The sequence below is a fragment of the Pseudomonas sp. A214 genome (assembly GCF_900156295.1).
Classification (GTDB): Bacteria; Pseudomonadota; Gammaproteobacteria; order Pseudomonadales; family Pseudomonadaceae; genus Aquipseudomonas; species Aquipseudomonas rhizophila.
The window spans coordinates 1,664,149-1,779,491 of sequence record NZ_LT707062.1; the positions used below are offsets into that span (position 1 = coordinate 1,664,149).

90 protein-coding genes, 1 tRNA gene and 1 pseudogene (2 of these 92 only partly in view) are annotated in these 115,343 nt (G+C 59.9%); 56 read left to right on the top strand and 36 right to left on the bottom strand.

Annotated features, from left to right (window positions below):
- From pnp to BW979_RS07575, 3 genes are all read left to right on the top strand, one after another.
- A protein-coding gene (gene pnp / locus BW979_RS07565) for a polyribonucleotide nucleotidyltransferase (RefSeq protein ID WP_047229052.1) crosses the window boundary here: on the top strand, positions 1-1,655 show its 3' portion. Its footprint begins 451 nt before the window's first position; only the last 1,655 of its 2,106 coding nucleotides appear in the window; its start codon lies beyond the left edge, outside the window; its stop codon occupies positions 1,653-1,655.
- Between the two features lie 125 nt (positions 1,656-1,780).
- Positions 1,781-1,856: transfer RNA gene (locus BW979_RS07570), tRNA-Thr, on the top strand.
- A 201-nt stretch (positions 1,857-2,057) separates the two neighbouring features.
- Positions 2,058-2,363, top strand: coding sequence for a DUF6388 family protein (locus tag BW979_RS07575; protein ID WP_047229051.1), 306 nt, complete (start codon positions 2,058-2,060; stop codon positions 2,361-2,363).
- 38 nt (positions 2,364-2,401) lie between these two features.
- Here the strand turns inward: BW979_RS07575 and nadC are convergent, their stop codons facing one another.
- On the bottom strand, positions 2,402-3,250 hold the full coding sequence (gene nadC / locus BW979_RS07580) for a carboxylating nicotinate-nucleotide diphosphorylase (RefSeq protein WP_047229050.1): 849 nt from the start codon (positions 3,248-3,250) through the stop codon (positions 2,402-2,404).
- A gap of 288 nt (positions 3,251-3,538) precedes the next feature.
- Here nadC and BW979_RS07585 point away from each other — a divergent pair, with 288 nt between their 5' ends.
- From BW979_RS07585 to BW979_RS28090, 4 genes are all read left to right on the top strand, one after another.
- Positions 3,539-5,749: a DUF1631 domain-containing protein gene (locus BW979_RS07585; RefSeq protein ID WP_076383531.1), complete on the top strand. Its 2,211-nt coding sequence runs from the start codon at positions 3,539-3,541 to the stop codon at positions 5,747-5,749.
- Between the two features lie 64 nt (positions 5,750-5,813).
- Positions 5,814-6,374 (top strand): 1,6-anhydro-N-acetylmuramyl-L-alanine amidase AmpD, encoded by a 561-nt coding sequence (gene ampD, locus BW979_RS07590; RefSeq protein ID WP_047229048.1) that lies wholly within the window; start codon positions 5,814-5,816, stop codon positions 6,372-6,374.
- Positions 6,371-7,207, top strand: a complete 837-nt coding sequence (ampE, locus tag BW979_RS07595) for a regulatory signaling modulator protein AmpE (RefSeq protein ID WP_076383532.1) — start codon at positions 6,371-6,373, stop codon at positions 7,205-7,207. The genes ampD and ampE overlap by 4 nt, the downstream gene beginning before the upstream one ends.
- Positions 7,208-8,807: 1,600 nt before the next feature.
- On the top strand, positions 8,808-9,512 hold the full coding sequence (locus BW979_RS28090; protein WP_373685061.1) for a methyl-accepting chemotaxis protein: 705 nt from the start codon (positions 8,808-8,810) through the stop codon (positions 9,510-9,512).
- 124 nt (positions 9,513-9,636) lie between these two features.
- Here BW979_RS28090 and BW979_RS07605 read toward each other — a convergent pair whose 3' ends face one another.
- Complete coding sequence (locus tag BW979_RS07605; RefSeq protein ID WP_076383533.1) at positions 9,637-10,413, bottom strand: TatD family hydrolase; 777 nt, start codon at positions 10,411-10,413, stop codon at positions 9,637-9,639.
- Positions 10,414-10,433: 20 nt separating this feature from the next.
- Positions 10,434-11,429 carry a catabolite repressor/activator gene (cra, locus tag BW979_RS07610; RefSeq protein WP_047229044.1) on the bottom strand — a complete coding sequence of 332 codons (996 nt, stop codon included), beginning with the start codon at positions 11,427-11,429 and terminating at the stop codon, positions 10,434-10,436.
- Positions 11,430-11,718: 289 nt separating this feature from the next.
- Between cra and ptsP the strand changes: the two genes are divergently transcribed.
- The 4 genes from ptsP (at position 11,719) to BW979_RS07630 (ending at position 19,022) form a co-directional block, all read left to right on the top strand.
- Positions 11,719-14,583, top strand: a complete 2,865-nt coding sequence (ptsP, locus tag BW979_RS07615; RefSeq protein WP_047229043.1) for a phosphoenolpyruvate--protein phosphotransferase — start codon at positions 11,719-11,721, stop codon at positions 14,581-14,583.
- Positions 14,583-15,524, top strand: a complete 942-nt coding sequence (pfkB, locus tag BW979_RS07620; protein WP_076383534.1) for a 1-phosphofructokinase — start codon at positions 14,583-14,585, stop codon at positions 15,522-15,524. Before ptsP ends, pfkB begins: the two co-directional genes overlap by 1 nt.
- Before the next feature lie 14 nt (positions 15,525-15,538).
- The gene (locus BW979_RS07625) at positions 15,539-17,281 is read left to right on the top strand and encodes a PTS fructose-like transporter subunit IIB (RefSeq protein WP_076383535.1); all 1,743 of its coding nucleotides are present in this window, start codon (positions 15,539-15,541) and stop codon (positions 17,279-17,281) included.
- A gap of 199 nt (positions 17,282-17,480) precedes the next feature.
- Positions 17,481-19,022, top strand: a complete 1,542-nt coding sequence (locus tag BW979_RS07630; RefSeq protein WP_076383536.1) for an alkaline phosphatase D family protein — start codon at positions 17,481-17,483, stop codon at positions 19,020-19,022.
- Between the two features lie 139 nt (positions 19,023-19,161).
- Here BW979_RS07630 and BW979_RS07635 read toward each other — a convergent pair whose 3' ends face one another.
- Together BW979_RS07635 and BW979_RS07640 are read right to left on the bottom strand one after the other, a co-directional pair.
- Positions 19,162-21,687, bottom strand: a complete 2,526-nt coding sequence (locus BW979_RS07635; protein WP_076383537.1) for a PepSY domain-containing protein — start codon at positions 21,685-21,687, stop codon at positions 19,162-19,164.
- A gap of 191 nt (positions 21,688-21,878) precedes the next feature.
- Positions 21,879-23,042: a type III PLP-dependent enzyme gene (locus BW979_RS07640; RefSeq protein WP_047229038.1), complete on the bottom strand. Its 1,164-nt coding sequence runs from the start codon at positions 23,040-23,042 to the stop codon at positions 21,879-21,881.
- 629 nt (positions 23,043-23,671) lie between these two features.
- Here BW979_RS07640 and BW979_RS07645 point away from each other — a divergent pair.
- Both BW979_RS07645 and BW979_RS07650 read left to right on the top strand, forming a co-directional pair.
- Positions 23,672-25,117, top strand: coding sequence for a DUF2599 domain-containing protein (locus BW979_RS07645; protein WP_076383538.1), 1,446 nt, complete (start codon positions 23,672-23,674; stop codon positions 25,115-25,117).
- 50 nt (positions 25,118-25,167) lie between these two features.
- Entirely contained in the window at positions 25,168-26,739 is a 1,572-nt protein-coding gene (locus tag BW979_RS07650) for a hypothetical protein (protein WP_076383539.1), read from the top strand.
- Between the two features lie 3 nt (positions 26,740-26,742).
- On the opposite strand, the pseudogene BW979_RS27400 reads toward BW979_RS07650, so the two are convergent.
- A pseudogene (locus BW979_RS27400) lies at positions 26,743-26,933 on the bottom strand (glycine/betaine ABC transporter ATP-binding protein); the annotation flags it as partial.
- A 176-nt stretch (positions 26,934-27,109) separates the two neighbouring features.
- On the opposite strand from BW979_RS27400, the gene BW979_RS07655 reads away from it, so the two are divergent.
- The 3 genes from BW979_RS07655 to BW979_RS07665 all read left to right on the top strand — a co-directional run bounded on the left by BW979_RS07655 (position 27,110) and on the right by BW979_RS07665 (position 30,519).
- Positions 27,110-28,018, top strand: coding sequence for a hypothetical protein (locus BW979_RS07655; RefSeq protein ID WP_047229035.1), 909 nt, complete (start codon positions 27,110-27,112; stop codon positions 28,016-28,018).
- A 165-nt stretch (positions 28,019-28,183) separates the two neighbouring features.
- Entirely contained in the window at positions 28,184-29,767 is a 1,584-nt protein-coding gene (locus BW979_RS07660; RefSeq protein WP_047229034.1) for a peptide chain release factor 3, read from the top strand.
- 503 nt (positions 29,768-30,270) lie between these two features.
- Positions 30,271-30,519, top strand: a complete 249-nt coding sequence (locus tag BW979_RS07665) for a hypothetical protein (RefSeq protein WP_076383540.1) — start codon at positions 30,271-30,273, stop codon at positions 30,517-30,519.
- 164 nt (positions 30,520-30,683) lie between these two features.
- On the opposite strand, the gene BW979_RS07670 is transcribed toward BW979_RS07665, so the two are convergent.
- From BW979_RS07670 to BW979_RS07705, 8 genes are all read right to left on the bottom strand, one after another.
- Complete coding sequence (locus BW979_RS07670) at positions 30,684-31,664, bottom strand: peptide ABC transporter ATP-binding protein (protein WP_047229032.1); 981 nt, start codon at positions 31,662-31,664, stop codon at positions 30,684-30,686.
- On the bottom strand, positions 31,664-32,632 hold the full coding sequence (locus BW979_RS07675; RefSeq protein WP_076383541.1) for an ABC transporter ATP-binding protein: 969 nt from the start codon (positions 32,630-32,632) through the stop codon (positions 31,664-31,666). Before BW979_RS07675 ends, BW979_RS07670 begins: the two co-directional genes overlap by 1 nt.
- 10 nt (positions 32,633-32,642) lie before the next feature.
- A complete protein-coding gene (locus BW979_RS07680) occupies positions 32,643-33,554 on the bottom strand; it encodes an ABC transporter permease subunit (protein WP_047229030.1) in 912 nt (303 codons plus the stop codon).
- 10 nt (positions 33,555-33,564) lie between these two features.
- The gene (locus BW979_RS07685; protein WP_047229029.1) at positions 33,565-34,575 is read right to left on the bottom strand and encodes an ABC transporter permease subunit; all 1,011 of its coding nucleotides are present in this window, start codon (positions 34,573-34,575) and stop codon (positions 33,565-33,567) included.
- 74 nt (positions 34,576-34,649) lie between these two features.
- The gene (locus BW979_RS07690) at positions 34,650-36,245 is read right to left on the bottom strand and encodes an ABC transporter substrate-binding protein (protein ID WP_076383542.1); all 1,596 of its coding nucleotides are present in this window, start codon (positions 36,243-36,245) and stop codon (positions 34,650-34,652) included.
- A 75-nt stretch (positions 36,246-36,320) separates the two neighbouring features.
- Positions 36,321-37,754 carry an OprD family porin gene (locus tag BW979_RS07695; protein ID WP_076383543.1) on the bottom strand — a complete coding sequence of 478 codons (1,434 nt, stop codon included), beginning with the start codon at positions 37,752-37,754 and terminating at the stop codon, positions 36,321-36,323.
- Between the two features lie 171 nt (positions 37,755-37,925).
- Complete coding sequence (locus BW979_RS07700) at positions 37,926-39,527, bottom strand: ABC transporter substrate-binding protein (RefSeq protein ID WP_076383544.1); 1,602 nt, start codon at positions 39,525-39,527, stop codon at positions 37,926-37,928.
- 380 nt (positions 39,528-39,907) lie between these two features.
- Entirely contained in the window at positions 39,908-41,533 is a 1,626-nt protein-coding gene (locus BW979_RS07705; RefSeq protein ID WP_076383545.1) for an ABC transporter substrate-binding protein, read from the bottom strand.
- 635 nt (positions 41,534-42,168) lie between these two features.
- Between BW979_RS07705 and BW979_RS07710 the strand changes: the two genes are divergently transcribed.
- The 9 genes from BW979_RS07710 (at position 42,169) to BW979_RS07760 (ending at position 59,269) form a co-directional block, all read left to right on the top strand.
- Entirely contained in the window at positions 42,169-53,874 is an 11,706-nt protein-coding gene (locus BW979_RS07710; protein WP_076383546.1) for a two-partner secretion domain-containing protein, read from the top strand.
- Position 53,875: 1 nt separating this feature from the next.
- Positions 53,876-54,067: a hypothetical protein gene (locus BW979_RS07715; protein ID WP_076383547.1), complete on the top strand. Its 192-nt coding sequence runs from the start codon at positions 53,876-53,878 to the stop codon at positions 54,065-54,067.
- A gap of 395 nt (positions 54,068-54,462) precedes the next feature.
- Positions 54,463-54,762, top strand: a complete 300-nt coding sequence (locus BW979_RS07720; RefSeq protein ID WP_076383548.1) for a hypothetical protein — start codon at positions 54,463-54,465, stop codon at positions 54,760-54,762.
- A gap of 464 nt (positions 54,763-55,226) precedes the next feature.
- Entirely contained in the window at positions 55,227-55,640 is a 414-nt protein-coding gene (locus BW979_RS07725; protein ID WP_076383549.1) for a hypothetical protein, read from the top strand.
- 16 nt (positions 55,641-55,656) lie between these two features.
- Positions 55,657-56,070: a hypothetical protein gene (locus BW979_RS07730; RefSeq protein ID WP_076383550.1), complete on the top strand. Its 414-nt coding sequence runs from the start codon at positions 55,657-55,659 to the stop codon at positions 56,068-56,070.
- Positions 56,071-56,369: 299 nt separating this feature from the next.
- On the top strand, positions 56,370-56,753 hold the full coding sequence (locus BW979_RS07740) for a hypothetical protein (RefSeq protein WP_076383551.1): 384 nt from the start codon (positions 56,370-56,372) through the stop codon (positions 56,751-56,753).
- Between the two features lie 486 nt (positions 56,754-57,239).
- Complete coding sequence (locus BW979_RS07750; protein WP_076383552.1) at positions 57,240-57,725, top strand: hypothetical protein; 486 nt, start codon at positions 57,240-57,242, stop codon at positions 57,723-57,725.
- A gap of 184 nt (positions 57,726-57,909) precedes the next feature.
- Complete coding sequence (locus tag BW979_RS07755; RefSeq protein ID WP_076383553.1) at positions 57,910-58,464, top strand: hypothetical protein; 555 nt, start codon at positions 57,910-57,912, stop codon at positions 58,462-58,464.
- 421 nt (positions 58,465-58,885) lie between these two features.
- On the top strand, positions 58,886-59,269 hold the full coding sequence (locus BW979_RS07760) for a DUF6124 family protein (protein WP_076383554.1): 384 nt from the start codon (positions 58,886-58,888) through the stop codon (positions 59,267-59,269).
- Positions 59,270-59,417: 148 nt separating this feature from the next.
- Here BW979_RS07760 and BW979_RS07765 read toward each other — a convergent pair whose 3' ends face one another.
- Positions 59,418-60,134 (bottom strand): SIMPL domain-containing protein, encoded by a 717-nt coding sequence (locus BW979_RS07765; RefSeq protein ID WP_047229019.1) that lies wholly within the window; start codon positions 60,132-60,134, stop codon positions 59,418-59,420.
- A 366-nt stretch (positions 60,135-60,500) separates the two neighbouring features.
- Between BW979_RS07765 and BW979_RS07770 the strand changes: the two genes are divergently transcribed.
- From BW979_RS07770 to BW979_RS07815, 9 genes are all read left to right on the top strand, one after another.
- Positions 60,501-61,763: an ATP-binding protein gene (locus BW979_RS07770; RefSeq protein WP_047229018.1), complete on the top strand. Its 1,263-nt coding sequence runs from the start codon at positions 60,501-60,503 to the stop codon at positions 61,761-61,763.
- Positions 61,756-62,316 (top strand): response regulator transcription factor, encoded by a 561-nt coding sequence (locus BW979_RS07775; protein ID WP_047229017.1) that lies wholly within the window; start codon positions 61,756-61,758, stop codon positions 62,314-62,316. The genes BW979_RS07770 and BW979_RS07775 overlap by 8 nt, the downstream gene beginning before the upstream one ends.
- Before the next feature lie 93 nt (positions 62,317-62,409).
- Complete coding sequence (locus BW979_RS07780) at positions 62,410-64,137, top strand: ABC transporter ATP-binding protein/permease (RefSeq protein ID WP_047229016.1); 1,728 nt, start codon at positions 62,410-62,412, stop codon at positions 64,135-64,137.
- Between the two features lie 255 nt (positions 64,138-64,392).
- Positions 64,393-65,139, top strand: a complete 747-nt coding sequence (locus tag BW979_RS07785) for a FadR/GntR family transcriptional regulator (protein ID WP_047229015.1) — start codon at positions 64,393-64,395, stop codon at positions 65,137-65,139.
- 428 nt (positions 65,140-65,567) lie between these two features.
- Positions 65,568-66,479 carry a 5-dehydro-4-deoxyglucarate dehydratase gene (gene kdgD, locus BW979_RS07790; protein ID WP_047229014.1) on the top strand — a complete coding sequence of 304 codons (912 nt, stop codon included), beginning with the start codon at positions 65,568-65,570 and terminating at the stop codon, positions 66,477-66,479.
- A gap of 129 nt (positions 66,480-66,608) precedes the next feature.
- A complete protein-coding gene (locus BW979_RS07795; RefSeq protein WP_047228689.1) occupies positions 66,609-68,054 on the top strand; it encodes an aldehyde dehydrogenase family protein in 1,446 nt (481 codons plus the stop codon).
- Between the two features lie 85 nt (positions 68,055-68,139).
- Positions 68,140-69,504 (top strand): MFS transporter, encoded by a 1,365-nt coding sequence (locus BW979_RS07800; RefSeq protein WP_047228688.1) that lies wholly within the window; start codon positions 68,140-68,142, stop codon positions 69,502-69,504.
- Between the two features lie 13 nt (positions 69,505-69,517).
- On the top strand, positions 69,518-71,071 hold the full coding sequence (garD, locus tag BW979_RS07805) for a galactarate dehydratase (protein WP_076383555.1): 1,554 nt from the start codon (positions 69,518-69,520) through the stop codon (positions 71,069-71,071).
- A gap of 258 nt (positions 71,072-71,329) precedes the next feature.
- Positions 71,330-72,271, top strand: coding sequence for an AEC family transporter (locus BW979_RS07815; protein ID WP_076383557.1), 942 nt, complete (start codon positions 71,330-71,332; stop codon positions 72,269-72,271).
- 133 nt (positions 72,272-72,404) lie between these two features.
- Here BW979_RS07815 and BW979_RS07820 read toward each other — a convergent pair whose 3' ends face one another.
- The 6 genes from BW979_RS07820 to gatC form a co-directional block, all read right to left on the bottom strand.
- Positions 72,405-72,785 carry a carboxymuconolactone decarboxylase family protein gene (locus tag BW979_RS07820; protein WP_076383558.1) on the bottom strand — a complete coding sequence of 127 codons (381 nt, stop codon included), beginning with the start codon at positions 72,783-72,785 and terminating at the stop codon, positions 72,405-72,407.
- Positions 72,782-73,843, bottom strand: coding sequence for a calcium/sodium antiporter (locus BW979_RS07825; RefSeq protein ID WP_076386547.1), 1,062 nt, complete (start codon positions 73,841-73,843; stop codon positions 72,782-72,784). Before BW979_RS07825 ends, BW979_RS07820 begins: the two co-directional genes overlap by 4 nt.
- Before the next feature lie 49 nt (positions 73,844-73,892).
- Positions 73,893-74,270 (bottom strand): septal ring lytic transglycosylase RlpA family protein, encoded by a 378-nt coding sequence (locus BW979_RS07830; RefSeq protein ID WP_076383559.1) that lies wholly within the window; start codon positions 74,268-74,270, stop codon positions 73,893-73,895.
- A 194-nt stretch (positions 74,271-74,464) separates the two neighbouring features.
- A complete protein-coding gene (gatB, locus tag BW979_RS07835; RefSeq protein ID WP_047228683.1) occupies positions 74,465-75,910 on the bottom strand; it encodes an Asp-tRNA(Asn)/Glu-tRNA(Gln) amidotransferase subunit GatB in 1,446 nt (481 codons plus the stop codon).
- 10 nt (positions 75,911-75,920) lie between these two features.
- Positions 75,921-77,372 carry an Asp-tRNA(Asn)/Glu-tRNA(Gln) amidotransferase subunit GatA gene (gene gatA, locus BW979_RS07840; RefSeq protein WP_047228682.1) on the bottom strand — a complete coding sequence of 484 codons (1,452 nt, stop codon included), beginning with the start codon at positions 77,370-77,372 and terminating at the stop codon, positions 75,921-75,923.
- Between the two features lie 16 nt (positions 77,373-77,388).
- Positions 77,389-77,676, bottom strand: a complete 288-nt coding sequence (gatC, locus tag BW979_RS07845; protein WP_047228681.1) for an Asp-tRNA(Asn)/Glu-tRNA(Gln) amidotransferase subunit GatC — start codon at positions 77,674-77,676, stop codon at positions 77,389-77,391.
- A 294-nt stretch (positions 77,677-77,970) separates the two neighbouring features.
- Here gatC and mreB point away from each other — a divergent pair, with 294 nt between their 5' ends.
- The 8 genes from mreB (at position 77,971) to tldD (ending at position 89,204) form a co-directional block, all read left to right on the top strand.
- Positions 77,971-79,008: a rod shape-determining protein MreB gene (mreB, locus tag BW979_RS07850; protein ID WP_002555108.1), complete on the top strand. Its 1,038-nt coding sequence runs from the start codon at positions 77,971-77,973 to the stop codon at positions 79,006-79,008.
- Between the two features lie 142 nt (positions 79,009-79,150).
- Positions 79,151-80,224: a rod shape-determining protein MreC gene (gene mreC, locus BW979_RS07855; RefSeq protein WP_076383560.1), complete on the top strand. Its 1,074-nt coding sequence runs from the start codon at positions 79,151-79,153 to the stop codon at positions 80,222-80,224.
- Positions 80,224-80,712 carry a rod shape-determining protein MreD gene (gene mreD / locus BW979_RS07860; protein WP_047228679.1) on the top strand — a complete coding sequence of 163 codons (489 nt, stop codon included), beginning with the start codon at positions 80,224-80,226 and terminating at the stop codon, positions 80,710-80,712. Before mreC ends, mreD begins: the two co-directional genes overlap by 1 nt.
- 43 nt (positions 80,713-80,755) lie before the next feature.
- Positions 80,756-81,352, top strand: a complete 597-nt coding sequence (locus BW979_RS07865) for a Maf family protein (protein ID WP_047228678.1) — start codon at positions 80,756-80,758, stop codon at positions 81,350-81,352.
- Between the two features lie 56 nt (positions 81,353-81,408).
- On the top strand, positions 81,409-82,866 hold the full coding sequence (gene rng, locus BW979_RS07870) for a ribonuclease G (RefSeq protein ID WP_047228677.1): 1,458 nt from the start codon (positions 81,409-81,411) through the stop codon (positions 82,864-82,866).
- 61 nt (positions 82,867-82,927) lie between these two features.
- A complete protein-coding gene (locus BW979_RS07875) occupies positions 82,928-86,731 on the top strand; it encodes a YhdP family protein (protein WP_076383561.1) in 3,804 nt (1,267 codons plus the stop codon).
- A gap of 161 nt (positions 86,732-86,892) precedes the next feature.
- Positions 86,893-87,756, top strand: coding sequence for a carbon-nitrogen hydrolase family protein (locus BW979_RS07880; RefSeq protein ID WP_047228675.1), 864 nt, complete (start codon positions 86,893-86,895; stop codon positions 87,754-87,756).
- A gap of 5 nt (positions 87,757-87,761) precedes the next feature.
- The gene (tldD, locus tag BW979_RS07885; RefSeq protein ID WP_047228674.1) at positions 87,762-89,204 is read left to right on the top strand and encodes a metalloprotease TldD; all 1,443 of its coding nucleotides are present in this window, start codon (positions 87,762-87,764) and stop codon (positions 89,202-89,204) included.
- A 45-nt stretch (positions 89,205-89,249) separates the two neighbouring features.
- Here the strand turns inward: tldD and yjgA are convergent, their stop codons facing one another.
- A complete protein-coding gene (gene yjgA / locus BW979_RS07890) occupies positions 89,250-89,774 on the bottom strand; it encodes a ribosome biogenesis factor YjgA (RefSeq protein WP_003197830.1) in 525 nt (174 codons plus the stop codon).
- A 153-nt stretch (positions 89,775-89,927) separates the two neighbouring features.
- On the opposite strand from yjgA, the gene pmbA reads away from it, so the two are divergent.
- Positions 89,928-91,274 (top strand): metalloprotease PmbA, encoded by a 1,347-nt coding sequence (gene pmbA, locus BW979_RS07895; protein ID WP_047228673.1) that lies wholly within the window; start codon positions 89,928-89,930, stop codon positions 91,272-91,274.
- Between the two features lie 214 nt (positions 91,275-91,488).
- Here pmbA and BW979_RS07900 read toward each other — a convergent pair whose 3' ends face one another.
- From BW979_RS07900 to BW979_RS07945, 10 genes are all read right to left on the bottom strand, one after another.
- A complete protein-coding gene (locus tag BW979_RS07900) occupies positions 91,489-91,761 on the bottom strand; it encodes an HPr family phosphocarrier protein (protein WP_047228672.1) in 273 nt (90 codons plus the stop codon).
- A gap of 15 nt (positions 91,762-91,776) precedes the next feature.
- Entirely contained in the window at positions 91,777-92,634 is an 858-nt protein-coding gene (rapZ, locus tag BW979_RS07905) for an RNase adapter RapZ (protein WP_047228671.1), read from the bottom strand.
- Between the two features lie 2 nt (positions 92,635-92,636).
- Positions 92,637-93,101 carry a PTS IIA-like nitrogen regulatory protein PtsN gene (gene ptsN / locus BW979_RS07910; protein WP_047228670.1) on the bottom strand — a complete coding sequence of 155 codons (465 nt, stop codon included), beginning with the start codon at positions 93,099-93,101 and terminating at the stop codon, positions 92,637-92,639.
- A 12-nt stretch (positions 93,102-93,113) separates the two neighbouring features.
- Positions 93,114-93,422: a ribosome hibernation-promoting factor, HPF/YfiA family gene (gene hpf, locus BW979_RS07915; protein WP_047228669.1), complete on the bottom strand. Its 309-nt coding sequence runs from the start codon at positions 93,420-93,422 to the stop codon at positions 93,114-93,116.
- A 76-nt stretch (positions 93,423-93,498) separates the two neighbouring features.
- Positions 93,499-94,992 (bottom strand): RNA polymerase factor sigma-54, encoded by a 1,494-nt coding sequence (locus BW979_RS07920; RefSeq protein WP_047228668.1) that lies wholly within the window; start codon positions 94,990-94,992, stop codon positions 93,499-93,501.
- Positions 94,993-95,155: 163 nt separating this feature from the next.
- Complete coding sequence (gene lptB / locus BW979_RS07925) at positions 95,156-95,881, bottom strand: LPS export ABC transporter ATP-binding protein (protein WP_047228667.1); 726 nt, start codon at positions 95,879-95,881, stop codon at positions 95,156-95,158.
- The gene (lptA, locus tag BW979_RS07930; RefSeq protein ID WP_076383562.1) at positions 95,881-96,429 is read right to left on the bottom strand and encodes a lipopolysaccharide transport periplasmic protein LptA; all 549 of its coding nucleotides are present in this window, start codon (positions 96,427-96,429) and stop codon (positions 95,881-95,883) included. Before lptA ends, lptB begins: the two co-directional genes overlap by 1 nt.
- Positions 96,416-96,988 carry an LPS export ABC transporter periplasmic protein LptC gene (lptC, locus tag BW979_RS07935; protein ID WP_047228665.1) on the bottom strand — a complete coding sequence of 191 codons (573 nt, stop codon included), beginning with the start codon at positions 96,986-96,988 and terminating at the stop codon, positions 96,416-96,418. Before lptC ends, lptA begins: the two co-directional genes overlap by 14 nt.
- A 7-nt stretch (positions 96,989-96,995) precedes the next feature.
- A complete protein-coding gene (locus tag BW979_RS07940; protein WP_047228664.1) occupies positions 96,996-97,520 on the bottom strand; it encodes a KdsC family phosphatase in 525 nt (174 codons plus the stop codon).
- Positions 97,521-98,495 (bottom strand): KpsF/GutQ family sugar-phosphate isomerase, encoded by a 975-nt coding sequence (locus BW979_RS07945; protein ID WP_076383563.1) that lies wholly within the window; start codon positions 98,493-98,495, stop codon positions 97,521-97,523.
- A 275-nt stretch (positions 98,496-98,770) separates the two neighbouring features.
- Between BW979_RS07945 and BW979_RS07950 the strand changes: the two genes are divergently transcribed.
- The 10 genes from BW979_RS07950 to hisC all read left to right on the top strand — a co-directional run bounded on the left by BW979_RS07950 (position 98,771) and on the right by hisC (position 106,746).
- Positions 98,771-99,580, top strand: a complete 810-nt coding sequence (locus tag BW979_RS07950) for an ATP-binding cassette domain-containing protein (protein WP_047228662.1) — start codon at positions 98,771-98,773, stop codon at positions 99,578-99,580.
- A complete protein-coding gene (mlaE, locus tag BW979_RS07955) occupies positions 99,580-100,377 on the top strand; it encodes a lipid asymmetry maintenance ABC transporter permease subunit MlaE (RefSeq protein WP_047228661.1) in 798 nt (265 codons plus the stop codon). Before BW979_RS07950 ends, mlaE begins: the two co-directional genes overlap by 1 nt.
- Positions 100,377-100,844, top strand: coding sequence for an outer membrane lipid asymmetry maintenance protein MlaD (gene mlaD, locus BW979_RS07960; RefSeq protein WP_047228660.1), 468 nt, complete (start codon positions 100,377-100,379; stop codon positions 100,842-100,844). The genes mlaE and mlaD overlap by 1 nt, the downstream gene beginning before the upstream one ends.
- A gap of 11 nt (positions 100,845-100,855) precedes the next feature.
- Positions 100,856-101,509: an MlaC/ttg2D family ABC transporter substrate-binding protein gene (locus BW979_RS07965; protein ID WP_076383564.1), complete on the top strand. Its 654-nt coding sequence runs from the start codon at positions 100,856-100,858 to the stop codon at positions 101,507-101,509.
- Entirely contained in the window at positions 101,506-101,823 is a 318-nt protein-coding gene (locus tag BW979_RS07970; protein WP_047228658.1) for an STAS domain-containing protein, read from the top strand. Before BW979_RS07965 ends, BW979_RS07970 begins: the two co-directional genes overlap by 4 nt.
- A 114-nt stretch (positions 101,824-101,937) precedes the next feature.
- Complete coding sequence (locus tag BW979_RS07975; protein WP_047228657.1) at positions 101,938-102,177, top strand: BolA family protein; 240 nt, start codon at positions 101,938-101,940, stop codon at positions 102,175-102,177.
- 22 nt (positions 102,178-102,199) lie between these two features.
- The gene (gene murA / locus BW979_RS07980) at positions 102,200-103,465 is read left to right on the top strand and encodes a UDP-N-acetylglucosamine 1-carboxyvinyltransferase (RefSeq protein WP_018614024.1); all 1,266 of its coding nucleotides are present in this window, start codon (positions 102,200-102,202) and stop codon (positions 103,463-103,465) included.
- A 129-nt stretch (positions 103,466-103,594) separates the two neighbouring features.
- The gene (gene hisG, locus BW979_RS07985) at positions 103,595-104,230 is read left to right on the top strand and encodes an ATP phosphoribosyltransferase (RefSeq protein ID WP_047228656.1); all 636 of its coding nucleotides are present in this window, start codon (positions 103,595-103,597) and stop codon (positions 104,228-104,230) included.
- Positions 104,231-104,353: 123 nt separating this feature from the next.
- The gene (gene hisD, locus BW979_RS07990; protein WP_047228655.1) at positions 104,354-105,697 is read left to right on the top strand and encodes a histidinol dehydrogenase; all 1,344 of its coding nucleotides are present in this window, start codon (positions 104,354-104,356) and stop codon (positions 105,695-105,697) included.
- Positions 105,694-106,746 carry a histidinol-phosphate transaminase gene (gene hisC / locus BW979_RS07995; protein ID WP_076383565.1) on the top strand — a complete coding sequence of 351 codons (1,053 nt, stop codon included), beginning with the start codon at positions 105,694-105,696 and terminating at the stop codon, positions 106,744-106,746. The genes hisD and hisC overlap by 4 nt, the downstream gene beginning before the upstream one ends.
- A gap of 195 nt (positions 106,747-106,941) precedes the next feature.
- Here the strand turns inward: hisC and BW979_RS08000 are convergent, their stop codons facing one another.
- From BW979_RS08000 to algW, 3 genes are all read right to left on the bottom strand, one after another.
- On the bottom strand, positions 106,942-107,661 hold the full coding sequence (locus BW979_RS08000) for a DUF4198 domain-containing protein (protein WP_076383566.1): 720 nt from the start codon (positions 107,659-107,661) through the stop codon (positions 106,942-106,944).
- Between the two features lie 12 nt (positions 107,662-107,673).
- Entirely contained in the window at positions 107,674-109,779 is a 2,106-nt protein-coding gene (locus BW979_RS08005; protein ID WP_076383567.1) for a TonB-dependent siderophore receptor, read from the bottom strand.
- Between the two features lie 169 nt (positions 109,780-109,948).
- Entirely contained in the window at positions 109,949-111,109 is a 1,161-nt protein-coding gene (algW, locus tag BW979_RS08010; RefSeq protein ID WP_047228651.1) for a Do family serine endopeptidase AlgW, read from the bottom strand.
- A gap of 104 nt (positions 111,110-111,213) precedes the next feature.
- Between algW and BW979_RS08015 the strand changes: the two genes are divergently transcribed.
- The 3 genes from BW979_RS08015 to cysN all read left to right on the top strand — a co-directional run bounded on the left by BW979_RS08015 (position 111,214) and on the right by cysN (position 115,049).
- Complete coding sequence (locus BW979_RS08015) at positions 111,214-111,972, top strand: Nif3-like dinuclear metal center hexameric protein (protein WP_047228650.1); 759 nt, start codon at positions 111,214-111,216, stop codon at positions 111,970-111,972.
- Positions 111,973-112,223: 251 nt separating this feature from the next.
- The gene (gene cysD / locus BW979_RS08020) at positions 112,224-113,141 is read left to right on the top strand and encodes a sulfate adenylyltransferase subunit CysD (protein ID WP_003178041.1); all 918 of its coding nucleotides are present in this window, start codon (positions 112,224-112,226) and stop codon (positions 113,139-113,141) included.
- A gap of 9 nt (positions 113,142-113,150) precedes the next feature.
- Complete coding sequence (gene cysN, locus BW979_RS08025) at positions 113,151-115,049, top strand: sulfate adenylyltransferase subunit CysN (protein WP_047228649.1); 1,899 nt, start codon at positions 113,151-113,153, stop codon at positions 115,047-115,049.
- Between the two features lie 195 nt (positions 115,050-115,244).
- On the opposite strand, the gene BW979_RS08030 is transcribed toward cysN, so the two are convergent.
- Positions 115,245-115,343, bottom strand: the final stretch of a protein-coding gene (locus BW979_RS08030; protein WP_076383568.1) for an acyltransferase. The gene runs 810 nt beyond the window's last position; only the last 99 of its 909 coding nucleotides appear in the window; its start codon lies beyond the right edge, outside the window — the gene reads right to left on this strand; the stop codon is at positions 115,245-115,247.

Sequence of the window (115,343 nt, forward strand, 5' to 3'; positions counted from 1 at the left end):
CTGCCCGTGTTGCGTTCCACGAAAGCACCGGCTACCTGCTGAACCCGACCTACGAGCAACTGAAAGCTTCGAGCCTGGACATGGTCGTGGCCGGTACTTCCGAAGCCGTGCTGATGGTTGAATCCGAAGCCAAAGAGCTGACCGAAGACCAGATGCTGGGCGCTGTACTGTTCGCCCACGACGAGTTCCAGGTGGTGATCAACGCCGTCAAGGAACTGGCCGCCGAAGCCGCCAAGCCAACCTGGACCTGGGCTCCACAAGCCGAAGCCACCGAACTGCTGGGCGCGATCCGTGCCGAGTTCGGCGAAGCGATCTCCCAGGCTTACACCATCACCGTCAAGGCCGACCGTTATGCGCGCCTGGGTGAGCTGAAAGACCAGGTAGTTGCCAAGCTGTCCGGTGAAGAAGGCCAGCCGACTGCCGCTGAAGTCAAAGCCGCTTTCGGTGAAATCGAATACCGCACCGTTCGCGAAAACATCGTCAACGGCAAGCCACGTATCGACGGTCGCGACACTCGCACCGTGCGTCCGCTGAACATTGAAGTCGGCGTTCTGCCAAAGACCCACGGTTCGGCGCTGTTCACCCGTGGCGAAACCCAGGCCCTGGTCGTTGCAACACTGGGCACCGCCCGTGACGCGCAACTGCTGGACACCCTGGAAGGCGAGAAAAAAGACCCGTTCATGCTGCACTACAACTTCCCTCCGTTCTCGGTGGGCGAGTGTGGTCGCATGGGTGGCGCCGGTCGTCGCGAAATCGGTCACGGCCGTCTGGCCCGTCGTTCGGTCCAGGCCATGCTGCCAGCCGCTGACGTGTTCCCGTACACCATTCGCGTGGTATCGGAAATCACCGAGTCCAACGGTTCGAGCTCCATGGCTTCGGTCTGCGGCGCTTCCCTGGCCCTGATGGACGCCGGTGTGCCGATGAAAGCTCCGGTTGCCGGTATCGCCATGGGTCTGGTGAAAGAAGGCGAGAAGTTCGCCGTCCTGACCGACATCCTGGGTGACGAAGACCACCTGGGCGACATGGACTTCAAAGTGGCCGGTACCGCCAAAGGCGTGACCGCACTGCAGATGGACATCAAGATCAAGGGCATCACCGAAGAGATCATGGAAATCGCCCTGGGCCAAGCCCTGGAAGCGCGCCTGAACATCCTCGGCCAGATGAACCAGATCATTGGTCAGTCGCGTACCGAGTTGTCGGAAAACGCTCCGACAATGATCGCGATGAAAATCGACACCGACAAAATCCGTGATGTCATCGGTAAAGGCGGCGCGACCATCCGTGCGATCTGTGAAGAAACCAAGGCTTCGATCGACATCGAAGACGACGGCTCGATCAAGATCTTCGGCGAAACCAAGGAAGCGGCAGAAGCAGCACGTCAGCGCGTCCTGGGCATCACCGCAGAAGCCGAGATCGGCAAGATCTACGTGGGCAAGGTTGAGCGTATCGTCGACTTCGGCGCGTTCGTCAACATCCTGCCGGGCAAGGACGGTCTGGTTCACATCTCCATGCTGAGCGATGCTCGCGTCGAGAAAGTGACCGACATCCTCAAAGAAGGTCAGGAAGTGGAAGTGCTGGTACTGGACGTGGACAACCGCGGTCGTATCAAGCTGTCCATCAAGGACGTAGCGGCAGCCAAGGCGTCGGGCGTTTAATCACCCCCTCGCTTAGCCGCTGAACAAGCAAACGCCCCGACTGGTTCGGGGCGTTTTGCTGTGTGCGGGAAATCACCGTGTCGCAGGTTGCCTGGCCATAAGCTCAGTGCTAGGTTTAGCCCACCGCCCGTGTAGCTCAGCCGGTAGAGCAGCGCACTCGTAACGCGAAGGTCGCAGGTTCGATTCCTGTCTCGGGCACCAGGTTCTTCTCACTTGCGGTTGTTGCACAGGCTTGTGTCTCTGTTAGGATTCCCCTGTCCCAAAAAGCACACACATTTGTTTTCAGATGATCCCCGAATGGTTCTGAAGGCCAGATAAACCGGGCTTCACACGGTTTTTTGCGTCAGAGAGATCCTTGATGATCCAGATCCATCTTCCATTCCCCAGATCAACGAGAACGCCATGACTGCTAAAGCATTGACCCAGGAAGCCAGACACGAAGAAGCACTGAAGAAGTACGTGCTGGATGCGCCCCAGTTGCTCGAAGAGATCAAGGACCTGAGCGCCGACGATCAAAAAGACCAGATCCAGTGGGCGTTCGAGGATGAGGCCGAAGCCCAGGGATTACAGCCTTGGGAGTTGACGCTCAAGTACACCAGCACACCTGAAGAGTTCGAGGAACAGCGCCTTGCCTTGCACAAGGAAGCGGCCGAGGTACTGGGTGTGGAATGGGATGAATACTGCGAGATGAATAATCTGGTGGTCTGATAAAAACGCCAGCCTTTTGAGGCTGGCGTTTTTTGTTGTCAGAGACTGAGCCGCATCGACAGGTCCACCGCTTTCACATCCTTGGTCATTGCCCCGATCGAGATGTAATCCACCCCGGTCTCGGCAATCGGGCGCAACGTGCTTTCGTTGATCCCGCCGCTGGCCTCCAGCTTCGCCTTGCCGCCGTTCAGGCGTACGGCTTCGCGCATGTCATCCAGGCTCAGTTCGTCGAGCATGATGATGTCGGCATTGGCCGCCAGCGCTTCTTTCAATTCAGTCAGGCTTTCCACTTCGATTTCCACCGGTTTGCCCGGTGCGATCTTGTGGGCGGCGGCAATGGCCTGGGCGATGCCGCCGCAGGCTGCGATGTGGTTTTCCTTGATCAGGAAGGCATCGTAGAGGCCGATGCGGTGGTTATGGCAACCGCCACAGGTGACGGCGTACTTCTGGGCCAGGCGCAGCCCAGGGAGGGTTTTGCGAGTGTCCAGCAGCTTGACCTGGGTGTCGGCCACAAAGTCGGCCAGGTAGCGGGCCCGGGTGGCCACGCCAGAAAGCATCTGCAGAAAGTTCAGCGCGCTGCGTTCGCCGGTCAGCAGCGAGCGGGCCGGGCCTTCGAGGTGGAACAGCGCCTGGTCGGGGCTTGCCCGGTCGCCATCGCGTACTTGCCAATGCACGGCGACGCGCGGATCCAGTTGCCGGAACACGGCATCGACCCAGGCCGTGCCGCTGATGACTGCGGCTTCCCGGGTAATGATGGTGGCTTTGGCCAGGCGTTCGGCGGGGATCAGTTGCGCGGTGATGTCGCCGCTGCCGATGTCTTCGAGCAACGCGCGGCGCACGTTGGCCTCGATTTCGGCGGTCAGATCGGCGAGACGTAGATTCGGCATAACGGGCTCCACAAACAAAGTGGCCCGATTATAGGGCCAGTGGCTTGTCTCACAAACAATGTTCCTTATGGGGGACGGCGCCGGACGTCTGCGCCAGGCATCGAAACCTGCATTTGGTCGCATCCTCGCAACATTTCCCCGATTGTCCGGTCACTTATTGCGGAGTATTTCGACCTGGGTCACAGAGTCTGCTGGCATGACCGGGTTCTTTTACCAGATAATCCGCCTTTCGATTGACGTCATGGCTTTGACGTTTCGAGCGCAAGAGCACCCTTTCAGGAGACCAGGATGCACAACGACGGGAATGTAGTGCCCTTGCACAAGGTTTCTACCGATCAGGCGAACCGTTCGCCGCTCGCCCGCCTGCCTGTGATTCTGCTTCAGGTGCGCGACAAGGCCGCCCAGCAGTTGCGCCTTGGTTTGCAGGGGCTGTTCGACAATGCCGACGACACGCTGTTTGAAATGGCCGATCGGGCGCGCAACGATGTCGATCAGAACCTGTTCTTCGAAGCCATGCGGGACTTGCGCCTCAAGCGCAAAAGCATTGAGCGCGAATTTATCGAGCAGTTTTTCGAAGCCTTTGTCAGCCTCGCCCAATACGATCCGACCCAAGCCACCTTGGCGCCGGCGCAGGCCTCCGGCCCTCAGGTTCAGCGCACGCATGATGACCTGGAGCGTCATCTGGCGGTGGAGGCCATGGTCACCCGTGTGCTCAGTCGCGATAGCGTGGCTCTTGAGCAACTGACGGCGCGGCTCAGCGTCCTGCTCACCAGGCCGCTGGCAAACCAGCAGAACCCTTTGAGCCCGGCGCTGCTGTGTGAAAACTTTCTACAGGCCGGTCGCAACCTGGGGGTGGAGATCAAGGTCAAGCTGATCTTGCTCAAATTGTTCGAGCGCTATGTGCTCAGCGAGTGCGATCAACTGTATACCGAGGCCAACCAGTTGCTGGCCGCTACAGGCATCCTGCCGGATCTCAAGATTTCACCCTCGCGACGAGCGTCGGATCGCGCCGATGAGGCCCCGCGTACCAAGACTGAAAGTGCCGGCCCCAAGGCCGCCGAAGTCGATGACAGCGTGCAGGAAGTATTTGCTGCGTTGCAGAAACTATTGATGCAGGTGCGTGGCAGCGTGGCGCCGACCCTGGAGGCCAGCGCACCGGCCCAACCGATCTCGACCCGTGATTTGCTGCGCCTGCTTTCCCATTTGCAGCAGTACGTGCCGGCGCCTGCCATCGAGGATGAGTTCGACCTGCGCAGCCAACTCGAACAGCTGCTGACCCGGGTCAGCGTCAGAAGCGGCAAGTCGCGGGTGGTCGACGACGCCGATGAAGACGTGATCAACCTGATCTCGATGATGTTTGAATTCATCCTCGACGACCATAACCTGCCGGACTCCTTCAAGGCGTTGATCGGCCGTCTGCAGATTCCGATGCTCAAGGTTGCGGTGCAGGACAAGAGCTTTTTCAGTCGGGGCAATCATCCGGCCCGACGGCTGCTCAATGAAATCGCCGCTGCTGCCACCGGCTGGGGCGATTGCGACGACCATCAGCGCGACAGCCTCTATCTGCGCATCGAACAGGTGGTGCAGCGGTTGTTGAATGATTTTGTCGATGACCCGGCGATCTTCTCTGAATTGCTGGCCGATTTCCTGGCCTTCACCAGCGATGAAAGACGTCGCAGCGAATTGCTCGAACAGCGTATTCGTGACGCCGAAGAAGGTCGGGCCAAGGCCGAACTGGCGCGCCTGCGCGTCGAAGGCGTGCTGAACCAGGTCATGCTGGGCAAAGTGTTGCCGCAAGCGGTGGTGGAGTTCGTGCAGCACGCCTGGAGCCAAGTGTTATTGCTGACCTGCTTCAAGCACGGCAAATATTCAGCCGAGTGGCAGGCCGACGTTTTGACGCTGGAAGAACTGATCTGGAGCGTCCAGCATCACGAAGAACCGGATGCCGGCCTGCGCTTGCTGACGATAGTGCCGCAGCTGCTCAAAGCCTTGCGTGAAGGCCTGAGCCGTTCGGCGTTCGACCCGTTTGCCACCAGCGAGTTTTTCAGCGAGCTCGAAACCCTCCACGTGCTGGCCCTCGAACGCATGGGACAGGCAACGGAACAAACCCAGTCGTTCAATTCGCCGGTCATGGTCCAGGTCTCGGAGAAAATTGTCCTGCGCACCGCTCAAAAGGCCCCGGAAGACAGTGCGGCGGTGCACTTGCCGGCCGATGATGTGGGCCTGCTTCAGGTCGATCAGTTGCGATTGGGAAGCTGGGTTGAGTTCCAGGAGGACGATGACAACAGCCTGCGTTGCAAACTGGCGGCGATCATCGAGGCCACCGGCAAATATGTCTTCGTCAACCGCACTGGCCTCAAAGTGCTGGAGCACAGCCGCACCAGCCTGGCCCTTGAATTTCGCCGGGGGACGGCGCGTCTGTTGGACGACACCTTGCTGTTCGACCGGGCGCTGGAATCGGTGCTGGGCAATCTGCGTCAGCTCAATCGCGGCAAGTGATCGCACAGCCAGGGCCGATCGCGGCATACTGGCGGCATTCACTGACGTCATCGAAGGAACCTGTATGCAGTTGGACCCCGCCAGTGGTTGGTGCGATGGCGTGCGGCATTGCCCATCACCCAACTTCAATGCGCGCCCCGAAGGCGAAATTTCACTGCTGGTGATCCACAACATCAGCCTGCCGCCGGCACAGTTTTCCACGGGCAAGGTGCAGGAGTTTTTCCAGAATCGTCTGGATGTCACGCAACACCCCTATTTTGCCGGTATCGCCGATCTGCGTGTGTCTGCGCATTTTCTGATCGAGCGTGACGGCGCGATTACCCAGTTTGTCTCCTGTCTGGATCGTGCCTGGCACGCGGGCGTTTCGTGCTTTGAAGGGCGGGAGACGTGTAACGATTTTTCCCTGGGCATCGAGCTGGAAGGCACCGACGATCTGCCCTTCACTGACGCGCAATATGCCGCATTGGTCTGCCTGACCCGGCAGTTGCAGGCGGCGTTCAAGGCGATCACGCTGCAGCGCATCTGCGGGCACAGCGACATCGCCCCGGGTCGCAAGACCGATCCGGGACCGGCATTCGACTGGGCGCGCTACCGCGCTGCCTTGATAGAAGGGGAAGGGCAATGAGTTTTCTGGTGCTGCTGCTGGCGATCTGGATCGAGAAGTTCTCGGCGTTGCGCCATCGGGTCCAGCGTGACGGAGGTTGGCTGCGCGAACTGAACAAACTCGAGACGAACCCACGCTGGGTCAACCGGCCCTGGCTGGTGCTGGTTGTGCTGGTCCTGCTGCCCGTGGCGCTGCTGGCCTTGTTACTGTGGGTATTGGAGCCGGTGGCCTATGGTCTGCTGGCACTACCGGTGCATCTGCTGGTGGTGATTTACAGCCTCGGTCGAGGGGATCTGCTCGCTGACCTGGGGCCGTTTCGTGACGCCTGGCGACGGGAAGACCTGCAGGCGGCCGACCATGTGGCCAAGCGCGACCTGAATATCGAGGCCGATAGCGGCGAGCAGTTGCTGGAGCGGGTCCAGGGGCATCTGCTGTGGCAGGCCTATCAGAGTTTTTTCGCGGTGATTTTCTGGTATTTCCTGCTGGGGCCGGTCGCGGCGCTGAGCTATCGCCTGCTGGCGCTGGCCGCCGAGCACAGTCAGAACCCCGGCGTGGCCGAGCGGGCGACGCAGTTGCGCCATGCCTTCGATTGGGTGCCGGTGCGGTTGCTGACCGCGAGCTTCGCCCTGGTGGGCAACTTCGTGGCAGTCAGCCGGGTCATGCTGCATGAGTTGCTGAACTGGAACATCAGCGCAGCAGACCTGATCGGCAAGGTCGGGCTGGTGGCCGGCGAGATTCCCGACCCTGTCGCGGGCCCGGACGGCATCAACAGCCTGGATCGGCTGTGGGAGCTGTTATTGCGTGCGGCGGTGCTCTGGTATGCCGGGTTTGCATTGTGGACAGTGCTGGCTTAGGCAAACGCACGCTCTGTGGCGAGGGGATTTATCCCCGCTGGGATGCGCAGCAGCCCCCATTGATTGCGGGCTTTAAGATAGCTAGGGGCCGCTTCGCGCCCCAGCGGGGATAAATCCCCTCGCCACAAGAACCGTGCCACGGCTCGTCGTTAACCTTAAGTTACAAATCTTCCCGCCGATTTAGGCTATACAGGGACAGCGCCCAAATAGTGGCTATCTGCTGTCTCTGTGCGCCTGCCCATAAAAACAAGAAATACAACCGGGAGACTTCCTTGTGAAGAGTTTGCTCTGGCCCGCCGTCGCGCTGATGAACCGCCTGAGCTTCGGCATGAAGTTCAGCCTGATCAGCGTGTTGTTCCTGCTGCCGATGCTGGTGACCAATTTCTTTTTGGTGCGCGATTCCTATCGCGAATTCCAGGGCACGCAAGTGGAGCTGCAAAGCCTCGATCTGCTGGGCAACAGCCTGACCCTGCGGCGCGACCTGGAAACCCTGAACAATCTGGTGCAGATCAATGCCAGCCTCGGTCAGTCCGGCAAGGCCGGGGACGTGGAGGCGAAGATCGGCGCCCTTGAAAAGCAGGTGCTGGCGCGGTTGCAAAGCTTGAAAGCCATGGCCGTCGATCCTGAACAGGTCAGCGCGTTCGATGCCAAGCGCGACGAAATGATTGCCGCTTTCAAGGCCCAGCAGGCCGAGCGCTCCCTGCAAAGCAAAAGCGCACTGATTGGCAAGCTGCTCAACAGCGCGCAGATGTTCAGTCAAATCATCGCCAGCCAGGCTGGCCTGAGCCGCGACAACCAGGGCGACATCCGCCAACTGAGCGAATTGATCATCAGCGTGACCCCCAACGTGACCCAAACCCTGGGTGAAGGCCGTGCGCTGGGCGCTGCGTCCCTGGGCCTGGGCTTTCTCAATTCGGCGTCGAGCACTCGGTTCGACGAGTTGCTGGGGCAAATCGAAAAGCTGCAGGGTGAATATGACCTCAAGCTTCAGGACGCCCTGGGTTCCAGCAAGGCGGCCGAGCAGGCGCTTGCCAGTCAGGCCGAAGGCAGCAAGGCAACCTTGAAGAAAGCCGGTGAACTGATCGAAGAACAGGTGGTGATGGCTGACACGCTGGATGCTCCATGGCTGCCGTTTTACGAGCAGGTCAGCAGTCTGATGGAGCAAACCTACCGACTGAACGACGTAACCCTGGGTTTTCTGGATGTTCAGTTGCAGCATCGCCTGGAGCAGAACCGCAGCCACATGGTGCTGCAAGCCGTTGCGCTGGTCGCCGTATTTCTGCTGATCTTTTACCTGTACGCCGGCTTCTACGCCTCGACCCGCACCACACTCAAACATCTCGGCGAGATGATGGACAAGGTCGCAGCGGGCGACATGACGGTCAACTTCGTGGCGCGCAGCAAGGATGAGTTGGGGGAGTTGGGTGAAGTGTTCAATGGCACGGTGGCGAAGATCCATGACCTGATCGAACAGGTCGGCCGAACCGTTGCCGAGGTCGAGCGCCAGGCCGGGCAGGTGGAGGCGGTGTCGGCCCAGAGCAACCAGGCCGTGTCCGGGCAGCGCAGCCAGATCGAACTGGTCGCCACGGCGATGAACCAGATGTCGGCCACCGCCCAGGAAGTGGCTCGTAGCGCCGCCGCGGCGGTCAGTAGCGCCCACAGCGTGAACGACGAAACCCTCAGCGGGCGCGGGCTGGTGGAGTCGCAACAGAGCAGCATCGTGCGCTTGGCCAGCGAGATCGATCAGTCGGTGCAGGTGATCAATCAACTGGCGACTGACAGCCAGGCCATCAGTCGTGTGCTGGACGTGATCAAGAGCATTGCCGAACAGACCAACCTGCTGGCGCTCAACGCCGCGATCGAAGCCGCACGGGCCGGAGAGCAGGGGCGCGGTTTCGCGGTGGTGGCTGACGAAGTGCGGACCCTGGCCAAGCGCACCCAGCAATCGACCGAAGAAATCGAAGAAATGATCACCCGCTTGCACGGCGGCGTGGGCGCTGCCGTCAAAGCCATGGGCACCAGCCATGAGATGGCCAGTGGCACGGTGGGGCAGTCGGAAAAGGTCCAGCAGGCGCTGGAAAATATCCTCGGCGCCGTCGGCATGATCGTCGACCAGAACCAGCAGATCGCTGCAGCGGTGGAGCAGCAGACGGCCGTGGCCCATGACATCGACCAGAACATCGTCGAGATCAATCGCGCCGGTGAACGCACCGCCGAAGGGGCGCACCAGACCGAGGACGCCAGCCGTGAGTTGTCCGCCCAGGTGGTGCAGCTCAAGCAGTTGATCAATGCGTTTCGGGTGTAGTTAAAGGATGGTGCTCACCACCGATCCAATGTGGGAGCGAGCCTGCTCGCGAAGGCGTTGCGTCAGTCAACGATGAGATCACCTGATACACCGCCTTCGCGAGCAAGCCCGCTCCCACAGGGGGTCACCAATTGAACAATTGGCGGGCGTTGGCCGTGCTGGCCTCTGCCAGCTGCTCAGGGCTGATCGTCATGATCCCAGCCAGTGCTTCACAAATGGCCGGTAAATGCGCCGGGCTGTTGCGTTGGCCGGGGAACATCGCCGGGGCCATGTCCGGCGAATCGGTTTCCAGCACCACCGCGTCCAGCGGCAGTTTTGCCAGTACCCGATGCATGCGCAGGGCCTGAGGCCAAGTGGCGGCGCCACCAAGGCCGAGCTTGAAGCCGAGCTTGATGTACTCGCGAGCCTCCTCAAAACTGCCGGCGAAGGCGTGGATAATCCCCCCGCGCTTGAGGTCAATGCGCTTGAGGGTGGCGATCACGGCGGCGTGGCTGCGGCGCACGTGGATCAGCGCCGGCAATTGGAATTCCGCCGCCAGTTGCAGTTGCGCCTCGAACAATGCCTGCTGGTGCTCCCGATCCAGGGTTTGGATGAAGTAGTCCAGACCGATTTCCCCCACCGCACACAACTGCCGATGCCCAGCCAGGCGGATCAGCCATTGGCGCAATTGCCCCAGATCATCGGGGCGATGCTGGTCGAGATACACTGGATGCAGGCCCAGCGCGGCGTGCAGGTCCGGGTCGCTTTGCACCAGATCCCACACCCGTTGCCAGTTATCCCGATACACCCCCAGCACCACCATCTGCCGCACGCCCAAGGCGCGGCTTTCGGCCAGCAGCGCCGGGCGATCCGCATCGAAGTCGGGGAAATCCAGATGGGTGTGGGTATCGATCAGTTCCATGCTTCAATCCTGAAGAATGCTCAGCCCTGATGAATGCGCTGCTTGAACGTGCGTGGGATGGCCTGCACACCGGGTTGGTAATCATCGTTTTCGATGGCGGCCAGGGCCAGCGCCAGGGCTTTGTCGGCGATCAGTTGGTGCTGCTGGGACATGGCGTTGACCGGCAGCGGCAGGAAGTCCAGCAGTTGCGTATCACCAAAGGTGCCCAGCCGTAGTGGGCGCGACTTGAGCGGGAAGTCGTGCAGGGCGTCGAACACCCCTTGCAGCAGCACATAGGAGGTGGTGATCAACGCATCAGGCAGGTGCCCCAGTCGCGCGAGCAATTCGTCCATCAACTGGCGACCGCATTCACGGCTGAACGACTCGCCGTGCTCGATCAGCACCTGGCCTTCGAACCCGGCCAGGGCTTCGTTGAACCCGGCGGTGCGTTCCTGGCTGATGCTCAATTCGGGCCGGGCGCTGATCAGCGCGATCTGGCGGGGATTGGTTTCCAGCAGGCTACGGGTCAGTTGCAGGCTGGCCTGGCGGTCATCGCTGATCACCGAGCAGAAGTGCGCAGGCTCCATCACCCGGTCGATGGCGATGATCGGGATACCCTTGGCCTGTAACTGGCGATAACTGTCGTCCCCGGCAGGCAGGCAACTGGCGACAATCAGCGCATCGCAACGTCGGGCGCGGAACAGTTGCAACAGTTGCCGTTCGCTCTCGGGCGCATCGTCGGAGCTGGCGATCAGCAATTGATAGCCCCGCGCTCGGGCACCCTGTTCCAGCAGTTTGGCGATGCGGGCGTAACTGGGGTTTTCCAGGTCCGGCAGGATGAAACCCAGCGTGCGCGTATGCCGGCTGCGCAACCCGGCAGCCTGGGGGTTGGGCGTGAAGCCATGCTCCTCGACCACGGCGCGTACACGTTCGACGGTGGCGCTGCTGATGCGTTGCTGTTCGGCCTTGCCATTGATGACATAGCTGGCGGTGGTCACGGACACACCGGCCAACTGGGCGATATCACTGAGTTTCAACCCGGTTTTCCTTGTTTTTTCGAGTTTGCCCCGACAATGAGGGGCATCCTACCCGATTCAGGACGACGGTTACTGTCGCGACAGCGGCGACAAGTTGCACTTCAAGGATGAGAGATTATCGAGTAACGTGCCAATCTTTCTAGATTAAACGTTTCAGCAGGCGTATTTTCAAGGTTAGCAGGATTTTTTGGCCCGTCTGCCGCGATAGCGCCAAATGCCGTCCTGTAACGCTAAGCTGATTCATTCAAAACAATACCTGGCGCCAACCCGACGCCAAAAAGGAGAAAGCATGCTCGAGCTCACTCTAGAGCAGATATCCATGGCCCAGACGGCTGTGGATAAAGACGCCGCGCTGCAATTGCTCGCTGACAAACTGGTGGCCGATGGCCTCGTAGCCGAGGGTTACCTGGCCGGCTTGCAGGCTCGCGAGGCCCAGGGCTCGACCTTTCTTGGCCAAGGTATTGCCATCCCCCACGGCACCCCGCAAACCCGCGATCTTGTGTACTCCACCGGTGTGCGTCTGTTGCAGTTCCCCGACGGTGTGGACTGGGGGGACGGGCAGATCGTTTACCTGGCGATCGGTATCGCGGCCAAGTCCGACGAACACTTGCGTCTTTTGCAACTGCTGACCCGCGCCCTCGGCGAGACCGACCTGGGCCAGGCCCTGCGCCGCGCAGGTTCGGCCGAAGCGCTGTTGAAGCTGCTGCAAGGCGCGCCACAGGAACTGGCCTTGGATGCGCAGATGATCGGCCTCGGCGTGTCGGCCGACGATTTCGAAGAGCTGGTCTGGCGCGGTGCCCGTCTGCTGCGCCAGGCCGACTGTGTGAGCAACGGCTTTGCTGGAGTGTTGCAGCAGGTCGAGGCGCTGCCATTGGGCGATGGCCTGTGGTGGCTGCACAGCGAACAGACGGTCAAGCGTCCGGGCCTGGCCTTCGTCACGCCGGACAAGCCCATCCGTTACCTCGGTCAGCCCTTGAGCGGTCTGTTCTGTCTCGCCAGCCTCGGCGAGGCTCACCAGGCTTTGCTCGAAAGGCTCTGCGCGTTGTTGATCGAAGGCCGCGGCCATGAACTGGGTCGCGCCACCAGCAGCCGCAAGGTGCTGGAAGTGTTGGGCGGCGAACTGCCCGCCGATTGGCCCAGCGCCCGCATCGGTCTGGCCAATGCCCATGGTTTGCACGCGCGTCCGGCGAAGATCCTCGCGCAACTGGCGAAAAGCTTCGAAGGCGAGATCCGCGTGCGCATCGTCGACGGCCAGGACAGCGCCGTGTCGGTCAAGAGCCTGAGCAAATTGCTGAGCCTGGGCGCTCGTCGCGGCCAGGTCCTGGAGTTCATCGCCGAACCGAGCATCGCCGCTGACGCCTTGCCGGCGCTGCTGGCCGCCATCGAAGAGGGCCTTGGCGAAGAAGTCGAGCCGCTGCCGCCACCGAGTGCGCCACAGCAAACCACCATGGCCGAGGTTGCTGCCGTCGTGCTGGCGCCTGAATCCGGCAGCTTGATCCAGGCCGTTGCCGCCGCTCCGGGCATTGCCATCGGCCCGGCCCACATCCAGGTGTTGCAGGCCTTCGAGTATCCATTGCGCGGCGAATCAGCGGCCATCGAGCGTGAGCGCTTGCAAAACGCCTTGAACCAAGTGCGCCGCGACATCGAAGGTCTGGTCGAACGCGCCAAGGCCAAGGCCATCCGCGAAATCTTTATCACCCATCAGGAGATGCTCGACGACCCGGCGCTGACCGATGAGGTCGACACTCGATTGAAGCTGGGCGAGAGTGCGCAAGCGGCGTGGATGGGCGTGATCGAAGCGGCTGCCAAAGAACAGGAAGCGCTGCAGGATGCACTGCTCGCCGAACGTGCCGCCGACCTGCGGGACGTCGGTCGGCGTGTGCTGGCGCAATTGTGCGGCGTCGAAACCCCGAGCGAACCCGAGCAACCTTACATTCTGGTGATGGACGAGGTTGGCCCGTCCGACGTCGCCCGTCTGGATCCCGCCCGCGTAGCGGGGATTCTCACCGCGCGCGGCGGCGCCACCGCCCACAGTGCCATCGTCGCCCGAGCCCTGGGGATCCCGGCGCTGGTGGGGGCCGGTGCGGCGGTGTTGCTGCTGGCGCCGGGCACTTCACTGTTGTTGGACGGCCAGCGCGGTCGCCTGCACGTGGACCCCGACGCCCCCACGCTACAACGGGCCACCGAAGAGCGCGACACCCGTGAGCAACGTCTCAAGGTCGCAGCCGAACAACGTCATCAACCGGCGCTGACCCGTGACGGTCACGCCGTGGAAGTGTTCGCCAACATTGGCGAGAGCGCCGGTGTCACCAGTGCGGTGGAGCAGGGCGCCGAAGGCATTGGCCTGTTGCGCACCGAACTGATTTTCATGGCTCATACCCAGGCTCCCGATGAAGCGACTCAGGAAGCCGAATACCGCAAGGTGCTCGATGGCCTGGCCGGGCGACCGCTGGTGGTGCGTACCCTCGATGTGGGCGGCGACAAACCGCTGCCGTACTGGCCGATCGCGAAAGAGGAAAACCCGTTTCTCGGCGTGCGAGGCATTCGCCTGACCTTGCAACGTCCGCAGGTCATGGAAGCGCAATTGCGCGCCTTGTTGCGTTCTGCCGACAACCGTCCGTTGCGGATCATGTTCCCGATGGTGGGCAGCGTCGATGAGTGGCGTCAGGCCCGGGACATGACCGAGCGCCTGCGCCTGGAGATCCCGGTGGCGGACCTGCAACTGGGGATCATGATCGAGGTGCCGTCCGCGGCACTGCTGGCGCCGGTGCTGGCCAAGGAAGTCGACTTCTTCAGTGTCGGCACCAACGACCTGACGCAATACACCCTGGCCATTGACCGCGGTCACCCAACCCTTTCGGCTCAGGCTGATGGCCTGCACCCGGCGGTGCTGCAACTGATCGACATCACCGTGCGTGCCGCCCATGCGCATGGCAAGTGGGTCGGCGTGTGCGGTGAGCTGGCGGCCGACCCTTTGGCGGTGCCGGTGCTGGTGGGCCTGGGCGTAGACGAGCTGAGTGTTTCGGCCCGCAGCATTGCCGAGGTCAAGGCGCGGGTACGCGAAGTGAGCCTGGCGCAGGTAAAAATCCTCGCCCAAGAGGCCTTGGCCGTGGGCAGCGCCAATGACGTGCGCGCATTAGTGGAGGCGCTGTAATGGCCAAGATCCTTACCCTGACCCTCAACCCGGCGCTCGACCTCACGGTGGAACTGGCGCGCCTGGAACCCGGTCAGGTCAACCGCAGCGATGCCATGCACAGCCACGCCGCCGGCAAGGGCGTGAACGTGGCCCAGGTGCTGGCTGACCTCGGCCACACTGTGACCGTCAGTGGCTTTCTCGGTGAAGACAACGCCCAGGCGTTCGAAACGCTGTTCGCCCAGCGCGGTTTTGTCGACGCCTTTATTCGCGTCCCAGGGGAGACCCGCAGCAACATCAAGCTGGCCGAGCAGGACGGACGCATCACAGACCTCAACGGTCCAGGGCCGGTGGTTGATGACGCCGCGCAGCAAGCGTTGCTTGAGCGACTGGAACACATCGCCCCGGGCCACGATGCCGTGGTAGTGGCGGGCAGCCTGCCCCGGGGCGTCAGCCCGCAATGGTTGCAGGCGCTGATCATTCGCTTGAAGGCACTGGGCTTGAACGTGGCCCTCGACACCAGCGGCGAAGCCTTGCGCGTCGCCCTCGCGGCGGGGCCGTGGCTGATCAAGCCAAACACCGAGGAACTGGCCGATGCGCTGGGTTGCGACGTGGTGAGCGAATTTGCCCAGGCGGAAGCGGCGCAACGATTGCACGCCCAAGGCATCGAGCATGTGGTGATTTCCCACGGTGCCGACGGCGTGAACTGGTTCAGTGTCGGTTCGGCGCTGCATGCCTCGCCGCCCAGCGTCACTGTCGCCAGTACCGTGGGGGCCGGCGATTCGCTGCTGGCCGGCATGCTGCATGGCCTGCTCAACGCCGACACGCCGCAACAGACCCTGCGCACCGCCACGGCCATCGCCGCCATGGCCGTGACGCAGATCGGTTTTGGCATCCATGACACCGCGTTGCTGGCGTCGCTTGAACAGGGCGTGCGCGTGCGCCCCCTGACCGAACAATAAGAGGGTTCGCAAGAATGAAATTAGCCATTGTGACGGCCTGCCCGAACGGCATGGTCACCAGTGTGTTGTGCGCCCGCCTGCTGGACGCGGCAGCCCAGCGCCAGGGTTGGAGCACCAGCGTGGAAGTCCATGACACGGCCCATCCGGAGCGCCAGTTATCGGCGGCGACCCTGGAAGCGGCCGAGTGGGTGTTGCTGGTGGCCAGCGGCCCGGTGGATATGTCGCGGTTCGTCGGCAAACGTCTGTTCCGCAGCACCCCGGCCCAGGCCTTGCAGGATGTCGATTCGGTGCTGCGTCGCGGCGCCGAAGAGGCCAAGGTTTTTGTCGAGTCGGATGTGCTGGAAGAGGCACCTGCGGTTTCGGCTGAGCGGGCTCCTCGTCTGGTCGCCATCACTGCTTGCCCAACCGGCGTGGCCCATACCTTCATGGCCGCCGAGGCGTTGCAGCAGGCAGCGAAGAAGCTCGGTTACGACTTGCAGGTGGAAACCCAGGGCTCGGTGGGCGCCCGTAATCCGTTGAGCCCCGAGGCCATCGCCGAGGCCGACGTGGTGCTGCTGGCCACCGACATCGAAGTCGCCACCGAGCGTTTTGCCGGCAAGAAAATTTATCGCTGCGGCACCGGCATTGCCTTGAAGCAGGCCGAAGCTACCCTGAACAAGGCGCTTGCCGAAGGCCGCCAGGAAAGCGCGTCGGGCGGTGCCAGTGCTGCGGCAAAAACGGAGAAGACCGGTGTCTATAAGCACCTGCTGACCGGCGTGTCGTTCATGTTGCCGATGGTGGTGGCCGGTGGTCTGTTGATCGCCTTGTCGTTCGTGTTTGGCATTACCGCGTTCAAGGAGCCCGGCACGCTGGCGGCGGCGCTGATGCAGATCGGCGGTGACACCGCGTTCAAACTGATGGTGCCGTTGCTGGCCGGCTACATCGCCTATTCCATCGCCGACCGTCCCGGCCTGGCGCCCGGCATGATCGGCGGGATGCTCGCAAGCACCTTGGGCGCGGGGTTCATCGGCGGGATCATCGCCGGTTTCCTGGCCGGTTACGCGGCCAAGGCGATCAACCGCTACGCGCGCCTGCCCCAGAGCCTGGAAGCGCTCAAGCCGATCCTGATCATCCCGCTGCTGGCGAGCCTGTTTACCGGTCTGGTGATGATCTACATCGTCGGCAAACCGGTGGCGGGCATGCTGGATGGCCTGACCCATTTCCTCGACAGCATGGGCACCACCAACGCGATTCTGTTGGGTGTTTTGCTGGGGGCGATGATGTGTGTCGACCTTGGCGGGCCGATCAACAAGGCCGCCTATGCGTTTTCCGTGGGACTGCTGGCGTCGCAAAGTTATGCACCGATGGCGGCGGCCATGGCCGCTGGCATGGTGCCGCCGATTGGCCTGGGCATCGCAACCTTTATCGCCCGTCGCAAGTTTGCCCAGACCGAACGCGAGGCCGGTAAAGCGGCGCTGGTGCTGGGGCTGTGCTTCATCTCCGAAGGGGCGATTCCGTTCGCCGCCAAGGACCCGTTGCGGGTGATCCCGGCCAGCATCGCCGGCGGCGCACTGACCGGTGCGCTGTCGATGTACTTCGGCTGCAAACTGATGGCGCCTCACGGTGGGCTGTTCGTGATGCTGATCCCCAACGCCATCAACCATGCGTTGTTGTATTTGCTGGCGATCGTGGCGGGGAGCCTGCTGACGGCGGTGTCCTATGCGCTGCTCAAGCGGCCGGAAGTGGTGGAGATGGCGTTGGAGCCGGCCAAGGCCTGATCACTTAAGTTTGAACAATGAAAATTCCCTGTGGGAGCGAGCCTGCTCGCGATAGCGGTGTATCAGTCGACAATGGGTTGCCTGATACTCTGCAATCGCGAGCAGGCTGCTCCCACAGTGGTTTTGGGGTGTTCACAAGATCCCTGTCACGCCTGATTAACACTGCCATGCTTAAGTTTCCCCATTTGGGGGAAACACCATGAGCGAATTTGACCTGGGCCGTCGCCGTGTGATGCAAGCCGTGGGGGCGGGGTTGTTGTTGCCGGGGCTGGCGCCGGCGGTGATTGCCTCAGTCAAGGATCGCCCGGTGCTCACCGATGGCGTGCAGTCTGGCGATTTGCAGGGCGACCGGGCGATGATCTGGAGCCGCTGCGACCGCCCGGCCCGGATGGTGGTGGAATGGGACACCCGCAGCCAGTTACCCAACCCGCGGCGTTTTGTCTCGCCACTGGTCGACAGCCGCAGCGATTTTACCGCTCGGGTCGAGCTCACCGGGCTGCCGCCTGACCAGGCGATTTTCTACCGCGTGCATTTTGAAGACGCCCAGACCGGTGTCGCCAGTGAGCCCTGGCTCGGTCACCTGCGCAGCGTGCCGCAGTTCAAGCGCAACATCCGCTTTGTCTGGAGCGGCGACACCGTCGGCCAGGGCTTCGGGATCAACCCGGACATTGGCGGCATGCGCATCTACGAAGCCATGCGTTTGCGCCTGCCGGATTTTTTTATCCACAGCGGCGACACCATCTATGCGGACGGTCCGGTGCCGGCGCAGATCACCACCGAAGGCGGGCGCATCTGGCGCAACCTCACCACTGAAGCCAAGAGCAAGGTCGCCGAGACCCTGGACGAATATCGTGGCAACTACCGCTACAACCTGATGGACGAGAACGTGCGCCGCTTCAACGCCGAAGTGCCGCAGATCTGGCAATGGGACGACCATGAGGTGGTCAACAACTGGTCGCCGGGCAAGCAACTGGATGAACGCTACCAGACCAAGGATATCCACAGTCTTGTGGGCCGTGCGCGGCAGGCCTGGCTGGAATACGCCCCCCTGCGCTTGCAGAAGGCCGACGGCGGCGGGCGGATCTACCGCAAGCTCGCTTACGGGCCGATGCTGGATGTGTTCGTGCTGGACATGCGCAGCTACCGCGAAGCCAACGATGCCAACCTCGGCGGGGCCAAACCCTTTCTCGGTCGCGAGCAGTTGGACTGGCTCAAGGGCGAACTGAAGCGGTCCCGTGCCCAGTGGAAAGTCATTGCTGCCGACATGCCCATCGGCCTGGGTGTGCCCGACGGCGAAGTCAGCCCCGGCGTGTCGCGCTGGGAAGCGGTCGCCAACGGTGATCCGGGGCCGGCCCAGGGCCGTGAACTGGAGATCGCCGAGTTGCTCGGCTACCTACGCAAACATCAGGTGCGCAACTACGTCTGGCTCACCGCTGACGTGCACTATTGCGCCGCCCACCATTACCACCCGGAACAGGCCGCGTTCCAGGATTTCGAACCCTTCTGGGAGTTTGTCGCCGGGCCGTTGAATGCCGGCAGCTTCGGGCCCAATCCTCTGGACAAGACGTTCGGTCCCGAAGTGGTGTTCCAGAAAGCCCCCCCGGCGCAGAACACGTCGCCGTTTGCCGGATATCAGTTCTTTGGCGAGGTGAACATCGACGGCCAGAGCGGGGAGATGAGCGTGGTGTTGCGGGACTTGGAAGGTCTGGCAGTGTTCGAGAAGAAGTTGCAGCCGGTCTGAGTTTCAAGTACGCCACCAATCAATGTGGGAGCGAGCCTGCTCGCGATGCGCTGTGTCAGTCGACAAAAGTGCCGTCTGATACTCCGCCATCGCGAGCAGGCTCGCTCCCACAGAGGGCAGTGTTTTAGCGGGTGGCTTGTCAGTAGACATCCCGCCGGTACCGGCCCTGTTCGATCAAGCGCTCCACTGCCGCGGCGCCGAGCACGTCGTTGAGCACCTGATCCACGCCCGACGCCATGCCCTGCAAGCTGCCGCAGACATAGATCGCCGCACCGTCGGCCAGCCATTGCTTGAGCAGGGCCGAGGATTCGCGCAGGCGGTCCTGGACGTAGATTTTCTGTTCCTGATCCCGAGAAAACGCCAGGTCCAGGCGTTCCAGATCGCCGGATGTCACCCATTCCTGTAACTCATCACGGCAGTGGAAATCATGCTCGCGCTGGCGCTCGCCGAACAGCAGCCAGTTGCGCTGCATGCCCTCGGCCACGCGCGCCTTGAGCAGGCTGCGCAGGCCGGCCAGACCGGTGCCGTTGCCCAGCAATATCATGGGCACGCCCTGAGGCGGCAGATGGAAGCCGCTGTTGCGGCGTACCCGCAGGCTGATGGCGCTGCCCAGCGGCGCATGTTCGGTGAGCCAACCGGAGCCGATACCCAGGTTGCCGTCGGCGTGACGTTCCTGGCGCACCATCAGTTCCAGCAGGCCATCGGCGGGAATCGAAGCGATGGAGTATTCGCGCAGTGCCAGTGGCGCCAGGGCATCCACCAGGGCCTGGGCATGCATGCCCACCAGATGGGCGCGATTTTCCGGCAGTTGGCGGTTGGCCAGGGCCTGATCGAGGCGCTGGGGCAAGCCATCGACCTGCACGCGAGCAACGCCGGCGATGCCCAGGCCCTCCAGGAAATGGTCGATGGCCGACAGGTCATTGCGCGGCAGGATTTCCACCAGGTCACCGGCCAGCCAACTGCTCGGGCCGGGCGCGGTGAGGCCCAACAGATACACGCCTGAGCCGCTGCTCTCGGGGTTGAGCAAGGTGCGCTGGTGCAGGGTCCAGTTCTCGAAACTGGGCGCCTGCCAGGTGTCCGGCGGAGCCTGGCCGGTCAGTTCGGCCAGTTGCTGTTGCCAGTGACGCAAGGCGTAAGGGTCGCCACTGTCGACTTCCACCGGAGCGAACAGGGTCTTGCCGCCGTGCTCCGACAGCCAGGTGTGCAGGCGTCGGGCGAAGCCGCAGAAGTTTTCGTATTGCCGATCGCCCAGGCCCAGCACCGAATACTGCAGGCGCTCCAGGCTCATGGTCCGACCCAACACGTTGCGCTCGAAACCCCGGGCGCTGTCCGGTCCTTCGCCGTCGCCAAAGGTGCTGACGACGAACAAGGCGTGGCTGCAATTGCTCAGCTCCTGCTCGCTGACACCGGCCAGCGGCTGGACCTTCACCGGCAAACCGGCAGCCTGGAGCTGGCCGGCGGTCTGCCAGGCCAGTTGCTCGGCGAAACCGCTCTGGCTGGCGAACCCGATCAGCCAGGCGGGCGCATCGCTGCGGTTGGCACCCAGCTCCTGGCGGGCATTCTTGATTTGGCGCTTCTTGCGGCGACGGTCCAGGTACAGCAACCAGCCGGTGATGAAGAACAGCGGCATGGTCAGCGCGGCGACCGTCACCAGGATCCGCCCGATCAGGCCGAAATAGCTGCCGATATGCAAGGCGTAGACGCTGGTCAGCAACTGCGCCTTGAGGCTCTTGTCGCTGTAGCGGCTGTGACCACTGATGACACCGGTGGCCGGGTCGAGGATGAGCTGGTTCAGCGCCCGGTCATGAGGCGAGTTTTTCAGCAGGTAGAACACCGTTGCCGGTTGCCCGGCCACCGGCGGCATGCGCACGTTGTAGGCGATCAGGCCAGGGCCCGCGGCGCTGTAGATGCTGCTCCACATGGCCCGATAGTCGGCCACCGGCGGCGGGCCGCTCGGCGCTGGGCCGCGGTTGCGCACCCGTTCTTCTTCGGGGGAATCGGAGAGCAGGTGAGTCACGCCTTTGTTGTACCAATCGTAGGACCAGGTCAGGCCGGTCAGGGCCGCCAGCAGATAGAACGCCAGGCACCAGGTGCCCGCCACCGAGTGCAGGTCCCAGTTGAAGCTGCGGCCTTTTTTCGCCCAGTCGAGGGTTAGCCAGGCACGCCAGCTTTTCCATTGGCGTGGCCAGCGCAGGTACAGCCCGGACAGGCAGAAAAACACCAGGATCAGCGTGCAGGCACCGGTAATCTGTCGACCCACATCCTCCAAGGCCAGGACGCGATGCAGCCTGAGTATCAGAGCGAAGAGATCCTGGCCCACCACATCGCCCATGAATTGTGCGTTGTACGGGTTGAAATAGCGCATGGGCCCGCGCTTTTCCCCAGGCGGGGCGGCGAAAATTGCCCGTGCGGCGTGGCCGCTGTCGGTCTCGACCCAAAGCATGGCGACGGTTTTACCGGAAGCGGCCTCGATCTGTTGCACCAGCTCGGCAGGCGGCAGGACGCCTTCCGGTTGTTTCGGGACCATCAACACCTGGGGGTTCAACGCCCGCAGGATTTCGTCCTGAAACGACACCGCGGCACCGGTAATGCCCATAAACGCCAGGACCAGCCCGGCGCTGATGCCGAAAAACCAGTGCAACTGGAACAGGGTTTTCTTAAACACGTCACTCGCCTTTCAGTCATTGCTGTTCATCATGGCGCGCATGTTATCGAGAACCATTCATAAACACACATAAAAGCCACATGATTCAGACAAGCCTGAAGTCAATAGCATTGCGCTGATGGGCGCGTTTTGCGCTATTGCAAAAAAGCCCGTGACACAGTCACGGGCTTTCGGGTCCAGCGACCAGCGAATTACACGTAGAACGACTTCAGCGGCGGGAAGCCATTGAATTCCACCGCGCTGTAGCTGGTGGTGTAGGCACCGGTCGACAGCCAGTACAGACGGTCACCGATGGCCAGGTTCAGCGGCAAACCGTACTTGTAGTTTTCGTACATGATGTCGGCGCTGTCGCAAGTAGGGCCGGCGATGACCACTTCTTCCATCTCGCCTTTCTTCTCGGTCCAGATCGGGAACTTGATGGCTTCGTCCATGGTTTCGATCAGGCCGGAGAACTTGCCCACGTCCGTGTACACCCAGCGCTCGACGGCGGTACGGGATTTACGGGCCACCAGCACCACTTCGCTGACCAGGATGCCGGCGTTGGCGATCAGCGAACGGCCCGGCTCCAGGATGATCTCCGGCAGTTCGTCGCCGAAGTCTTCCTTGAGGAAACGGATGATTTCCTCTGCGTAGGTTTCCAGGCTGTTGGTGCGGGTGATGTAGTTGGCCGGGAAGCCACCGCCCATGTTGATCAGCTTCAACACGATGCCGTCTTCTTCTTTCAAGCGCTCGAAGATGACCTTGACCTTGGCGATGGCCGCGTCCCAGACGCTGATGTCACGCTGTTGCGAACCGACGTGGAAGGAAATGCCGTACGGCACCAGGCCCAGGTCGCGGGCCAGGATCAGCAGGTCCATGGCCATGTCGGTCTGGCAGCCGAACTTGCGCGACAGCGGCCAGTCAGCGGTGGTCGAGCCTTCGGTAAGAATGCGCACGTAGACTTTCGAGCCCGGCGCGGCCTTGGCGATGTTGCGCAGGTCGGCTTCGGAGTCGGTGGCATACAGGCGCACGCCCTTCTCGTAGAAGTAGCGGATGTCCCGGGATTTCTTGATGGTGTTGCCGTAGCTGATCTGATCCGGGCCTACGCCACGGCTCATGACTTTATCCAGCTCATAGATCGAAGCGATGTCGAAGTTCGAGCCTTTATCCTTGAGCAGGTCGATGATTTCCACTGCCGGGTTGGCCTTGACGGCGTAATAGACCTTGGCGAATTCGAAACCTGCGCGCAGGTCATCGTAGGCCTGGGAGATCATCGCGGTGTCGATCACCACGAACGGGGTTTCCTGCTTGTCGGCGAACGCCTTCATTTTCTGAAAGGTCTCGCGCGCGAAATAATCTTCGACCTGGATCGACATACTTGGGACTCCTACTGGCAAACATCAGGATCAATGGGTGTAAGGGCAAGCAGCCCTCGTGAACGTCCTCCGTATCCCCACTTTGGTTCGCCTACTTCCCAAGGCATGTCGCCGAAAGCAAAAAGGCCACGGGATGCTTGATTCCCTTGGCCTTGCTGTCTCGTCGTCAGTACTTGAGCCGGATGGATCGTTTCCAGCATGGACGTTCGGCGCGAACTTTAGGGCGTGAGGGGCCTGAGATCAACAAAAAATGTCGCGTTTTTGCACTCATTCGTCGTGCGGCCCGCGACAGCTCCTGATGTAACCGACCTGTGTGACAGTCAGATGTTCCTCGGCAATGCGACACAGGCCTCCAGGCTGGCCATTTGCACATGGCAGCTTGGAAGGGCGTTTCATGGCAGATCATTTGTTGACTGATTGGCGGCCGGTTATGAGGAAATCGTTTAAACAGATCTAAAAAACTGTAAGTGTCGACAGTGGGCGCGACGAAGCGATCATCGAATACTCAAGACTCCAGTTGTACTCGCCGCTGAATAAAACCGGTGTTGGGTTTATGCCGGGAACGCAGGTTATTAGGCGGGATTGCATAACTGATTGAGCTGAGCGATGAAAAGCTCTAGGAGAGAGTCATGCGCAGGCGTCGGGTCATACGGATATTAAACATTTCTTTGTTTCTCGGTTTTGTATCGGGCTCCAGCCTGTTGCAGGCAAGCCCTGGCACCGATACGGCCAAATTGATGGAGTACTGGTATCGATTGACCGCACGGGATTGTGGAAGTGGCAGGTTGGCGTCTGATTGCTCTGGATTGATACTTAGAGGGATCGCCAGTAAACAGAGTTATTTGCCGTGGGATCCCAGTCCGTTATCGCAGAGCCTGGAAGCGGGGGGCACCGGTATAGCGGCCGGAGGTACATCGGTTTCATATTTAAGAAAAGATGTTGAGTACAATGGGCTGGGTATGCTCAGGTTCAATGGTTTTGCCTTGGTGCCCAATGATTTTGTGAATGAAAAGACGCAATTCAAAATCAAAGTATTGTGTGCCTTTCCTATTGATTCCTGGACGAATTATCGAAACAACAGCGGCTGCGGCGATTATCAGGAGAACGGGAACTCCCTCGGCGTTGTCGAGGACTATTGCCAGAAGCTGGGCATCAGCAATGCCAAGGCGTGGATGGAGCACTATGACCGTCAAACCCGAGACCCTGAAGCCACGAAAGCGCACAGGTTTCAATGCGGCTTTGATACCACGAGAGACTACTTCGGTACCTACAACAAGGCTGATGCATTCAATACGTTTGTCGAAGCACGAAAAATTTTGGCCAATGATCCTGAGGAAAAGGACGATGCGATCCATACCCAGTCGGAGCTGCGAATTGAAACCTGGCCACCTAATAAACACTGGAGAAGGGACTGGGGCAGTCAGGCACGGGTGAAGTTTGATGCGCCTGTCGCCAGTGACAGCGACTCAGCAAAAGCCACGTACCTGGAGCTCCCTATCGCTGCTTTTATTTATGAGAGTGGTATTGATTACATTGACAGAACTACAAAGACTTTTACGTCCCGTGAGCTTGCTCGAGATGATCAGCGCCGATGGGTAGAGCAAGACAATACGTGGAAGCCGATCATAAAAATACAATTTCCGAACTCGATCGCTGAGGACGCGAAATTTGCTTACTACCCCGCCGATCAGCATGTTCAACCCCCGGTGGATAGTCGTTCCTGCGATAACTACATAGAAAAGATCGAGTGGGATAACAATTATGTAGAACCCGTATTGGGAAAAATTTCATCGCTTAAGGTCACGCCCACGGCCTGCGGAAGAAAAGCCGGCGTAGGGAAAACCAATGTCGTGCTGGCCGAGTTGGCGATCAAGGCTGCTGCCCTTGAACCGAATCGCAAGGACTGGAATTTCGATAACATGGGCAGCAGCATGCGCCGTCAGTTGGCCTGCCATCTTGATTCCCCCGATATCGCCGAGAATAAACCTACGTGGAGCCTTGAGCCCGCTCGTCCCTATGTGGCCCACGATGTGATTATTAAATTGCCGGGTGATAACCGGTGTAATCCTCATTGAAAGGGTCAGATCAGCCTGCTGACCCGACCGGGATACTCAAGACGACGAACATGGCAACTCTCACGCTTAAAAAATCAACAAAGCTGCTGATTCTACTGGGCAGTCTTTGTGTTTCGCCGCTGTCCTTTAGCGAAGCGCTCGTGGCCACGAGCGTGCAATCAGGAGAAGCAACCGCAGCCGCCTTGACCCGCAACTACTACGACACCGCGGTCAACTGTGGCGCTGCCACGGCACCGGCTTTTTTATGCACGGGTGTCGTGGCACGCACAACCAACGCAGGAAACTTCGATCCTTGGGACCATAGCGAATTTTCCAGGACCAGCGGCGCGGTTTCATTTTCCTACCTGAGGGCCGACGCCAAGTTCGGTGGTGCGCCATGGGGCAACAACGAAGCCCGGCATGGCTATATTTTTTATCCCACCCTCCGGGCTCCGCAGGGAAAAATAAGGCCCTCGATCATCTGTTATTTTCCCTACGATGGCGCGACGATCTATCGCAGCAAACCGGGCGCCCGCGGTTGCCGTGACAGCATTACTCAGTTCGTCTATCCCCTGAGTAAACCCTGTAATGAACAGAATATTTTCACTGCCAGGGCTTGGCTGACCCATTTTCGAAGGGTCAGTTACGGAAATCCTGCCAGTTGCGCGTGGATGCTCAACGATGCGTTGAATGAGCAAGCCGTGGCTAACTTCAATGCGGGATTGCAAGTCAGAAAACTTGTTGAGCTTGAGGCAGGGGGCGCCGATTTTAATTTCAAGAATCACAACGAGCTTCGCATCGAAGCCTGGCCAGAAAAAAATCCGGCTGCGCTGCCCATCCAGGCGTTTTTCTGGATCACCGGCTCAAACGATCTGGAAGCCTCCCGAATCGACCAAAAAAAATATCATGAGCGCACCAACGGTCTTTTTATCCCCATCGTTCGCGTCACATTGCCTCCCAGCCCACAAGGTCATTTCAGTTTCCAATATGTGAGTGCGGACCAAGCGATCTCCCCGGTTATCCCGATGCCCGCTTTTGCTGCACCCACCATTCCCAAGGCTTACAGCACAGTCTCTGGCGACCGTCTGAACACTCAGGATATCTATAGGGATGAATACCTCATCGTGCAATTGCCCACCGAAGCAATTGCCGCCTCCGATATCTTGAGCGTTCGGTGGGGAGGCCGGGTGCCATACAGCAGTCCGCCGGTCGCATACGGCGAGCTTCCCGCGAACAAACAGGTGCTGATTCCCCGCACTGAGGTCGTCGATAGCATCGGGCTCACCGTACCGGTGAGCTACACCATCAAGAAAAGCGGTGCCGGTGAAACCCTGGAGTCTGGGGTGCGGTTTCTGACCATCGATCCCCAGGCGCTGGTGCTTCCGGCACCCAGTTATGCCTCGGGGACAGTCACAGTCAACTCTCCAGCTCCGTCGGGCTCGACCCTGCGCGTACGTGTCATAGGGGAAACCTTCCTTGATACGGCCCATCAGCTGGTTACGGCCGGTAAGCCCAATTCTTTCGTTCTTGACCCGACCTGGGTCTCGAAACACAAGGGAAAAACGGTGCTGATCAATTATTCGGTGTTTACCAAACTCAGCCCGCAGTGGTTGTTTTCCCAAGTGCTCCGGGTCCAGCTATAAACGTCAGGCCAACGCTGTCTCGGCTGGCGAAACAATACTGGTCTTACCCCACGGGACTTGCCGGAGCTTAGGTACTCGGCATCGATTCATTCGCTCAGGTACTGCGAGCAGGCGCCGTTCTGACGGTGCAAGTCGCGGCCTCGTACAAAACCCTGGGCCTTGTTCTGATTGCTCTCGCTGATCACTTCTTCTCTGGTGGATTAAGAAGGAACACTCGGTTCTTTATTTCAAATAAGTATTGAGCACTGTGAAAGTTGACAGGTGTTCGAAGGGGTGCGCTCTTGTAGCGTAGATAAAACTGTTAACGGAAAAAGCCTGAAAAAGACATAGCTTACTTAGAGCCTTGTCTGTTCATGTATGGGAGTCTGAAATGAAAAGACAATTTTGCATTGTGCTGTTTTTATTGTTGACGGCTGGCTGTGCAACACATGAATTGGATAGGAGCACTATTGATGAGCCGTCAGGACAGGCTGTTGGCGTCCAAGGCGCAGGTACCGGTCCAGAAATAGCGGCCTATCTCACGGAAGCCTATAACAACGTCTTGACCATGTGTCGCAACAACCCCTCGGCGCCGTCGTTTTTATGCACAGGGGTGACGCTACGGGCAACCCAACACTCCACGCAGTTTCATTTTTGGAATCCCAACCCAGCATCGACGGGCGTTTCTTTTTCCTGGCTGCGTAAAGACGCGAAGTTCAGCAAATTAGTATTTGGCTACAATAACGGCTTTATTCTTTATCCCGATTTTTTTAAACCGACAGGAAAGATCGCATTGGCGGTGCTGTGCTTCTTTCCAGTCGACGGCGCCACTGACCATCGACCTGACGAAGGTTGTGGTCAATATCCCAATCGCCCCAACAGCCGACCTTGCCAATCCCAAGGTATTACCACAGCCGCGCACTATATTGCCCATTTCAACGCTAACGCAGGTATGTACGGTGCATTGTGTGGCTTCGATGTTCGTGACGAGCTGGATGAACGAGGCGCCGTTGCGTTCACCGAGGGCGTGAAGGCCCAGGGGCAACTTCCAGCCTCCGCATTTGGTACGCAGAATGAATTTCGCGTGAGAAAGTGGGCTCAGAATATTGGTCAGACCCTTCCGATTGAGGCCGTTTTTTACATCAATGATACGGGTAAGGTTGGCGCTCAATATGATCAACGGGACTTTAAAACGCAGACCGGCATTTGGATCCCCATGATCAAGATTACGCTTCCCCAAACGGCCGCAAATGACGCGAGATTTGAGTTTATTCCCGCTGATCAGGCTATCTCATCCTGAACCTCTGGGGCTGGGCAGCGGTGATGAAGATGTCTGATTCTTGCGTTGGACGTGTGCCGTCGATGGGGGGCGAGTCGTTAGGCTGCTCTTGCGCAGGTGGTCCATAGAGGGGGTTCTGGGCTATAATCGCCGCCCTTTTTTGAATCACCTGCCAGGCGATTTCCCATGACCAAACAGGCCGCCGAAGTCGCGAAACGCCGCACTTTCGCCATTATTTCCCACCCCGATGCCGGTAAGACCACCATCACCGAAAAGCTCTTGCTGATGGGCAAGGCGATTGCGGTGGCCGGCACGGTGAAATCTCGCAAGTCCGACCGCCATGCCACCTCCGACTGGATGGAAATGGAAAAACAGCGGGGTATTTCCATTACCACGTCGGTCATGCAGTTCCCGTATCGCGATCACATGATCAACCTGCTCGACACCCCGGGCCACGAAGACTTCTCCGAAGACACCTACCGCACCCTCACGGCGGTGGACTCGGCGCTGATGGTCCTCGACGGCGGTAAAGGCGTCGAGCCACGGACCATCGCCCTGATGGATGTCTGCCGTCTGCGGGACACGCCGATCGTCAGCTTCATCAACAAACTCGACCGTGACATCCGCGACCCGATCGAACTGCTCGACGAGATCGAAGCGGTCCTGAAGATCAAGGCCGCGCCGATCACCTGGCCGATCGGCTGCTATCGCGACTTCAAGGGCGTGTACCACCTGGCCGACGATTACATCATCGTCTACACCGCCGGGCATGGTCATGAACGCACCGAAACCAAAATCATCGAGAAGCTCGACTCCGACGAGGCCCGCGCCCACCTGGGCGACGAGTACGACCGTTTTGTCGAGCAGTTGGAGCTGGTGCAAGGCGCCTGCCATGAGTTCGACCAGCAGGAATTCCTCGACGGCCAACTGACCCCGGTGTTCTTCGGTACGGCGTTGGGCAACTTCGGTGTCGACCATGTGCTCGACGCCGTGGTCGATTGGGCACCGCGCCCGCTGGCCCGCGTCGCCAACGAGCGCACCGTGGAACCGGTGGAAGAGAAGTTCACCGGCTTCGTGTTCAAGATCCAGGCGAACATGGACCCCAAGCACCGCGACCGCATCGCCTTCATGCGCATCTGCTCGGGCAAATACGAAAAAGGCATGAAGATGCGCCACGTGCGCACCGGCAAGGACGTACGCATCGGTGACGCCCTGACGTTCTTCTCCTCGGAACGCGAGCAACTGGAAGAAGCCTTTGCCGGTGACATCATCGGCCTGCACAACCACGGCACCATCCAGATCGGCGACACCTTCACTGAGGGCGAAGCCCTGGGTTTCACCGGCATCCCGCACTTCGCCCCGGAGCTGTTCCGCCGCGTGCGCCTGAAAGACCCGCTCAAGTCCAAGCAACTGCGCCAGGGCCTGCAGCAACTGGCCGAGGAAGGCGCCACCCAGGTGTTCTTCCCGACCCGCAGCAACGACATCATCCTCGGTGCCGTCGGTGTGCTGCAGTTCGACGTCGTCGCCAGCCGCCTGAAGGAGGAATACAAGGTCGAGTGCTCCTACGAGCCGATCACCGTGTACTCCGCTCGTTGGGTCGAATGTGGCGACAAGAAGAAATTCGAAGAGTTTTCCAACAAGGCCGTGGAAAACCTCGCCTTGGATGGCGGCGGTCACCTGACCTACCTGGCCCCGACCCGTGTCAACCTGGCGCTGATGGAAGAGCGCTGGCCGGATGTGAACTTCCGTGCGACGCGTGAGCATCACTAAGCGCTGAGCTTTACACCCAGAACCCCGCACCGAAAGCTGCGGGGTTTTTTATTTCCACTTAACGACTAGGCACCACCAACCCCCGGTGGGAGCGAGCGTGCTCGCGATGGCGCAGTGTCAGTCAATCTCAAAGCTGCTGACCCACCGCCATCGCGAGCAGGCTCGCTCCCACACTGGAACTTCAGCGGGCAAAAAAATGTGTTCGGCCTAGATTCCTCTGTGGGAGCAAAGCTTGCTCGCGATAGCGGTGGTCAGGTTGCGGGGGTGTTGAATGTGCCTTCGCCATCGCGGGCAAGCCTTGCTCCCACAAGGTTTGTGGGGTGAGCTGATAGTAGGTCTACTTCATAACCGTTCGGGATAAACGTTATGCGAAACCATTCTGTCAGCGGACGGCATTTCTTCCTGTGCATAGGCGTCTTATCTGAGGAACCGACCGTTCGGAAGCAGTGTTTCTTGAACGCCGTCAGGCTTAGGGCTTTAACCAGAGAAAAAAGGAATCGGCTATGAACGCATTTCTACGCGCGATGATTTTGTTGAAGGTTTTGCTGATGCTGTCCCTCGGTTCGTCAGCGGCCTGGGCCGAATGCGATGAGCATGAAAAACAAGCGGTGAACGGACAGGTGGCGCAGGGCGAATGGATGCTTGCCGCCAACGAAGAACAGCAACCTGGTGATCAGGATGATGACGATTCGACGATTGATGATCCTGATGCCGGTGATGGTGATGGTGATGAGGGTGATAGCCAGACGTAGGGTACAGACAACAAAAAACCCCTTCCGGCCGATTGATGTTGATCGGAGGGAAGGGGTTAGTTGTGTTCCGGCCTCATAGACCGAGGCGGTCGATTTAGGGCCGCTACGCGCCCCAGCGGGGATAAATCCCCTCGCCACAGGGGCGCGCCTAGTCCTTGACGGGTTTACGCCGCGCCGTCGAGGAATTGCTCGGCGTAGTGACACGCCACCTGCCGGTTATCCAGCAACCGCAAGGCCGGTTCTTCGGTCTGGCAGCGCTCGGTGGCGTACGGGCAGCGCTTGTGGAAGGCGCAGCCGGACGGTGGGTCGAGCGGGTTGGGCAGTTCGCCGACGATTTTGATCTTCGGCTTGTTCGGGTCCGGGTGGATGGTCGGGGTGGCCGAGAGCAGCGCCTGGGTGTACGGGTGCAGCGGACGGCTGTAGATGGACTCGTTAGGGCCCATTTCCACCGGACGGCCGAGGTACATCACCATCACGTCGTCGGCCACGTGCTGCACCACCGCCAGGTTGTGGGAGATAAACACGTAAGCGGTGTTGAACTCCTGCTGCAGATCCATGAACAGGTTCAGCACCTGGGCCTGGATCGACACGTCCAGCGCCGACGTCGGTTCGTCCGCCACCAGCACCTTGGGTTGCAGCATCATGGCGCGGGCCAGGGCGATGCGCTGGCGTTGGCCGCCGGAGAACATGTGCGGGTAGCGCTGGTAATGCTCGGGGCGCAGGCCCACCTGCTTCATCATCGCCTGGACTTTCTCCCGCCGCTCGGTGGCCGACAGGTTGGTGTTGATGAGCAAGGGCTCGGCCAGTTGATCACCGACTTTCTGCCGTGGGTTGAGGGACGCGTACGGGCTCTGGAACACCATCTGCACGTCTTTGCGCAACTGCTTGCGCTCGGCCTTGTTCGCGCCGGCCACTTCCTGGCCGGCGATCTTCAGGGAGCCGGTGGACGGTTCCTCGATCAGCGTCAGGGCCCGGGCAAGGGTGGATTTGCCGCAACCGGATTCACCCACCACGGCGAGGGTCTTGCCGGCTTCCAGTTCGAACGACACGCCGTTGAGGGCGCGCACGGTCGCATGGCCCTTGAACATGCCACGGGACACTTCGTAATGACGGGTCAGGTCACGGGCGGTAAGTACGACGGCCATCACGCCACCTCCTGGTTCAACGGGTAGAAGCAGCGGGCGAGGCTGTTGGATTTCGGATCGAGGGCCGGGCGTTGTTGACGACAGTTGTCCTGCACATAAGGGCAGCGCGGCGACAGCAGGCAGCCTTGCGGACGGTCGTAGCGACCGGGGACGATACCTGGCAGCGTCGCCAGGCGCTCGGCGCCCATGCTGTGTTCCGGAATCGCCGCCAGCAGCGCTTCGCTGTACGGGTGGGCCGGGATGTCGAACAGCTCGGGGACCTTGCCTACTTCCACGGCCTGGCCTGCGTACATCACGCACACGCGCTGGGCGGTTTCAGCCACCACGGCCAAGTCGTGGGTGATCAGCACCAAGCCCATGTTCTGCTCTTTCTGCAGGGCCAGCAGCAGGTCCATGATCTGCGCCTGAATGGTCACGTCGAGGGCGGTGGTCGGTTCGTCGGCGATCAACAGTTTCGGCTCGCCGGCAATCGCCATGGCAATCGCCACACGCTGGCTCATGCCGCCGGACAGTTGGTGCGGGTAGGCGTTCATGCGGCTGGCGGCGCCCGGGATTTCGACTTTCTCCAGCAGTTCGATGGCGCGCTGGCGGGCGGCCTTGCCGGACATCTTCAGGTGCAGGCGCAGCACTTCTTCGATCTGGAAACCCACTGTGTAGCTGGGGTTGAGCGCGGTCATCGGGTCCTGGAACACCATCGCCAGGTCCTTGCCGACGATCTGCCGACGCTGGCGGTTGCTCAGCTTGAGCATGTTCTTGCCATCGAAGTTCAGCGCGTCGGCGGTGACGATGCCCGGGTGCTCGATCAGGCCCATCAGCGCCATCATGGTCACGGATTTACCCGAGCCTGATTCACCGACGATGGCCAGTACTTCACCCTTTTCCACGCTCAGGTCCAGGCCGTCGACCACCGGCACGGCGGTGGCGTCGCCGAAGCGTACGTTGAGATTCTTGATTTCTAGCAGTGACATGGGAATCTCCTCAGGCGGCATTCTTGAGTTTCGGGTCCAGCGCATCGCGCAAACCGTCGCCCATCAGGTTGATTGCCAGCACGCTGAGCAAAATGGTCAAGCCAGGCAGGCTCACCACCCACCAGGCGCGTTCGATGTAGTCTCGGGCCGAGGCCAGCATGGTGCCCCACTCCGGGGTTGGCGGCTGGACGCCCAGGCCGAGGAAGCCCAGGGCGGCGGCGTCGAGGATCGCCGAGGAAAAGCTCAAGGTTGCCTGCACGATCAGCGGCGCCATGCAGTTGGGCAGCACAGTGATGAACATCAGGCGCGGCAGGCCGGCACCGGCCAGGCGGGCGGCGGTCACGTAGTCACGGTTGAGTTCGCCCATCACCGCGGCGCGGGTCAGGCGCACGTAGGACGGCAGCGACACGATGGCGATGGCGATCACGGTGTTGATCAGGCCAGGGCCGAGGATGGCGACAATCGCCACGGCCAACAGCAGCGAGGGTAGGGCGAGCATGATGTCCATCAAACGCATGATGGTCGGGCCGAGCAGACGCGGGAAGAACCCGGCGAACAGTCCCAGCAGGATGCCCGGGATCAGCGACATCACCACCGACGACAAGCCGATCAGCAGCGACAGACGCGAACCCTGGATCAGCCGCGACAGCAAATCGCGCCCCAGTTCGTCGGTGCCCAGCAAAAATTGCATCTGACCGCCTTCGAGCCAGACCGGCGGTGTCAGCAAAAAGTCGCGGTATTGTTCGCTCGGGTCATGGGGGGCGACCCACGGGGCGAAGATCGCGCAGAACACGATCAGGGTCATGAACATCAGCCCGGCCACGGCGCCCTTGTTGCGGGAAAACGCCTGCCAGAATTCTTTGTAGGGGGACGGGTACAGCAGGCTTTGATCGACTGCTACCGAGGTAGTTGGAGTACTCATGGTTTTGATCTCAGCGCTGGTGACGGATACGTGGGTTGGCAAAGCCGTAGAGCACGTCCACGACGAAGTTGACCAGAATCACCAGGCAGGCGATTAACAGGATGCCGTTCTGCACCACGGGATAGTCCCGGGCGCCGATGGCTTCGATCAGCCACTTGCCGATACCTGGCCAGGAGAAGATCGTTTCGGTCAGCACCGCACCGGCCAGCAATGTGCCGACTTGCAGGCCGACCACGGTCAGCACCGGGATCAGCGCGTTGCGCAGGCCATGCACGAATACCACTCGCGAAGGCGACAGGCCCTTGGCGCGTGCGGTGCGAATGTAGTCTTCACGCAGCACTTCGAGCATCGAGGAGCGGGTCATGCGGGCGATCACCGCCAGCGGAATAGTACCCAGCACGATGGCCGGCAGGATCAGGTGGTGCAGGGCGTCGAGGAATGCCCCCGGCTCATCGGCCAGCAGCGTGTCGATCAGCATGAAGCCGGTTTTCGGCTCGATGTCGTAGAGCAGGTCGATCCGTCCCGACACCGGCGTCCAGCCCAGGGACACCGAGAAGAACATGATCAGGATCAGGCCCCACCAGAAGATCGGCATCGAATACCCCGCCAGGGAGATGCCCATCACCCCGTGGTCGAACAGGGATCCTCGCTTGAGTGCCGCGATCACCCCGGCCAAAAGGCCCAGGATACCGGCGAACAACAGGGCGGCCATGGACAGTTCCAGGGTCGCGGGAAACAGGGAACTGAACTCGGTCCAGACGCTTTCGCGGGTGCGCAGCGATTCGCCGAGATCGCCCTGGGCCAGTTTGCCGATGTAGTCCAGGTACTGGGCATACAGCGGTTTGTTCAGGCCAAGGCGTTCCATTGCCTGAGCGTGCATTTCGGGATCGACCCGACGTTCGCCCATCATCACTTCCACGGGGTCGCCGGGGATCATGCGAATCAACGCGAAAGTCAGCAAGGTGATGCCGAAGAACGTGGGGATCAATAATCCCAGTCGGCGGGCAATAAAACTAAACATCTTAAGGTGTACCTCATCAGCCGGTTAGGCGTGCCCGACAGCTCCTGGATAAGAGTTGTCGGGCGTTTTCTTATCTACTTCACCTGGGTGGTGGCGAAGTTATTGGTCGTAAGCGGGCTAATCACATAGCCCTCTACGTTCTTGCGCATTGCGGTAAACATTCGGGTGTGGGCCATGCTGATCCACGGCTGGTCCTGGTTGAAAAGCACCTGGGCCTGTTCATAGAGCTTGGTGCGCTCCTCGGGGTTCACTGTGGCGCGGGCCTGGTCGATCAGCGCCTGGAATTGCTCGTTGCACCAGCGCGCGTAGTTTTCGCCGTTCTTGGCCGCTTCGCAACTGAGCATAGGCGTCAGGAAGTTATCCGGGTCGCCGTTATCGCCCGCCCATCCGGCGGAAACCATGTCGTGCTCGCCGTTCTTGGCGCGCTTGAGCATTTCGCCCCATTCCATCACGCGGATGTCGACCTTGATCCCGACTTTGGCCAGGTCGGCCTGCATCATCTGCGCGCCGAGCATCGGGTTGGGGTTGGTCGGGCCGCCGCCGTTACGGGTGAACAGGGTGAACACGGTGCCTTCAGGTACGCCGGCTTCCTTGAGCAGTTGACGGGCTTTGTCCAGGTCCCGGGGCGGGTTTTTCAGATCATGATTGAAGCCCAGCAGCGTCGGTGGGTACGGGTTGACCGCCACGGTGGCATTGCCCTTGCCGAACAGGGCGTTGACGTAGGCTTCCTTATCGAAGGCCAGGTCGATGGCTTTGCGCACCCGCACATCGCTCATGTATTTGTGACTGGTATTCAGGGCGGTGTAGGAAACGGTCATCGCGTCCAGTTCCGTCACCTTCAGGTTCGGGTCTTTCTTGATGCTGGGGATGTCATCGGGTTTTGGATACAGCGCGATCTGGCACTCGTTGGTCTTGAGCTTTTGCATGCGCACGTTGTTGTCGGTGGCGATGGCCAGGATCAGCGCATCGGCCGGTGGCTTGCCACGGAAGTAGTCCGGGTTGGCCTTGAAACGAACCTGGGCATCCTTGTTGTAGCGCTGAAAAATGAACGGGCCGGTGCCAATCGGCTTGCTGTTGAGGTCGCCGGTCTTGTTTGCCTTGAGCAACTGGTCGGCGTATTCGGCCGGGTAGATCGAGGAGAAGGCCATGGCGATGTCCGCCAGAAATGGCGCCTCGCGGCGGGTCAGGCTGAACCTGACGGTGTGCTCGTCGACTTTCTCGACGCTCTTGAGCAGCTCTTTGAAGCCCATGCTTTCAAAGTAGGGGAAGCCTACGCTCGACAGTTTGTGCCAGGGATGATTCGGGTCCAGCTGGCGCTGGAAACTCCAGACCACGTCGTCGGCATTCATGTCGCGGGTCGGCTTGAAATAATCGGTGGTGTGAAACTTGACGCCTTTGCGCAGATGAAACGTGTACGTCAGGCCGTCGTCACTGATGTCCCAGGATTCGGCCAGGGCCGGAATCACTTCGGTGGTGCCGGGCTTGAAGTCGGCCAGGCGATTGAAAATGGTTTCTGCCACGGCGTCGGCAGTGACTGCAGTCGTGTACTGGACCATGTCGAAGCCTTCCGGGCTGGCTTCTGTACAAACCACCAGGGGTTTGGCCGTGGCGCCTACGGCGACACTCAGCAACGCAGCGGCGATGGCTGCGCGTAGGGGATTCATGTTCATCGGCAATCCTCTGCAATCGGTTAAATGGCAAAAACCGAACGACCGACCTCGTGAGTCGGCCGTTCGGTGGATGGTTTAGAGAATGTTGAACGGGATGGTGGTGACCAGGCGGAATTCGTTGATGCTGCCATCAGACTGGTTTTCGCTGGCACGGTGAGCGGTGTAGGTCGCACGGATCGCGGTAGCTTTCAATGGGCCGCTTTGTACGGCATAGGACGCGCCGATGCCGTATTCGTAGTGATGTTCACCGTCTTGAATCTGAATGCCATCGTAGCCTTTGTCGATCACACCGTTGTTGCCTTTGTAATGGGTGCCGTCGATGCCCCAGCCGCGCGCTTGGTAGATGTTGAACTTCAGACCTGGAACGCCATATTCAGCCATGTTCAGGCCGTAGGCGATCTGGAAGGATTTTTCGTTCGGGCCATTGAAGTCCGACAACAGGGAGTTGGCCAGATAGATGCCGTTAGTTTCGTTCAGGTAATCGAAATACTCGTTACCGTTCACTTGCTGGTAGGAGAGTGTCAGGCTGTGGGCCTGGTGCGCGAGGCCAAACGATAAGGAGTAAGTGTCGTTGTCGATGTCGCCGATTAGCGCCTTGCCTTCCTCCTGGGTTTTGTAATAGTTCAGCCCGGTGGTCAGGCTCAGTACCGAACTGTCGCCCAGCACATGAGTGGCGCCGAAATAGTATTGATTCCAGAGATCTTCGGCCTTAGTGGCCCAGAGGCTCGTGGTCAGGCTAGCGAGTGGCGTGTAAGTGATGCCGGCGGTGTTAATGTGATCGGACTCTTGCCGACCGTTAGCATACTCGGCGCGGAATTTACGCAGGCTTTGTTCCGAACGAGGAGATACGCGGTCGAAAGTTGCTACGTCAAAAGTCAGGTTTTCCAGCTCCGCGACATTCAGGCTCACCCCTTGAAAGCTCGACGGCAGGGCACGGTTGCCGATGGTGTCGACTTGCGGGCTGCTATAGCTCTGGCGACCGGCCGTCAGGGTGGTGCTGGAGACCCGCGCCTTTACGTTGGCCAAGCCCAGTTTGCTCCACTGGCCTACCGCGTCACCGCCTTTTTCGGTCAGGGTGCGGTTGTTGCCCGAAGCAGTGCCCGTCTTTGGCGCGCCACCGTTGCCGGCGGCCAGGTTCTCGCGATCCCGCTCTAGTGCAATGGCGTTGTAGGCAGCGATTTCAGTGCTGAAACCAACAGTGCCTTCAGTGAAGCCCGAATTGTAATTGACGATAGTGCCCTGAACCCAGTTGATACGACGATCAGTTTCGGCCGGAGCGCCATTTTTGATGTAGCCAAACTTGGCACCGCGCTTGAGCTGCTCGTTCGCGTACCAGTTACGCGTAGACCCCGTCACCGACTGGCCTTCCAGAAAGCCGGTGGCTTCGCTCTGGGCGTTTTTTTCTTTCACGGTCACCGGAGTGAACGCCTGGCTCTGTGATTCTGCGTACGCCGTGGCCGTAACGCTGCTGATGGCCAAGGCCAGTAACGCGGTGTTGCTCAGTTTCATCGGTAACGCTCCTTTTCTTTCTTTTTAATGCCGGTCTTTTTTAGTGATACGGCTATCGGTTTTTACAACTCATCTTGGCTTCGCAAACGTTTGCACTACGCCTGAACGGTGAATTTCGGCAAGACGTCTGCGTGAGGGCCCCAAATGGGGCCCTGCTGTACGGCTAATCAGTTATGGGTTCAGGCTGACGCCCGAGAACACGTTGCGACCGAAGGGGCTGACCTTGAACCCTTCGACTTTGGTACTCAGCGGCTGGTTGACCGTCGAGTGGGCGACAGGGGTGATCGGCACTTGCTGCTTGAGCAATTGCTGGGCCTGTTTGTAGAGCACGGTGCGCTGGTCGCGATCGGTGACGACCTTGGCCTGCTTGATCAGCTTGTCGTAGTCCTGATCACACCACATGGAGTAGTTGTTGCCGCCAATGGCATCGCAGCTGTACAGCGTGCCCAGCCAGTTGTCCGGGTCCCCGTTGTCACCGGTCCAGCCGATCAGGCTGACATCGTGCTCGCCGTTCTTGGTGCGCTTGATGTATTCGCCCCATTCATAGCTGACAATCTTCACCTTCAGGCCGATTTTCGCCCAGTCGGCCTGAAGCATTTCGGCCATCAGCTTGGCGTTGGGGTTGTACGGGCGTTGGACCGGCATGGCCCAGAGGGTGATTTCGGTGCCTTCCTTGACCCCGGCAGCCTTGAGCAACTCCTTGGCTTTTTCCGGGTTGTAGGCGGTGTCCTTGATCGTATCGTCGTAAGACCACTGGGTTGGCGGCATGGCGTTGACCGCCAGTTGCCCCGCGCCCTGGTACACGGCGTTGAGGATGCTCTGCTTGTTCACCGCCATGTCCAGCGCCCGGCGCACTTCGACCTGATCGAACGGTTTGTGACGGGTGTTATAGGCGATGTAGCCGAGGTTGAAACCGGGTTTCTCGATCAGTTGCAGTTTCGGGTCGTTCTTCAAGGCCGGCACATCGGCTGGACGTGGATGCAGGGTGACCTGGCATTCGTTGGCCTTGAGTTTCTGCACCCGTACCGAGGCATCGGTGTTGATGGAGAAGATCAGGTTGTTCAGCTTGACCCGCTCCGGCGCCCAGTACTGTTTGTTGGCGACATAGCGGATGTTGGAGTCTTTCTGGTAGCTCTTGAACTCGAACGGCCCGGTGCCGATCGGCTTCTGGTTGATGTCGCTGGGCTTGCCGGTCTTGAGCAACTGATCGGCGTATTCGGCCGACAGGATCGCGGCGAAACTCATGGCGATGTTCTGGATGAACGCGGCGTCCACGCTGTTGAGCGTCATGACCACGGTCAGCGGCCCGGTGGCCTCGACCTTGGCGATGTTCTTGTTCAGGCTCATGCCGTTGAAGTACGGAAACTCGGTCGGGTAGGCCTTGCGGAAGGGGTGCTGCGGGTCAAGCATGCGGTTGAAGGTGAACAGCACGTCGTCGGCGTTGAAATCCCGGGTCGGCGTGAAGTAATCGGTGGTATGAAACTTCACCCCTTCGCGCAGGTGAAAGGTGTATTTCAGGCCGTCTTCGGAAATGTCCCACCTAGTCGCCAGGCCAGGTACGACGTTGGTCGCGCCCTTTTCAAATTCGGCCAGGCGGTTGTACAGCGGTTCGGCGGCATCGTTGTCAGTGGCGGTGGTGTATTGCGCGGTGTCGAAACCGGCGGGGCTGCCTTCGGAACAGAACACCAGGCTGCCGCCGGCGGCCTGGGCCATGGAAGTGGCGGCCAGCAGGCCGGTGCCCAGCAATGCGGATAAAACCAAGGTATGGCGCATGACGCTCCCTCTCTCTATGGGGTGTTTAACAGTGACCGGCGCCCTTGCAGGACCTGTCCGGGCACTGAGTTCAATCCATTGCGAACAGCGATGCCGCAGCGCCAGCAGATCGACCTGGCTCCCGACGGTATGGGCCGCGGGCCAGGCAGTAAATGCGTAACGCCTGAAAGACTTGTGGGAAAAGGCGATACGTCCTAAACCAGCTGCTGTGGTACGCAGTGCTTTTGGATGTAGGCGTTTTCCTGAGTCTTGGCCTAAAGCAACGGTATGCCGTGGGAGCGAGCCCTGCTCGCGATGGCGTTGTTGGTACACCGCCATCGCGCTTAAAAAGGGGCTGCTACGCAGCCCAGCGGGAGCAAGCTCCCTCGCCACAGGTCACTTTATTTGCTGACGCTGACGCCGTAGAAGGAGTTCAAGCCAAACGGGCTGATCTTGAAGTCCTGCACATTGGCGCGCATGGGTTGATACACCGTCGAGTGAGCGATAGGTGTCATCGGCACAGCGTCCTTGAGGACGTGTTGCGCCTGTTTGTACAGTTCGGTGCGCTTGGCCTGGTCGGTCGTGCGCTTGGCCTGCTTGACGAGGTCGTCGAACTTCTTGTCGCACCATTTGGAGAAGTTGTTACCGGCCAGCGAGTCGCAGCCGAACAGCACGTTGAGCCAGTTGTCCGGGTCACCGTTGTCACCGCTCCAGCCAATGATCATGGCCTGGTTCTCGCCGCCCTTGGAGCGCTTGATGTACTCGCCCCATTCGTAGCTGACGATGTTGACGTTCAGGCCGATCTTCTTCCAGTCGGACTGCAGCATTTCAGCCATCAGCTTGGCGTTCGGGTTGTACGGACGCTGTACCGGCATCGCCCACAGGGTGATGTTGGTGCCTTCCTTGACGCCGGCTTCCTTGAGCAGCGTCTTGGCTTTCTCAGGGTCGTACTTGGCGTCCTTGATGGTGGTGTCGTAGGACCATTGGGTCGGCGGCATGGCGTTGACCGCCAGTTGGCCAGCGCCCTGGTAGACCGAGTCGATGATCTGTGGCTTGTTGACCGCCATGTCCAGCGCCTGGCGAACTTTCAGGTCGGCCAGAATGTTCGGCTCGTTGCTGCCCTTGATCTTGTCCATCACGTTGTAAGCGATGTAGCCCAGGTTGAAACCCGCCTGGTCAGGCATCTTCAGTGCCTTGTCTTCTTTCAGCGCCTTGAGGTCGGCTGGGCGTGGGAAGAGGGTGACCTGGCACTCGTTCTTCTTCAGCTTCTGGATGCGTACCGATGGGTCGGTGGTGATGGCGAAGATCAGGTTGTCGATCTTCACGTCTTCAGGCTTCCAGTAATCCTTGTTCCCGGTGTAGCGGATGTTGGAGTCTTTCTGGTAGCTCTTGAACACGAACGGGCCGGTGCCGACCGGTTTCTGGTTGATGTCGGGGGCCTTGCCTTCCTTGAGCAGTTGGGCCGCGTACTCAGCGGACTGGATCGAGGCGAAGCTCATGGCCATGTTCTGAATGAACGCGGCGTCAACATCCTTGAGGGTGAACTTGACGGTGTGGTCGTCGACTTTATCGATCTTGGTGATGTTGGTGTCCATCCCCATGTCGGTGAAGTACGGGAATTCGGTCGGGTAGGCCTTACGGAACGGGTCATCCTTGCTGATCATGCGATTGAAGGTGAACAGCACGTCGTCGGCGTTGAATTCACGAGTCGGCTTGAAATACGGGGTGGTGTGGAACTTGACGCCTTCACGCAAGTGGAAGGTGTAGGTGAGGCCGTCTTCGGAAATGTCCCATTTGGTCGCCAAGCCAGGAATCACAGCGGTGCCGCCGCGTTCGAACTGGGTCAGGCGGTTGAACATGGTTTCTGCAGAGGCGTCGAAGTCGGTTCCGGTGGTGTACTGACCAGGGTCAAAACCGGCCGGACTCCCTTCGGAGCAGAACACCAGGTTAGTCGCCGCATGGGCGAAAGGTGCGCTGGCTAACAAGCCTGCGCCGACTAAAAACGGAATGACCGCGTGTTTAAGCATGTTGGCCTCATGATTTGTTGTCATTTTTGGATTTGAGGGCGACCTCGTGAGTCGTCCTGCGGATACTTATGCAGGCCCCATACCCAATGCAAGATCCAGAGCGGTTACAGGCCTGAAACAGTGGCACGAACGTACCTTAATGTCGCATCTGTGTAACTTCTGACGCATTTGATCGTTTGCGGGGCCGTTTTTGATACAAGTTGCGCCCGATTCCTGTGCGCCTCGAAGGTATTTGTGCACCGCATTGGGGCAGGTATCACCCCATGAAACCCGCGAGATAGAGGGGTGCAACCAAAGGGGCCTTGTGTGTTTAACCACGCGGCCTTTGTGTGTATTGCGCGCTACTGCATGTGACTGATCCTCTGTGGGAGCAAAGCTTGCTCGCGATGGCAGCCTGACAATTACCCCTCCATCTCCAGACCGGTGGTCCGTACAGCCCCTTGTTTGCGCATTCATTCATTGACGCCAGAATAATGGCTATCTAATATCGCGCCACTATTTTGATGTCACTTTCTGGCCCGGGGGTAAGCACCAGCCTTCACCCACCCCTGGAGCAAAGTCGTGTCTGGTTTTGCCGCCGCTCGACATTCGCATGGAAGTGCTTCTTTAAATTCCTGCTGCAACGAGACTCGATCATGGACGACCGCCAACACGCCTTTCTGGCCTGCCAGCCTTCTGCTGCCTTGCAAACCCGCGAGCACTTCTGGGGCATGCCCAAGCGCGGCCTGGCGTTCCTGTTGGCCAACGTCATGTTCTGGCAACCGCTGTGGGCCCAGGCTGACGGCATCGTGGTCAGCGCGCCGGGCACAGGCCTGGACCGGGCCGGCAACGGCGTGCCCATCGTCAACATCGCCAAGCCCAACGGCAACGGCCTGTCCCACAACCAGTTCAAGGATTACAACGTCGGCAGCAACGGCGTGATCCTCAACAACGCCACCTCGCGCACCCAGTCCACCCAGTTGGGCGGGATCATCCTCGGCAACCCGAACCTCAATGGCACGGCGGCCAAGACCATCCTCAACGAAGTCAACGGCGGCAACCCGAGCCAGTTGCGCGGCTACACCGAAGTGGCGGGGCAATCGGCCCACGTCATCGTTGCCAACCCGTACGGCATTACCTGTAATGGTTGCGGTTTTATCAACAGCCCGAAAGTGACCTTGAGCACCGGCAAGCCGGTGGTGGAAAACGGTCGGCTGGATCGTTATCAGGTGGATAAAGGCAGCGTCGCCATCGAAGGCGCAGGCCTCAACGCCAACAACGTCGACCACTTCGAAATCATCACCCGCAGCGCCAAGATCAACGCCGAGATCCAGGCCAAGAACCTGACGATTATTGCCGGACGCAATGACGTCAACGCCGACACCTTGAGCGCCACCGCCCGCGCCGATGACGGCAGCGCTAAACCGGAACTGGCCATCGACTCCTCGGCGCTGGGAGGGATGTATGCCGGGGCGATCAAGTTGGTGGGCACCGAGGCCGGTGTTGGCGTGAAGCTGGACGGCAAGTTGATTGCCAGTGGTGGGGATATTCAGCTTGATGCCAACGGCCACCTGAGCCTGATTGACACCTCGGCCAGCGGCGCCGTCAAGGTCAAGGCTGCCAGCCTCGACGCCCGTGGTCCGGTCTACGCCGGCACCACGTTGAACGCGCAAACCCAGGGCAACCTGACCAATCAGAAAACCCTCGCGGCGCGCAACTCCATCACCCTGAATGCCGGTGGGCAGTTGAGCAACAACGGCATCATTGAGGCCGGGGTCAATGCTGATAACTCGCGCAATGCGGCGGGGGATGTGAGCCTCACGGCGCAAAACCTCAGCAACAACGGCAAGAGTGTGATCGCCAGTCGCAATCTGACGGCCAATGTTGCGCAGACGTTGAACAACCAGGGCGGGACCTTGAGTGCGGGGCAAACCGGCACGGTAAAAGCCGGGACGTTGGATAACCAGAGCAAGGGGCGGGTGCTGAGCAGTGGTGCGTTGAGCGTGACGGTCAGTCAGGTGTTCAACACCAATGGAGTAATCAACAGCACCGGGAATCTGACCGGGACGATCGGCCAACTGAATAACAGTAACGGCGAAATCTCCAGCGCCGGCATCACGCGCCTCAACGGCACCGCACTGAATAACCGTAGCGGTCAGATCCTCGGCGACCTAGGCCTGAGCATCGACCTCAGCGGCGCGCTGGACAATCGCGATGGTCTGCTGGGCTCGGGCAAAAACGTTGACCTACGCGCGGCCAGCCTCGACAACCGTGACGCTGGGGTGGTGGTCAGTGACGGCACCCTTACCACTCGTATCAGCGGTTTGCTGGATAACCAGAACAAAGGTGAGATCACCGCCAAAGGCGTGAGCGATGTGCGTAGCGTCAGTCTCGACAACCGTGGCGGCGTGATCAGCGGCAAAGACACTCTGACTGTGACGGGTGGTTCGACTGATAACCGTGGTGGTGTGATCCAGGCGGACAAGCAGCTAAAACTTCAGGTTGGCCGATTGGATAACCGCGATAAAGGTTTAATCAGTAGCAAGGCTGGTATCACCTATGAGGGCGTGCGCCTGGATAACGCTGGCGGCCTGCTCAGTGCCGTAGGTCCGGTCGCCCTCAATGCTGATGAAGTGCAAAACGCGGCCGGACGGATCTCGAGTCAGAACGACCTCACCGCCACCATCGGTCTGCTACAACAGCAGGGTGGTGAACTGGTCGCTCAGGGCAATCTGAAGCTGACCGGTACTAGCCTTGATAACCGCAATGGCGGGTTGATCGGCACCACTAAAGCGCTGACGTTGAAGGTCGAGGACATCGACAACCGCGCCGGCGAGCTGTCCAGCAGTCTGTTGTTGGACATCGACGGCCAGCGTCTGGACAACAGCGACGCAGGGAAAATTCTCGCCGCTACCGATCTGGAAGTGACCGTTGCCAAACTGATCAACCAGAACAAAGGCCTCATCGTTGCTCAGGGTTCGACGGTTCTCAGCGGTGCAACGCTGGACAACAGCGGTGGCAGCCTTAACAGCCTAAAAGGGCTGGACATTACCCTCGACGATGCCTTGCTCAATACCCAGGGGTTGATCAACAGTGAAGGGGCGCTGACCGTCAACGCTCAGAGCCTGGACAACACCGGTGCGACCCTTGGCAGCGCCGGTGCGTTGTCCGTAACCAGTCGTGGCGCCTTGCTCAACCGCGGCGGCTCGATCAGCACCGACAGCACATTGATGGTCGACAGCGTCAGCCTGGACAACAGCCAGAAAGGCCTGATCTCCGGCAAAGACACCACCACCGTCACCACCGGCGATATGAATAACAGTCAGGGCGGTCGGTTCATTAGCGGTACCACCCTGGATCTCACCGCCAAGCAGGTCAACAATGCCGCCGGACGTATTGCCAGCCAAAAAGCCTTGACCGCTTCGGTCACGGGGCTTGATCAACAGGGCGGTGAGCTATTCAGCCAAGCCAGTCTCAGCCTGGACCTGAACAACGGTCAACTGAACAACCAGGGTGGGCTGATTAACGCGCCGTTGCTGATGCTGAAAAACCTCAACGGCGTTAACAACCAGAACGGCGAAATATCCAGCCAGCAGGCGTTCAACGTAACCGCCAGCGACCTGAACAATAACGGTGGCAAGCTGCTGAGCAGCCAAGGCCTGACCCTGCGCATTACGCAGGCCCTGGATAACATCAAGGGGGTGATCTCCGCCGCTTCCCTGGACAGTCGCAGCGCAAACCTCAACAACAATGAAGGCCTGATCAGCAGCTTTGATCGACTGGAACTGCGAACTGACAAAACTCTGGATAACCAGAGCGGCACCGTGGTCGCTGACGGTGAGCTTCTGCTGGTCGCCGAAACCCTGAATAACCGCACCGGTGAAATCGCCGGCAAGGCTGACGCCATTGTTCAGGTTACGTCTCTGGACAACAGCAAAGGCCAACTGATCACGACCGGCACCTTGCAGGTCACCGCCGACACGCTCGATAACCGCTTGAACGGTCTGTTGGGCGCAAGCAAAGCCATGACCCTGACGGTTGATGACGTCGATAACCGTGGCGGCGAACTCACCGCTAATTCTGACTTGTCGATCATCGGTACGAAATTTGATAACCGCGATGGTGGCAAGGCCTTCGCCGGCCAGGCTATGAAGCTGACCGTCGATCAACTGCTCAACGGCAACAAAGGCCTGCTCAGCGCCACCACCACCCTGAACGTTGAGGGGCGTTCGCTGGATAACACCGGCGGCAATCTGTTGAGTGTGCAGGGCATGCACCTGGACCTGACCGACGCATTCGACAACAGCCAGGGCCAGGTCAGCAGCGAAGGCACCTTGACCGTCGAGACCGGCGAACTGATCAACACCCAAGGCAGTCTTTCCAGTGCGGCCGATCTGAAACTCACCAGCGACACGCGCATCAACAACCAGGGTGGCAACCTGATCACCGATGGCACGCTCACGCTGAACAGTACCAGCCTCGACAACCGCCAGGGTGGCAGCATCAGCGGCAAGGGCGCGGTAACGGTCACCACTGGCGCGTTCGACAACAGCCAGGGCGGTCGTGTGACCAGCGCCGCCACGCTGGACCTCGTCGCGGGGCAGGTCACTAACCAGGAAGACGGCCGTATCGGCAGTCAGGGCGCCTTGACCGCGTCGGTCACAGGCCTTGATCAGCAGGGCGGCAAGTTGTTCAGCAATACCCGCCTCAGTCTGGACATGCACAATGGCCAACTCAACAATCAGGGCGGGTTGATCAACACACCGGGCGCTCTGCTGCTCAAGCAACTCAACGGCATCAACAACCAGGGCGGTGAAATTTCCAGCGCCCAAGCATTCACCCTGACCGCACAGAACCTGGACAACAGCGGCGGCAAACTGCTGAGCAACCAGGCGTTGACTTTGCGCATCACCAACGTGATGAACAACCTCAAGGGTCAGATCGGCGCGGCGGCCCTTGATGTACGGGCCGCCAGTTTGAACAACAGCGGCGGTAGCTTGGTCAGCCGAGGCAATCTGGAACTGACCTCCGATGGCTTGTTGCGCAACGACACTCAGGGTCTGATCAGTGCGGCCCAGACCCTCACGCTCACCAGTGGTGATTTCAATAACCAGGGCGGCACGGTGCTCGGCGTCGACGCTGTCACCCTCGACACCCAGGCGCTGAACAACCGTGAAGGCGGATTGATCAACAGCCAGGGCAATCTGACGCTGACCGGCACCCAACTGGACTCCAGCAACGATGGCGAAGTCTCGGCCAAGGGCGATATCAACCTGACGCTGGTCGGCCTGACCCAGCAGGCCGGACGCTTACTCGGGGACAAGGCCGTCACCGTGGACCTTGCCAACGGCGACTTTGACAACAGCAATGGGCTGCTGACCGCCAAGGGACCGCTGACCTTCAACCGTCTGCGTGACCTCAACAACCAGAAAGGGGAAATATCCAGCAGCCAGGGGTTCAATGTCATCGGCCGCGCCTTGAACAACAGTTCTGGCAAGCTGATCAGCAGCCAACAATTGGGCGTCGCTGGCACGACTCTGATCAACCAGAAAGGGCTGATCTCTGGTTGGCAAGGCCTGACCGTTGAAGGCGGCAGCCTGGATAACCGCGACAACGGCACGCTTTCGAGTCGCAGCGGTGATGTTGCCGTGGACCTCAAGGAGGCGCTGCTCAACAGCAATGCCGGTGCGTTGGTCAGCCAGGGCGAGCTCAGCGTCAAATCAAAGAGCCTGGACAACAGCAACAAAGGCATCCTCAGCAGTGGCGCGGGGCAGACACTAGAGCTTGAAGGCGAGCTCAAGAATGGCCAAGGCGGCCTCATCGACAGTAGCGCGGGGCTTGATATCACCGCCACCGGGTTGACCAACGTCGGTGGTGCCGTCAACGCGCAACAGTCCATCAATGCCGATGTGAACTCCCTGGATAACCGCGCTGGGCAGATCGTTGGCAATGCTGCACTGACGCTGAGCCTGCTCGGTAGCTTGAACAACAATGACGGCAAACTGGCCGGCGCCGGCCCGATGCTGATTAAGGGCGTGACCGATCTCAGCAACCAGAAAGGTCAACTCGCCGGCCAAAGCACACTGACCTTGCTGACCCAAACCCTGGACAACAGCCTGGGCGGGACTGTCGCGGCCAACGATGCTCTGCTGGTCACAGCCAGCGGTGCGGTGCTCAACAACGCCAACGGACTGATCTACAGTCAGAAGGCCGACGTGCAGGTCCAGGCGGGCAGCCTCCTCAACGGCAAAGGCACGATTCAGAGCGAGAACGGCCTGACCCTCGATATCAGCGGCGACTTTGATAACCAGAGCGGCAAAGTCATCGCTCAAAGCGGAACGACCTTCGTCAAGGCCGCCAATATCGACAACCGTGGTGGCATATTGTCGAGCATCGCGGGCGCGTTGGAAGCTCGGACCGTTGGCGTATTGCGCAACGGTTATGACCTCAATAACAGCAATCAGCGCGGTATCATCCAGGGCCAGGCATTGAAACTCACCGCCCTGGCCGGCCTGAACAACATCGGCGGACGGATCTCGGCGCAAGGCTCCGACGCCAGCGTCACCAGCGCTGCCTTCGAAAACCGAGAGGGCGCGCTTTACGCCAAGGGCTTGGCCGCAGTGACCGGCACAAGCCTGAACAACGCCAGCGGTCAGATTGCCGGTGACACTGTCAATCTGAGCCTCACCGGAGCCTTGAACAACCGCGCCGGTATCATCGAAAGCGACACCCAACTGACCACCAAGGCGATCAGCCTCGATAACCAGGCCGGACAGCTTCGTTCACTCGGCAGCACAGGCAAAACCAGCTTCCAGATTGGCGGCCTGCTGGACAACCGTAATGGTGTCCTGGAAACCGCCAACACCGACCTCACACTGGCCGTCGGCAGCTTCCTCAACGGCGGCGGTCAACTCAACCACGTAGGCCTTGGCACGTTCGATATCTCCACCGCCAACGTGATGGGTGCCGGCGGCGGTATCACCACCGGCGGTACGTTGGCTCTGAATGCCGACACCTGGACCAACTCCAGCGTGATCCAGGCCGGGCGGTTGAACGTCAATGTCAACAACTTCACCCAGACGGCCAGCGGCCAACTGTTGGCCACCAGGCATTTGCAAGGCCGCGGGACAAACTGGATCAACAACGGACTGATCGCCAGCGACGCCAGCCTGGATCTGCAACTGGGCGGTAGCTATGGCGGCAACGGTCGGGTGTCGAGCCTTGGCGACCTGTACCTGAGTGCTGCGCAGTTGAACCTCAATGCGGCCTCCAGCATTGCCGGTGGCGGTGCCACCACGGTCAAGGTTGGCGGACAGCTAAGCAATGCGGGCAGGTTGACATCCAATGGGGGGCTGACTGTTGAGGCGGGGAGCCTGAACAACACCGGCACCCTGGGCAGTGCGCAGTCGTTGCGGGTAAAAACGCCTTCTTTGATGAACGACCATGGGCTGATTTTTAGCGGGGATGACACCGCGCTGGAAGTCGGCAGTGTGACCAACAGCTATGGCGACTTCTACAGTCTGGGTGATCTCACTGTTAAAGGCTATAACGGCGCGGCGCGGGCCAATGTGCTGGAAAACATCTCCGGAGTCATGGAAAGCGCCGGGGACATGTCCATCAATGCCACCACCCTGAACAACCGTGGCGAAAAATTCGAAGTTGCCCGCAAGCTGATCTCGTCGTTCATTGCCGTGCATTGCAATGATTGCAGCGGCGACACCTATTACGTCGACTACGGGTTGCGTGAAATCTACGAAGGGTCGGTGGTCGACCAGTCGCCAACGGCCAAACTGACCGCCGGCGGTAACTTCACCTTCAATGGTGGGGACTTCCTCAACAGCCGCGGCGAAGTGACGGCGGCTCGTAACATCACCATCGCGGCCAACAACTTCAGCAATATCGGTGCGGCGAGTGGGACCATCGAGCGCACCCGGATTTTCAGTGCTCCGGGAATTACCGACGGTACGCATAACCGGTTTGCCCTTGGGGCGATGTGGGAGTTCAACAAGCGCAACGACAACGGGCCGTTGACCTTTCACTACATCGATGATGTCGGGCAATTCCGAACCACCGACTACGCGATGGAAAGGTACTACCAAAAAGGTAGTGAAGAGGAGCGCATGATCCTGGTGGATAGCGTAACCAGGCGCAAACTGGATAGATATGGCGCATGGCATAAGCCTGAGCGCTATGAAACGTCCGAATACGACCCCGACAACCTGCTGCCTCTTCCTGCCCAGCTCACCCGCTTTAACGTGAGCAGCGACGTGGAAGTTTCCCGGGACGGAGGTTCTGTTCAATCGGCTATCGTCCAGGCGGGTGGCAAGGTCAGCATTAGCGCGGCGCAAACCCTGAGCAACAGCGTCGTACACGAAGATTATGCCTTCAGTGCGGGTGTTGATCGTCGGCAGAACACGCTGGGCGGTGGTACCGGTAAACCCTTGCTGGTGCATCTCAACAGCCAGCTCCCCCCCGATCTTTCCAAACAACAGGTCAATCCGCTAAGCCTGCCGGGATTCGTATTGCCGACGGGGCAGAACGGTTTGTTTCGCCTCAGTGACCAGGGTGGGACGTCCAAACCGATCCCCTTGGCTCCGACTGGGTCGCAGGGCTGGAGTCTGAATAGCGCAGGCGTCGATGCGCTGCAACATACGGCGGTTGCTGCCCTCGGCCCACGCACCCTATCGGTGGACGGCCCAGTATCCGTCTCTGACAGTCAGCGGGCCGTCGACCCGGTAAGGCGTCTGCCGTTGCCGGTCACGGAGAATGCCAGCGCTGTTGACGTCTCGGTTCTTTCGACCGCGATCGGGGCAGGTCCACGCGCCGACATCAAGGCGGCGTTGGTGACGCGGCCTGTCAATCGCGTCACCGGTCTCCCGGATGTCCAGGCACCGTCCAATGCGCACAAGTACCTGATCGAAACCAATCCGGTGCTTACCAACCTCAATCAGTTCATGAGTTCGGATTATCTGCTGGAAAACCTGGGCTACGATCCAGACACTGCCGCCAAACGCCTGGGTGATGGCTTGTATGAGCAACGCCTCGTTCAGCAGGCCGTTGTCGCCCGCACTGGCCAGCGTTTCATCGACGGCCAGACCTCCGACGAGGCGATGTTCAAATACCTGATGAACAATGCCATCGCCAGCAAGGAGCAACTGAACCTGGCAGTGGGCGTAACCCTCACCGCACAGCAGGTCGCCGCCCTGACCCATGACATTGTCTGGCTCGAAGAGCACCAGGTGAATGGCGAGAACGTGCTGGTGCCGGTGCTGTACATGGCCAACGCCAACAACCGGTTGGCCGCCAATGGCGCGTTGATCCAGGGCTCTGATGTCACGCTGATTGCCGGCAAGGACCTGACCAACTCCGGAACGTTGCGAGCCAGTAACAATCTCTCCGCCACTGTGGGCAATGACCTGGTCAATAGCGGGTTGGTGGAAGCGGGGAATCGGCTGGACCTGCTGGCCGGCAACAACTTGGTGAACAAGGCCGGCGGGATTATCGCCGGGCGTGATGTGAACCTCGTGGCGGTCAGTGGCGACGTGATTAACGAGCGTACCGCGACGACGCTGGACTCACGGTACTCCAGCACCACGCTACACCGCGATTATGTCGACAGCGCCGCCCGGATCGAAGCGGCCAATGAGCTGACGATCTCGGCCGGCCGTGATGCCGTCAATGCCGGTGGGGTGATGAAAAGTGGTGGCGATACTTACATCGATGCCACTCGCGACATCAGTGTCCTTGCCGTGCAAGAGCGCGACTCTGGCAAACAATCTCGCTTCCGCAACGAAACGATTACGCAGCACAGCGCCAGTATCGACGCCGGGCGAGACCTGACGCTCAAGAGCGGACGCGACATAGCGGTGGTCGCCAGTGACATCGCGGCCAAGCGCGACGTGTCGATGACCGCGGCCGGAAACCTGCTGCTGTCTTCCGCTGCCGATGAAAGTCACAGCTATTCCAGAATCCGCAAGACAACCCGTCAGCAAGACAAGGTCACTCAAGTGGCTGCCACCGTCGAGGCGGGGGGCGATGTATCGCTTAGTGCCGGCGGTGACATGGCGTTGGTGTCCAGCCGGATAACGGCGCGGGACGAAGCGTATCTGGTGGCGGCAGGAAAAGTCGAACTGCTTGCGGCGCAGAACAGCAGCTATTCGCTGTACGACATGAAGAAAAAAGGCAGTTGGGGTAGCAAGAAAACCCAACGCGATGAAGTCACCCACATCACCAATATCGGCACGCAAATCAGCACCGGTGGTGATCTGACGGTGCTCAGCGGCGGTGACCAACGCTACCAGGTGGCCAAGCTTGAAAGTGCCCAGGACATCAACCTGGCCAGCGGCGGCGCTATCACCTTTGAAGGTGTTAAGGACCTCCATCAGGAGAGCCATCAGAAAAGCCGCAACAGTATGACCTGGAACTCCGCCAAGGGGCGGGGTAACACCGACGAAACCTTGCGCCAAAGCCAACTGATCGCCCAGGGCGACCTGGTCATCAACGCCGTCAATGGTTTGAACATTGATATCAAGAAGATCAACCAGAGCACCGTCAGCCAGACCATCGACGCCATGGTCAAGGCCGACCCGCAACTGGCCTGGCTTAAGGACGCCGAGCAACGCGGTGATGTGGATTGGCAACTGATCAAGGAAACCCACGAGTCGTTCAAGTACAGCAGCTCGGGTATGGGTCCGGCGGCGATGCTGGCGGTGATTATTATCGTCACTGTTCTGACGGCCGGCACGGCAAGCGCAGCGGTGGGAACAGCAGCCAGCGCGACGGCGGGTTCAGGCACGGCGATGGCGGCAAGCGGGATCGCATCCGGTGCAGCGCTGACGGGGGGAGCTGCCGTTGGTTCCACTGTTGGGGCCGGGCTGGGGAACATAATGGCCTCCGCTGTGCTGACCTCAATGGCCAGCGGCGCAACGGTCAGTGCGATTAATAATCAAGGTAACGTGGGGGCAGTCTTCAAAGACGTCTTTTCATCCGAGAGCCTGAAAGGCTATGTGCTGGCAGGTGCATCAGCGGGGATCGCATCGCAGTTCGGGTTTAGTGCTACGGATCTGAAGTTTGATCTCGCCAGTGCGAAGAGCGTGGCGATCAAAGTGGCCGCTGACGCTGCAGCCAAGACAGCAATCATGGGGGGGAGTCTGAAGGACAACCTGGTGGCTTCTGCGTTGGGTTCGGCCATCAGTATTGGTGGGGCGGTTTCGGCCAATAAAATTGGTGACATTACTGTCTTTGACGACGGCAAGCTTTCCAAAGTCGTGATGCATGCGGCTTTGGGTGGTTTGATGGCTGAGGCGATGGGAGGGGACTTCCGCACAGGTGCGCTTGCTGGTGGGGCGAATGAAGCGCTGGTAGATGTCCTTGCCGATAAATTGTTACCAGTTGGAGTTGATAGAAACAGCCTGGAGTACCAGCAAGGGATGAGCAAATTGTTGGCTGCCTCTCAGCTGATAGGGGTGTTAACGGCAGCCCTAACCGGTGGGGACGCATCCGCGGCTGCTGCGGTGGCGGCAAACGCAACGCAGTACAACAACCTCGACCATCCTTCGGCAGAGCGCCTGCTCAAAGAACTTCAAGGCTGTCGGACGACAGGAGGTTGTAGCGCAGCGAACATCCGCGAAATTGTCGGGCGCTATGAAGAACTATCTGCTCAGCGTTCCATGGCCATCAATGCCTGCGAAAGTAGAGCTTGCGTAGAAGGAATCCAGAAAAGCGCGGTTTCGCTGGAGGCTCCCGTCGCCAAGGATCTAATGGACTTCCTGCGGCGTAACGTCTCTTACGATATGGCTGGGTTGCTTACAGGAAACCCTGGGGCTGTTGCCGTTCCATCGCAGGGCGTGGATGGCTGGGGCGCGCTGTTTACCTCAGATAAGCAAATGGCTTTTGCGAAAAACCTTAAGGAAGGTTGGCTGACACCAAGCGAATTGGCAGGGGTCGATCAATGGGTTAAGGAAACCAGTTGGCTTGATCAACAGGCCGGACGGCAGTTGTCGCTGAATGAGCGGGCGACGTTGTTGACTGAGCTGAAGATTACACTGGGTATGGCTATCCTGGGTAAAAGTCCGGTAGGTGCGGGTAACGGTAATGCAACGAATCCGCGCGTCAAGGTCGAGCCAATTTACAAGACAAATGCAGAGGCCCAGCGAGCGGCAAAAGTGTTAGGGTTCTCAAAAATAAATGAAACAGTACATGGTGGACAGGCGGTATTTAAGCTAGGGAATCGCTACATAACCAGGGATCTTGATGGGCATAATGGTGGTGCTTGGAAAATGGCCGACTCCGTTAAGGCTCTTGGTCGTAAAGAAACACGCTCAGGAACATTTGATGTGAATTTAAATCGTATTGGAGATTGATATGAAAGATCAGGAGAAGTCGGACTGGGTCAGTCGAGGAAAAACTATTAGGCAGCTTGTTTTGGAACTGCAGTCTTTTGAGGATCAAAATTTGCTAGTTGAAATTTCAGTTGATGATGGTGTGACCAAGAAACCTATTAGTCTGGTTGTTAAGTCTGGAGGTGTTTGTGTGTTGGTAAATTGCGCGCAGTAAAGAAGCGTTGAGGTATGTTTGGTCGATGTGTGATTTAAATACATTGGGAGAGATCATTCAAAGCCAGGGTGGACCAAAATGGCGCTTGCTTAATAGCTAACTAGCTGATGCGCCGGAAAAAATTAAAAAAGGTTGGCCTTGGTTTCTTAGGTGAAAAACTTGCTCCAAGAAGAATGCTTTTTTTTATTTTGAAGAAAACGGGGGCAGACCACGTTTTTTGTAATGTATTTTGAGGGGCTGAAACAGTAGGAAATATAAGGAGGTGATGTCTTTTTCTGGGTTGACTAAGCTTTTGAATCGACTTGTATGAGAAGGACTCTCCCTATATGCCACGTAGAGCGCGCGTCTTGATACCGGGTGTACCCTTGTGGATAACAGGGGCAGAGATTTACTGAATGGATATTCAAATAGATAGCCCGATTCGGGTTGCTATAAATTTAGTTGAGTTTGATGAGCACATTTATTCGATAAAGTTTTTTGTAGAAATTGTTGTCGATAAGTTTGAGTTTTCTTTCTCAGTCAGCATGGGTTGCTGGGTGGAGTGTGCTGTATTTGATGCGTTTGTTGATATGCTTAAACGGGGGAGGGTAGCGCGGATTGAAGATATGAATAATGACTTTTCGTTGTTGGTTGATGTTGAAAATAAAAATTGGTCTGGTCATGCGTCAAGAGGGATGTTGCTGGTAATGCGATAGGCGCTGGTGGGGAGGAGGTTTTAGTTGATGGTGCCGCGAACCGAATTCTACAGGCGTTTGAAAGTTATCCGAAATGGTGGTGACTGAAATGGAGAGTTAAATATTGGTCGATTTTTAAATGGGATTTGTAAAGTGGGTTGGCGACTTCCTGGGAGTAATAAAGGTCTGCTGTTTTTGGGGGGCTTGGCTTGGCGATAGAAGGGGATTTGCTACGCTGAAAGCTTCCACGGGGCAGGAATAAAATATGCCCAGGATGGGACGTATTATTTTACCGATTACCCACTCCATGTCGTACAAGGCGCCATAACCGTCAGGTGGTGTTTGCCGTTGCCGGGAAGTAACGGGCACAGACCACGTTTTCTGTGAGGCAAAAACGTGGTCCGTCCCCGTTTTTACGCAAGGGTATATTTCACCCAGAACAACAGTCTATCCTGTGTACAAGCCTTAAATGTGAGGGACGTAACGTGGAATTGAAGTTTTATCATGCGGCAATGGGATTCCATCCGGTAGCTGGAGATGTATTTCATCCGGTAGCCGAAGTTATTCCAGGACAGGAAAATATGGAGCGCTATGAGCTTTATATCTGTAGTGTCCTTGGTGCTATCGCCCAAACCCCGAAACGTTGTGACCAGTTACTGGCCTATCTCGCTTCGGTTGAAGAGGGTTCGCAGGAGCCGACAAGTATAGGGGGAAATGATGTCCTATTAAACATGGACGCCTCAGGTGTACAGGTTGATATTTTGGTCAACGAAGAATGGACCGGTCAGCCTGAAAGCAGGTTTACCTTGCAAGAGTGGCGCAAGATCTTAGAAAAATGGAAGTACCTTCTGGAACTGCCCAAAGGTTCTGATGAGGTCGTTATAGTGAAGTTGCCGTAGGCGGAGGGCGAGCAGAATGAGTTTCGAGTTGGTGGGTTTTGGTGATGTTGGATCAATGCACACCGGCGTGCACCGTGACCAATCGAGAGCGGTATTGGGAGACGAGTTCGAGGAATTTTACAAAGCTCCAGAGTCTACAGTTCCAACTGACGCCTACGATGATCTAGGGGTTCACGTTTATTTTGATGAGCAGTACACCGTCATTGGCATGGAGTTTTTGAAATGGAGTGATCTCCGTTGGCGTGGACAGCACTTGGTCGGTGCTCCTGTACTCGAAGTTCAGCAGTTCCTGATGGAGCAGGGGCAAGCCCTGGACTTTAATTCATCGGGATTTGAAGCAGGTGAGTTGAGGCTTGGGCTGTATGCGCCCGATATGGGCGAAGATGATGCAGGGGGGGATACGGGGACAGACCACGTTTTTGGGCGGTAACGTGGTCTGTCCCCGTTTCTTCACCTAACGGTCAGACAGTATGGGTGCATGGGAACGCAACCGAACACATGGCCGAATATGCGGCTTCGAAGGCTGTCACTCATACCCCAGAAGCAGTACGGTTGACTAGCCAGGTTCAGCTGGAGAGCTTCCAATCTGCGGTGAATACGGCTACCAAAAGCAAAGTGCCGTATGGTGAGAGGGTTAGCGTGGATGGTTGGCAGTTAGAGTTCAAACCACCTAGGGCCGAAGGCGAATTTCCAGCAATAATACATGCCAGGTATACAGGGGCTTACTGAATGGATATTCAAATAGATAGCCCGATTCGGGTTGCTATAAATTTAGTTGAGTTTGATGAGCACATTCATTCGATAAAGTTTTTTGTAGAAATTGTTGTCGATAAGTTTGAGTTTTCTTTCTCGGTCAGCATGGGTTGCTGGGTGGAGTGTGCTGTATTTGATGCGTTTGTTGATATGCTTAAACGGGGGAGGGTAGCGCGGATTGAAGATATGAATAATGACTTTTCGTTGTTGGTTGATGTTGAAAATAAAAAATTGGTCTGGTCATGCGTCAAGAGGGATGTTGCTGGTAATGCGATAGGCGCTGGTGGGGAGGAGGTTTTAGTTGATGGTGCCGCGAACCGAATTAAACAGGCGTTTGAAAGTTATCCGAAATGGTGGTGACTGAAATGGAGAGTTAAATATTGGTCGATTTTTAAATGGGATTTGTAAAGTGAGTTGGCGACTTCCTGGGAGTAATAAAGGTCTGCTGTTTTTGGGGGGGCTTGGCTTGGCGATAGAAGGGGATTTGCTGCGCTGAAAGCTTCCACGGAGGAGGAATCAAATATGCCCAGGATGGGACGTATTATTTTACCGATTACCCACTCCATGTCGTACAAGGCGCCATAACCGTCAGGTGGTGTTTGCCGTTGCCGGGAAGTAACGGGCACAGACCACGGTTTCTGTGAGGCAAAAACGTGGTCCGTCCCCGTTTTTACCGCAGTCGGGCGGAGGGAAAGACTCGATCATAGACTTCAGGCCGGATCTATCTAAACCATTGGCCCCCCAGATTAATACAGCATTCAAACGACTGCCCCAGTCAGCAAGAGATCAACTGATCAAAAATGCTGAGAAAGGCCTGAAGCGTTTACAAGAGACAGGAAATATGTAATGAGAAATAGATACGCTGTTGTTTTGGATGCGGGATCTATCTTGCCTGACAGAGCATTCTTGATCAGTCAAGCTTGGGGTGATGTGCCTGTCTCCTATGTCCAAGATCATGAATTTATCAATGAGTGCAGTTTTCTAGACTTGAAAGTCAACAAGTGGGAAATAGATAGTCGATGGAGTATCAAGCAGGAAAGTGAGCCCTGGATAAGAATTGAAGTATTGAAAGGGCAAGCGCTGGAGGAATACTTGCTGAATGAAGGCTGTCCTTTGTCTATAGAGGCCGCACGCGAAACCCTTATCATCTTTGGGTTGGACGAGGGTGGTACGTCGGTAGACGACATGCTGTTACTGCGTCTGGTGTCAGTTTTTTATGGCCGCTTCAGGGTCTACAGATGGTCTGATTGTATTGAGGAGGTGAGCGAAAATACAATTGCCTATCTACCGGCGCTAGACGTTGTTCGCGAGCGACTGCATAAGTGTGAGTAGGCCGTAAAGAGACACGGTCAGGAGCATTTTATGGGGGCGGTATGGGGTGAGGGAGGCGACTAATTAGCTGACTACCTGATACTTTTGTAAAAAAATGAAAAAGTTGGCCTTGGTCTTAGGTGGAAAAACCTGCTCCAAGAAGAACTCCATTAGTTTGTTTTTTTGGTTTTTTAAGGATTATTCAATGCACTATTTCGGCACGTCTCTCTTACTGTCCATGATATTGCTTCTGTCAGCCTGCAACACTACCCCCTACGACAAGGCTACCATCTACTACGACCGAACACAGTTTCCTGCACAACTTGTCAAGGACCACCCAGGACTGAACAGCCCTGTTTTGCAACATGGCCGTTGCTCTCTGATCGTATCTACCCCGGGTTCGAATACCGGCACCTACTATTTCTGCACCTACGCGTTGACCGCCAATGATCTGTACGTTCAGGGTTGGGACGCCAAGGCGTTGAAATACGTAGAGATCGCTCATGTGGATATATCGGCGCTTAAAAATATTGCCCTGCATACGATTTTTCGGACCAGTCAGCTCCAGATGACGGAAGAACGGCGTCAATTGGCGTTGAGCGCGTCTATAGATGAGGGGGGCTATATCGACTCGGCAGCTACCAAGGAACTGTTTGAGGCAATTAAACGCAAGGGTGTGCCGGTGGTGAAAAGCGAAGGCATGATTAACCCGCCCGCGCCGCCTTCACCGATGATCATTCCAATCATTATTCCAAAGTAAAAAGTAGTCAGGGCTAGGTAGGCGGGAGCAGGGCTAAGGAACCCCCACAAATCTACCCAAGTTCTGGGCCTGCTATGCACTTCAGCCCGCATTGGAAAAGAGACTTTATTTGTACAACCTGACGCACCGAGGTGTCAGGTCAGGGGCTGCTGCGCAGCCCAGCGGGAGCAAGCTCCCTCGCCACGGGGTTTGCGGCGTCAGGAAGCGAAGCGGCACGAGTCATTCATTTGTGTCGGAAGGATCACTGGCCCCGAACCGAAACATCCCACAGCTTTTTAGGGTTGCCGCTCGGAAATGCGCTCTCTAACCTTTTCCTGTCGCTGCGATTCAGCGACCGGGAGTGGGAACCCGAAATTAATAGGTCGTAAGCCTCACGACCATAACGGCAAGTGATGGCTCCAATTTCATCAGGAGCATGCACATGAACGAAGGAAAGACTGAACCGAACTTCAACAGAACGAATCCATTAGCGGATTTCGACGCGATCGAAGACCTACTCAAAGACCGAGCCGCCGCCGAGCGGGCACTCAATCATTACCTCAATCCAAAAAAACCAGAGCCAAGCACCGACCCCCGTATCGACAGCCTGTTCTCCGTCACCGCCAAAGCCGACGCTGACACGCTGCTGACCAGCACCTCCGAAACCCTGGCCTCGATAAAAGCCATGGCCGAGGACCTGGCCTTTGAAGTGGAGGGCACGCGGCGCAGCGTGGCGTTGGGGATTCATCAGTTGGTGGAGTTGTGCCAGTTGCTGGTGGACAAGGCGTTGGATCAGCTTGAAGTGCCGGCCAGTCCGGCACCTTGATCCCCTCGCCACGGAAGTTGATCGTTCCCATGCTCCGCGTGGGAATGTAGCCCGGGACGCTCTGCGTCCCTTTCCAAAGCCGAACGCGGAGCGTCCGTGGAGGCATTCCCACGCGGAGCGTGGGAACGATCGGCAACGATCAGGCGGGTTACTGCATCAACACCTCAACCACCCCATCCGCCGTCATGTTCACTTTGCTGGTGCCTGCTTCGACTTCCGGCGTGACGGATTCAGCATCCATGGACGCCGCTTTCATCATCATCTGCGGGCGCATGTAGGGCTGTGGGTAGCCGTTGCTGTTGAGGTTCAGGTTGACGATTTTGTAACCCTTGCCGCCCAGGGCTTCGGTGGCCAGTTGGGCGCGGGCTTTGAAGGCGTTGACGGCGTCCTTGAGCAGGGCGTCTTCGCTGGTCTGGCGGGTGGCGGTGGAGATGGTGAAGTCCATGCCGCCCATTTTCAGGTCGGTGAGTAACTCGCCAGTGAGTTTGGACAGGGCCGCGAAGTCGGCGCTTTCCAGGCGCAGTTCAGCGCGTTCGCGCCAGCCGGTGATTTTCTGGCCTTTGTTGTCGTAGACCGGGTAGCTGTTGCGGCTGCCCTGGCGCAGGGTGATGTCCTTGACCTGCTTGGCCTGGCCGATGGCTTTGTTCAGCGTGGTGGTGACGGCCGCAGCGAGTTTGGCCGGGTCGGTGTTTTGTTCCTCGGTGTAGAGGGTGACGATCATCAGGTCGCGGGCGACTTCCTGGCTGGCTTCGGCGCGCAGGGAAATCTGGTTGTAGTGAAGCTCATCGGCGGCCAGGGCCGGCAGGCTGGCGACGGTGCCGAGGCTGAGGGCGAGCAGGGCGGCGTGACGACTGAACGTTTGCATGAAAGCTCCTTGGGATGAGGCGCAGGGGTGAGATCCGGGCCTGCGTGAACGGTAAGACTCTAGCTTTTATGGGCGGGTTCGCACAGTTACAACTTCTATACAGATTGCGGGTGAGAGGCTTTTTGTGGCGAGGGGATTTATCCCCGCTGGACTGCGCAGCAGTCCCAGAATTGTCATGATCTAGCTCAGCGTGGTGCCCGACCTTATTTTGGGGGCCGCTTCGCGCCCCAGCGGGGATAAATCCCCTCGCCACAATGGTTAGTGTGTCATTTCGGGGCTGTGGCGCTTTGCCGCATAGCTGCCTGTGCACGTCGCGCCTTGGTTATACTCCGTGCGATCCGCCTGGAGCGCTCATCAGGAGAGCTCATGCTCGCCCCTTTGCAAATGACTTCCGCCTCTCGCCAGAACCTCTGGCGTCTGACGTTTATCCGAATTCTGGTCCTGGCCGCCCAGGCCGGGTCCGTGGGGCTCGCCTATTGGTTCGAGCTGCTGCCGCTGCCCTGGCTGCAATTGGCGATCACCCTGGCCTGCTCTTCGATACTGTGCGCGCTGACCGCCATTCGTCTGCGCACCTCGTGGCCGGTGACTGAGCTGGAATACGCCGTGCAACTGGCCTGCGATCTGTTTATCCACAGCGCGTTGCTGTATTTCTCCGGCGGCTCCACCAACCCTTTTGTGTCCTATTACCTGGTGCCGCTGACCATCGCCGCGGTGACGTTGCCGTGGCGGTATTCGCTGATCCTGTCCGGCATCGCCCTGGCGCTGTACACCTTGTTGCTGGCGCGCTTCTATCCGCTGGAAACTTTCCCTATCGCTCGGGAAAACCTGCAGATCTACGGCATGTGGCTGAGTTTCGCCCTGGCGGCGGCGGTCATTACGTTTTTTGCTGCGCGCATGGCCGAAGAGTTGCGTCGTCAAGAAGAGCTGCGGGCCATTCGCCGTGAAGAGGGCCTGCGGGACGAGCAATTGCTGGCCGTGGCGACCCAGGCCGCGGGTGCCGCCCATGAGTTGGGCACGCCGTTGGCCACCATGAGCGTACTGCTCAAGGAGATGCGCCAGGATCATCACGACCCGGCGCTGCAGGAAGACCTCGGTGTGTTGCAGGATCAGGTCCAGCTCTGCAAGGAAACCCTGCAGTACCTGGTGCGTGCCGCCGAGGCCAATCGCCGGCTGGCCATCGACATGCAGGACGTCACCGACTGGCTCGACGAGGCCCTGAATCGCTGGCACCTGATGCGCCCAGAGGCCAGTTATCGCTTCCAGCGTCTGGGTCAAGGACCGGTGCCGCGCATGGCGCCGCCGCCGGACCTGACCCAGGCGTTGCTCAACTTGTTGAACAACGCCGCCGACGCCTGCCCCGAAGGCCTGGAAGTGGCGCTGGACTGGAATGCCTACGAGCTGACCATCAGCATCCGTGACCATGGCGCCGGTGTGCCGCTGGCGATTGCCGAGCAAATCGGCAAGCCGTTCTACACCACCAAGGGCAAAGGTTTCGGCCTGGGCCTGTTTTTGAGCAAGGCCAGCGTGACACGCGCCGGCGGCTCGGTGAAACTCTACCCCCATGAGGAGGGCGGCACGCTCACCGAGCTGCGCCTGCCCCATGCCGACCGAGGAGACGAACATGAGTGACGAGATCCAAGTCGACGGCGAAGAACTGCCGCATCTGTTGCTGGTGGACGACGACGCCACCTTCACCCGCGTCATGGCCCGGGCCATGTCCCGTCGGGGCTTTCGCGTGAGCACCGCCGGTTCCGCCGAGGAGGGCTTGAGCATCGCCCAGGCCGACCTGCCGGACTACGCCGCGCTGGATTTGAAAATGGACGGCGACTCGGGCCTGGTGCTGTTGCCCAAACTGCTGGAGCTGGACCCGGAAATGCGCGTGGTGATCCTCACCGGTTACTCGAGCATCGCCACCGCGGTGGAGGCGATCAAGCGTGGCGCCTGCAATTACCTGTGCAAACCGGCCGACGCCGATGACGTGCTGGCGGCGCTGTTGTCCGAGCACGCCGATCTGGACACCTTGGTGCCGGAAAACCCCATGTCGGTGGACCGCCTGCAATGGGAGCACATCCAGCGGGTGCTGACCGAGCACGAAGGCAACATTTCCGCCACTGCCCGCGCCTTGGGCATGCACCGGCGCACCTTGCAGCGCAAATTGCAGAAGCGCCCCGTGCGTCGCTGAACCTGCGCTGAACAGATGTTGTCCACCCTCGCGGCAAATCGGGCCGTTGTTCTATGATCGGCCCGAGTTTTTTTTCTTTACAGAGCCTTAACCATGAATCAGAACGCTGAATATTCCGCGGTCAATGATGCGGTGCGCGGGCAGTTTTTCCGCCGTGTCTGGCAAATGACCACGCCGTACTGGCGCAGTGAGGAGAAGGGCAAGGCCTGGACGCTGTTGATTGCCGTCATCGTGCTGTCGCTGTTCAGCGTGGCGATTTCGGTGTGGATCAACAGTTGGTACAAGGATTTCTATAACGCCTTGCAGGAGAAGGACAGCGTCGCGTTCTGGCGGTTGATCCTGTATTTCTGCGGCATCGCTGCAGTGGCGATCCTGGGCGCGGTGTATCGCTTGTACCTCACGCAGATGCTCACCATTCGCTGGCGGGCCTGGCTCACGGAGAAACACTTCGCCCGTTGGCTCAATGACAAGAATTACTACCGGCTGGAGCAGGGCGGTTACACCGATAACCCGGACCAGCGGATTTCCGAAGACCTCAACAGTTTTACCAGCAACACCTTGGGCCTGGGCCTGGGGCTGCTGCGCACCGTGGTCAGCCTGGTGTCGTTCTCGATCATTTTGTGGGGCGTGTCGGGCAGCATCCAGGTGTTTGGCTACACCATCCCCGGCTACATGTTCTGGTGTGCGCTGGTGTATGCGGCGGTGGGCAGTTGGCTGACGCACCTGATCGGCCGTCGCTTGATCGGCCTGAACAACAACCAGCAACGCTTTGAAGCCGACCTGCGCTTTTCCATGGTGCGGGTGCGTGAGAACGCCGAGAGCATTGCCTTGTACAACGGTGAACCCAACGAGAACCGCCGCTTGAGTGGCCGCTTTGGTCTGGTCTGGCATAACTTCTGGGACATCATGCGGGTGTCCAAGCGCCTGACCTTCTTCACTTCCGGCTACGGCCAGATTGCGATCATCTTCCCGTTCATCGTCGCCGCGCCACGCTACTTCGCCGGCAAGATCCAGCTGGGCGAGCTTATGCAGATCAACTCGGCGTTCGGCAATGTGCAGGAGAATTTCAGTTGGTTCATCAGCGCGTACACCGACCTCGCCGCGTGGCGCGCCACGTGTGACCGTCTACTGAGCTTCCGCCAGGCCATGAGCGACAACGAAGACCGCGTGCCGGCCATCGATGTGCAGAACCAAGGCCATGCATTGAAAGTGCAAAACCTGGGATTGGACCTGGCCGACGGCCGCCATTTGCTCAGCCATACCGACATGACCGTCGAACCGGGCGAGCGGGTGATGCTCAGCGGGCGTTCGGGCAGCGGTAAATCCACCCTGTTCCGGGCAATGGGGCATTTGTGGCCGGATGGCCACGGCGCGATCCGGTTGCCCGCGGCGCGTTATCTGTTCCTGCCGCAAAAACCCTATCTGCCCATTGGCACCCTGCGCGAAGCGCTGAGTTATCCACAACCGGGCGACACGTACCCGCCAGAGCGTTATGCCCAAGTGCTGGAAACCTGTCGCCTGCCGCATCTGGTGGCGCGACTGGACGAGGCCAACCACTGGCAGCGCATGCTCTCGCCCGGCGAGCAGCAACGCCTGGCGTTCGCCCGCGCATTGCTCTACGCACCACAATGGTTGTATATGGACGAAGCCACGTCGGCGATGGACGAAGAAGATGAAGCGACGCTGTACCAGGCGCTGATTGACCAGTTGCCGGGGCTGAGCATTGTCAGCGTTGGCCATCGCAGCAGTTTGAAACGGTTCCATCCGCGACATGTGCGTATCGAAAATGGCCAACTGGTGGAGCAAGCTGTAGTCGCCTGATTGTCATTGCCGAACACCGTTGTGGCGAGGGGATTTATCCCGTTGGGTGCGAAGCGCCCCTTCAAAATCAAAGGTCAACGATATTGATCTGCTGGTAGATCAAGAGGGCTGCTCCGCAGCCCAGCGGGGATAAATCCCCTCGCCACAACGGTGCATGGCGGCAAACTTTGCCAAGACCGTCAGGGAGCACGGTGATCGTACAACCACGTTGCGCTATCATGATGCGCATTCAGCCGCTTGCCGAGACACAGACACATGGAAAGACCGATCGACGTACCACGCCTTCCCCGCAAGCGCCGCAGCCTGGCGCAGGAGCTGGTGACGGTGTTGACCGAGCAGATTCGCGACGGTCTGCTCAAGCGTGGCGATAAATTGCCCACCGAGTCGGCGATCATGGAAGCCCATGGCGTCAGCCGCACCGTGGTGCGCGAGGCGATTTCCCGTTTGCAGGCCGCCGGCCAGGTGGAAACCCGCCACGGCATCGGCACCTTCGTGCTGGACACGCCCAGCCCGAGCGGCTTTCGCATCGACCCGGCGACGGTGGTCACTTTGCGTGACGTGCTGGCGATCCTGGAGTTGCGCATCAGCCTGGAAGTGGAATCGGCAGGCCTTGCAGCCCAGCGCCGCAGCGACGAGCAACTGGCTGCGATGCGCGCAGCCCTGGATGCGCTGAACGAAAGCGCCGCTCACGCCAGCGACGCGGTGGCCTCGGACTTCGCCTTCCACCTGGAAATCGCCCTGTCCACCGGCAACCGTTACTTCACTGACATCATGACCCACCTGGGCACCAGCATCATCCCGCGCACCCGGCTGAATTCGGCGCGCCTGGCCCACGACGACCACCAGCACTACATGGATCGCCTGAGCCGCGAACACGAAGAAATCTACGAAGCCATCGCCCGCCAGGACTCCGACGCGGCCCGTGCGGCCATGCGCTTGCACCTGACCAACAGCCGCGAACGGCTGCGCCAGGCTCATGAAGAGGCGCAAGCGCAGGGCTGAATCGCTCACTGCTCTGCTGGCAAGGATGCTGTCGTGGCGAGGGAGCTTGCTCCCGCTGGGCTGCGAAGCGGCCCCTCAGCTCTTTCGGTCGATCGCCGTTCAACAGGTTGGCGACTGCTTCGCAGTCGAACGGGAGCAAGCTCCCTCGCCACAGCGGTCCCGTGTTTGGTTCGAGTGCAATAAGCCCTATACCTTAATCCGCAACTTGAAGAGCGGTCCGCTGCCTCGCAGGGCAAGATTCCTCAGTTTGCCAGCAAACCTCAAAGGCCCGATCTCAAAGGCTTTTCGCCAAACTCCGCGCACCTGACCCCCGACAAAAGACGAAATGCAGTTGACGTTCGTATTTTAAGTTGTACGATGACTTACAACTTCTCTTGAAGCTGAACCGTTTCCTACAACACAACATTTGCGTCCAGGGTGTTCGAATAATGAATCCACAAGAACTGAAGTCCATCCTCTCGTCTGGCCTGCTGTCTTTCCCGGTCACCGATTTCACTGCTCAAGGCGATTTCAATCGCGACAGCTACGTCAAGCGCCTCGAGTGGCTGGCCCCGTATGGCGCCTCGGCACTTTTCGCAGCGGGCGGCACTGGTGAGTTTTTCTCCCTGGCGGCCAGCGAGTATTCGCAAGTCATCAAGACAGCTGTTGATACCTGCGCCACCAGCGTGCCAATCCTCGCCGGTGTTGGCGGTGCTACCCGCCAGGCCATCGAGTACGCTCAGGAAGCCGAGCGTCTGGGCGCCAAGGGCCTGTTGCTGCTGCCGCACTACCTGACTGAAGCCAGCCAGGACGGTGTAGCCGCCCACGTTGAAGCCGTGTGCAAATCGGTGAAGATCGGCGTGGTGGTTTACAACCGCAACGTCTGCCGCCTGAACGCCACGCACTTGGAGCAACTGGCCGAGCGCTGCCCGAACCTGATCGGCTATAAGGATGGCCTGGGCGATATCGAATTGATGGTGTCGATCCGCCGTCGTCTCGGCGATCGTTTCAGCTACCTGGGCGGCCTGCCGACCGCAGAAGTCTATGCCGCGGCCTACAAGGCCCTGGGCGTGCCGGTCTACTCCTCGGCGGTGTTCAACTTCATTCCGAAAACCGCGATGGATTTCTACCACGCCATTTCCCGTGAAGATCACGCGACCGTTGGCAAGATCATCGACGACTTCTTCCTGCCTTACCTGGACATTCGTAACCGCAAGGCCGGTTATGCCGTGAGCATCGTCAAGGCTGGCGCGAAGATCGTCGGCTACGACGCAGGTCCTGTGCGTACGCCGCTGACCGACCTGCTGCCGGAAGAATACGAAGCCCTGGCCGCGCTGATCGACAAGCAAGGCAAGCAGTAACAGACCCGACAAAGCCGCTGAGCAATCAGCGGCTTTTTGCGTAAGGCTTGATCGTTCCCACGCTCCGCGTGGGCACGCAGCCAGGGACGCTCTGCGTTCCTAGACAGCTATTGTAGAAGGAGTAGCTCCGTGGCAGATTCAAAGCGTTTCGATAACTACATCAACGGTCAGTGGGTGGCCGGTGCCGACTATTGCACCAACATCAACCCGTCTGACTTGTCCGATGTCATTGGTGAATACGCCAAGGCTGATGCAGCTCAAGTCAATGCCGCCATCGAAGCCGCCCGCGCCGCGTTCCCGGCCTGGTCGACCTCGGGCATCCAGGCCCGTCACGATGCGCTGGACAAAGTCGGCAGCGAGATCCTCGCCCGTCGCGAAGAACTCGGCCAACTGTTGGCCCGGGAGGAGGGCAAGACCCTGCCCGAAGCCATTGGCGAAGTGACCCGCGCCGGCAACATTTTCAAGTTTTTCGCTGGCGAGTGCCTGCGCCTGTCGGGCGATTACTTGCCGTCGGTGCGCCCGGGCGTCAACGTCGAAGTCACCCGTGAAGCGTTGGGTGTGGTCGGTTTGATCACGCCGTGGAACTTCCCGATCGCGATCCCTGCCTGGAAGATCGCCCCGGCGCTGGCCTACGGCAACTGTGTGGTGATCAAGCCCGCCGAATTGGTGCCAGGTTGTGCCTGGGCCCTGGCGGACATCATTTCCCGCGCCGGTTTCCCGGCCGGTGTGTTCAACCTGGTGATGGGCAGCGGCCGTGTGGTCGGTGAAGTCCTGGTCAACAGCCCGAAGGTCGACGGTATCAGCTTCACCGGTTCCGTGGGCGTGGGGCGGCAGATCGCGGTCAATTGCGTGGCGCGCCAGGCCAAGGTGCAACTGGAGATGGGCGGCAAGAACCCGCAGGTCATCCTCGACGACGCCGATCTCAAACAGGCTGTCGAACTGGCGGTGCAGAGCGCGTTCTACTCCACTGGCCAGCGTTGCACGGCTTCGAGCCGCCTGATCGTGACCGCCGGCATCCACGACAAGTTCGTCGCTGCCATGGCCGAGCGCATGCAGTCGATCAAGGTCGGTCATGCCTTGAAGGCCGGTACCGATATCGGGCCGGTGGTTTCCGAAGCCCAGCTCAACCAGGACTTGAAGTACATCGACATCGGCCAGAGCGAAGGTGCGCGGCTGGTCAGCGGTGGCGGCCTGGTGACGTGTGACACCGAAGGTTATTTCCTGGCGCCGACACTGTTCGCTGACAGCGAAGCCTCGATGCGCATCAGCCGCGAAGAAATCTTTGGCCCGGTGGCCAACGTCGTGCGTGTGGCCGATTATGAAGCGGCGCTGGCGATGGCCAACGACACCGAGTTCGGGCTGTCCGCCGGTATCGCCACCACCTCGCTCAAATATGCCAACCACTTCAAGCGTCATTCCCAGGCGGGCATGGTGATGGTCAATCTGCCGACCGCCGGCGTGGATTACCATGTACCGTTCGGCGGCCGCAAAGGTTCGTCCTATGGCTCGCGCGAGCAAGGTCGCTATGCGCAAGAGTTCTACACCGTGGTGAAAACTTCTTACATCGGATCGTAATTGCGACACCGGCCGGAGCGGGACAACCCGCCTGGCCGTACAACCAGATTTCCCGTATAAAAATAAATAGTGGAAGTAGATTTAAATGCAAGAAACCAAGCCGACTCGCGTCCGCTATTTGATCCTGCTCATGCTGTTTCTGGTGACAACGATCAACTATGCCGACCGCGCAACCATCGCTATCGCCGGCTCCAGCCTGCAGAAAGACCTCGGCATCGATGCCGTTACCCTCGGTTATATCTTCTCCGCCTTCGGCTGGGCCTACGTGGCCGGGCAGATCCCGGGCGGCTGGCTGCTTGACCGGTTCGGGTCGAAAAAAATCTATGCCTTGAGCATTTTTACCTGGTCGCTGTTCACCGTGCTGCAAGGCTATGTCGGTGAGTTCGGCGTCTCCACCGCCGTGGTGGCGCTGTTCATGCTGCGTTTTCTGGTGGGGCTGGCCGAGGCGCCTTCCTTCCCGGGTAACGCCCGCATCGTCGCGGCCTGGTTCCCCACCGCTGAACGCGGCACCGCTTCGGCGATTTTCAACTCCGCCCAGTATTTCGCCACGGTGTTGTTTGCGCCGCTGATGGGTTGGATCGTCTACCGCTTTGGCTGGCAGCACGTGTTCATCGTGATGGGCGTGGTCGGTATCGTGTTCTCGCTGGTCTGGCTGAAGGTTATCCACAGCCCGCGTCAGCACCCGATGATCAACGAGGCCGAGTTCAATCACATCGCCGCCAACGGCGCGATGGTCGACATGGACCAGGACAAGGGCAGGGGTAAGAAGACCGACGGTCCGAAGTGGGATTACATCCGCCAACTGCTGACCAACCGCATGATGCTCGGCGTGTACCTGGGCCAATACTGCATCAACGGCATCACCTACTTCTTCCTGACCTGGTTCCCGGTGTACCTGGTGCAGGAACGCGGCATGACCATCCTCAAGGCTGGTTTCATCGCCTCCTTGCCGGCGATCTGCGGCTTCATCGGTGGCGTGCTCGGCGGGGTGATTTCCGACTACCTGCTGCGCAAGGGCCACTCGCTGACCTTCGCTCGCAAGGCGCCGATCATCGCCGGCCTGCTGGTGTCCAGCAGCATCGTGGCGTGCAACTACGTGGACATCGAATGGATGGTGGTCGGCTTCATGGCCCTGGCCTTCTTCGGTAAAGGCGTGGGCGCATTGGGTTGGGCCGTGGTGTCCGACACTTCGCCAAAACAGATCGCCGGTCTGAGTGGCGGCCTGTTCAACACCTTCGGCAACCTGGCATCGATCACCACGCCGATCGTCATCGGCTACATCATCAGCTCCACCGGTTCGTTCAAATGGGCGCTGGTGTTCGTGGGCTGCAACGCGCTGATGGCGGTGTTCAGTTACCTGGTGATCGTCGGGCCGATCAAGCGTGTCGTGCTCAAAGAGCCCGCGGCCCGGGATGATCAACTTTCCAGCCTGTCTGAAGCGAAATCCTGAAGGAGCGATGTCGATGCAACTGATTGAACATGCCGATTCGCCCCGTTACATCCGCCTGAATGAGCGGGACAACGTGGTCATTGTGGTGAACGACCAGGGCGTGCCAGCCGGGACTGAGTTCCCGGATGGCCTGGTCACCGTAGACTTTGTACCGCAGAGCCACAAGGTCACCCTGGAAGATATTCCCGAGGGCGGCGAGGTGATTCGCTACGGCCAGGTCATTGGCTACGCATTGCAACCAATCCCCCGTGGCAGTTGGGTCAAGGAAGACCAACTGCGCATGCCCACCGCGCCGCCGCTGGACAGCCTGCCGCTGTCCACCGACGTGCCGGCGGCCGAAGCGCCGTTGCAAGGCTACACCTTCGAGGGCTATCGCAACGCCGACGGTACCGTGGGCACGCGCAACATCCTGGGCATCACCACCACGGTGCAGTGCGTGACCGGGGTGCTGGACCATGCGGTCAAGCGCATCAAGGACGAATTGCTGCCCAAGTACCCGAACGTCGATGACGTGGTGGCGCTGACCCACAGCTACGGCTGCGGCGTGGCGATCACCGCCACCGACGCTTACATCCCGATCCGCACCGTGCGCAATCTGGCACGCAACCCGAACCTGGGGGGCGAAGCGCTGGTAATCAGCCTGGGCTGCGAGAAATTGCAGGCCGGGCAGGTGATGCATGAGAACGACAGCTCGGTGGACCTCAGCGAGCCATGGCTGTATCGCTTGCAGGATTCCAGTCACGGTTTCACCGAAATGATCGAGCAGATCATGGAACTGGCCGAAACCCGGCTGAAGAAACTCGACCTGCGCCGCCGCGAAACCGTGCCGGCCTCGGAGCTGATCCTGGGCATGCAGTGCGGCGGCAGCGATGCGTTTTCCGGCATCACCGCCAACCCGGCCCTGGGCTATGCCTCGGACCTGCTGCTGCGGGCCGGGGCGACGGTGATGTTTTCCGAAGTCACCGAAGTGCGCGATGCGATCTACCTGCTGACCTCCCGGGCGCAAACCCGGGAAGTCGCCCAGGAGCTGGTACGCGAGATGGACTGGTACGACCGTTACCTGGCCAAGGGCGAGGCCGATCGCAGCGCCAACACCACGCCGGGCAACAAGAAGGGCGGGCTGTCGAACATCGTCGAAAAATCCCTGGGCTCGATCGTCAAGTCCGGCAGCAGTGCGATCAACGGCGTGTTGGGGCCGGGCGAGCGCTTTAAGCAAAAGGGCCTGATCTTCTGCGCCACGCCGGCCAGTGATTTTGTCTGCGGCACGTTGCAACTGGCGGCGGGGATGAACCTGCACGTATTCACCACCGGCCGTGGCACGCCGTACGGCTTGGCCATGGCGCCGGTGGTAAAGGTCTCGACCCGCACCGAACTGGCCCAGCGCTGGCCGGACCTGATCGACATCGACGCCGGCCGGATCGCCACCGGGCGCGCCTCCATCGAGGAACTGGGCTGGGAACTGTTCCATTACTACCTGGACGTGGCCAGCGGCAAGAAACAGACCTGGGCCGAGCGGCACAAGCTGTACAACGACATCACCTTGTTCAACCCGGCGCCGATTACCTGATGTACTTGTGATCGCTGGAGATCCAGTGTGGGAGCGAGCTTGCTCGCGATGACGGCGGTACATTCAGCATTTATGCAAGCTGACACACCGCTATCGCGAGCAAGCTCGCTCCCACAGGGGTTGTGGTGAATATGGATTTTGTGTTCACCCAGGAACAAATGTGGGAGCGAGCCTGCTCGCGATAGCGGTCTACCAGACGCCAGTGTCGTTAGTGGCTATCATTAGCCACCTAACGACACCCTTCTCAAGGTCCCCGGCATGCTGGCAATTTTCCTCGAAACCCTGAACATCACCGCACCGGTGTTTGCCATGTTGTTTCTGGGGACACTGCTCAAGCGCATTTACTGGATCAACGACAATTTCATTCACATCGCCTCGTCCCTGGTGTTCAACGTCACCATGCCGGCGCTGTTGTTCCTCGGCATCCTGCATGCCGATCTCCACGCGGCATTGCAGCCGGACCTGCTGATCTATTTCTCCATTGCCACCCTGGTGTGCTTTGCCGTGGCCTGGGGCTGGGCGATCTGGCGTTGCCCGCGTGAGGACCGTGGCATCTATACCCAGGGCGCCTTTCGCGGCAACAACGGCGTGATCGGCCTGGCACTGGCGGCGAGCATGTATGGCGACTACGGGATTTCCCTGGGGTCGATACTCGCGGCGCTGGTGATCCTGTTCTACAACACCCTGTCGACCATCGTGCTGGCGGTCTACAGCCCAGTGATCAAGTCCGACCCCTGGAGCATCTGCAAAAGCGTGGTCAGCAACCCGCTGATCATCAGTGTGGTCGTAGCCGCGCCGTTGGCCTATTGGCAGATAGGCCTGCCGAACTGGTTCGAAACCTCGGCCAAATACCTTGCCCAGATGACTTTGCCGCTGGCGTTGATTTGCATCGGCGGCACGCTGTCGCTGGCGGCGCTGCGCAAAAGCGGCAAGATGGCCCTGAGTTCGAGCCTGGTGAAAATGATCGGCCTGCCGTTGCTGGCGACCCTGGGGGCCTGGCTCTGGGGCTTTCGCGGGGCGGAGCTGGGAATTCTGTTCCTGTACTTTGGCAGCCCCACCGCCGCCGCCAGTTACGTCATGGCCCGCGCGGCCGATGGCAACCATGAACTGGCCGCGGCGATCATCGTCATCACCACGCTGATGGCGGCGATTACCACCAACCTGGGGATTTTTGTGTTGCAGTGGGGTGGGTGGATCTAGGTTCTGGGTTGTGGTGTTCTTGAGGGCCCATCGCGAGCAGGCTCGCTCCCACAGTAGATGGCGGTGTACACAAGTTTCCAGTCCGCCTGCGATCTCTGTGGGAGCGAGCCTGCTCGCGATAGCGATCTAACAGTCACTCAGATTTCTGATAACTATCGATCACTTCCTGCGCCGCCCGAAACGCATCAATCGCCGCCGGCACCCCCGCATACACCGCGCAATGCAGCAACGCCTCGCGAATCTCTTCCACTGTACAGCCGTTGTTCAAGGCCCCGCGCACGTGGCCTTTCAATTCCTGCGGGCATTTGAGAGCGGTGAGGGCGGCGAGGGTGATCAGGCTGCGGGTTTTGAGCGGCAGGCCTTCGCGGCTCCAGACGCTGCCCCAGGCATGCTCGTTGACGAAATCCTGCAGCGGCTGGGTGAATTCGGTGGCGTTGCCCAGGGCACGGTCGACGAACGCGTCGCCCATCACCTGGCGGCGCATGTCCAGGCCGGTCTTTGGAGTGTCGGTCATGGCAAATCCCTCTTGTGGTGTTGGCGGCGCCAGGCGCGCAAGGAACTGAACAGCAAAAACGCGAGCAGGGCCGGCAGCACATAGAACAGCATCAGTCGTTCCAGTTGGCCGGCCAGAGGCATGCCGGTAGTGAACGACACCACATGCAGCCCATATGCCAGGTACAAGCCCAAAAACAGCAGGCCTTCGGCGCGGGTGACGCGGTAGCCGGAATAGAACACCGGCAGGCACAACACCGCCACGCCGAGCATCACCGGCAGGTCGAAATCCAGAGCATTGGGGGACACCGAGAGCGGCGAGGGCGCGCCGAGGGCCGTCACCCCCAGCACGCCCAGCAGATTGAACAGGTTGCTGCCGATCACGTTGCCCACGGCAATGTCTCGCTGGCCCCGCAGGGCGGCGATCAGCGAGGTGGCGAGTTCCGGCAGCGAGGTGCTGACGGCGACGATGGTCAGGCCGATGATGCGTTCCGACAGCCCCAGGTCCGTCGCCACTTCCACCGCCGCGCCCAACAGCAAGTGCCCGGCGAAAATCAGCATCGCCAGGCCCACGACCATCATCGACAGGCTTTTGGGCCATGACACTTGCGCCACGTCCACGCCGATCCCATGCGGTCGCCCCGAATGCCGCGACTGGCGCAGCAACAGGCCCAGGTACACCGCCAGGGCCATCAACAGCAACGCGCCGTCCAGTTGCGTCAGTTCCTCGTTCCAGGCCAGCACGAACACCAGCAGGCTGGCGCCGATCATCAGCGGGATGTCCAGGCGCACCAGTTGACGCGAGACGCGCAACGGAATGATCAGGGCCGACAACCCGAGGGTGACGAGGATGTTGAAGATGCTGCTGCCGATCACGCTGCCCACGGCGATGTCAGCGTTCTGCGCCAGGGTCGCTTGCAGGCTGACAGCCATTTGCGGGGCGCTGCTGCCAAAGGCGACCACGGTCAGGCCGATGATCAGCGGACGCACCTGCAAACGTGCCGCCAGGCCCACGGCGGCGCGCACCAGCAGCTCGGCCCCGGCGATCAACAACAGCAGGCCACCGAACAGTTCGATCAGGCTCAGCAGCGGGATGGCATTGAGTAGGGAAATGTCCGGGCTCCGTCTATCAATCGTCGAGGGCTTGCACACGCACCCGTGCGGTGCCGCTGCGTAGCATGCCCAGTTGCTCGGCGGCAGCGCGGGATACATCGATCAGGCGGCCACGAGTGTAGGGGCCACGGTCGTTGATGCGGACCACGACACTGTCGTTGTTTTTCAGGTTGGTGACTTTCACCCGTGTGCCGAACGGCAACTGGCGATGGGCGGCGGTCAGGCCATGCTGGTTGAAGCGCTCGCCGCTGGCGGTGCGCTTGCCATGGTGCCTGGCACCGTAATAAGAGGCGACGCCGGTCTGGTCATAGCCGTGTGGATCGACCGTCCCGCTCTGGCTGGCACAACCGGCCAGCAGGGACAGCAGGGCGCAGGCGGCGAGGAGACGCTTCATGTAGGGGTTTCCAACTACAGATAGGGGCGCTGGCCAGTGAGAGAAAAGCCTGTGGGAGCAAAGCTTGCTCGCGACGAACGATAACGCAGTCCACTGATGGATCAAGGTGTCTTCATCGCGAGCAAGCTTTGCTCCCACAGGATCTCTCCCACAAGGGAGAGTGGAGCCAGGCTTGAAATCTGGCTCCATGGTCATCAGCCCTCGAGCTTGCTTTTAAGCAGTTCGTTGACCTGTTGCGGGTTGGCCTTGCCCTTGGAGGCTTTCATGGCCTGGCCGACGAAGAAACCGAACATCTTGCCGCGCTTGGCTTCGTCTGCCGCACGGTATTGCTCGACTTGCTCGGCGTTGGCCGCGAGCATTTCATCGAGTACGGCGCTGATCGCACCGGTGTCGGTGACTTGCTTCAAGCCGCGCTTCTCAATGATCTCATCAGCGCTGCCTTCACCATTGGCCATGGCTTCGAAGACCATTTTGGCGATCTTGCCGGAAATGGTGTTGTCCTTGATCCGCAACAGCATGCCGCCCAGTTGCTCGGCCGATACCGGCGACTGGTCGATCTCCAGGCCCTGCTTGTTCAGCAGACTGCCCAATTCCACCATCACCCAGTTGGCCGCCAGCTTGGCGTCGCCGCCGATGCTCACGACTTTTTCGAAGTAATCGGCCTGTTCGCGGCTGGTGGCCAGGACGTTGGCGTCATAGCTCGACAGCCCGAACTGCGCCTGGAAGCGCTCGCGTTTCTGGGGTGGCAGTTCCGGCAAGGTGGCACGCACGTCATTGAGGAACGAGTCCTCGATCACCACCGGCAGCAGATCCGGGTCGGGGAAGTAACGGTAGTCGTTGGCTTCCTCTTTACTGCGCATCGGACGGGTTTCGTCCTTGTTCGGGTCGTACAGGCGAGTCTGCTGGATGACCTTGCCGCCGTCCTCGATCAGTTCGATCTGGCGCTGGATCTCGCTGTTGATCGCTTTCTCGATGAAGCGGAACGAGTTGACGTTCTTGATCTCGCAGCGGGTGCCGAATTCAACCTGGCCCTTGGGCCGGATCGACACGTTGCAGTCGCAACGCAGCGAGCCTTCGGCCATGTTGCCGTCGCAAATGCCCAGGTAGCGCACCAGAGCGTGGATCGCCTTGACGTAGGCTACGGCTTCCTTGGCACTGCGCATGTCCGGTTCAGAGACGATTTCCAGCAACGGCGTGCCGGCACGGTTCAGGTCGATGCCGGTGGCGCCGTTGAATTCTTCGTGCAGGCTCTTGCCGGCGTCTTCTTCCAGGTGCGCACGGGTGATACCAACGCGCTTGACCGTGCCGTCTTCCAGGGCGATGTCCAGGTGGCCCTTGCCGACAATCGGCAACTCCATCTGGCTGATCTGGTAGCCCTTGGGCAGGTCCGGATAGAAGTAGTTCTTGCGGGCGAATACGTTGTGCTGGCCAATCTCGGCGTCAATCGCCAGACCGAACATCACCGCCATGCGCACGGCTTCGGCGTTGAGCACCGGCAACACGCCGGGCATGCCCAGGTCGACCAGGCTGGCCTGGGTGTTGGGCTCGGAGCCGAACGTGGTGGAGCTACCGGAAAAGATTTTCGACCGGGTGGTGAGCTGGGTATGAATCTCCAGCCCGATCACGACTTCCCATTGCATGTGTTTCTCCTCAGAAGCCGGTTGGGGTGCGGGTGTGCCAGTCAGTGTTCAACTGATACTGGTGCGCCACATTGAGCAGGCGGCCTTCCTGGAAGTACGGCGCGAGCAACTGCACGCCCACCGGCAGGCCATCGACGAAACCGGCCGGCATGGACAGGCCCGGCAAGCCGGCGAGGTTGGCGGTGATGGTGTAGACGTCTTCCAGGTACTCAGCGACCGGGTCGCTGCTCTTGGCGCCGAGTTTCCAGGCCGGGTTCGGCGTGGTTGGGCCAAGGATGATGTCGACCTCGTTGAAGGCGGCCATGAAGTCGTTCTTCACCAGGCGACGGATTTTCTGCGCCTTGAGGTAGTAGGCATCGTAGTAGCCGGCGGACAGCGCGTAGGCACCGACCATGATCCGGCGCTGCACTTCGGCGCCGAAGCCTTCGCCACGGGAACGCTTGTACAGGTCCATCAGGTTGTCCGGATTTTCGCAGCGATAGCCGAAGCGCACGCCGTCGAAACGCGACAGGTTCGAGGACGCTTCCGCCGGGGCGATCACGTAGTACGCCGGAATCGCGTGCTGCATGTTCGGCAGGCTGATTGGCTTGATCACCGCGCCGAGCTTCTCCAGCGCCTTGATGCTGTTGTGGGTCAGCTCGGCGATGCGCGGGTCCAGGCCGGCGCTGAAATATTCCTTCGGCACGCCGATGCGCAGGCCCTGCAACGAGCCGTTGAGGCTGGCGCTGTAGTCCGGCACCGGTTCATCGATGCTGGTGGAGTCGTTCGGATCGAAGCCAGCCATGCCTTGCAGCAGGATCGCGCAGTCTTCGGCGGTGCGGGCCAGCGGACCGCCCTGGTCGAGGCTGGAGGCGTAGGCGATCATGCCCCAGCGCGATACGCGGCCATAGGTCGGCTTGAGGCCCGTGAGGTTGGTAAACGCCGCCGGCTGGCGAATCGAACCGCCGGTGTCGGTGGCGGTGGCGGCCGGCAGCAGGCGCGCGGCCACGGCGGCGGCGGAACCACCGGACGAGCCACCCGGTACGTGTTCCAGGTTCCACGGGTTTTTCACTGCGCCGTAGTAGCTTGACTCGTTGGCCGAACCCATGGCGAATTCGTCCATGTTGGTCTTGCCCAGGGTCACGGCGCCGGCTGCGGCCAGTTTGGCGACCACGGTGGCATCGTACGGGGCCTTGAAGTTGTCGAGCATCTTCGAGCCGCAACTGGTGCGGATGCCCTGGGTGCAGAACAGATCCTTGTGGGCAATCGGTGCGCCGAGCAGGGCGCCGCTCTCACCGTTGGCGCGACGGGCGTCGGCGGCCTTGGCCTGGCTCAGGGCCAGTTCTTCGGTGAGGCTGATGAAGCTGTTGAGCTGCGGGTCGAGCTGGGCGATGCGCGCCAGCAGGGCCTGGGTCAGCTCTTCGGAAGAAAACTTTTTATCGGCGAGTCCGCGGGCGATCTCGGCCAGGGTCATGTGATGCATGAGAGGCTCTTTCCCTTTAGTCGATGACTTTCGGAACCAGGTACAGGCCGTTTTCGACCGCTGGTGCGATGGACTGGTAGGCCTCGCGGTGATTGGACTCGGTCACGACGTCGGCGCGCAGGCGCTGGCTGGCTTCCAGTGGGTGGGCCAGGGGTTCGATGCCGTCGGTGTTGACCGCCTGCATCTCGTCGACCAGCCCCAGAATGCTGTTCAGGGCAGAAGTAATGTGTGGAAGATCGGCTTCATCGAGGCCCAGACAGGCCAGGTGAGCGATTTTTTCCACGTCGGAGCGTTCAAGCGCCATGGGATTCTCCAGTGGAAAACAAAACGGACGCAATCTGTCCGTGTGTTAGATTGTCGGAACACTACCGCATTTCTACGGTCCAGTGCCCTGTATCACAAATACTGTTCCTTTTTGACGGCCTCTATTGTCGTCAACAAAGGAACGTATCTGCGAAACAGGGCATTGGCCGCGATTTCGGGGTTTGGTGCACAGAAAAGCGGCCAATTTAACATATTGGCGCCTTGCCCAAAATCCCTGTCGTTGTTAGAGTTTGCCGCACTTTTTTACCCACGCGTTGCCTAGGGTCCCTTTCCCATGTTCAAGAAACTGCGTGGCATGTTTTCCAGCGATCTTTCCATTGACCTGGGCACTGCCAACACCCTTATTTACGTGCGCGAGCGCGGTATCGTCCTGAATGAACCCTCGGTCGTGGCCATCCGCACCCACGGTAACCAGAAGAGTGTCGTGGCTGTCGGTACCGAAGCCAAGCGCATGCTGGGCCGTACTCCGGGCAACATTGCAGCCATTCGCCCCATGAAGGACGGCGTGATCGCCGACTTCAGCGTCTGCGAAAAGATGCTGCAGTACTTCATCAACAAAGTTCACGAAAACAGTTTCCTGCAGCCCAGCCCTCGCGTGCTGATCTGCGTGCCCTGCAAATCCACCCAGGTGGAGCGTCGTGCCATCCGTGAGTCGGCCCTTGGCGCCGGTGCCCGTGAAGTGTTCCTGATCGAAGAACCGATGGCCGCTGCCATCGGTGCCGGCCTGCCGGTCGAAGAGGCCCGTGGTTCGATGGTCGTCGACATCGGTGGTGGTACCACTGAAATCGCCTTGATCTCCCTCAACGGTGTGGTCTACGCCGAGTCCGTACGTGTGGGCGGCGACCGTTTCGACGAAGCGATCATCACCTACGTGCGCCGCAACTACGGCAGCCTGATCGGCGAATCCACCGCCGAGCGCATCAAGCAGGAAATCGGCACGGCCTATCCGGGCGGCGAAGTACGTGAAGTCGACGTTCGCGGCCGTAACCTGGCTGAAGGCGTTCCACGTGCCTTCACCCTCAACTCCAACGAAGTGCTCGAAGCACTGCAAGAGTCGCTGGCGACCATCGTGCAGGCGGTCAAGAGTGCTCTGGAGCAGTCGCCGCCGGAACTGGCGTCGGACATCGCCGAGCGCGGCCTGGTGCTGACCGGTGGTGGCGCGCTGTTGCGTGACCTCGACAAGCTGCTGGCTCAGGAAACCGGCTTGCCGGTGATCGTTGCCGAAGACCCGCTGACTTGCGTTGCCCGCGGCGGTGGCCGTGCATTGGAAATGATGGACAAGCACACCATGGATCTGCTCTCCAGCGAATAAGCCCGCCTGGATGGTCTATGTTGTTCGCTCCCCGGGCAGCACTTTGCAGTGCTGCCCGTTGACGTTTATCTTCTGTCATTCGTATCCAGGCCGGTTTGATGCCGTATGAATAAAGAAAACATTTGCCTGGGAGGAGCGGCTTATTAAACCGCTTTTCGCCAAAGGCCCCTCATTGGGTGTGCGCCTGCTGGTGCTGACCGTGCTGTCGGTCGCGCTGATGGTGGTCGATGCCCGTTTCACGCTGCTCAAGCCAGTGCGCAGCCAGATGTCGCTGGTATTGATGGAATCCTACTGGATCACCGATTTGCCGCAGCGCTTGTGGCAGGGTGTGGCCAGCCAGTTTGGCAGCCGGACCGAGCTGGTGGCCGAAAACGAAAAACTCAAGACCGAGAACCTGCTGTTGCAGGGACGCATGCAGAAGCTGGCGGCCCTCACCGAGCAAAACGTGCGGCTGCGCGAGTTGCTCAATTCCTCGGCGCTGGTCAACGAGAAGGTCGAAGTGGCCGAGTTGATCGGCATGGACCCCAATCCCTTTACCCACCGCATCATCATCAACAAGGGTGAGCGCGACGGTGTTGTCCTCGGCCAGCCGGTACTCGATGCTCGCGGCCTGATGGGGCAGGTGGTGGAGTTGATGCCCTACACCTCTCGCGTGCTGTTGCTGACCGATACCACCCACAGCATTCCCGTGCAGGTCAACCGCAACGGCTTGCGGGCGATTGCCAGTGGCACCGGTAATCCGGAGCGCCTGGAGCTGCGGCACGTCGCAGACACCGCCGACATCAAGGAAGGCGACCTGCTGGTCAGTTCCGGTCTCGGTCAGCGATTCCCGGCCGGGTATCCGGTGGCGACGGTCAAGGAGGTTATACACGACTCAGGTCAGCCGTTCGCTATCGTGCGTGCGGTGCCAACGGCTGCGCTGAATCGCAGTCGATACCTGCTGCTGGTATTCAGCGACAACCGCACCCCGGAAGAGCGCGCCAACGACGCCGCCGTGGCCCAGGAGGCCGAGGATCGGCAGAACATCGACTCGACCGCGACCCCGGTTACCCCGGCGACAGTCCCGGGCACAACACCGGCACCTGCCCCGGCTGCAACGACCCCGGCGCCAACGCCGGCCACCCAAGCCCCGGCGACTCAACCCGCAAGGCCCGCGGCCAAACCGCCTGTCTCCACGCCGGCCACCGCGCCAGCCACCAGGGGAGCACGAGAATAATGAGCAGTACACATTCCGGTAACGGCTGGATGGTCTGGCTGACGTTCGCCATCGGCCTGTTGCTCAGCGTTTCGCCGCTGCCACAATTCATGGAAATCCTGCGCCCGCTGTGGCTGGCGCTGCTGCTGGCATTCTGGGCGCTGGCGCTGCCGCACAAGGTCGGCATGGTCACCGCCTGGTGCCTGGGGCTGGCCGAAGACGTGCTTTATGGCACGTTGCTGGGGCAGAACGCGCTGATCCTGACGCTGATCACGTTCCTGGTGCTATCGCTGCAACAACGCCTGCGGATGTTCCCCATGTGGCAGCAGTGCCTGGTGATCCTGGTGATTTTCGGCCTGGCGCAGCTGGTGCAGCTGTGGCTCAGCGCGCTGACCGGCAATCGACAGCCGACCCTGGCGCTGGTGTTGCCGGCACTGGTCAGTGCCTTGCTCTGGCCGTGGGTCAGCTTCGGTTTGCGTGGCTTGCGCCTGCGTTTCAAAATCAACTGATTCGGTCAGGCATTGGCCCGCACCTTGAGAGGGAGATGTCTTGATGAAACCGCTTTACCTCGCCTCGGGCTCGCCGCGTCGGCGTGAGTTGCTCACGCAGATCGGTGTGCCATTCACCGCCGTCAGCGCAGACATCGACGAAACTCCCCTGGATGACGAAACCCCTTCGGCCTATGTCGAACGTCTGGCGCGCGGCAAGGCTGAGGCCGGGCGACGTGCTTTGCCCGCAGGCATGGACGGCTGCGTGCTGGGTGCCGACACCGCCGTGGTGCTGGACGGGCGGATTCTGGGCAAGCCGCTGGATCAGGCCGACTCAATGGCGATGCTTTTGAGCCTGTCCGGTCGTGACCATGAGGTGCTGACCGCCATTGCGGTACTGGACGGACAACGTTGTGAATCCTGTGTGGTGCGCAGCCGGGTCAGCTTTCGCTCCATCACTGAGCAACAAGCGCTAGCCTATTGGAACAGCGGTGAGCCCCGGGACAAGGCCGGCGGCTATGGTATTCAGGGCTTGGGGGCGGTATTCGTCGCCGGGCTTGAAGGCAGCTATTCAGCTGTGGTCGGCCTGCCGCTGTGCGAAACCTCGGAGCTGTTGGGCCATTTCGGCATACCCTGTTGGCAAACCCTGAGCGCGCGCTGAGCGCCGTCTGACTTGATGCGGCCATTATCGTGAACACGCCTGAACGAGACCCTGCCATGAGTGAAGAGATCCTGATCAACATCACGCCGATGGAATCGCGCGTGGCGGTGGTTGAAAACGGTGTTCTGCAAGAAGTTCACGTCGAGCGCACGCAAAAACGTGGCATCGTCGGCAATATCTATAAAGGCAAGGTGGTGCGGGTGTTGCCGGGCATGCAGGCGGCGTTCGTCGATATTGGCCTGGATCGTGCGGCGTTCATTCATGCCTCGGAAATATCCATGCGTGAAGGCCCGGCCGTGGAGAGCATCAGTGCCCTGGTTCATGAAGGCCAGAGCCTGGTGGTCCAGGTCACCAAGGACCCCATCGGTTCCAAGGGCGCGCGCTTGACCACGCAGCTGTCGATTCCGTCGCGCTACCTGGTGTACATGCCGCGTACCGCTCACGTCGGCATTTCCCTGAAGATCGAAGATGAAGCCGAGCGCGAGCGCCTCAAGCAGGTGGTCAGCGATTGCGTGGAGAAAGAGGGCATCAAGGAAGCTGGAGGTTTCATCCTGCGCACCGCCGCCGAAGGGGCCGGGGCCGATGAAATTCTCATGGACATCCGCTATTTGCGCCGGCTCTGGGACCAGATTGCCGATCAGATCAAGACCATCGCCACCCCCAGCGTGATCTACGAAGACCTCGGTCTGGCATTGCGGACCCTGCGGGACCTGGTCAGCCCCAAGATTGAGAAAATCCGCATCGATTCCCGGGAAACCTTCCAGAAAACCACCCAGTTTGTGGCGGAGCTGATGCCGGAAATCGCTGATCGTCTCGAGCATTACCCCGGCGAGCGGCCGATTTTCGACCTGTACGGCGTCGAAGACGAAATCCAGAAGGCCCTGGAGCGTAAGGTGCCGCTCAAGTCCGGCGGCTACCTGGTGGTGGACCCGGCCGAGGCCATGAGCACCATTGACGTCAACACCGGGGCGTTCGTCGGCCATCGCAACCTCGAAGAAACCATCTTCAAGACCAACCTGGAAGCGGCCACCGCCATCGCTCGTCAGCTGCGCCTGCGCAACCTGGGCGGAATCATCATCATCGACTTCATCGACATGGAGCATGAAGAGCACCAGCGCCAGGTGCTGCGGACCCTGGAGAAACAACTCGAGCGCGACCACGCCAAGACCAACATCATCGGGATCACCGAACTGGGCCTGGTGCAGATGACCCGCAAGCGCACTCGCGAGAGCCTTGAGCAGGTGCTGTGCGAACCGTGCAGCAGTTGCCAGGGCCGGGGCAAGCTCAAGACCCCGGAAACCGTGTGTTACGAAATCTTCCGGGAAATCCTCCGGGAGGCACGCGCTTACCAGGCCACAGGTTATAGAGTGTTGGCGAACCAGAAAGTGGTGGATCGCCTGCTCGATGAAGAGTCAGGGAACGTTGCGGAACTGGAGGCCTTTATCGGTCGCACGATTCGCTTTCAGGTGGAAACCATGTATTCCCAGGAACAATACGACGTGGTGCTGCTCTGAAGTGGCTTCATGAGCGGCAGCCCCGCGGATTTGAATACTTTTGCCAGGGGAGCCCGCTGACATGGAGCGTCTGACACGCATTTTGGCCGCGCTGACCCGTTGGGGCCTGGGCCTGTGCGCGCTGCTGTTGGTGCTGGTGGCACTGTATGTCAGCCTCGGGCGAGAACTGGCTCCGCTGGTGGCCGAATACCGCGCCGAGGTCCAGACCCGCGCCAGCGAAGCGTTGGGCATCCCCGTGCATATCGGCAGCCTGGACGGTAGCTGGAGCGCCCTGGCCCCCATCCTGCTGGCCCACGACGTGATGGTCGGCGAGGGCGCCAATGCCTTGCATCTGGATCAGGTGCGGGCCGTGCCGGACTTGTGGGGCAGCCTGGTGGCGCGTCAGGTGCGCATTGCTCACCTGGAACTCAGCGGCCTGAAGATCAGCCTCAAGGAAGGCGCCGACGGCAAGTGGGCCCTGGAGGGGCTGCCAGTGCAGGACGATCAGCCCTTGGATCCCCAGCAACTGCTCGAGCGCATGCAGATGATCTCGAAGCTGTCGGTGCTCGACAGCCAGGTGACCTTGCAGCCGCTGGAACAACCACCTCTGACCCTGACCTATGTTGGCCTGAGCCTGCGCACTGGTGTTGCCCGTCAGCGTCTGGATGCCCGACTGACCCTGCCTGACGGCCAACCCGTCGCGATCAACCTGCGCACCCGTATCCGTGCCAGCGACTGGCAGAACGGCCAGGCTGATGTCTACCTGAGTCTGCCGCAAAGCGATTGGTCCAAATGGCTGCCGGAACGCCTGACCCGACAATGGCATTTTTCCCGGATCAAGGCTGGCGCAGAGTTCTGGCTGAGCTGGGGCGCGGGCACCGTGCAAAGCGCGGCCATTCGACTGAACGCGCCGGACATCCAGGGCGCCTATGCCGAGCGCAAGCCGGTGCAGATCCATAACCTGGCGCTCAACGGGTATTTCCAGCGCAGCGACCAGGGATTCAGCGCAACCTTCGATTCCCTGGCAATGAGCCTGGGCGAAACCCGTTGGGAATCGCGCCTGCAGTTGCAACAGAACAACGCCACCGAAAAAACCGAAGAACTCTGGCACGTGCAGGCTGATCGCCTCGACCTCACGCCGCTGACGCCGTTGCTCCATGCCCTGGCGCCGTTGCCCGAAGGCGTTGCCACGGCAATCGACCGGCTCAAGTTCACGGGCGGCCTGCGCAACGTGCTGGTGGACTACCGCCCGCAGAACAGCGGTGATCAGAAAGTCAGCTTCGCCACCAACCTGGACACCGTAGGCTTTGATGCCTATCGCGGCGCCCCGGCGGCGCGCAACGTGTCCGGGAGCCTGAGCGGCGACCTGGGCGGCGGTGAGCTGCGCATGGACAGCAAGGATTTTTCCCTGCACCTGGACCCGATCTTCGCCAAGCCCTGGCAATACTTGCAGGCTAACGCCCGGCTGACCTGGAAATTAGACAAACAAGGTTTCACGCTGATTGCGCCGTACCTGAAGGTACTGGGGGAGGAGGGCCGGATTGCCGGTGACTTCCTGATTCGCCTGCATTTCGACCACAGCCAGGAAGACTACATGGACCTGCGGGTCGGCCTGGTGGATGGCGACGGTCGCTATACCGCCAAGTATCTGCCTGCTGTCCTGAGCCCTGCGCTGGATGAGTGGCTGCGCACGGCAATCGTCAAGGGCGCGGTGGATCAGGGTTTTTTCCAGTATCAAGGTTCGCTGAACCACGGTGCCGAAGACGCGGCACGCAGCATCAGCCTGTTTTTCAAGGTGCATGATGCCGAACTGGCCTTCCAGCCGGGGTGGCCTTCGGTGAGCAAGGTCAGCGGGGATGTTTTCGTCGAAGACAGCGGCGTGCGCATCTTTGCCAGCCAGGGGCAGTTGCTGGACACCCAGGTCAGGAATGTTTCGGTGAACATCCCCCATGTGCCCAGCGGCCAGAATTCCCATCTGCTGTTGGACGGCGAGTTCGCCGGTGGCTTGGGCGACGGTTTGAAGATCCTGCAGACGGCGCCGATCGGTACGGCGCAGACATTCGCCGGCTGGGAAGGCGAGGGCGACCTGCAAGGCAGTGTGAAGCTGGATATTCCTTTGGCGAAAGGCGAGCAACCGAAGATTCTGGTGGACTTCAAGACCGACAAGGCCCGGCTCAAGCTCAGCGAGCCGGTGCTGGAGCTGACGCAGCTCAAGGGCGATTTCCGCTTCGACAGCAACAAAGGACTGAGCGGCAAGAATATCGCGGCCCGAGCGTTCGACCGGCCCGTGACCGCGCAGATTTTTGCCGAAGGCCGTGCCGGTGAACTGACTACGCGGGTGGCCGCCTCCGGACAGGTGGAGGTCAAGAAACTCACTGACTGGCTGAAGGTTACACAACCATTGCCGGTGACTGGCGTGGTGCCGTATCAGTTGCAGGTGATCCTCGACGGTGCCGACAGCCAACTGTCGGTCAGTTCCAGTCTCAAGGGCGTGGCCGTGGATCTGCCCGCGCCCTTCGGGTTGGCTCCCGATGCCGGGCGTGACACGGTGTTTCGCATGACCTTGCAAGGCGCGGAGCGCCGTTACTGGGTGGATTATGGCGACCTGGCCAGCTTCACCTACGCGGCGCCGAACGGACAGGTTGCAGACGGTCGCGGTGAACTCTTGCTCGGTAACGGTGATGCGATTCTGCCGGGAGGCAAGGGCCTGCGCCTGCGCGGGACGCTGTCGCAGCTGGATGTGAGTCCGTGGCAGGAGCTGGTGGGCAAGTATGCGGGGCAGGATCCGGGCGGTAGCGCCAAACAACTGCTTAGCAGCGTCGATCTGAACATCGGCAAGCTCACCGCCATGGGCACGACCCTGGACCGGGCTTCGGTGCAACTGGACCGCAAGCCTGACGCCTGGGCTTTGCGACTTGCCAGCGAGCAGGCCAAGGGCACCGCCAGTCTGCCGGACGCGAAGGCCGCACCGATCGGTATCAAGCTTGACTACATTCGCCTGCCGGCCGCCGACCCGACGGTCCAGACCGACGAAAACGCGCCGGACCCGCTGGCTTCGGTCGATCCTCGCAACATTCCGGCCATGGATATTGTCATTGACCAGTTGTTCCAGGGGCCCGACCTCATTGGTGCCTGGTCGTTGAAGGTGCGTCCGACAGGCAAGGGCATTGCCTTGAACAACCTGGACATGGGCCTCAAGGGCATGGTCTTGAGCGGCAACGGTGGCTGGGAAGGCGTCCCCGGCTCCACCAGCAGTTGGTACAAAGGCCGCATCGGTGGCAAGAACCTGGCCGATGTGCTCAAGGGCTGGGGCTATGCGCCGAGCGTGACCAGCGAGAAATTCCGCCTGGACGTCGATGGTCGCTGGCCTGGCTCGCCAGCGTGGGTCGCCACGAAGCGCTTCTCCGGGAGTCTGGATGCGTCGCTGAGCAAGGGCCAGTTCGTCGAGTTGGAAGGCGGCGCCCAGGCGCTGCGGGTATTTGGCTTGCTGAACTTCAACTCCATCGGCCGCCGATTGCGCCTGGACTTCTCTGACCTGTTCGGCAAAGGCTTGAGTTACGATCGGGTCAAGGGGCTGCTGGTGGCGAGCGACGGTGTTTACGTGACCCGTGAACCCATCACCCTGACGGGACCGTCGAGCAACCTGGAGCTCAACGGCACACTGGACATGGTGGCCGATCGGGTCGACGCCAAGTTGCAGGTGACGCTGCCGGTGACCAACAACCTGCCGATTGCTGCGCTGATTGTCGGCGCGCCAGCGGTGGGTGGGGCGCTGTTTCTGATCGACAAACTGATTGGCGACCGTGTGGCGCGCTTTGCCAGCGTAAGATACGACGTCAAGGGGCCGTGGAAAGAACCGAAGATAACCTTCGACAAGCCGTTCTGACAGGCGATGACATCCCCCTTGTGGGAGCGAGCCTGTGGGAGCAAAGCTTGCTCGCGATTGCGGTGTATCAGCCAGCCTATATGTTGGATGTAACTGCCTCATCGCGAGCAAGCTTTGCTCCCACAGCCGCCTCGAGCGAGGATAAAAAAGAGGGAAGCACCATGCCAGTGGCAGTGATTCAGATGGTCAGTCAAAGCGATGTGCTCGCCAATCTGGCCCGCGCTCGTGTGCTGCTGGAACAGGCTGCCGCTGGCGGCGCAAGGCTGGCGGTGCTGCCTGAAAACTTCGCGGCCATGGGCCGGCGGGATGTGGCGGACATCGGTCGTGCCGAGGCCTTTGGTCAGGGACCGATCCTGCCCTGGTTGAAACAGACCGCCCGTGACCTCAAGTTATGGATTGTGGCCGGCACGTTGCCGTTGCCGCCGATGGAACAACCGGACGCCAGGGTGCATGCCTGTTCGTTGCTGATCGATGATCAGGGCCAGATTGTCGCGCGCTACGACAAGCTGCACCTGTTCGATGTGGACGTGGCAGACAATCGCGGTCGTTATCGCGAGTCTGATGACTATGCTTATGGCTACAACGTGGTAGTGGCCGATACACCTGTAGGGCGGGTTGGTCTGACGGTTTGTTATGACTTGCGTTTCCCGGAACTCTATAGCGAGCTGCGCGCCGCCGGGGCTGAATTGATCACCGCGCCTTCGGCGTTTACCGCAGTGACGGGCGCTGCCCATTGGGAGGTGTTGATTCGCGCCCGGGCCATCGAGACCCAGTGTTATGTGCTGGCAGCCGCTCAGGGCGGGCTGCATCCAGGGCCACGGGAAACCTTTGGCCATGCAGCGATAGTCGATCCATGGGGCCGCGTGCTGGCGCAACAGGATCAAGGCGAGGCCGTTTTGCTGGCCGAGCGCGACAGCAGCGAACAGGCGTCCATCCGGGCGCGTATGCCGGTGGCTAGCCATCGGCGCTTTTTCTCGCAGGGCGCTCGACAGCGGCCTGTCCAAGACGACGAATTCAAGGCGTAGAACATATGAGCGGGTTGTTATCCTCAGTCAGTGAACACCTTTTAGCCCCCGGTGGCGTCACCCTCGAAAGCCTGCAAGGGGTGCTGGGCGACTTGGCCGGCCCGGGCATCGATGCAGCCGACCTGTATTTCCAAGGGATGATCTCCGAGTCCTGGTCGCTGGAAGACGGCATCGTCAAGGAAGGCAGTTTCAACCTTGACCAGGGTGTGGGTGTGCGTGCCCAGTCCGGGGAAAAAACCGGCTTTGCCTACAGCAACGCCATCACCCTTGAAGCACTGGGCGCCGCAGCCCGTGCCGCTCGTTCGATTTCCCGGGCCGGGCAGAACGGCAAGGTACAGGCCTTCAGCAGCCAGGACGTGACGCAGTTGTATGCGCCGGACAACCCGCTGGAAGTCATGAGCCGCGCCGAAAAGGTCGAGCTGCTCAAGCGCATCGACGTCGCCACTCGCGCCCTTGATCCACGCATCCAGCAAGTATCGGTGAGCATGGCCGGGGTCTGGGAGCGGATCCTGGTGGCGTCCACCGACGGCGGTCTGGCGGCGGACGTCCGGCCGCTGGTGCGTTTCAATGTCAGTGTGATCGTCGAGCAGAACGGTCGTCGCGAGCGCGGCGGCCATGGTGGCGGCGGACGTACCGATTACCGTTATTTCCTCAGCGAAGATCGCGCCATGGGTTACGCCCGCGAAGCGCTGCGCCAGGCCCTGGTCAACCTGGAAGCGATCCCGGCGCCGGCCGGCACATTGCCGGTGGTGCTGGGTTCTGGCTGGTCCGGTGTGCTGCTGCACGAAGCGGTGGGGCACGGTCTGGAAGGCGATTTCAACCGTAAGGGCAGCTCGGCCTACAGCGGCCGCATGGGCGAAATGGTCGCTTCGAAACTCTGCACCATCGTCGATGATGGCACCCTGGCCGGGCGTCGCGGCTCCCTGAGCGTCGACGATGAAGGCACCCCGACCGAATGCACCACCCTGATCGAGAACGGCGTGCTCAAGGGCTATATGCAAGACAAGCTCAACGCCCGCCTGATGGGCGTGGCCCGTACCGGCAATGGTCGCCGCGAGTCTTACGCGCATCTGCCGATGCCGCGCATGACCAACACCTACATGCTGGGCGGTCAGAGCGATCCGGCGGAAATCATCGCTTCGGTGAAAAAGGGTATTTACTGCGCCAACCTCGGCGGCGGCCAGGTGGATATCACCAGCGGCAAATTCGTGTTTTCCACCAGTGAGGCTTACCTGATCGAAGACGGCAAGATCACTGCGCCGGTCAAGGGCGCGACCCTGATCGGCAACGGGCCGGAGGCGATGAGCAAGGTGTCGATGGTCGGTAACGATCTGGCGCTGGACAGCGGCGTGGGGACGTGCGGCAAGGATGGGCAGTCAGTACCGGTGGGTGTCGGTCAGCCGACCCTGAAGATTGATGCGATTACCGTGGGTGGCACGGGCGCATGACGGGAGCGCTGGGTGGAGTGCGAGGCCTCCACCCACGGTCGTTACTCAGCGCAGGCCGCGTTGGGTTTCGTCCAGCTCACGAATGTATTTGAAGATTTTACGGCTCGAGGCCGGTGGCTTGTTTTGCGCCAACTCGTGCTGGGCCTGACGGATCAGGGAGCGCAGTTGCTGACGGTCAGCCTCCGGGTAGTCGATGACGAATTTTTCCAGTACGCCGTCATCGCCTGCGATCAGGCGATCGCGCCAGCGCTCCAGGTTATGGAAGCGTTCGTTGTACTGCCGGGTAGAGGCATCGAGTTGATCGAGCAGAACCAGGATGGCGTCAGTGTCCTGATCGCGCATCAGTTTGCCGATGAATTGCAGGTGCCGTTTACGCGCGATATTCGCGGTGTGCTTGGGCGCATCGGCCAGGGCCCGGCGCAAGGCGTCGGTCAGAGGCAGTTTGGCCAGCAAGTCAGGCTTGAGTGTTGTCAGGCGCTCGCCGAGGTCAACCAGAGCATGCAGCTCGCGTTTGACCTGGGATTTGCTTTTTTCACCCTCGTAGAGGGAGTCGTCGTAAGAATCAACCATGGTGGCAGTCCGCAAAGAAACGCCGCCATGATAACCAGTCGGGGGCCGCTTGTCCGGCCCGGTCGCACGAAGGCCTCAGGTTTGTACGCAAAGTCGCAAAGGCACTATTCGTACAAACCCTGACCGAAAGCAGAATTTGAGTGGAGATACACCATGAGTGCAGTTCAGAGCGTCGGCCCGCAAGCATTGCCGGCACTGCAGGAACAAGTCGAGCAGATCCTTGCCGAAGCCAAGCGACAGGGCGCCAGTGCGTGTGAGGTGGCGGTCTCTCTGGAACAAGGTTTGTCGACATCGGTACGCCAGCGCGAGGTGGAGACCGTCGAATTCAATCGCGACCAGGGGTTTGGCATCACGTTGTACGCCGGCCAGCGCAAGGGCTCGGCCAGCACGTCGGCCAGTGGTCCTGACGCCATTCGTGAAACCGTTGCCGCTGCGCTGGCGATCGCCCAGCACACCTCCGAGGACGAAGCTTCGGGCCTGGCCGATGCTGCGCTGATGTGCAAGGAACTGCGAGACTTCGACCTGTTCCACGCCTGGGACATCACCCCGGAACAAGCCATCGAGCAGGCGTTGCGCTGTGAAGCGGCGGCTTTCGACGCCGACCCGCGAATCAAAAACGCCGACGGCACGACCCTCAATACCCATCAGGGCTGCCGTGTATACGGTAACAGCCACGGTTTTATCGGTGGTTATGCGTCGACCCGGCACAGCCTCAGTTGCGTCATGATCGCCGAAGCCAACGGCCAGATGCAGCGCGACTACTGGTATGACGTGAACCGCCAGGGCAATCGTCTGGCAGATCCGGTGAGTATTGGCCGCAAAGCCGCGCAGCGGGCGGCCAGCCGCTTGGGGGCGCGGCCGGTGCCGACCTGTGAAGTGCCGGTGCTGTTTGCCGCCGAACTGGCCGGCGGGTTGTTTGGCAGCTTTTTGTCGGCGGTCTCCGGCGGCAATTTGTATCGCAAATCATCGTTTCTCGAAGGGGCACTCGGCCAGAAACTGTTCCCGGAGTGGATGACCATCGATGAGCGTCCGCACCTGATGCAGGCCATGGGCAGCTCGGCCTTCGACGGCGATGGCCTGGCCACCTACGCCAAGCCATTCGTGGAGAATGGCGAACTGGTGTCCTATATTCTCGGCACCTATTCCGGTCGCAAGCTTGGCATGCCCAGCACCGCCAATGCCGGTGGCGTGCATAACCTGTTCGTGACCCATGGCGAAGAGGACCAGGCAGCCTTGCTGCGTCGCATGGGCCGTGGCCTGCTGGTGACGGAACTGATGGGGCATGGCCTGAACATGGTCACCGGGGACTATTCTCGCGGCGCGGCGGGGTTCTGGGTCGAGAACGGCGAGATTCAGTTTGCCGTCCAGGAAGTCACCATCGCCGGTAACATGCGCGATATGTTCAAGCAGATCCTGGCGGTGGGTAACGACCTGGAACTGCGCAGCAACATCCGCACCGGCTCGGTGTTGATCGAGCGAATGACGGTAGCGGGTAGCTGACCTTCAGCGCAGTAAAAAAGGCGCGTCATCCAAGTGGATGACGCGCCTTTTTTATATTTAGAGGAACCTTGTGGCGAGGGGATTTATCCCCGTTGGGGTGCGAAGCGCCCCATTCAAACTGCCTGACTCATCGCCGTGTCAGGTTTTGGGGCTGCTTCGCACCCCAGCGGGGATAAATCCCCTCGCCACAATGAATCTGCTTCAGAGCTTGAGGCTATTCGCCTTCATCGAAGTAGTTGTTGATCAGCCCCACCAACGCATCCAGCGCCTCCTGCTCCTGTTCACCTTCGGTTCGCAGATGGATTTTGGTGCCTTGGCCGGCTGCCAGCATCATCATGGCCATGATGCTTTTGCCATTGATCATTTTCTCGGGGTCACGGCCCACGAGGATCTCGCAAGGAAACTGACCTGCCACACCGACGAACTTGGCTGACGCGCGGGCATGCAAGCCCAGCTTGTTGATGATTTCAATTTCCAGAGCGGGCATCGCGATGTGAATCCTTTAGCTGAGGTCGCGGTGGCGAACCTGGACGTTCTTCAGGGACTGTTGCAGGAGCTGACCCAAACGTTCGGTCAGGTAGACGGAGCGGTGATGGCCACCGGTACAGCCAATGGCAATCGTGACGTAGGCGCGGTTGCTCGCGGCAAAGCGCGGCAGCCATTTGAGCAGGTAGCTGGAGATGTCTTGGTACATTTCCTCGACATCCGGCTGGGCGGCCAGGTAGTCGATCACCGGCTGGTCGAGCCCCGATTGTTCGCGCAGCTCCGGTTTCCAATAAGGATTGGGCAGGCAGCGCACATCGAACACCAGGTCGGCGTCTACCGGCATTCCGCGCTTGAAACCGAACGACTCCACCAGAAATGCCGTACCCGGTTCCGGCTGGTTCAGCAGACGCAACTTGATGGTGTCGCGCAGTTGATACAGGTTCAGGTGGGTGGTATTGACCTTCAGGTCCGCCAGGTCGGCGATCGGCCCCAGCAGCTGACTCTCGTCATGAATGGCTTCGGCCAGGGAGCGGCTTGCGTTGCTCAGGGGATGACGCCGACGGGTTTCGGAGAAACGCTTGAGCAGCGTCTCCTCATCTGCATCCAGATACAGCACATCGCACTGGATGTGCCGATTGCGCACTTCCGCGAGCAGCTCCGGGAACCGCGACAGGTGGCTCGGCAGATTACGTGCATCGATGGAGACAGCCACCAGCGGTTGCGCCAGTTCGGTATGGATCAGGGCGCGCTCGGCCAGTTCCGGCAGCAGGCCGGCCGGCAGGTTGTCGATGCAGTAGTAGCCGCTGTCCTCAAGCACGTTAAGCGCCGTGCTTTTACCGGAGCCGGAGCGTCCGCTGACAATGATCATGCGCATGTTTAATGACCGTTCTGCTCGTCCAGGACAACCTGATACAAGGCTTCGTTGCTCGGCGCGCTGCGCAATTTCTCGCGCACTTCCTTGCGGTCCAGCATGCTGGCGATCTGGCGCAGCAGCTCAAGGTGCGCATCGGTCGCCGCTTCCGGTACCAGCAGTACAAACAGCAGGTCGACCGGTGCGCCGTCGATGGCGTCGAAATCTATGGGTGCTTCAAGGTGCAGCAACGCACTGATCGGCGCTGTACAGGCCTTGAGGCGGCAATGGGGAATGGCGATACCGTTGCCAAAGCCGGTGGAGCCCAGTTTTTCACGGGCAAACAGGGCCTCGAAGACATCCTGCATTTCCAGATCCGGTACCTCTCGGTGGATCAGGTTGGCAATTTGTTCGAGGGCTTTCTTTTTACTGCCACCCGGCACGTTCACCTGGGAACGGCCGGGGGTCAGGATGGATTCTAGTCGGATCATGGATTAGGGGGGTTAACGACCGGTCGCGCCCTGGAGGAGGCTCTGGGTCTTTTCCTTATGCTTTTTGAGTTGGCGATCCAGCTTGTCGGTCAGCAGGTCAATCGCGGCATACATGTCTTCATGCGCAGCATTGGCAACCACCTCTCCGCCGGGGATATGCAACGTGGCTTCGATTTTCTGCAGCAGCTTCTCGACGTTCATCGTGACTTGCACGTTGGTGATCTTGTCGAAATGCCTCTCCAATCGTTCGAGTTTTTCGCCGATGTATTCGCGAAGAGGTTCGGTCACTTCCAGTTGGTGTCCACTGATGTTGACTTGCATACAGCTTCTCCTTCGTTGCCAGTGCATAAAGCGGCAGGCAGAAATGCCTGCCACTGGAACGCTGTGGCGTGGCCTGTTACATCAACCGCTTGCGTTCGCTCGAAGGTGCGATCCCGAGGGATTCACGGTATTTGGCGACGGTACGGCGGGCCACCTGAATGCCTTGTGCCTCCAGTAAACCAGCGATCTTGCTGTCACTCAACGGCTTTTTCTGATTTTCCGCGGCCACCAGTTTTTTGATGATCGCGCGGATGGCTGTGGACGAGCATTCACCGCCTTCGGAGGTACTGACGTGGCTGGAGAAAAAGTATTTCAGTTCATAAATGCCCCGGGGGGTATGCATGAATTTCTGGGTGGTCACCCGCGAAATCGTCGACTCGTGCATGCCCACTGCCTCGGCAATGTCGTGCAGGACCAACGGCTTCATGGCTTCGTCGCCGTACTCCAGGAAGCCGCGCTGATGCTCGACGATCTGGGTGGCTACTTTCATCAGGGTTTCGTTGCGGCTTTGCAGGCTCTTGATGAACCAGCGCGCTTCCTGCAACTGGTTGCGCATGAAGGTGTTGTCGGCGCTGGTGTCCGCGCGCTTTACGAAGCCGGCGTACTGGGCGTTGACCCGCAGCTTGGGCACCGATTCCTGGTTCAGTTCCACCAGCCAGCGGTCGTTGTGCTTGCGCACGATCACGTCGGGAACCACGTATTCGGGTTCAGTGGACTCGATCTGCGAGCCTGGGCGCGGGTTGAGGCTCTGGACCAGTTCGATCACCTGGCGCAGTTCATCTTCCTTGAGCTTCATGCGACGCATCAACTGGCTGTAGTCGCGACCGCCCAGCAAGTCGATGTAGTCGGTGACCAGTCGCTTGGCTTCGGCCAGCCAAGGCGTCTTGGCGGGTAACTGACGCAGTTGCAGCAGCAGACACTCGCCCAGGTTGCGAGCACCGATGCCGGCGGGTTCGAACTGCTGGATGCGGTGCAGGACGGCTTCGATTTCGTCCAGCTCAATGTCCAGCTCGGGGTCAAAGGCCTCGAGGATTTCTTCAAGCGTCTCGTCCAGGTAGCCCTGATTGTTGATGCAGTCGATCAGGGTCACGGCAATCAGACGATCGGTATCGGACATCGGCGCCAGGTTCAGTTGCCACAGCAAGTGGCTCTGCAGGCTTTCGCCGGTGGAGGTGCGGGTAGTGAAGTCCCACTCGTCGTCATCGCTGCTGGGCAGGCTGCTGGCGCTGGTCTGGTAGACGTCTTCCCAGGCAGTATCCACGGGCAGATCGTTGGGGATGCGTTCATTCCATTCGCCATCCTCAAGGTTATCCACCGTCGGGGCGGTTTCCTGATAGGACGGTTCCGGGATTTCGGTGTTGGTCTTTTGCTCGACGTTATCGGCCAGCGGATCGGTGTTGTCGAAGTCGTCGCCTTCTTCCTGGCGTTCGAGCATCGGATTGGACTCCAGGGCCTCCTGGATTTCCTGTTGCAGGTCCAGGGTCGACAATTGGAGCAGGCGGATGGCCTGTTGCAGCTGCGGTGTCATCGTCAGCTGCTGGCCCATTCTCAAGACTAGCGATGGTTTCATGGCTGGGGCTTAACACCTTATTCGCCGGCGCACATGCGCCATCCACTACAGGGCGCCGAAGCGCCAAACTTAAGCAAATTATATGCCTGAAACTGAAGTGTTTGCCTAGGGCGTCACGTAATAAAATTAGCGACGCCGAGGTGATTGACCAGACACTTTTCGCTTACAGGCGGAACTCATGGCCCAAATACACTTCCTTGACCAGTTCATTGGCCAGGATGGTCGCGGAGTCGCCTTCGGCAATCAACTGGCCATCATTGACGATATAGGCGGTTTCACAGATATCCAGCGTCTCGCGAACGTTGTGGTCGGTGATCAATACGCCGATGCCCTTGGCCTTGAGATGGTGGATGATCTGCTTGATGTCGCCGACCGAAATCGGGTCCACGCCAGCGAATGGTTCGTCCAGCAGGATGAATTTCGGTGCGGTGGCCAGGGCGCGAGCGATTTCCACGCGGCGCCGTTCGCCACCGGACAGGCTCATGCCCAGGTTGTCGCGGATGTGGCTGATGTGGAATTCCTGCAGCAGGCTTTCCAGTTCCTGGCGGCGACCGGCCTTGTCGAGTTCCTTGCGGGTCTCGAGGATCGCCATGATGTTGTCGGCAACCGACAGTTTACGGAAGATCGACGCTTCTTGCGGCAGATAGCCGATACCGGCCTTCGCCCGGCCATGCATCGGCTGGTGGCTGACGTCCAGGTCGTCGATCAGGACGCGGCCCTGATCGGCCTGAACCAGGCCGACGATCATGTAGAAACAAGTGGTCTTGCCCGCGCCGTTGGGGCCGAGCAGGCCGACGATCTGGCCGCTGTCGATGGACAGGCTGACATCACGCACGACTTGGCGGCTCTTGTAGCTCTTGGCCAGGTGCTGAGCTTTCAGAGTTGCCATTACTGGGCCTTCTGCTCGTCGGTTTTCTTTTTCGGCTGGATGACCATGTCGATCCGTGGACGCTGCTCGGTGACCTTGCTGCCAGTGGCGCGACCGGCGCTGGCCAGCTTCTTGACCGTGTCGTAGACGATTTTCTCGCCCTGGGTGATGTTGTTGTCCTTGTCGACGACCTTGGCGCGATCGATCAGCACCACGCGGTCTTTGGCGGCGTGGTACTGAATGGTTACCCCGTAGCCTTGAACCGGCTTGGTGTCGCCCGCGGTTTGCATCTGCTCGAAGTAGGCCAGATTGCCCACCGAGGTGACGACGTCGATGTCGCCGGACTGGGTGCGGGTGATGGTCACGGTGTTGCCGGTGACCTTCATCGAACCCTGGGTGATGATCACGTCACCTTTATAGGTGGCTACACCGTTCTTGTCGTCCAGTTGGGCGTCGTCGGCCTGGATGCGGATAGGCTGGTCGCGGTCGGTGGGGAGGGCCCAGGCGCTCGCGCTTCCCAGTGCTGCGCCCAGACTGAGCAAAATAGGGAGGGTTTTAGCGAGCTTCATACTGTCCTCTTACGTTCGATAGCAGGTGTATCCTGCTTTCCTTCAAATACGCTTTCATTCCCGTGCCGGTCGACACACCACCGGCGCCGTCGATTCTAACGGGTTGCTCGGTCTGCGCATATTCTCGCTGCGGGAAGACTGTCATACGACTGCTGGTAATGATGGTCGTACGGTTCTTCTCATCGGTCCGGGCGATGCGTACCGAATCAATCAGTTCCACTTCGGTGCCGTCGGGATTGACCTCGGCGCGTTCGCTCTGCACGTGCCACGGAAACTCGGTGCCCCTGAACATGTTCAGGTCTGGCTTGGTGACCAGTGTGATTTCGCTGGCCTTGACGTGGTCGACTTTGTCGGACGTCATTTCATACTGCACTTTGCCATCGGGCAGGTATTGCAGGGTATGCGTGTTGGTCGCATACCAGTCGATATCATTTTCCTGGACCTTGACCGCAGGGCGGTCGAGGAAGCGTTCCGGGCTGATGTTCCAATAGCCGACCGCCGCGAAAATCGCTGCGATGCAGCCGAACACCACGATGGTGCGAATTTTCTTGCTTAGCATAAATGGCTCACAGATACGCGGCGTTGGCCGCCTCGAGGCGGCCTTGGGCGCGCAGGATCAGTTCACAGAATTCACGAGCGGCCCCTTCGCCGCCTCGCGCCGTGGTGATGCCGTGGGCGTGCTCGCGCACGAAGCCGGCCGCGTTTGCCACCGCCATGCCCAGGCCGACCCGACGAATCACCGGCAGGTCCGGCAGGTCGTCACCGAGGTAGGCGACCTGTTCATAGCTTAGGTTGAGTTGCCCCAGAAGCTCGTCCAGCACCACCAGTTTATCTTCTCGTCCCTGATACAGGTGGGGGATGCCGAGATTCTTCGCGCGCCGTTCGACCACTGGGGTCTTGCGGCCACTGATGATGGCGGTCTGCACGCCGGCGGCCATCAGCATCTTGATGCCCTGGCCGTCGAGGGTGTTGAAGGTCTTGAATTCGCTGCCGTCTTCGAGGAAATAAAGGCGGCCGTCGGTCAGGACGCCGTCCACGTCGAACACGGCCAGTTTGATCGCTTTGCCACGTTGCAGCAGGTCTGTGTTCATTTACATGACTCCCGCACGCAGCAAGTCGTGCATGTTCAGGGCGCCCACTGGGCGGTCTTCGTCGTCGACCACCACCAGGGCGCTGATCTTATGGTCTTCCATGATTTTCAAGGCCTCGGCGGCGAGCATCTCGGCGCGGGCAGTCTTGCCGTGGGGGGTCATGACCTGCTCGATGGTCGTACTGTGAATGTCGATCGGGTGGTCCAGGGTGCGACGCAGGTCGCCGTCGGTGAAGATCCCGGCGAGTTTGCCGTCAGTTTCGAGAATGACCGTCATGCCCAGACCCTTGCGGGTCATTTCCATGAGTGCATCCTTGAGCAGCGTGCCGCGTGGCACCTGTGGCAGCTCCTGACCTGCGTGCATCACGTTTTCCACTTTCAACAGCAGGCGACGGCCCAGGGCGCCGCCGGGGTGGGAGAACGCGAAGTCTTCAGCGGTAAACCCCCTGGCTTCCAGCAACGCCACGGCCAGGGCATCACCCATGACCAGGGTGGCGGTGGTGGAAGAGGTCGGCGCCAGGTTCAGCGGGCAAGCTTCGTGCTCGACATGAACATTGAGATTGACCTCGGCGGCTTTGGCCAGGGGCGAATCCGGATTGCCAGTGACACTGATCAGTTGGATCCCCAGGCGCTTGATCAGCGGCAGCAGGGTGATGATCTCATTGGTGGAGCCAGAGTTGGACAGGGCCAGGATGATGTCTTCCCGGGTGATCATGCCCATGTCACCGTGGCTGGCTTCGGCCGGATGGACAAAAAATGCCGGAGTGCCGGTGCTGGCCAGGGTGGCGGCGATCTTGTTGCCGATGTGTCCCGACTTGCCCATGCCGACCACGACCACCCGACCCTTGCTGGCCAGAATCATCTCGCAGGCACGTACGAAATCAGCGTCGATATGGGGCAGCAAGCCTTGTACGGCTTCGAGCTCGAGGCGGATGGTACGTTGTGCCGATTGAATCAGGTCGCTGGTTTGGTTCATGTCAGAGATCGTATGGCTCGATGAAAAGGCGGCGATTATAGCGGCAATGAACAATTCCCTCACGTTAGTTCGTCATGCTTTGTTCGAGCGATTCACATGACTTGATACAAAGTCTCTTCTTTTAGCTGTATCCGGACTGAACGGGCGCGGGCTTGGGCCTTGGGCGCTTGGGTGTTGCAGTGATATAGTTCGCCGCCGGTTCGGGTGCCCGGCAGTCCGGCGTTTGTCGGTTGGCCAGGGCATTCGGATGTGAGGCTGCATCGCAAGGAGTTTAGATGAGTGCCGACAACGCCTACGCGGTCGAGCTGAAGGGATTGTCCTTCAAGCGAGGGGCGCGCAGCATTTTCAATGACATCGATATCCGCATTCCCCGTGGCAAGGTCACCGGCATCATGGGGCCTTCCGGGTGCGGCAAGACCACGCTGTTGCGGCTGATGGGTGCACAGTTGCGCCCCAGTGCCGGCGAAGTCTGGGTCAATGGGCAGAATCTTCCAAAGCTGTCGCGCAGCGATCTGTTCGATGCGCGCAAGCACATGGGCGTGCTGTTCCAGAGCGGCGCATTGTTCACCGATCTCGACGTGTTCGAGAATGTGGCGTTCCCCTTGCGGGTCCATACCGACCTGCCGGAAGAGATGATTCGCGACATCGTCCTGCTCAAATTGCAGGCGGTCGGGCTGCGGGGTGCCCTGGACTTGATGCCGGACGAACTGTCTGGTGGCATGAAGCGCCGCGTCGCCCTGGCCCGGGCGATTGCCCTTGATCCGAAGATCCTCATGTATGACGAACCCTTCGTCGGCCAGGACCCGATCGCCATGGGCGTGCTGGTGCGCCTGATCCGTCTGCTCAACGATGCGCTGGGTATTACCAGCATTGTGGTATCCCACGACCTGGCCGAAACCGCCAGCATTGCGGACTACATCTACGTGATCGGCGATGGCCAGGTGCTGGGGCAGGGTACGCCCCAGGAATTGAAGGCCTCGGACAGCCCGCGCATTCGTCAATTCATGAAGGGTGATCCGGACGGGCCTGTGGCGTTCCATTTTCCGGCCACGGATTACCGCACCGATCTGCTGGGGAAGCGCTGATGCGCAAGAAATCACTGATAGAAAGAGTTCGCCTGTTTGGTCGTTCCGGCATCGATGTGGTGGCAGTGCTGGGCCGTTCCTCGCTGTTTCTGATGCATGCCCTGCTGGGGCGCAACACGACGGGTGGCGGGTTTGGGCTGCTGGTGAAGCAACTGCACTCGGTGGGCGTGATGTCCCTGGTGATCATCGTGGTCTCCGGGATCTTCATCGGTATGGTCCTGGCGCTGCAGGGGTTCAACATCTTGTCCAGCTACGGTTCGGAGCAGGCGGTTGGACAGATGGTCGCGCTGACATTGTTGCGCGAGCTGGGACCTGTGGTGACCGCGCTGCTGTTTGCCGGGCGTGCCGGTTCGGCGCTGACGGCCGAAATCGGTAACATGAAGTCCACCGAACAGTTGTCCAGTCTGGAAATGATCGGTGTCGACCCGCTCAAGTACATCATTGCCCCGCGCCTGTGGGCCGGTTTCATTTCCCTGCCGGTGCTGGCGATCATTTTCAGCGTCGTGGGGATCTGGGGCGGCTCGTGGGTGGCTGTTGACTGGCTGGGGGTCTATGAAGGTTCCTACTGGTCCAACATGCAGAACAGTGTCGACTTTCTCGACGACGTGCTCAACGGCGTTATCAAAAGTGCCGTATTCGCTTTCGTGGTGACCTGGATCGCCGTGTTTCAAGGCTATGACTGTGAGCCCACGTCAGAGGGGATCAGCCGTGCCACAACCAAGACCGTGGTGTACGCCTCGCTGGCGGTCCTGGGCCTTGACTTTATTCTGACCGCCTTGATGTTTGGAGATTTCTGATGCAAAACCGCACCCTGGAAATCGGTGTCGGCCTTTTCTTGCTGGCTGGCATCCTGGCTTTGCTGTTGTTGGCCCTGCGGGTCAGTGGCCTGGCGCCGACCGCAAGCACCGACACTTATAAACTTTATGCTTATTTTGACAATATCGCCGGTTTGACGGTCAGAGCCAAAGTGACCATGGCTGGTGTAACCATCGGCAAGGTCACGGCAATCGATCTGGACCGCGACAGTTTCACCGGTCGGGTGACGCTGCAGCTGGAAAAGCGCGTGGATAACCTGCCGACTGACTCCACTGCATCGATCCTCACTGCTGGGCTGCTGGGCGAGAAATACATCGGTATCAGCGTTGGCGGTGAAGAAGCTTTGCTCAAGGATGGCGGGACCATCCACGATACGCAGTCGTCGCTGGTGCTTGAGGACCTGATCGGTAAATTCCTGCTCAATACCGTTAGCAAAGACGCCAAATGAGGAGCTTTTGAATGATCTCTATCTTGCGACGTAGCCTGTTGGTGCTGCTCGCGGCGCTGCCGCTGATGGCCAACGCCATGGCCGCGCCTTCGGCCCATGAAATCATCCAGGACACTACCACCCGGTTGCTGGCAGACCTGGCTGCCAACAAAGAGAAATACAAGCAGGATCCGGGGGCGTTCTACGACGCGCTGAACGGCATCGTCGGTCCCGTGGTGGATGCCGACGGTATTTCCCGAAGCATCATGACCGTCAAGTACTCGCGCAAGGCGACCCCGGCGCAGATGACGCGCTTCCAGGAAAACTTCAAGCGCAGCCTGATGCAGTTCTACGGCAACGCCTTGCTCGAATACAACAACCAGGGCATCACCGTTTCGCCGGCCAAGGACGAAAGCGGCAACCGCACCAGCGTCGATATGCAGGTCAAGGGCAATAACGGCGCGATCTACCCTGTGTCCTACACGCTCGAGAAAATCAACGGCGAGTGGAAGGTGCGTAACGTGATCATCAATGGCATCAACATCGGCAAGCTGTTCCGCGATCAGTTCGCTGATGCAATGCAGCAAAACGGCAATGATCTGGACAAAACCATAGACGGTTGGGCCGGTGAAGTCGCCAAGGCCAAGGAAGTTGCCCAGGATGCTCAAGAGAAGCAGGCGCAATGAGTGAGTTGGCGAGTGAGTCGGCCGTTCGTTTGGGCGAATCTGGCGAGCTGTTGCTCAGTGGCGTGCTGGACTATCGCACTGGCCCGGTCTTGCGCAAGCAGGGCCAGGCGCTGATCGGCTCCGCCGGCGCCGCAGAACTGGTCATTGACTGCTCGGCGGTGCAGAAGTCCAGCAGTGTCGGCCTGTCCCTGCTGCTGTGCTTCATGCGTGACGCCAAAGCTGCCGGAAAAACCTGGAGCATCCGTGGGATGCCCGAAGACATGCGCGAAATAGCCCAGGTCAGCGAACTGACCGAACTATTGGTGCACTCCTGACCCACATCCCTGAAAAAGCCCCCCGTCAGAGTCCTGCTTCGCGGGGTTCGCAGGCGCGGGGCTTTTTTGTATGATGTGCGACCCGTGCGCACAGGGCGCCGATAGAGGTTGAGCATGCAGGCCGTAGAAGTGAAGAGCTTCCTTGAAGGAAAGCTGCCCGAAACTGTCATTGAAGTTGAGGGCGAAGGCTGCAACTTTCAGCTGAACGTGATCAGCGATGAACTGGCGGCGTTGAGCCCGGTGAAGCGTCAGCAGCAGATCTATGCCCATTTGAACCCGTGGATCGCCGATGGCAGCATCCATGCGGTCACTATGAAATTTTTCAGCCGCGCGGCCTGGGCCGAGCGCACCTGAGCCCAAGGGCGTCGAGATTCTTATGGATAAACTGATTATTACCGGCGGCGTTCGTCTTGATGGCGAAATCCGCATCTCCGGGGCAAAGAACTCCGCCCTGCCGATCCTGGCCGCGACGTTGCTGTGCGATGGCCCGGTGACCGTGGCGAACCTGCCGCACTTGCACGACATCACCACCATGATCGAGCTGTTCGGTCGCATGGGCATTGAACCGGTGATCGACGAAAAGCTCAGCGTCGAGATCGACCCGCGCACCATCAAGACCCTGATCGCCCCGTACGAACTGGTGAAGACCATGCGTGCGTCGATTCTGGTACTGGGACCGATGGTCGCCCGTTTTGGTGAAGCCGAAGTTGCCTTGCCGGGTGGTTGCGCCATCGGCTCGCGTCCGGTGGACCTGCATATCCGCGGCCTGGAAGCCATGGGTGCGGTGATCGACGTCGAGGGTGGCTACATCAAGGCCAAGGCGCCTGAAGGCGGCCTGCGCGGCGCTCACTTCTTCTTCGATACCGTCAGTGTGACCGGTACCGAGAACATCATGATGGCGGCCGCACTGGCCAAGGGCCGCAGCGTGCTGCAAAACGCCGCTCGCGAGCCTGAAGTGGTCGACCTGGCGAACTTCCTGATCGCCATGGGCGCCAAGATCAGCGGCGCCGGCACCGATACCATCACCATCGATGGTGTTGAGCGCCTGCATTCGGCCACTTACAAAGTGATGCCGGACCGGATCGAAACCGGCACCTATCTGGTGGCTGCTGCTGTCACCGGTGGCCGCGTCAAGGTCAAGGACACCGATCCGACCATTCTTGAAGCCGTCCTGGAGAAACTCAAGGAAGCCGGTGCCGAAGTCACCTGCGGCGAAGACTGGATCGAAGTGAACATGCACGGCAAGCGGCCTAAAGCCGTCAACGTGCGGACCGCCCCGTACCCGGCGTTCCCGACCGACATGCAGGCGCAGTTCATCTCCCTCAACGCCATTGCCGAAGGCACCGGTGCGGTGATCGAGACGATCTTCGAAAACCGTTTCATGCACGTCTACGAACTGCACCGCATGGGCGCCAAGATCCAGGTCGAAGGCAACACCGCCATCGTGACCGGTACCGAGAAACTCAAGGGCGCGCCAGTGATGGCCACCGACCTGCGGGCTTCGGCCAGTCTGGTGATTTCGGCCCTGGTTGCCGAAGGCGACACCCTGATCGACCGTATCTACCACATCGACCGTGGTTACGAGTGCATCGAAGAGAAACTGCAGATGCTCGGCGCCAAGATCCGTCGCGTACCGGGCTAGGTCCGGCTGCATGGGCGCAGGGACGCGCCTGTTGATTTCGTTTCAGGTCGAGGGTGGTAACACCCTCGATGTGTGTCCGGCGCCGCTTGCGACCGGGCATGAGTACCTTGATAAGGACTGACGTTTCCCATGTTGACCATTGCACTGTCCAAGGGCCGCATCCTTGATGACACCTTGCCGCTTCTGGCTGAAGCGGGCATCGTGCCGACCGAGAATCCGGACAAGAGCCGCAAGCTGATCATTCCCACGACTCAAGCCGATGTGCGCTTGCTGATCGTGCGCGCCACCGATGTTCCGACTTACGTTGAACATGGCGCCGCCGACCTGGGCGTTGCCGGTAAGGACGTGCTGATGGAATACGGCGGCCAGGGCCTGTACGAGCCCCTGGACCTGCGGATCGCCCGCTGTAAGCTGATGACCGCCGGCAAAGTCGGCGCGCCAGAGCCCAAGGGCCGTTTGCGGGTGGCGACCAAGTTCGTCAACATTGCCAAGCGTTATTACGCCGAGCAGGGCCGTCAGGTCGATATCATCAAGTTGTACGGTTCGATGGAGCTGGCGCCGCTGATCGGCCTGGCGGACAAGATCATCGATGTGGTCGACACCGGCAACACCCTGCGGGCCAATGGCCTGGAGCCCCAGGACTTCATTGCCGACATCACCTCCCGGCTGATCGTCAACAAGGCTTCGATGAAAATGCAGCACGCCCGTATCCAGGCTTTGATCGATACCCTGCGCAAGGCAGTGGAATCGCGACACCGCGGCTGATTCACCTGCGCGACCTTGAGTCGCGCCCGTCTATCCGTGTCATAGCCAATTTTCTCAGGTGCCCACGCGAATGGACTGGTAGCTTAGGGCGCCTGAGCATTTGCCATTAATGAGGCCCTCGCTATGACCGCTCCCACTTCGATTCGCCGACTCAACGCTGCCGACCCGGATTTCGCACATCATCTGGATCATCTGCTGAGCTGGGAAAGTGTGTCTGACGACTCGGTCAATCAGCGGGTGCTGGACATCATCAAGGCTGTGCGCGAGCGTGGCGATGCAGCTTTGGTGGAATTCACCCAGAAATTCGATGGCCTGCAAGTGGCGTCCATGGCTGATCTGATCCTGCCGCGCGAGCGCCTGGAACTGGCCCTGACCCGGATCACGGTGCCGCAGCGCGAAGCCCTGGAAAAAGCCGCATCGCGGGTGCGCGACTATCACGAGAGGCAGAAACAGGACTCCTGGAGCTACACCGAAGCCGACGGCACGGTGCTGGGCCAAAAGGTCACGCCGCTGGACCGCGCCGGTCTGTACGTGCCGGGTGGCAAGGCGTCGTATCCATCCTCGGTGTTGATGAACGCGATCCCAGCCAAGGTCGCTGGCGTGACCGAAGTGGTCATGGTGGTGCCGACCCCGCGCGGCGAAATCAATGAATTGGTGCTGGCCGCTGCCTGCATCGCCGGGGTGGACCGGGTGTTCACCATTGGTGGCGCCCAGGCCGTGGCTGCGCTGGCCTATGGCACCGAGAGCGTGCCGCGGGTCGACAAGGTGGTGGGGCCAGGCAATATCTATGTCGCCACCGCCAAGCGCCACGTGTTCGGTCAGGTCGGCATCGACATGATCGCCGGGCCTTCGGAAATTCTCGTGGTGTGCGACGGCCAGACCGACCCGGACTGGATCGCCATGGACCTGTTTTCCCAGGCCGAGCACGACGAAGACGCCCAGGCGATCCTGGTCAGCCCGGACGCCGAGTTCCTCGACAAAGTGGCTGCCAGCATCGACAAGCTGCTGCCGACCATGGACCGCGCCGAGATCATCAACACCTCGATCAACGGCCGTGGCGCGCTGATCAAGGTCGAGAACATGGAACAGGCCATCGAGGTCGCCAACCGCATCGCGCCGGAGCACCTGGAGTTGTCGGTCGCTGACCCGCAAGCCTGGCTGCCGCAGATCCGCCACGCCGGTGCGATCTTCATGGGCCGCCACACCAGCGAAGCCCTGGGTGACTATTGTGCAGGTCCCAACCACGTCTTGCCGACTTCCGGTACGGCGCGTTTCTCGTCGCCGCTGGGGGTGTATGACTTCCAGAAACGTTCGTCGATCATCTTCTGCTCCGAGCAAGGTGCGTCCGAACTGGGCAAGACCGCTTCGGTGCTGGCCCGTGGCGAGTCGCTGAGCGCCCACGCCCGCAGTGCCGAATACCGCATCCTTGATGAGCGCTCCATTGAAGGGCAGGGGAAACTGAAATGAGTAAATTCTGGAGCCCGTTCGTCAAGAATCTGGTGCCTTACGTGCCGGGCGAACAGCCGAAGCTGACCCGCCTGGTCAAGCTCAACACCAACGAGAACCCCTACGGCCCGTCGCCCAAGGCCCTGGCGGCGATGCAAACCGAGCTGAACGACAACCTGCGCCTGTACCCGGATCCCAACAGCGATCTGCTGAAAAGCGCCGTGGCCCGCTATTACGGTGTGCAGAGCAACCAGGTGTTCCTGGGCAACGGTTCGGACGAAGTGCTGGCGCACATTTTCCACGGGCTGCTGCAGCACGATCAGCCGCTGTTGTTCCCGGACATCAGTTACAGCTTTTATCCGGTGTATTGCGGGCTGTACGGCATCCAGTTCGACGCAGTGCCGCTGGACGCGCAGTTCCAGATCGACCCGGCGGACTATGCCAAACCAAACGGCGGGATCATCTTCCCCAATCCGAACGCTCCCACCGGCTGCCTGCTGGCCCTTGAAGCGGTCGAGCAGATCCTCAAGGCCAGCCCGGACTCGGTGGTGGTGGTTGATGAAGCCTATATCGACTTCGGCGGCGAGACCGCCATCAGTCTGGTGGACCGCTATCCGAACCTGCTGGTGACCCAGACCCTGTCCAAGTCCCGCTCATTGGCAGGGTTGCGGGTGGGCCTGGCGGTGGGCCATCCGGACCTGATCGAAGCGCTGGAGCGGATCAAGAACAGCTTCAATTCCTACCCGCTGGATCGCCTGGCGAATGTCGGGGGCGCGGCGGCGTTCGACGATCGGGAGTATTTCGAGCAGACCTGCCGGTTGGTCATCGAGCACCGTGAATGGGTGGTGGCGCAGTTGCAGGCCAAGGGCTTTGACGTGTTGCCTTCGGCGGCCAACTTCATCTTCGCCCGTCACCCCCGGCACGATGCGGCAGGGCTGGCGGCGAAATTGCGCGAACAAGGCGTGATCGTGCGGCACTTCAAGCAGGAGCGGATTGCCCAGTTCCTGCGGATCAGCATTGGTACGCCGGAGCAGAACCAGGCGCTGATCGAAGCCCTGGGTGAACTCTAAAGCTAAGGAAGGGGGCAGATGGCCTTATCGCGAGCAGGCTCGCTCCCACAGTAGAGTTGTTGCGAATACAAATTTTGTAACCAGCAGAGGCACCCTGTGGGAGTGAGCCTGCTCGCGATGGCGTAGTGTCAGTCAACATCCATCTGGCTGATCCACCGCCATCGCGAGCAGACTCGCTCCCACAGTTGTTGGGCCTTACTCGTGATGCTCTTCACCCAGGAAGGTCAGCGAGGTGAACACCCCGCGCGTGGCCACGTCCTTGTTGTCCTTGAGCGCGATTTCCATCTGCGCGGCGATCACATTCAACCCCTCGTTACGCACCAGCACCTTGGCCCGGCCTTCGGCGTCGGTTTCTGCTGATACGGTGTCCGGTGCGCTGCGGTAATCACCCACCAGCTTCACCCCTGCCGCCGGTTTACCGTCCAGCAGCACCCGTACCGGCAGTGGCTGGCCCGGGCCTACGGTCAGCGGGTCGACTTCCGGCAGGATCAGGAACTTGACCTGATCAAGTTTCGGTAACTTCGCTCCCGGCTCGTAGATCGCCAGGCTGTACTTGAAGGTGTGGGTCGATTCAATCGCCCCGGGCACCTTGCTGCGGCCTTCGTTGATCCATTTTTTGTCAGCGGTCTGGGACCACATGCCATTGTCCAGTTCCACGGCCATCACGGCCGGTGGTTTGAGGGGTTGCAAGCGAGCATGGTCGGGCAAGCGTTCGACGGTGACCGGGATCATCTTGCCGCCCAGGTCATAGGCCCACGCACCGCTGATTTTCTGCGCCTTGAAGGCATTGTCCTCGGCGCCGTGGCCGTAGATCACTTCGATGTTGCCGCGCCGCTGTTCGGTCCACAGGCCATGGGCCGAGGCTTGTGTGGCCAGGAACAGGCTGAGAAGGGCGAAGGTCTTGGGGTATTTCATTGATTTTCCTTTTTACAGATCAAGGGTGAGGCTGACGGTAAAGTTGCGTGGCTCGCCGGGGTTGACCCAGTAGTTGCTGTACGAGCGCTCGTAGTATTTTTCGTCGAAGACGTTGTTCAGGTTCAGGCCCACGGTGACGTTGTCGCTGGCTTTGTAATGGGCCAGCAGATCCACGGTGTGGTAGGCCGGCAGTTCGAAGTCCTTGCCGGCTTCGCCGGAGCGATCTCCGACGTATGTGAATGCCGCACCCACGTCGGAGCCGCGCAGGTGGCCGTCCTGGAATTCGTAGACGCCGAGCAGGCTGCCGCTGTGCTTGGCGACGCCAAGAATCCGGCTGCCAGTGGGAATGGTTTCGTCACCCTTGGTCACTTCGGCATCGATGTAGGCGAAGGCGCCGATCACCCGGATGGCGTCAGTTACCTGCCCGGTGACCTGCAGGTCGAGTCCCTGGCTGCGGGCCTTGCCCATGGCGCGGTTGGAGTCTGTGGCCGGGTCCCGCGCCAGGACGTTTTCCTTTTCGATATGGAACGCCGCCAGAGTGGTGCTCAGGCGATCATCGAACAGCTCGCTCTTGATCCCCACTTCATAGCCAACGCCTTCCTCCGGATCGAAGGTTTTGCCCTCGGCATCCAGGCCATTGTTGGGCTTGAACGAGGTGGAAGCGTTGGCGAACAGTCCGACCTCGGGTGTCAGTTGGTACAGCAGGCCGGCCCGTTGCGTGAAGGTGTCATGACGCTGGCGGCTGGTGAGCTGCGTGGTGTGGTCGTCAATGCTCTGCTCGAAATGCTCATAACGCACGCCGAGCATGCCCCGCAGTTTGTCGGTGAAGACGATCTGGTCCTGAAGATTCAGCGCACGGCTTTTCACACGCTCGAAAAAATCGGTGCCGGTACGTTGACCATCAGGTTTCGGCTGGCCATAGACCGGTTGATAGATGTCGATGGGGTAAGTGCCACCGTTGATCGTGGTCACGCGCTCGTTCTTGCGATAGTCCTCGTATTCGGTGCCGATCAGCAATTCGTGCTGCCAGGGCCCGAGGTCAAACAGTCCGCGTAATTCAAGCTGGGTAATGCTGTCGTGCCAATTGTTGTCGCGCTCGCGGTAGCGGCGGTTCACCGTACGACCGTCGGCGTTCAGCGGCCGCGCTTCTGAGGCGAATCCCCAGAGTTCGCCCTGTTTGTAATGGCTGGCCAGGCGCAGTTGCCAGGCGTCGTTGAGCTGATGTTCGAGGGCCGCCTGGAGCATGTTGTTGTGGTTGTCGATGTCGCCGTCGTTGGGTTCGCCCAAAAAGGTCGAGCGGGAAACACCGCTCCAACGGTTGTTCGGCGCCACGATGCCGCGATCGAACGTTGAGCTGTGACGCACGATTTCGCTTTCCACCAGCAGGCGCGTATCGGGGCTCAGTTGCCAACTGAGGGAGGGGGCGACGAAGACGCGCTTGCTCTGGACGTGATCGCGAAAGCTGTGATTGTCCTCGATCGCCAAGTTGACCCGCGACAGCACATTGCCCTCAGCGTCCAGTGGCGTGTTGACGTCCAACGCGGTGCGGTAGCGATCCCAACTGCCGGCGCTGGTTTGCAGGGTGGTGAAGGCTTCGGGCTGGGGCTTCTTGGTGACGATGTTCACCGTACCGCCGGGGTCGCCGCGCCCGTACAGGCTGGCCGCCGGTCCTTTAAGCACCTCGATGCGTTCAATGTTGGCCGCATCCGGCGTACTCGGATAACCGCGGTTGGCGCTGAAGCCGTCCTTGTAGAACTCCGAAGTGGTAAAGCCACGCACGCTGTATTCGTAGAGCGTCAGGCCACCGAAGTTGTTTTGCTTTGACACGCCGCCGGCATATTCCAGGGCCCGTTCGACGTTGGTGCTGCCCAGATCATTGAGGACGCTGGCGGGGATCACACTGATCGATTGCGGGATGTCCCGCAGGGCGGTGTCGGTTTTGGTGGCGCTGGCGGAGCGAGTGGCGCGATAGCCCGTCACCGGCCCGGTAGGGGATTCGTAGTCGGCAGAGACGTTGATGGCGTCCAGTTCCATCGGCTGGATTTCCTCGGCGATCACCGGGTCACCCAGCAGACCCAAGGCCAGGCTGGCGAGGGAAATCCGTTTTAGAGATGACATGTTATCTTGTTCCAATTTTTAGTATTGAAACAATATAACACTACTAATGAGAATTTATGCTATTCCTGGCCGACTAAAATAACCGAGGCGAACACGGTTTTTGTGGCGAGGGAGCAAGCTCCCTCACCACAAGGGACTCTTGGCCAGCAAGGCCGTTGCTATCGCGCAGTTACTCTTCTTCCTTCACCACCACCGGTGCCGGCGGTGGGCGCAAACCGATTTCTGCGGTGAGCTTGAGCTCCTTGCCGTTGCGCATCACCTGGATGGCGACCTTGTCGGTGGGTTTGATCCGCGCCACCTGGTTCATCGAGCGACGGCCGTCACCGGCGGGTTCGCCGTCGATGCTCAGGATCACGTCGCCCAGTTGCAGGCCGGCCTTCTGGGCCGGGCCATCGCGGAAAATGCCTGCTACCACGATCCCAGGCCGCCCGGACAGGCCGAAGGATTCCGCCAGCTCCTGGGACAGCGGCTGCACTTCAATACCCAGCCAGCCGCGAATCACCTGGCCGTGTTCGATGATGGACTTCATCACTTCCATGGCCAGCTTCACCGGAATCGCAAAACCGATGCCCTGGCTGCCGCCGGACTTGGAGAAGATCGCCGTGTTGATCCCGGTCAGATTGCCGTTGGCATCCACCAGCGCGCCGCCGGAGTTCCCGGGGTTGATCGCGGCATCGGTCTGGATGAAGTCTTCGTAATTGTTCAGGCCCAACTGATTGCGCCCAGTGGCGCTGATGATGCCCATGGTCACGGTCTGGCCGACGCCGAAGGGGTTGCCGATGGCCAGGGTGACATCGCCGATGCGGATGCTGTCCGAGCGCCCAATGGTGATGGCCGGCAGGTTCTTCAGGTCGATCTTCAGCACCGCGAGGTCGGTTTCCGGGTCGCTGCCGATCACCCGGGCCAGGGTTTCGCGACCATCCTTGAGCGCCACCACAATCTGGTCGGCGCCGCTGGTGACGTGGTTGTTGGTCAGGATATAACCTTCAGGGCTCATGATCACGCCCGAACCCAGGCTCGACTCCATGCGTTTCTGCTTGGGTGAGTTGTCGCCGAAGAAGCGCCGGAACTGGGGGTCTTCGAACAGGGGATGGCTGGATTTGTTGACGACCTTGGTGGTGTACAGGTTGACCACGGCCGGTGCCGCGATCGTCACGGCATCGGCATAGGACACCGGCCCTTGTTGCAGTGCCTTGGTCTGTGGCGCCTGCTGCAGGTTGACGTCGAGGCTCGGTAGGCCGACCCACTCCGGATAACGCTGGATAATCAGTAGAGCGACAAGCACGCCGGCCAACAGAGGCCAGCCGGAAAAACGCAGCGCCTTGAGCATTAAGCACGTCCTACAAAGGTTGCAGGCGGTGTGAGACCGCCCATAATGTCGCGCATTATACGAGGCCGCGCGCGCCTCTGAACGGGATATTTAGGAGTCTTTTCATGGCCGTAGCCCTGAACACCCTGGTAGAAGAAGCGGATCGTTACCTGGCCGCCGCCAGGATTGCCGATTACTGCCCCAACGGTTTGCAGGTCGAAGGCGCCCCTCAGGTGACGCGCATAGTCAGCGGTGTCACCGCCAGCCAGGCATTGCTCGATGCTGCAGTGGAGGCTGACGCTGATCTGGTGCTGGTGCATCACGGGTATTTCTGGAAAGGCGAAAATCCGTGCGTCACCGGCATGAAGCAACGTCGCCTCAAAACCTTGCTCAAGCACGATATCAGTCTGCTGGCCTACCACTTGCCGCTGGATCTGCATGCCGAGGTGGGCAATAACGTGCAATTGGCTCGCCAGTTGGACATTACCGTCGAAGGGCCGCTGGACCCGGACAACCCCAAGGTCGTCGGCCTGGTGGGCTCCTTGTCCGAACCGATGACGCCTCGGGACTTCGCCCGTAAAGTGCAGGAAGTCATGGGCCGCGAACCTTTGTTGATCGAAGGCGAGCAGATGATCCGCCGGGTCGGCTGGTGCACGGGCGGAGGCCAGGGCTACATCGATCAGGCCGTGCTGGCCGGGGTTGATCTGTTTCTCAGTGGCGAGGCGTCCGAGCAGACCTTTCACAGCGCCCGGGAAAACGGCATCAGCTTCATCGCCGCCGGGCACCATGCGACCGAGCGCTATGGTGTGCAGGCATTGGGCGATTACCTGGCGCGGCGCTTTGCTTTGGAGCATATCTTCATAGATTGCCCGAATCCCATCTGACTAACGCTGAACTGAATGTGGGAGCGGGCCTGTGGGAGCAAAGCTTGCTCGCGATAGCGGTATTGCATGTGCCGACGTCATCGCGAGCAAGCTTTGCTCCCACGGAGGCCACCGCAACGCCCGAACCGGCAGGCATATCCATATGCTGTTTCGATCTAGTTGGCGCCCTGATTAGAAGAGGTCGCTGTGCTAGGATTCCCCGCTCGAACACGGCCCGCTGGCCGTTCATAAGAAAGTTTTCGTGAGTAGCCATGGTCGACAAACTGACGCATCTGAAACAGCTGGAGGCGGAAAGCATCCACATCATCCGCGAGGTGGCCGCCGAGTTCGATAACCCGGTGATGCTGTACTCCATCGGTAAAGACTCCGCCGTGATGCTGCACCTGGCACGCAAGGCGTTTTTCCCCGGCAAGCTGCCGTTTCCGGTGATGCATGTCGACACCCGCTGGAAATTCCAGGAAATGTACAAGTTCCGCGACCGCATGGTTGAAGAGCTGGGCCTGGACCTGATCACTCACGTGAACCCGGACGGTGTGGCGCAAGGCATCAACCCGTTTACTCACGGCAGCGCCAAGCACACCGACATCATGAAGACCGAAGGCCTGAAACAGGCTTTGGACAAGTATGGTTTCGACGCCGCTTTTGGTGGTGCCCGCCGCGATGAAGAGAAGTCCCGCGCCAAGGAGCGCGTGTACTCGTTCCGCGACAGCAAGCATCGCTGGGATCCGAAGAACCAGCGCCCGGAGCTGTGGAACGTCTACAACGGCAAGGTCAACAAGGGCGAGTCGATTCGCGTATTCCCGCTGTCGAACTGGACCGAGCTGGACATCTGGCAGTACATCTACCTCGAAGGCATCCCGATCGTGCCGCTGTACTTCGCCGCCGAGCGCGAAGTGATCGAGAAGAACGGCACGCTGATCATGATCGACGACGAGCGCATCCTCGAGCACCTGTCCGATGAAGACAAAGCCCGTATCGTCAAAAAGAAAGTGCGGTTCCGCACCCTTGGCTGCTACCCGTTGACGGGCGCGGTGGAGTCCGAGGCCGAAAGCCTGACGGACATCATTCAGGAAATGCTCCTGACGCGAACTTCCGAGCGCCAGGGCCGGGTCATCGACCACGATGGCGCAGGCTCGATGGAAGATAAGAAACGTCAGGGTTATTTCTAAGGGGTTGTCATGTCGCACCAATCTGATTTGATCAGCGAGGACATCCTCGCTTACCTGGGCCAGCACGAGCGCAAAGAGCTGCTGCGTTTTTTGACCTGCGGTAACGTCGACGACGGCAAGAGCACCCTGATCGGGCGCCTGCTGCACGACTCCAAGATGATCTACGAAGATCATCTGGAAGCCATTACCCGCGATTCGAAGAAAGTCGGCACCACCGGTGACGACATCGACCTGGCGTTGCTGGTCGATGGCTTGCAGGCCGAGCGCGAGCAAGGCATCACCATCGATGTCGCGTACCGCTATTTCTCCACGGCCAAGCGCAAATTCATCATCGCCGACACCCCGGGCCATGAGCAGTACACCCGCAACATGGCCACCGGAGCTTCCACCTGTGACCTGGCGATCATTCTGGTGGATGCCCGCTACGGCGTGCAGACCCAGACCCGTCGCCACAGCTTTATCGCCTCGTTGCTGGGCATCAAGCACATCGTCGTGGCCATCAACAAGATGGACCTCAAGGACTTCGACCAGGGCGTGTTCGAGTCGATCAAGGCCGACTATCTGAAGTTCGCCGAAGGCTTGAAGATGAAGCCCACCAGCATGCACTTCGTGCCGATGTCGGCCCTCAAGGGCGACAACGTGGTGAACAAGTCCGAGCGCTCGCCTTGGTACACCGGCCAGTCGCTGATGGAAATTCTCGAGACCGTGGAAGTGGCGGGCGACCGTAACTTCACCGACCTGCGTTTCCCGGTGCAGTACGTCAACCGTCCGAACCTGAACTTCCGCGGTTTCGCCGGCACCCTGGCCAGCGGCATCGTGCACAAGGGCGACGAAGTGGTGGTGCTGCCTTCGGGCAAGAGCAGCCGCGTGAAGTCCATCGTCACTTTCGAAGGCGAGCTGGAACACGCGGGCCCTGGCCAGGCAGTGACGCTGACCATGGAAGATGAGATCGACATCTCCCGTGGCGACCTGCTGGTGCATGCCGACAGCGTGCCGCCGGTCACCGACAGCTTCGAAGCGATGTTGGTGTGGATGGCCGAAGAGCCGATGCTGCCGGGCAAGAAATACGACATCAAGCGCGCCACCAGTTACGTGCCGGGCTCGATTGCCAGCATCGTCAACAAGGTCGACGTGAACACCTTGGAAGAAGGCCCGGCCAGCGCGTTGCAGCTCAACGAAATCGGCAAGGTGAAGATCGCCCTGGATGCGCCGATCGCCCTGGACGGTTACGAGAGCAACCGCACCACCGGCGCGTTCATCGTCATCGATCGCCTGACCAATGGCACTGTCGGCGCCGGCATGATCGTCGCCCAGCCGCTGGCTCACGGCACCAGCACGCACCACGGCAAACTGGCTCATGTGTCGGTGGAAGAGCGCGCCCAACGCTTCGGCCAGCAACCGGCCACGGTGCTGTTCAGCGGCCTGTCGGGTGCTGGCAAAAGCACGCTGGCCTATGCGGTGGAACGCAAGCTGTTCGACATGGGTCGTGCGGTCTTCGTGCTCGATGGCCAGAACCTGCGTCATGACTTGAACAAGGGCTTGCCACAGGACCGTGCCGGACGTACCGAGAACTGGCGTCGTGCGGCCCACGTTGCCCGTCAGTTCAACGAAGCCGGGCTGCTGACCCTAGCCGCGTTCGTCGCGCCGAATGCAGAAGGGCGCGAGCAGGCCAAAGACCTGATCGGCAAGGAACGTCTGCTGACGGTCTATGTCCAGGCCTCGCCAATCGTCTGCGCCCAGCGTGATCCGCAAGGTTTGTACGCTGCTGCCGGCGACAACATCCCCGGTGAGTCCTTCCCGTATGACGTGCCGCTGGACGCCGATCTGGTGATCGACACCCAGTCGCTGACCCTGGAAGAGAGCGTCAAGCAGGTGCTGGATCTGCTGCGCAAGCGTGGGGCGATCTAAGGAAGCCGCTGCAAGCTTCTAGCTTCAAGCGACAAGAAAAAGCCCGCAGATGAGCGATCATCTGCGGGCTTTTTCATTTCAAGGAACAACTCGGTCAACTGTGGGAGCGAGCCTGCTCGCGATAGCGGTGGGTCAGTCTCCATTTATCCAAGCTGAGACACCGCAATCGCGAGCAGGCTCGCTCCCACAAGGGATTCAATGGCGGTCTGGATACTCCCGATGCATCTGTTCCAGCAACGCATCTTTATCCTGCCACAACTGATTGATCCAGCCCTGGAACTCCAGGCGATAGGC

What these genes read in the sequence shown, in the direction of transcription:
- BW979_RS07680 (WP_047229030.1), bottom strand. Translation starts at nt 33,554, where the DNA reads ATGAGTACTCCAACTACCTCGGTAGCAGTCGATCAAAGCCTGCTGTAC.
- BW979_RS07670 (WP_047229032.1), bottom strand. Translation starts at nt 31,664, where the DNA reads ATGGCCGTCGTACTTACCGCCCGTGACCTGACCCGTCATTACGAAGTG.
- BW979_RS07950 (WP_047228662.1), top strand. Translation starts at nt 98,771, where the DNA reads ATGAGTGCCGACAACGCCTACGCGGTCGAGCTGAAGGGATTGTCCTTC.
- BW979_RS08015 (WP_047228650.1), top strand. Translation starts at nt 111,214, where the DNA reads ATGGCCGTAGCCCTGAACACCCTGGTAGAAGAAGCGGATCGTTACCTG.
- BW979_RS07770 (WP_047229018.1), top strand. Translation starts at nt 60,501, where the DNA reads ATGCTCGCCCCTTTGCAAATGACTTCCGCCTCTCGCCAGAACCTCTGG.
- gatA (WP_047228682.1), bottom strand. Translation starts at nt 77,372, where the DNA reads ATGCATCACATGACCCTGGCCGAGATCGCCCGCGGACTCGCCGATAAA.
- tldD (WP_047228674.1), top strand. Translation starts at nt 87,762, where the DNA reads ATGAGCGGGTTGTTATCCTCAGTCAGTGAACACCTTTTAGCCCCCGGT.
- BW979_RS08005 (WP_076383567.1), bottom strand. Translation starts at nt 109,779, where the DNA reads ATGTCATCTCTAAAACGGATTTCCCTCGCCAGCCTGGCCTTGGGTCTG.
- BW979_RS07820 (WP_076383558.1), bottom strand. Translation starts at nt 72,785, where the DNA reads ATGACCGACACTCCAAAGACCGGCCTGGACATGCGCCGCCAGGTGATG.
- BW979_RS08000 (WP_076383566.1), bottom strand. Translation starts at nt 107,661, where the DNA reads ATGAAATACCCCAAGACCTTCGCCCTTCTCAGCCTGTTCCTGGCCACA.
- lptB (WP_047228667.1), bottom strand. Translation starts at nt 95,881, where the DNA reads ATGGCAACTCTGAAAGCTCAGCACCTGGCCAAGAGCTACAAGAGCCGC.
- gatB (WP_047228683.1), bottom strand. Translation starts at nt 75,910, where the DNA reads ATGCAATGGGAAGTCGTGATCGGGCTGGAGATTCATACCCAGCTCACC.
- murA (WP_018614024.1), top strand. Translation starts at nt 102,200, where the DNA reads ATGGATAAACTGATTATTACCGGCGGCGTTCGTCTTGATGGCGAAATC.
- BW979_RS07645 (WP_076383538.1), top strand. Translation starts at nt 23,672, where the DNA reads ATGCGCAGGCGTCGGGTCATACGGATATTAAACATTTCTTTGTTTCTC.
- BW979_RS07665 (WP_076383540.1), top strand. Translation starts at nt 30,271, where the DNA reads ATGAACGCATTTCTACGCGCGATGATTTTGTTGAAGGTTTTGCTGATG.
- BW979_RS07740 (WP_076383551.1), top strand. Translation starts at nt 56,370, where the DNA reads ATGGATATTCAAATAGATAGCCCGATTCGGGTTGCTATAAATTTAGTT.
- BW979_RS07785 (WP_047229015.1), top strand. Translation starts at nt 64,393, where the DNA reads ATGGAAAGACCGATCGACGTACCACGCCTTCCCCGCAAGCGCCGCAGC.
- BW979_RS07630 (WP_076383536.1), top strand. Translation starts at nt 17,481, where the DNA reads ATGAGCGAATTTGACCTGGGCCGTCGCCGTGTGATGCAAGCCGTGGGG.
- cysN (WP_047228649.1), top strand. Translation starts at nt 113,151, where the DNA reads ATGTCGCACCAATCTGATTTGATCAGCGAGGACATCCTCGCTTACCTG.
- BW979_RS07970 (WP_047228658.1), top strand. Translation starts at nt 101,506, where the DNA reads ATGAGTGAGTTGGCGAGTGAGTCGGCCGTTCGTTTGGGCGAATCTGGC.
- BW979_RS07695 (WP_076383543.1), bottom strand. Translation starts at nt 37,754, where the DNA reads ATGAAACTGAGCAACACCGCGTTACTGGCCTTGGCCATCAGCAGCGTT.
- BW979_RS07675 (WP_076383541.1), bottom strand. Translation starts at nt 32,632, where the DNA reads ATGTCACTGCTAGAAATCAAGAATCTCAACGTACGCTTCGGCGACGCC.
- garD (WP_076383555.1), top strand. Translation starts at nt 69,518, where the DNA reads ATGCAACTGATTGAACATGCCGATTCGCCCCGTTACATCCGCCTGAAT.
- BW979_RS07650 (WP_076383539.1), top strand. Translation starts at nt 25,168, where the DNA reads ATGGCAACTCTCACGCTTAAAAAATCAACAAAGCTGCTGATTCTACTG.
- mlaE (WP_047228661.1), top strand. Translation starts at nt 99,580, where the DNA reads ATGCGCAAGAAATCACTGATAGAAAGAGTTCGCCTGTTTGGTCGTTCC.
- BW979_RS07660 (WP_047229034.1), top strand. Translation starts at nt 28,184, where the DNA reads ATGACCAAACAGGCCGCCGAAGTCGCGAAACGCCGCACTTTCGCCATT.
- BW979_RS07625 (WP_076383535.1), top strand. Translation starts at nt 15,539, where the DNA reads ATGAAATTAGCCATTGTGACGGCCTGCCCGAACGGCATGGTCACCAGT.
- BW979_RS07755 (WP_076383553.1), top strand. Translation starts at nt 57,910, where the DNA reads ATGCACTATTTCGGCACGTCTCTCTTACTGTCCATGATATTGCTTCTG.
- nadC (WP_047229050.1), bottom strand. Translation starts at nt 3,250, where the DNA reads ATGCCGAATCTACGTCTCGCCGATCTGACCGCCGAAATCGAGGCCAAC.
- BW979_RS07710 (WP_076383546.1), top strand. Translation starts at nt 42,169, where the DNA reads ATGGACGACCGCCAACACGCCTTTCTGGCCTGCCAGCCTTCTGCTGCC.
- BW979_RS07780 (WP_047229016.1), top strand. Translation starts at nt 62,410, where the DNA reads ATGAATCAGAACGCTGAATATTCCGCGGTCAATGATGCGGTGCGCGGG.
- mreB (WP_002555108.1), top strand. Translation starts at nt 77,971, where the DNA reads ATGTTCAAGAAACTGCGTGGCATGTTTTCCAGCGATCTTTCCATTGAC.
- ptsN (WP_047228670.1), bottom strand. Translation starts at nt 93,101, where the DNA reads ATGATCCGACTAGAATCCATCCTGACCCCCGGCCGTTCCCAGGTGAAC.
- BW979_RS07705 (WP_076383545.1), bottom strand. Translation starts at nt 41,533, where the DNA reads ATGCTTAAACACGCGGTCATTCCGTTTTTAGTCGGCGCAGGCTTGTTA.
- BW979_RS07800 (WP_047228688.1), top strand. Translation starts at nt 68,140, where the DNA reads ATGCAAGAAACCAAGCCGACTCGCGTCCGCTATTTGATCCTGCTCATG.
- BW979_RS07965 (WP_076383564.1), top strand. Translation starts at nt 100,856, where the DNA reads ATGATCTCTATCTTGCGACGTAGCCTGTTGGTGCTGCTCGCGGCGCTG.
- pfkB (WP_076383534.1), top strand. Translation starts at nt 14,583, where the DNA reads ATGGCCAAGATCCTTACCCTGACCCTCAACCCGGCGCTCGACCTCACG.
- lptC (WP_047228665.1), bottom strand. Translation starts at nt 96,988, where the DNA reads ATGCTAAGCAAGAAAATTCGCACCATCGTGGTGTTCGGCTGCATCGCA.
- BW979_RS07585 (WP_076383531.1), top strand. Translation starts at nt 3,539, where the DNA reads ATGCACAACGACGGGAATGTAGTGCCCTTGCACAAGGTTTCTACCGAT.
- BW979_RS07945 (WP_076383563.1), bottom strand. Translation starts at nt 98,495, where the DNA reads ATGAACCAAACCAGCGACCTGATTCAATCGGCACAACGTACCATCCGC.
- ampE (WP_076383532.1), top strand. Translation starts at nt 6,371, where the DNA reads ATGAGTTTTCTGGTGCTGCTGCTGGCGATCTGGATCGAGAAGTTCTCG.
- BW979_RS07830 (WP_076383559.1), bottom strand. Translation starts at nt 74,270, where the DNA reads ATGAAGCGTCTCCTCGCCGCCTGCGCCCTGCTGTCCCTGCTGGCCGGT.
- BW979_RS07750 (WP_076383552.1), top strand. Translation starts at nt 57,240, where the DNA reads ATGAGAAATAGATACGCTGTTGTTTTGGATGCGGGATCTATCTTGCCT.
- BW979_RS07815 (WP_076383557.1), top strand. Translation starts at nt 71,330, where the DNA reads ATGCTGGCAATTTTCCTCGAAACCCTGAACATCACCGCACCGGTGTTT.
- hisG (WP_047228656.1), top strand. Translation starts at nt 103,595, where the DNA reads ATGTTGACCATTGCACTGTCCAAGGGCCGCATCCTTGATGACACCTTG.
- BW979_RS07715 (WP_076383547.1), top strand. Translation starts at nt 53,876, where the DNA reads ATGAAAGATCAGGAGAAGTCGGACTGGGTCAGTCGAGGAAAAACTATT.
- rapZ (WP_047228671.1), bottom strand. Translation starts at nt 92,634, where the DNA reads ATGCGCATGATCATTGTCAGCGGACGCTCCGGCTCCGGTAAAAGCACG.
- rng (WP_047228677.1), top strand. Translation starts at nt 81,409, where the DNA reads ATGAGTGAAGAGATCCTGATCAACATCACGCCGATGGAATCGCGCGTG.
- BW979_RS07700 (WP_076383544.1), bottom strand. Translation starts at nt 39,527, where the DNA reads ATGCGCCATACCTTGGTTTTATCCGCATTGCTGGGCACCGGCCTGCTG.
- kdgD (WP_047229014.1), top strand. Translation starts at nt 65,568, where the DNA reads ATGAATCCACAAGAACTGAAGTCCATCCTCTCGTCTGGCCTGCTGTCT.
- BW979_RS07760 (WP_076383554.1), top strand. Translation starts at nt 58,886, where the DNA reads ATGAACGAAGGAAAGACTGAACCGAACTTCAACAGAACGAATCCATTA.
- ptsP (WP_047229043.1), top strand. Translation starts at nt 11,719, where the DNA reads ATGCTCGAGCTCACTCTAGAGCAGATATCCATGGCCCAGACGGCTGTG.
- BW979_RS07575 (WP_047229051.1), top strand. Translation starts at nt 2,058, where the DNA reads ATGACTGCTAAAGCATTGACCCAGGAAGCCAGACACGAAGAAGCACTG.
- BW979_RS07900 (WP_047228672.1), bottom strand. Translation starts at nt 91,761, where the DNA reads ATGCCCGCTCTGGAAATTGAAATCATCAACAAGCTGGGCTTGCATGCC.
- cysD (WP_003178041.1), top strand. Translation starts at nt 112,224, where the DNA reads ATGGTCGACAAACTGACGCATCTGAAACAGCTGGAGGCGGAAAGCATC.
- BW979_RS07690 (WP_076383542.1), bottom strand. Translation starts at nt 36,245, where the DNA reads ATGAACATGAATCCCCTACGCGCAGCCATCGCCGCTGCGTTGCTGAGT.
- BW979_RS07880 (WP_047228675.1), top strand. Translation starts at nt 86,893, where the DNA reads ATGCCAGTGGCAGTGATTCAGATGGTCAGTCAAAGCGATGTGCTCGCC.
- lptA (WP_076383562.1), bottom strand. Translation starts at nt 96,429, where the DNA reads ATGAAGCTCGCTAAAACCCTCCCTATTTTGCTCAGTCTGGGCGCAGCA.
- BW979_RS07655 (WP_047229035.1), top strand. Translation starts at nt 27,110, where the DNA reads ATGAAAAGACAATTTTGCATTGTGCTGTTTTTATTGTTGACGGCTGGC.
- gatC (WP_047228681.1), bottom strand. Translation starts at nt 77,676, where the DNA reads ATGGCGCTTGAACGCTCCGACGTGGAAAAAATCGCTCACCTGGCCTGT.
- BW979_RS07975 (WP_047228657.1), top strand. Translation starts at nt 101,938, where the DNA reads ATGCAGGCCGTAGAAGTGAAGAGCTTCCTTGAAGGAAAGCTGCCCGAA.
- hisD (WP_047228655.1), top strand. Translation starts at nt 104,354, where the DNA reads ATGACCGCTCCCACTTCGATTCGCCGACTCAACGCTGCCGACCCGGAT.
- mreD (WP_047228679.1), top strand. Translation starts at nt 80,224, where the DNA reads ATGAGCAGTACACATTCCGGTAACGGCTGGATGGTCTGGCTGACGTTC.
- yjgA (WP_003197830.1), bottom strand. Translation starts at nt 89,774, where the DNA reads ATGGTTGATTCTTACGACGACTCCCTCTACGAGGGTGAAAAAAGCAAA.
- pmbA (WP_047228673.1), top strand. Translation starts at nt 89,928, where the DNA reads ATGAGTGCAGTTCAGAGCGTCGGCCCGCAAGCATTGCCGGCACTGCAG.
- hpf (WP_047228669.1), bottom strand. Translation starts at nt 93,422, where the DNA reads ATGCAAGTCAACATCAGTGGACACCAACTGGAAGTGACCGAACCTCTT.
- mlaD (WP_047228660.1), top strand. Translation starts at nt 100,377, where the DNA reads ATGCAAAACCGCACCCTGGAAATCGGTGTCGGCCTTTTCTTGCTGGCT.
- ampD (WP_047229048.1), top strand. Translation starts at nt 5,814, where the DNA reads ATGCAGTTGGACCCCGCCAGTGGTTGGTGCGATGGCGTGCGGCATTGC.
- BW979_RS07940 (WP_047228664.1), bottom strand. Translation starts at nt 97,520, where the DNA reads ATGAACACAGACCTGCTGCAACGTGGCAAAGCGATCAAACTGGCCGTG.
- BW979_RS07875 (WP_076383561.1), top strand. Translation starts at nt 82,928, where the DNA reads ATGGAGCGTCTGACACGCATTTTGGCCGCGCTGACCCGTTGGGGCCTG.
- BW979_RS07765 (WP_047229019.1), bottom strand. Translation starts at nt 60,134, where the DNA reads ATGCAAACGTTCAGTCGTCACGCCGCCCTGCTCGCCCTCAGCCTCGGC.
- BW979_RS07920 (WP_047228668.1), bottom strand. Translation starts at nt 94,992, where the DNA reads ATGAAACCATCGCTAGTCTTGAGAATGGGCCAGCAGCTGACGATGACA.
- BW979_RS07605 (WP_076383533.1), bottom strand. Translation starts at nt 10,413, where the DNA reads ATGGAACTGATCGATACCCACACCCATCTGGATTTCCCCGACTTCGAT.
- BW979_RS07775 (WP_047229017.1), top strand. Translation starts at nt 61,756, where the DNA reads ATGAGTGACGAGATCCAAGTCGACGGCGAAGAACTGCCGCATCTGTTG.
- BW979_RS07720 (WP_076383548.1), top strand. Translation starts at nt 54,463, where the DNA reads ATGGATATTCAAATAGATAGCCCGATTCGGGTTGCTATAAATTTAGTT.
- BW979_RS07640 (WP_047229038.1), bottom strand. Translation starts at nt 23,042, where the DNA reads ATGTCGATCCAGGTCGAAGATTATTTCGCGCGCGAGACCTTTCAGAAA.
- hisC (WP_076383565.1), top strand. Translation starts at nt 105,694, where the DNA reads ATGAGTAAATTCTGGAGCCCGTTCGTCAAGAATCTGGTGCCTTACGTG.
- BW979_RS28090 (WP_373685061.1), top strand. Translation starts at nt 8,808, where the DNA reads ATGTCGGCCACCGCCCAGGAAGTGGCTCGTAGCGCCGCCGCGGCGGTC.
- BW979_RS07730 (WP_076383550.1), top strand. Translation starts at nt 55,657, where the DNA reads ATGAGTTTCGAGTTGGTGGGTTTTGGTGATGTTGGATCAATGCACACC.
- algW (WP_047228651.1), bottom strand. Translation starts at nt 111,109, where the DNA reads ATGCTCAAGGCGCTGCGTTTTTCCGGCTGGCCTCTGTTGGCCGGCGTG.
- BW979_RS07685 (WP_047229029.1), bottom strand. Translation starts at nt 34,575, where the DNA reads ATGTTTAGTTTTATTGCCCGCCGACTGGGATTATTGATCCCCACGTTC.
- BW979_RS07865 (WP_047228678.1), top strand. Translation starts at nt 80,756, where the DNA reads ATGAAACCGCTTTACCTCGCCTCGGGCTCGCCGCGTCGGCGTGAGTTG.